This window comes from Frigoribacterium sp. CF331 (assembly GCF_057787905.1).
Genome location: NZ_CM173545.1, coordinates 114,422 through 228,142, shown reverse-complemented (window position 1 = coordinate 228,142; position 113,721 = coordinate 114,422). Strand labels below are relative to the sequence as shown.

Annotated in this window: 98 protein-coding genes (2 of these 98 only partly in view); 46 read left to right on the top strand and 52 right to left on the bottom strand. The window is 72.3% G+C overall.

Features of this window, described 5'->3' with window-relative positions; genetic code table 11:
• Together AC3CCI_RS01045 and AC3CCI_RS01040 are read right to left on the bottom strand one after the other, a co-directional pair.
• On the bottom strand, nt 1-101 hold the 5' portion of the coding sequence (locus AC3CCI_RS01045; protein WP_488627836.1) for a glycoside hydrolase family 2 protein. The gene continues 1,756 nt to the left of window position 1, outside the view; the window shows 101 of its 1,857 coding nt (coding positions 1-101); it begins with the start codon at nt 99-101; its stop codon lies beyond the left edge, outside the window.
• A gap of 36 nt (nt 102-137) precedes the next feature.
• Nucleotides 138-1,163, bottom strand: a complete 1,026-nt coding sequence (locus AC3CCI_RS01040) for a LacI family DNA-binding transcriptional regulator (RefSeq protein ID WP_488627835.1) — start codon at nt 1,161-1,163, stop codon at nt 138-140.
• A gap of 168 nt (nt 1,164-1,331) precedes the next feature.
• Between AC3CCI_RS01040 and AC3CCI_RS01035 the strand changes: the two genes are divergently transcribed.
• The 4 genes from AC3CCI_RS01035 to AC3CCI_RS01020 all read left to right on the top strand — a co-directional run bounded on the left by AC3CCI_RS01035 (nt 1,332) and on the right by AC3CCI_RS01020 (nt 5,735).
• Nucleotides 1,332-2,645, top strand: a complete 1,314-nt coding sequence (locus tag AC3CCI_RS01035; protein ID WP_354594614.1) for an ABC transporter substrate-binding protein — start codon at nt 1,332-1,334, stop codon at nt 2,643-2,645.
• Complete coding sequence (locus AC3CCI_RS01030; RefSeq protein ID WP_354594615.1) at nt 2,638-3,573, top strand: carbohydrate ABC transporter permease; 936 nt, start codon at nt 2,638-2,640, stop codon at nt 3,571-3,573. Before AC3CCI_RS01035 ends, AC3CCI_RS01030 begins: the two co-directional genes overlap by 8 nt.
• Complete coding sequence (locus tag AC3CCI_RS01025; RefSeq protein WP_354594616.1) at nt 3,573-4,484, top strand: carbohydrate ABC transporter permease; 912 nt, start codon at nt 3,573-3,575, stop codon at nt 4,482-4,484. Before AC3CCI_RS01030 ends, AC3CCI_RS01025 begins: the two co-directional genes overlap by 1 nt.
• Nucleotides 4,485-4,655: 171 nt before the next feature.
• Nucleotides 4,656-5,735: a glycoside hydrolase family 43 protein gene (locus tag AC3CCI_RS01020; protein WP_354594617.1), complete on the top strand. Its 1,080-nt coding sequence runs from the start codon at nt 4,656-4,658 to the stop codon at nt 5,733-5,735.
• 139 nt (nt 5,736-5,874) lie between these two features.
• Here the strand turns inward: AC3CCI_RS01020 and AC3CCI_RS01015 are convergent, their stop codons facing one another.
• Nucleotides 5,875-7,185, bottom strand: coding sequence for an ABC transporter permease (locus AC3CCI_RS01015; RefSeq protein ID WP_488627834.1), 1,311 nt, complete (start codon nt 7,183-7,185; stop codon nt 5,875-5,877).
• Complete coding sequence (locus AC3CCI_RS01010; RefSeq protein WP_354594619.1) at nt 7,182-7,877, bottom strand: ABC transporter ATP-binding protein; 696 nt, start codon at nt 7,875-7,877, stop codon at nt 7,182-7,184. The genes AC3CCI_RS01015 and AC3CCI_RS01010 overlap by 4 nt, the downstream gene beginning before the upstream one ends.
• Before the next feature lie 179 nt (nt 7,878-8,056).
• Between AC3CCI_RS01010 and AC3CCI_RS01005 the strand changes: the two genes are divergently transcribed.
• On the top strand, nt 8,057-9,286 hold the full coding sequence (locus AC3CCI_RS01005) for a sensor histidine kinase (protein WP_488627833.1): 1,230 nt from the start codon (nt 8,057-8,059) through the stop codon (nt 9,284-9,286).
• The gene (locus AC3CCI_RS01000; RefSeq protein WP_488627832.1) at nt 9,283-9,996 is read left to right on the top strand and encodes a response regulator transcription factor; all 714 of its coding nucleotides are present in this window, start codon (nt 9,283-9,285) and stop codon (nt 9,994-9,996) included. The genes AC3CCI_RS01005 and AC3CCI_RS01000 overlap by 4 nt, the downstream gene beginning before the upstream one ends.
• Before the next feature lie 71 nt (nt 9,997-10,067).
• On the opposite strand, the gene AC3CCI_RS00995 is transcribed toward AC3CCI_RS01000, so the two are convergent.
• The 5 genes from AC3CCI_RS00995 to AC3CCI_RS00975 are packed head-to-tail and all read right to left on the bottom strand — an operon-like array spanning nt 10,068 to nt 16,477.
• Nucleotides 10,068-11,345 (bottom strand): amidohydrolase family protein, encoded by a 1,278-nt coding sequence (locus AC3CCI_RS00995; protein ID WP_488627831.1) that lies wholly within the window; start codon nt 11,343-11,345, stop codon nt 10,068-10,070.
• A 48-nt stretch (nt 11,346-11,393) separates the two neighbouring features.
• A complete protein-coding gene (locus AC3CCI_RS00990) occupies nt 11,394-12,713 on the bottom strand; it encodes an ABC transporter permease (RefSeq protein ID WP_488627830.1) in 1,320 nt (439 codons plus the stop codon).
• Nucleotides 12,710-13,870, bottom strand: a complete 1,161-nt coding sequence (locus tag AC3CCI_RS00985; RefSeq protein ID WP_488627829.1) for an ABC transporter permease — start codon at nt 13,868-13,870, stop codon at nt 12,710-12,712. The genes AC3CCI_RS00990 and AC3CCI_RS00985 overlap by 4 nt, the downstream gene beginning before the upstream one ends.
• On the bottom strand, nt 13,867-15,402 hold the full coding sequence (locus tag AC3CCI_RS00980; protein WP_354594625.1) for an ABC transporter ATP-binding protein: 1,536 nt from the start codon (nt 15,400-15,402) through the stop codon (nt 13,867-13,869). The genes AC3CCI_RS00985 and AC3CCI_RS00980 overlap by 4 nt, the downstream gene beginning before the upstream one ends.
• A 4-nt stretch (nt 15,403-15,406) precedes the next feature.
• Nucleotides 15,407-16,477, bottom strand: a complete 1,071-nt coding sequence (locus tag AC3CCI_RS00975; protein ID WP_488627828.1) for a BMP family lipoprotein — start codon at nt 16,475-16,477, stop codon at nt 15,407-15,409.
• A gap of 181 nt (nt 16,478-16,658) precedes the next feature.
• Between AC3CCI_RS00975 and AC3CCI_RS00970 the strand changes: the two genes are divergently transcribed.
• Genes AC3CCI_RS00970 through AC3CCI_RS00960 form a run of 3 tightly spaced genes read left to right on the top strand, consistent with a single transcriptional unit; the run spans nt 16,659 to nt 19,962 of the window.
• A complete protein-coding gene (locus AC3CCI_RS00970) occupies nt 16,659-18,077 on the top strand; it encodes an amidohydrolase (protein WP_488627827.1) in 1,419 nt (472 codons plus the stop codon).
• The gene (locus AC3CCI_RS00965) at nt 18,077-18,880 is read left to right on the top strand and encodes a creatininase family protein (protein WP_488627826.1); all 804 of its coding nucleotides are present in this window, start codon (nt 18,077-18,079) and stop codon (nt 18,878-18,880) included. Before AC3CCI_RS00970 ends, AC3CCI_RS00965 begins: the two co-directional genes overlap by 1 nt.
• On the top strand, nt 18,877-19,962 hold the full coding sequence (locus tag AC3CCI_RS00960) for a LacI family DNA-binding transcriptional regulator (RefSeq protein ID WP_488627825.1): 1,086 nt from the start codon (nt 18,877-18,879) through the stop codon (nt 19,960-19,962). Before AC3CCI_RS00965 ends, AC3CCI_RS00960 begins: the two co-directional genes overlap by 4 nt.
• A gap of 13 nt (nt 19,963-19,975) precedes the next feature.
• Here the strand turns inward: AC3CCI_RS00960 and AC3CCI_RS00955 are convergent, their stop codons facing one another.
• Genes AC3CCI_RS00955 through AC3CCI_RS00945 form a run of 3 tightly spaced genes read right to left on the bottom strand, consistent with a single transcriptional unit; the run spans nt 19,976 to nt 26,228 of the window.
• Nucleotides 19,976-23,440 carry an ATP-binding protein gene (locus AC3CCI_RS00955; RefSeq protein ID WP_488627824.1) on the bottom strand — a complete coding sequence of 1,155 codons (3,465 nt, stop codon included), beginning with the start codon at nt 23,438-23,440 and terminating at the stop codon, nt 19,976-19,978.
• Entirely contained in the window at nt 23,437-24,423 is a 987-nt protein-coding gene (locus tag AC3CCI_RS00950; RefSeq protein WP_488627823.1) for a DUF4194 domain-containing protein, read from the bottom strand. Before AC3CCI_RS00950 ends, AC3CCI_RS00955 begins: the two co-directional genes overlap by 4 nt.
• A complete protein-coding gene (locus AC3CCI_RS00945) occupies nt 24,420-26,228 on the bottom strand; it encodes a DUF3375 family protein (RefSeq protein WP_488627822.1) in 1,809 nt (602 codons plus the stop codon). Before AC3CCI_RS00945 ends, AC3CCI_RS00950 begins: the two co-directional genes overlap by 4 nt.
• A 221-nt stretch (nt 26,229-26,449) precedes the next feature.
• On the opposite strand from AC3CCI_RS00945, the gene AC3CCI_RS00940 reads away from it, so the two are divergent.
• On the top strand, nt 26,450-27,439 hold the full coding sequence (locus tag AC3CCI_RS00940; RefSeq protein ID WP_488627821.1) for an ATP-grasp domain-containing protein: 990 nt from the start codon (nt 26,450-26,452) through the stop codon (nt 27,437-27,439).
• On the opposite strand, the gene AC3CCI_RS00935 is transcribed toward AC3CCI_RS00940, so the two are convergent.
• From AC3CCI_RS00935 to AC3CCI_RS00915, 5 genes are all read right to left on the bottom strand, one after another.
• The gene (locus AC3CCI_RS00935; protein WP_488628707.1) at nt 27,334-27,900 is read right to left on the bottom strand and encodes a very short patch repair endonuclease; all 567 of its coding nucleotides are present in this window, start codon (nt 27,898-27,900) and stop codon (nt 27,334-27,336) included. The two genes, AC3CCI_RS00940 and AC3CCI_RS00935, sit on opposite strands and share 106 nt — an antisense overlap.
• Nucleotides 27,881-28,117, bottom strand: a complete 237-nt coding sequence (locus AC3CCI_RS00930) for a hypothetical protein (protein WP_488627820.1) — start codon at nt 28,115-28,117, stop codon at nt 27,881-27,883. Before AC3CCI_RS00930 ends, AC3CCI_RS00935 begins: the two co-directional genes overlap by 20 nt.
• Nucleotides 28,118-28,322: 205 nt before the next feature.
• Complete coding sequence (locus AC3CCI_RS00925) at nt 28,323-28,727, bottom strand: hypothetical protein (protein WP_488627819.1); 405 nt, start codon at nt 28,725-28,727, stop codon at nt 28,323-28,325.
• 204 nt (nt 28,728-28,931) lie between these two features.
• Nucleotides 28,932-30,725, bottom strand: coding sequence for a DEAD/DEAH box helicase (locus tag AC3CCI_RS00920; RefSeq protein ID WP_354594636.1), 1,794 nt, complete (start codon nt 30,723-30,725; stop codon nt 28,932-28,934).
• 62 nt (nt 30,726-30,787) lie between these two features.
• Entirely contained in the window at nt 30,788-31,291 is a 504-nt protein-coding gene (locus AC3CCI_RS00915) for a hypothetical protein (protein WP_488627818.1), read from the bottom strand.
• A 42-nt stretch (nt 31,292-31,333) separates the two neighbouring features.
• Here AC3CCI_RS00915 and AC3CCI_RS00910 point away from each other — a divergent pair, with 42 nt between their 5' ends.
• Nucleotides 31,334-32,239 (top strand): DNA-methyltransferase, encoded by a 906-nt coding sequence (locus AC3CCI_RS00910; RefSeq protein WP_488627817.1) that lies wholly within the window; start codon nt 31,334-31,336, stop codon nt 32,237-32,239.
• Nucleotides 32,240-32,258: 19 nt separating this feature from the next.
• Here the strand turns inward: AC3CCI_RS00910 and AC3CCI_RS00905 are convergent, their stop codons facing one another.
• Together AC3CCI_RS00905 and AC3CCI_RS00900 are read right to left on the bottom strand one after the other, a co-directional pair.
• A complete protein-coding gene (locus AC3CCI_RS00905; protein WP_488627816.1) occupies nt 32,259-34,040 on the bottom strand; it encodes a threonine/serine exporter family protein in 1,782 nt (593 codons plus the stop codon).
• 145 nt (nt 34,041-34,185) lie between these two features.
• The gene (locus AC3CCI_RS00900) at nt 34,186-34,746 is read right to left on the bottom strand and encodes a hypothetical protein (RefSeq protein WP_488627815.1); all 561 of its coding nucleotides are present in this window, start codon (nt 34,744-34,746) and stop codon (nt 34,186-34,188) included.
• A gap of 113 nt (nt 34,747-34,859) precedes the next feature.
• On the opposite strand from AC3CCI_RS00900, the gene AC3CCI_RS00895 reads away from it, so the two are divergent.
• A complete protein-coding gene (locus AC3CCI_RS00895) occupies nt 34,860-35,984 on the top strand; it encodes an SDR family oxidoreductase (protein ID WP_488627814.1) in 1,125 nt (374 codons plus the stop codon).
• 259 nt (nt 35,985-36,243) lie between these two features.
• Nucleotides 36,244-37,905 carry an alpha-amylase family protein gene (locus AC3CCI_RS00890; protein ID WP_488627813.1) on the top strand — a complete coding sequence of 554 codons (1,662 nt, stop codon included), beginning with the start codon at nt 36,244-36,246 and terminating at the stop codon, nt 37,903-37,905.
• 72 nt (nt 37,906-37,977) lie between these two features.
• On the opposite strand, the gene AC3CCI_RS00885 is transcribed toward AC3CCI_RS00890, so the two are convergent.
• A complete protein-coding gene (locus AC3CCI_RS00885) occupies nt 37,978-39,417 on the bottom strand; it encodes an APC family permease (protein WP_488627812.1) in 1,440 nt (479 codons plus the stop codon).
• A gap of 193 nt (nt 39,418-39,610) precedes the next feature.
• Between AC3CCI_RS00885 and AC3CCI_RS00880 the strand changes: the two genes are divergently transcribed.
• Together AC3CCI_RS00880 and AC3CCI_RS00875 are read left to right on the top strand one after the other, a co-directional pair.
• Nucleotides 39,611-41,266 carry a molybdopterin-dependent oxidoreductase gene (locus AC3CCI_RS00880; protein ID WP_488627811.1) on the top strand — a complete coding sequence of 552 codons (1,656 nt, stop codon included), beginning with the start codon at nt 39,611-39,613 and terminating at the stop codon, nt 41,264-41,266.
• Between the two features lie 186 nt (nt 41,267-41,452).
• On the top strand, nt 41,453-41,752 hold the full coding sequence (locus tag AC3CCI_RS00875; protein ID WP_488627810.1) for a putative quinol monooxygenase: 300 nt from the start codon (nt 41,453-41,455) through the stop codon (nt 41,750-41,752).
• A gap of 251 nt (nt 41,753-42,003) precedes the next feature.
• Here AC3CCI_RS00875 and AC3CCI_RS00870 read toward each other — a convergent pair whose 3' ends face one another.
• Nucleotides 42,004-45,447 carry a DEAD/DEAH box helicase gene (locus AC3CCI_RS00870; protein WP_488627809.1) on the bottom strand — a complete coding sequence of 1,148 codons (3,444 nt, stop codon included), beginning with the start codon at nt 45,445-45,447 and terminating at the stop codon, nt 42,004-42,006.
• Between the two features lie 343 nt (nt 45,448-45,790).
• On the opposite strand from AC3CCI_RS00870, the gene AC3CCI_RS00865 reads away from it, so the two are divergent.
• Both AC3CCI_RS00865 and AC3CCI_RS00860 read left to right on the top strand, forming a co-directional pair.
• A complete protein-coding gene (locus tag AC3CCI_RS00865) occupies nt 45,791-46,639 on the top strand; it encodes an HAD family hydrolase (RefSeq protein WP_354594647.1) in 849 nt (282 codons plus the stop codon).
• Nucleotides 46,636-49,143, top strand: coding sequence for a glycoside hydrolase family 65 protein (locus AC3CCI_RS00860; RefSeq protein ID WP_488627808.1), 2,508 nt, complete (start codon nt 46,636-46,638; stop codon nt 49,141-49,143). Before AC3CCI_RS00865 ends, AC3CCI_RS00860 begins: the two co-directional genes overlap by 4 nt.
• Nucleotides 49,144-49,231: 88 nt before the next feature.
• On the opposite strand, the gene AC3CCI_RS00855 is transcribed toward AC3CCI_RS00860, so the two are convergent.
• Entirely contained in the window at nt 49,232-50,764 is a 1,533-nt protein-coding gene (locus AC3CCI_RS00855; RefSeq protein ID WP_488627807.1) for an MFS transporter, read from the bottom strand.
• A gap of 75 nt (nt 50,765-50,839) precedes the next feature.
• Here AC3CCI_RS00855 and AC3CCI_RS00850 point away from each other — a divergent pair, with 75 nt between their 5' ends.
• The 3 genes from AC3CCI_RS00850 (at nt 50,840) to AC3CCI_RS00840 (ending at nt 56,636) form a co-directional block, all read left to right on the top strand.
• On the top strand, nt 50,840-51,496 hold the full coding sequence (locus AC3CCI_RS00850; protein WP_488627806.1) for a TetR/AcrR family transcriptional regulator: 657 nt from the start codon (nt 50,840-50,842) through the stop codon (nt 51,494-51,496).
• A 98-nt stretch (nt 51,497-51,594) separates the two neighbouring features.
• Nucleotides 51,595-54,153, top strand: a complete 2,559-nt coding sequence (locus AC3CCI_RS00845; RefSeq protein ID WP_488627805.1) for a glutamate--cysteine ligase — start codon at nt 51,595-51,597, stop codon at nt 54,151-54,153.
• A gap of 86 nt (nt 54,154-54,239) precedes the next feature.
• On the top strand, nt 54,240-56,636 hold the full coding sequence (locus tag AC3CCI_RS00840) for a S8 family peptidase (RefSeq protein ID WP_488627804.1): 2,397 nt from the start codon (nt 54,240-54,242) through the stop codon (nt 56,634-56,636).
• A gap of 117 nt (nt 56,637-56,753) precedes the next feature.
• On the opposite strand, the gene AC3CCI_RS00835 is transcribed toward AC3CCI_RS00840, so the two are convergent.
• The gene (locus AC3CCI_RS00835) at nt 56,754-57,110 is read right to left on the bottom strand and encodes a hypothetical protein (protein ID WP_488627803.1); all 357 of its coding nucleotides are present in this window, start codon (nt 57,108-57,110) and stop codon (nt 56,754-56,756) included.
• Between the two features lie 96 nt (nt 57,111-57,206).
• Between AC3CCI_RS00835 and AC3CCI_RS00830 the strand changes: the two genes are divergently transcribed.
• Both AC3CCI_RS00830 and AC3CCI_RS00825 read left to right on the top strand, forming a co-directional pair.
• Nucleotides 57,207-58,433: a hypothetical protein gene (locus AC3CCI_RS00830; protein WP_488627802.1), complete on the top strand. Its 1,227-nt coding sequence runs from the start codon at nt 57,207-57,209 to the stop codon at nt 58,431-58,433.
• Between the two features lie 52 nt (nt 58,434-58,485).
• Nucleotides 58,486-59,241: a hypothetical protein gene (locus AC3CCI_RS00825; protein ID WP_488627801.1), complete on the top strand. Its 756-nt coding sequence runs from the start codon at nt 58,486-58,488 to the stop codon at nt 59,239-59,241.
• A 32-nt stretch (nt 59,242-59,273) separates the two neighbouring features.
• Here the strand turns inward: AC3CCI_RS00825 and AC3CCI_RS00820 are convergent, their stop codons facing one another.
• The 3 genes from AC3CCI_RS00820 to AC3CCI_RS00810 all read right to left on the bottom strand — a co-directional run bounded on the left by AC3CCI_RS00820 (nt 59,274) and on the right by AC3CCI_RS00810 (nt 62,505).
• Nucleotides 59,274-59,948 (bottom strand): HAD family hydrolase, encoded by a 675-nt coding sequence (locus AC3CCI_RS00820; RefSeq protein ID WP_488627800.1) that lies wholly within the window; start codon nt 59,946-59,948, stop codon nt 59,274-59,276.
• Nucleotides 59,949-60,022: 74 nt separating this feature from the next.
• Nucleotides 60,023-60,736: a response regulator gene (locus AC3CCI_RS00815; RefSeq protein WP_354594657.1), complete on the bottom strand. Its 714-nt coding sequence runs from the start codon at nt 60,734-60,736 to the stop codon at nt 60,023-60,025.
• Nucleotides 60,733-62,505 (bottom strand): sensor histidine kinase, encoded by a 1,773-nt coding sequence (locus AC3CCI_RS00810; protein WP_354594658.1) that lies wholly within the window; start codon nt 62,503-62,505, stop codon nt 60,733-60,735. Before AC3CCI_RS00810 ends, AC3CCI_RS00815 begins: the two co-directional genes overlap by 4 nt.
• Before the next feature lie 204 nt (nt 62,506-62,709).
• Here AC3CCI_RS00810 and AC3CCI_RS00805 point away from each other — a divergent pair, with 204 nt between their 5' ends.
• From AC3CCI_RS00805 to AC3CCI_RS00795, 3 genes are all read left to right on the top strand, one after another.
• Complete coding sequence (locus tag AC3CCI_RS00805; protein ID WP_488627799.1) at nt 62,710-64,338, top strand: cation:dicarboxylate symporter family transporter; 1,629 nt, start codon at nt 62,710-62,712, stop codon at nt 64,336-64,338.
• Between the two features lie 239 nt (nt 64,339-64,577).
• Complete coding sequence (locus AC3CCI_RS00800) at nt 64,578-65,579, top strand: zinc-binding dehydrogenase (RefSeq protein WP_354594660.1); 1,002 nt, start codon at nt 64,578-64,580, stop codon at nt 65,577-65,579.
• On the top strand, nt 65,576-67,132 hold the full coding sequence (locus tag AC3CCI_RS00795; RefSeq protein WP_488627798.1) for a flavin-containing monooxygenase: 1,557 nt from the start codon (nt 65,576-65,578) through the stop codon (nt 67,130-67,132). The genes AC3CCI_RS00800 and AC3CCI_RS00795 overlap by 4 nt, the downstream gene beginning before the upstream one ends.
• A 39-nt stretch (nt 67,133-67,171) precedes the next feature.
• Here AC3CCI_RS00795 and AC3CCI_RS00790 read toward each other — a convergent pair whose 3' ends face one another.
• Together AC3CCI_RS00790 and AC3CCI_RS00785 are read right to left on the bottom strand one after the other, a co-directional pair.
• Nucleotides 67,172-69,295, bottom strand: coding sequence for a RecQ family ATP-dependent DNA helicase (locus AC3CCI_RS00790; protein WP_488627797.1), 2,124 nt, complete (start codon nt 69,293-69,295; stop codon nt 67,172-67,174).
• A gap of 108 nt (nt 69,296-69,403) precedes the next feature.
• Nucleotides 69,404-69,925 carry a DoxX family protein gene (locus tag AC3CCI_RS00785; protein ID WP_354594663.1) on the bottom strand — a complete coding sequence of 174 codons (522 nt, stop codon included), beginning with the start codon at nt 69,923-69,925 and terminating at the stop codon, nt 69,404-69,406.
• 79 nt (nt 69,926-70,004) lie between these two features.
• Between AC3CCI_RS00785 and AC3CCI_RS00780 the strand changes: the two genes are divergently transcribed.
• Nucleotides 70,005-71,036: an alcohol dehydrogenase catalytic domain-containing protein gene (locus AC3CCI_RS00780; protein WP_488627796.1), complete on the top strand. Its 1,032-nt coding sequence runs from the start codon at nt 70,005-70,007 to the stop codon at nt 71,034-71,036.
• Nucleotides 71,037-71,057: 21 nt separating this feature from the next.
• On the opposite strand, the gene AC3CCI_RS00775 is transcribed toward AC3CCI_RS00780, so the two are convergent.
• The gene (locus AC3CCI_RS00775) at nt 71,058-72,110 is read right to left on the bottom strand and encodes a S66 family peptidase (RefSeq protein WP_488627795.1); all 1,053 of its coding nucleotides are present in this window, start codon (nt 72,108-72,110) and stop codon (nt 71,058-71,060) included.
• A gap of 66 nt (nt 72,111-72,176) precedes the next feature.
• Here AC3CCI_RS00775 and AC3CCI_RS00770 point away from each other — a divergent pair, with 66 nt between their 5' ends.
• A complete protein-coding gene (locus AC3CCI_RS00770) occupies nt 72,177-72,560 on the top strand; it encodes a cupin domain-containing protein (protein WP_488627794.1) in 384 nt (127 codons plus the stop codon).
• Nucleotides 72,561-72,632: 72 nt separating this feature from the next.
• Here AC3CCI_RS00770 and AC3CCI_RS00765 read toward each other — a convergent pair whose 3' ends face one another.
• Complete coding sequence (locus tag AC3CCI_RS00765; protein WP_488627793.1) at nt 72,633-73,514, bottom strand: alpha/beta hydrolase fold domain-containing protein; 882 nt, start codon at nt 73,512-73,514, stop codon at nt 72,633-72,635.
• Nucleotides 73,511-74,182: a TetR family transcriptional regulator gene (locus AC3CCI_RS00760; RefSeq protein WP_488627792.1), complete on the bottom strand. Its 672-nt coding sequence runs from the start codon at nt 74,180-74,182 to the stop codon at nt 73,511-73,513. The genes AC3CCI_RS00765 and AC3CCI_RS00760 overlap by 4 nt, the downstream gene beginning before the upstream one ends.
• Before the next feature lie 111 nt (nt 74,183-74,293).
• Here AC3CCI_RS00760 and AC3CCI_RS00755 point away from each other — a divergent pair, with 111 nt between their 5' ends.
• The 4 genes from AC3CCI_RS00755 to AC3CCI_RS00740 are packed head-to-tail and all read left to right on the top strand — an operon-like array spanning nt 74,294 to nt 80,710.
• Complete coding sequence (locus tag AC3CCI_RS00755) at nt 74,294-75,631, top strand: extracellular solute-binding protein (protein ID WP_488627791.1); 1,338 nt, start codon at nt 74,294-74,296, stop codon at nt 75,629-75,631.
• Entirely contained in the window at nt 75,628-76,590 is a 963-nt protein-coding gene (locus tag AC3CCI_RS00750; protein ID WP_354594670.1) for a carbohydrate ABC transporter permease, read from the top strand. Before AC3CCI_RS00755 ends, AC3CCI_RS00750 begins: the two co-directional genes overlap by 4 nt.
• Entirely contained in the window at nt 76,587-77,558 is a 972-nt protein-coding gene (locus AC3CCI_RS00745) for a carbohydrate ABC transporter permease (RefSeq protein ID WP_354594671.1), read from the top strand. Before AC3CCI_RS00750 ends, AC3CCI_RS00745 begins: the two co-directional genes overlap by 4 nt.
• The gene (locus AC3CCI_RS00740; protein WP_488627790.1) at nt 77,555-80,710 is read left to right on the top strand and encodes a glycoside hydrolase family 2 TIM barrel-domain containing protein; all 3,156 of its coding nucleotides are present in this window, start codon (nt 77,555-77,557) and stop codon (nt 80,708-80,710) included. Before AC3CCI_RS00745 ends, AC3CCI_RS00740 begins: the two co-directional genes overlap by 4 nt.
• Before the next feature lie 141 nt (nt 80,711-80,851).
• Here the strand turns inward: AC3CCI_RS00740 and AC3CCI_RS00735 are convergent, their stop codons facing one another.
• Nucleotides 80,852-81,541 (bottom strand): class I SAM-dependent methyltransferase, encoded by a 690-nt coding sequence (locus AC3CCI_RS00735; protein ID WP_488627789.1) that lies wholly within the window; start codon nt 81,539-81,541, stop codon nt 80,852-80,854.
• Nucleotides 81,538-82,584, bottom strand: coding sequence for an NAD(P)/FAD-dependent oxidoreductase (locus tag AC3CCI_RS00730; protein WP_488627788.1), 1,047 nt, complete (start codon nt 82,582-82,584; stop codon nt 81,538-81,540). The genes AC3CCI_RS00735 and AC3CCI_RS00730 overlap by 4 nt, the downstream gene beginning before the upstream one ends.
• Nucleotides 82,585-82,664: 80 nt before the next feature.
• On the opposite strand from AC3CCI_RS00730, the gene AC3CCI_RS00725 reads away from it, so the two are divergent.
• A complete protein-coding gene (locus AC3CCI_RS00725) occupies nt 82,665-83,285 on the top strand; it encodes a helix-turn-helix domain-containing protein (RefSeq protein ID WP_488627787.1) in 621 nt (206 codons plus the stop codon).
• A gap of 191 nt (nt 83,286-83,476) precedes the next feature.
• The gene (locus tag AC3CCI_RS00720) at nt 83,477-87,022 is read left to right on the top strand and encodes a TM0106 family RecB-like putative nuclease (protein ID WP_488627786.1); all 3,546 of its coding nucleotides are present in this window, start codon (nt 83,477-83,479) and stop codon (nt 87,020-87,022) included.
• Between the two features lie 22 nt (nt 87,023-87,044).
• Here AC3CCI_RS00720 and map read toward each other — a convergent pair whose 3' ends face one another.
• On the bottom strand, nt 87,045-87,821 hold the full coding sequence (gene map / locus AC3CCI_RS00715) for a type I methionyl aminopeptidase (RefSeq protein WP_488627785.1): 777 nt from the start codon (nt 87,819-87,821) through the stop codon (nt 87,045-87,047).
• An 80-nt stretch (nt 87,822-87,901) separates the two neighbouring features.
• Between map and AC3CCI_RS00710 the strand changes: the two genes are divergently transcribed.
• Nucleotides 87,902-88,201: a helix-turn-helix transcriptional regulator gene (locus AC3CCI_RS00710; protein ID WP_354594678.1), complete on the top strand. Its 300-nt coding sequence runs from the start codon at nt 87,902-87,904 to the stop codon at nt 88,199-88,201.
• Nucleotides 88,202-88,234: 33 nt separating this feature from the next.
• On the opposite strand, the gene tmk is transcribed toward AC3CCI_RS00710, so the two are convergent.
• Complete coding sequence (gene tmk, locus AC3CCI_RS00705; protein ID WP_488627784.1) at nt 88,235-88,891, bottom strand: dTMP kinase; 657 nt, start codon at nt 88,889-88,891, stop codon at nt 88,235-88,237.
• Between the two features lie 289 nt (nt 88,892-89,180).
• Nucleotides 89,181-89,645, bottom strand: a complete 465-nt coding sequence (locus AC3CCI_RS00700) for a DIP1984 family protein (RefSeq protein WP_488627783.1) — start codon at nt 89,643-89,645, stop codon at nt 89,181-89,183.
• A gap of 193 nt (nt 89,646-89,838) precedes the next feature.
• Between AC3CCI_RS00700 and AC3CCI_RS00695 the strand changes: the two genes are divergently transcribed.
• The 3 genes from AC3CCI_RS00695 (at nt 89,839) to AC3CCI_RS00685 (ending at nt 93,200) form a co-directional block, all read left to right on the top strand.
• Nucleotides 89,839-90,402, top strand: a complete 564-nt coding sequence (locus AC3CCI_RS00695) for a recombinase family protein (RefSeq protein WP_488627782.1) — start codon at nt 89,839-89,841, stop codon at nt 90,400-90,402.
• Between the two features lie 99 nt (nt 90,403-90,501).
• Nucleotides 90,502-91,392 carry a TIR domain-containing protein gene (locus tag AC3CCI_RS00690; RefSeq protein ID WP_488627781.1) on the top strand — a complete coding sequence of 297 codons (891 nt, stop codon included), beginning with the start codon at nt 90,502-90,504 and terminating at the stop codon, nt 91,390-91,392.
• 1,442 nt (nt 91,393-92,834) lie between these two features.
• Nucleotides 92,835-93,200, top strand: coding sequence for a hypothetical protein (locus tag AC3CCI_RS00685; protein WP_488627780.1), 366 nt, complete (start codon nt 92,835-92,837; stop codon nt 93,198-93,200).
• A 41-nt stretch (nt 93,201-93,241) separates the two neighbouring features.
• Here the strand turns inward: AC3CCI_RS00685 and AC3CCI_RS00680 are convergent, their stop codons facing one another.
• From AC3CCI_RS00680 to AC3CCI_RS00655, 6 genes are all read right to left on the bottom strand, one after another.
• Nucleotides 93,242-94,081 carry a class I SAM-dependent methyltransferase gene (locus AC3CCI_RS00680; protein ID WP_488627779.1) on the bottom strand — a complete coding sequence of 280 codons (840 nt, stop codon included), beginning with the start codon at nt 94,079-94,081 and terminating at the stop codon, nt 93,242-93,244.
• A gap of 244 nt (nt 94,082-94,325) precedes the next feature.
• Nucleotides 94,326-94,802 carry a hypothetical protein gene (locus tag AC3CCI_RS00675; RefSeq protein WP_488627778.1) on the bottom strand — a complete coding sequence of 159 codons (477 nt, stop codon included), beginning with the start codon at nt 94,800-94,802 and terminating at the stop codon, nt 94,326-94,328.
• 327 nt (nt 94,803-95,129) lie between these two features.
• Nucleotides 95,130-95,471, bottom strand: coding sequence for a hypothetical protein (locus AC3CCI_RS00670; protein WP_488627777.1), 342 nt, complete (start codon nt 95,469-95,471; stop codon nt 95,130-95,132).
• A gap of 3 nt (nt 95,472-95,474) precedes the next feature.
• Nucleotides 95,475-95,930 carry a prevent-host-death protein gene (locus AC3CCI_RS00665; RefSeq protein WP_488627776.1) on the bottom strand — a complete coding sequence of 152 codons (456 nt, stop codon included), beginning with the start codon at nt 95,928-95,930 and terminating at the stop codon, nt 95,475-95,477.
• A gap of 200 nt (nt 95,931-96,130) precedes the next feature.
• A complete protein-coding gene (locus AC3CCI_RS00660) occupies nt 96,131-96,478 on the bottom strand; it encodes a hypothetical protein (RefSeq protein ID WP_488627775.1) in 348 nt (115 codons plus the stop codon).
• A 432-nt stretch (nt 96,479-96,910) separates the two neighbouring features.
• Nucleotides 96,911-97,501, bottom strand: coding sequence for a TlpA family protein disulfide reductase (locus AC3CCI_RS00655; protein ID WP_488627774.1), 591 nt, complete (start codon nt 97,499-97,501; stop codon nt 96,911-96,913).
• Between the two features lie 92 nt (nt 97,502-97,593).
• On the opposite strand from AC3CCI_RS00655, the gene AC3CCI_RS00650 reads away from it, so the two are divergent.
• From AC3CCI_RS00650 to AC3CCI_RS00640, 3 genes are all read left to right on the top strand, one after another.
• A complete protein-coding gene (locus tag AC3CCI_RS00650) occupies nt 97,594-97,869 on the top strand; it encodes a hypothetical protein (RefSeq protein WP_488627773.1) in 276 nt (91 codons plus the stop codon).
• A gap of 78 nt (nt 97,870-97,947) precedes the next feature.
• A complete protein-coding gene (locus AC3CCI_RS00645; RefSeq protein ID WP_488627772.1) occupies nt 97,948-98,472 on the top strand; it encodes a DUF427 domain-containing protein in 525 nt (174 codons plus the stop codon).
• An 89-nt stretch (nt 98,473-98,561) separates the two neighbouring features.
• The gene (locus AC3CCI_RS00640; protein ID WP_488627771.1) at nt 98,562-99,002 is read left to right on the top strand and encodes a DoxX family protein; all 441 of its coding nucleotides are present in this window, start codon (nt 98,562-98,564) and stop codon (nt 99,000-99,002) included.
• Between the two features lie 66 nt (nt 99,003-99,068).
• Here the strand turns inward: AC3CCI_RS00640 and AC3CCI_RS00635 are convergent, their stop codons facing one another.
• The 7 genes from AC3CCI_RS00635 to AC3CCI_RS00605 form a co-directional block, all read right to left on the bottom strand.
• Nucleotides 99,069-99,650 carry a hypothetical protein gene (locus AC3CCI_RS00635; protein WP_488627770.1) on the bottom strand — a complete coding sequence of 194 codons (582 nt, stop codon included), beginning with the start codon at nt 99,648-99,650 and terminating at the stop codon, nt 99,069-99,071.
• A 209-nt stretch (nt 99,651-99,859) separates the two neighbouring features.
• Nucleotides 99,860-100,402, bottom strand: a complete 543-nt coding sequence (locus AC3CCI_RS00630; protein ID WP_488627769.1) for a hypothetical protein — start codon at nt 100,400-100,402, stop codon at nt 99,860-99,862.
• Nucleotides 100,403-100,421: 19 nt separating this feature from the next.
• Complete coding sequence (locus AC3CCI_RS00625; RefSeq protein WP_354594692.1) at nt 100,422-100,901, bottom strand: heme-degrading domain-containing protein; 480 nt, start codon at nt 100,899-100,901, stop codon at nt 100,422-100,424.
• Between the two features lie 129 nt (nt 100,902-101,030).
• Nucleotides 101,031-102,260: a glycosyltransferase gene (locus AC3CCI_RS00620; protein ID WP_488627768.1), complete on the bottom strand. Its 1,230-nt coding sequence runs from the start codon at nt 102,258-102,260 to the stop codon at nt 101,031-101,033.
• A gap of 62 nt (nt 102,261-102,322) precedes the next feature.
• Nucleotides 102,323-103,198 carry a patatin-like phospholipase family protein gene (locus AC3CCI_RS00615; protein ID WP_488627767.1) on the bottom strand — a complete coding sequence of 292 codons (876 nt, stop codon included), beginning with the start codon at nt 103,196-103,198 and terminating at the stop codon, nt 102,323-102,325.
• 104 nt (nt 103,199-103,302) lie between these two features.
• Nucleotides 103,303-104,352 (bottom strand): MBL fold metallo-hydrolase, encoded by a 1,050-nt coding sequence (locus AC3CCI_RS00610; RefSeq protein ID WP_488627766.1) that lies wholly within the window; start codon nt 104,350-104,352, stop codon nt 103,303-103,305.
• A gap of 36 nt (nt 104,353-104,388) precedes the next feature.
• Nucleotides 104,389-105,420, bottom strand: a complete 1,032-nt coding sequence (locus AC3CCI_RS00605; RefSeq protein ID WP_488627765.1) for an NADPH:quinone reductase — start codon at nt 105,418-105,420, stop codon at nt 104,389-104,391.
• A 66-nt stretch (nt 105,421-105,486) separates the two neighbouring features.
• Between AC3CCI_RS00605 and AC3CCI_RS00600 the strand changes: the two genes are divergently transcribed.
• The 3 genes from AC3CCI_RS00600 to AC3CCI_RS00590 all read left to right on the top strand — a co-directional run bounded on the left by AC3CCI_RS00600 (nt 105,487) and on the right by AC3CCI_RS00590 (nt 108,570).
• Nucleotides 105,487-106,908: a sensor histidine kinase gene (locus AC3CCI_RS00600; protein WP_488627764.1), complete on the top strand. Its 1,422-nt coding sequence runs from the start codon at nt 105,487-105,489 to the stop codon at nt 106,906-106,908.
• The gene (locus AC3CCI_RS00595; RefSeq protein ID WP_488627763.1) at nt 106,905-107,621 is read left to right on the top strand and encodes a response regulator; all 717 of its coding nucleotides are present in this window, start codon (nt 106,905-106,907) and stop codon (nt 107,619-107,621) included. The genes AC3CCI_RS00600 and AC3CCI_RS00595 overlap by 4 nt, the downstream gene beginning before the upstream one ends.
• Nucleotides 107,622-107,712: 91 nt before the next feature.
• On the top strand, nt 107,713-108,570 hold the full coding sequence (locus tag AC3CCI_RS00590) for a hypothetical protein (protein ID WP_488627762.1): 858 nt from the start codon (nt 107,713-107,715) through the stop codon (nt 108,568-108,570).
• 143 nt (nt 108,571-108,713) lie between these two features.
• On the opposite strand, the gene AC3CCI_RS00585 is transcribed toward AC3CCI_RS00590, so the two are convergent.
• Both AC3CCI_RS00585 and AC3CCI_RS00580 read right to left on the bottom strand, forming a co-directional pair.
• Nucleotides 108,714-109,676, bottom strand: a complete 963-nt coding sequence (locus tag AC3CCI_RS00585) for an acetylxylan esterase (protein WP_488627761.1) — start codon at nt 109,674-109,676, stop codon at nt 108,714-108,716.
• 89 nt (nt 109,677-109,765) lie between these two features.
• Nucleotides 109,766-110,809 carry an LLM class flavin-dependent oxidoreductase gene (locus AC3CCI_RS00580; RefSeq protein ID WP_488627760.1) on the bottom strand — a complete coding sequence of 348 codons (1,044 nt, stop codon included), beginning with the start codon at nt 110,807-110,809 and terminating at the stop codon, nt 109,766-109,768.
• Between the two features lie 66 nt (nt 110,810-110,875).
• On the opposite strand from AC3CCI_RS00580, the gene AC3CCI_RS00575 reads away from it, so the two are divergent.
• Together AC3CCI_RS00575 and AC3CCI_RS00570 are read left to right on the top strand one after the other, a co-directional pair.
• Nucleotides 110,876-111,277, top strand: a complete 402-nt coding sequence (locus AC3CCI_RS00575; RefSeq protein ID WP_488627759.1) for a hypothetical protein — start codon at nt 110,876-110,878, stop codon at nt 111,275-111,277.
• Between the two features lie 262 nt (nt 111,278-111,539).
• Nucleotides 111,540-112,157, top strand: coding sequence for a TetR/AcrR family transcriptional regulator (locus AC3CCI_RS00570; RefSeq protein ID WP_488627758.1), 618 nt, complete (start codon nt 111,540-111,542; stop codon nt 112,155-112,157).
• Nucleotides 112,158-112,169: 12 nt separating this feature from the next.
• Here the strand turns inward: AC3CCI_RS00570 and AC3CCI_RS00565 are convergent, their stop codons facing one another.
• The gene (locus AC3CCI_RS00565) at nt 112,170-113,492 is read right to left on the bottom strand and encodes an MFS transporter (protein WP_488627757.1); all 1,323 of its coding nucleotides are present in this window, start codon (nt 113,490-113,492) and stop codon (nt 112,170-112,172) included.
• Nucleotides 113,493-113,634: 142 nt separating this feature from the next.
• Here AC3CCI_RS00565 and AC3CCI_RS00560 point away from each other — a divergent pair, with 142 nt between their 5' ends.
• Nucleotides 113,635-113,721 carry the 5' portion of a LysR substrate-binding domain-containing protein gene (locus AC3CCI_RS00560; RefSeq protein ID WP_354594705.1) on the top strand. It continues 771 nt past the right edge of the window, so 87 of the gene's 858 nt are visible here — the first part of the coding sequence; the start codon lies at nt 113,635-113,637; its stop codon lies beyond the right edge, outside the window.

The following is a 113,721-nucleotide window of genomic DNA, read 5'->3' as shown; positions in this document are numbered from 1 at the left end:
TCGGTCCACCTCGGCCGCATCAGCTGGGGCCGGGGGTACGTGCCGTCCTGCCCGGTGGCGGGTGCGAGCGGGGCGGCACCGTCGCCGTCGTAGTTCTGCATGGCGACAGTGTGGCGTAAATTTACAGCGCTGTAAATCTACTGGGCGGCGACGCGTCGCTCGGGTGCGCTGCCCCGGTAGACGAGCTCGAAGTCGACGAGACGGTGTCGACCGATCTCGTCGTAGCCCGCGATGCGCTGCTCGAGCATGTCGAGCGCCGACGTCGCCAGGGCGAGCAGGTCGGGTCGGACGGTCGTCAGGCCGGGCCGGGTGAACGACGCCATCGAGACGTCGTCCCACCCGCTGACGACGACGTCGTCGGGCACGCGGACGCCGGCCTCGTCCAGGGCTCGGAGGGCGCCGATGGCGGCCAGGTCGTCACGGCAGACGAGTCCGTCGAACGCCACGCCGGCGTCGAGCGCGCCGCTCACGGCTCGGGCCGCGTCGTGCGACGACACGGCGTGGCTGGGCAGCAGCAGGTCCATGTCGAGCGACAGCCCCGCCTCCTCGAGGCCCTGCTGGTACCCGGCCAGGCGCACCTTCGAGGTCGGGCTGAGCGTCGCGCGTTCGTGGCCGACGAAGGCGATGCGCTTCGCACCGAGGGACGCCAGGTGCTGCGTGACCTCGGACGCGGCGCGGACGTTGTCGATCATCACGTGGTCGACCGAGATCGGCGCCGTCGCCTCACCCAGCAGCACGACCGGCACGTCGCCCCGGTGCTGCGCGATCTCGGCCGAGCCGAGCACCGACGGCTGGAAGAGGACGCCGTCGACGAGCCCGGCCTCGGACGCCGAGACGATCGCGCGCTCGGCCTCGAGGGTGCCGTCGGTCTGCTCGAGCAGCAGCCGGTAGCCCCGGTCGCGCGCCAGCGTCGAGACGCAGCGGGCCAGCTCCGAGTAGTAGGGGATGCTGATGTCGCTGAAGGCGAGCGCCAGCAGGCCGCTCCGCCCCGTCGCCAAGCTGCGGCCCGACGCGTTCGGGCTGTACGAGAGGTCGTCGATGGCGCGCTGCACCCTGGCGCGGGTGTCGGGCCGCACGTGCACGTAGCCCCTGACCACGTTCGACACGGTCTTCATCGACACGCCCGCCAGTTCGGCGACGTCCTGCAATCTCGCTTTGGCCACGGCGGCGTCCCCTCGTCGGACTTTTCTGGACCGATCTTAGGGGGACGGCTTGACGGACGCTTTACAGCGCTGTAAAAACAACGCAGGACCCCCACTCACGGCGAGGCTGCCGACAGCGTGCCACCCCTGGCACGGCAGCGGGTCCGTACTCAAAGGAGAGCACCCACGATGAACAAGCACCTCGTCACGAAGGCCGTCGCGATCGTCGCGACCGTCGGCCTCGGAATCACCTTGGCCGGCTGCAGCAGCGGAGGCGCCACGGGCGGAGCCGCAGCGGTCGACAGCGCCGACTACACGGGTCCGAAGGTGACCATCGACTTCTGGAACGGCTGGACGGGTGGCGCGGCCCCCAAGATCGTCCCCGCCCTGATCGAGAAGTTCAACGCGGAGCACGAGAACATCGAGGTGAAGAACGTGGCCATGGAGTGGGCCGACATCGCCGCGAAGATGCCGCTCGCGATCAAGGCCGGCAAGGGCCCGGACGTCGCGGTCGCCCACGGTGACGACGTCGCGACCTACGCCGCCCAGGGGCTGCTGCTCGACAGCGGCGACATCGTCGACACGCTCGGCTACGGCGAGGACGACTTCCCCGAGGGCCTGTTCGAGGGCAACCAGTACCAGGGCACGCAGTACGGCATCCCGTGGAGCGTCACCCCGCTCGGCCTGTACACGAACAACGACGTGCTGAAGGCGGCCGGGGTCGACACCACGGCGCCCACCGACGCCGCGTCCTACGAGGAGAACCTGGCCGCGCTGAAGGCTGCGGGCGTGCAGGGTGAGTGGGTCGACGGCTACGTCTTCACGGGCACCTTCGAGTTCGAGTCGCTGGTCTGGCAGTTCGGCGGCGACCTGTTCAACGACGACGTGACCAAGGCGACCTTCAACAGCGAGGCCGGGGTCAAGGCCCTGACCCACATGGTCGACCAGATCGACAAGGGCTACAGCCCGGCGAACGTGCCCCAGGACGGCAACTTCAACGCCCTCGTGGCCGGTGAGACCGCCTACAACTGGAACGGCGTCTGGCAGACGACGAACGAGGCCCTGCAGGACGTCGACTTCTCGGTCGCCCCGGTGCCCCAGATCGGCACCGAGAAGGCCGTCTGGTCGAGCTCGACCGACTGGATCTTCCCGAACAACAAGGGTCAGGACACCAACGAGACCTCGGCCGCCGCGACGTTCGTCAAGTGGATGAACGACAACTCGGCCGGCTGGGCCGAGACCGGTGAGCTGCCCGCCGCCAACGACGTGCGCAACGACCCGGCACTGGTGGAGAAGTACCCGAACCTCGAGCCGTTCCTCGAGCAGCTGCCCTACGCCCACTACGAGACGGTCGCCCCCGGCATCTCGGCCGCCACGGCCGAGATCACGACGGCGGTCGGCGAGGCCGTGCTCGGCAAGAAGTCGCCCCAGGACGCCCTCGACGACGCGGCGGCTCAAGCCGACAAGATCCTCGAGCAGAACGCGCAGACCTACGGTGGCTGACACCCTCACGCGCTCGCCCGCACAGGCCACCCGGCCGGTGCGGGCGGGCGCCCCCCGGCGGGACCTCACCGCCTACGCGTTCCTCGCCCCGTTCCTGCTCATCTTCGCGGTGTTCGTCATCGCCCCCGCGGTTTACGGGCTGTACATCAGCACGCACCGGTGGAACAGCCTCGTGCCGATCCACCCGTTCGTCGGCCTCCAGAACTACGTCGACCTCTTCACGCCGGACTCGCTCACGTCCTCGGACTTCTGGACCAGCATGCGGGCGACCGGCATCTTCACGCTGTTCAGCGTCCCGTTGCTGGTGGCGGTGCCGTTGGTCGCCGCGGTGCTGCTCAACCAGAGGCTGCGGGGCACCACCGTGTTCCGCGCCGTGTTCTTCGCGCCCTACGTCCTCGGCGTCGCGGTCATCGGCGTCATCTGGAAGTACCTGCTCGACCCCCAGGCCGGCGTCGTCAACCACCTGCTCGGCCTGCTCGGACTGCCCGACCGGACGCCCTGGACGGTCGACGTGCCCTGGGCGTGGATCTCGCTCGTCGGCGTCACCATCTGGTGGACGGCCGGCCTGAACACCGTCATCGTCCTCGCCGGGCTGAAGGGCATCAGCGCCGACCTGTACGAGGCCGCGTCGCTCGACGGCGCCGGGCCCGTGCGCAAGTTCGTCAGCGTCACCCTGCCGGGCCTGCGACCGGTCATGGTCTTCGTCACGACGACGACGATCCTCGCCTCGGCCAACATGTTCGGCCAGTCGTTCCTGCTGACCCAGGGCGGACCGGGCAACCAGACGCGCACGGCGATCATGTACATCGCCGACCAGGGGTTGTCCCAGGGCAACATGGGCGCGGCCTCCGCCATGAGCTACGTGCTGTTCGCCGCCCTGGCCGTCATCAGCATCGTCAACTTCCGCATCCAACGAGAGAAGGCGTGATGACGCAGCTCGCCCCCGAACGGCTGCCCGCCGCGGCACCGCAACCGCTCGACCGTCTGCCGAGCGCGCCTCCTCGTCGTCGACGCTGGAGCAGGCACGTGCCGAACGCGGTCCTCTACGTCGTGCTCGGCGTGGTCGCCCTGGGCATCGTCCTGCCTCTCGTCTGGATCGTCCTGACGTCGTTCAAGACCGACTTCGACGCGATCAGCCGACCGGCCTCGCCGATCCCCGACCCGTTCACGACCGAGGCCTACCAGACGCTCGCGGGCGGGCAGCAGCCCATCCTGCGGTGGTTCGTCAACAGCCTCGCCGCCGGCGTGCTGCAGACCGCGATCATCCTGGTCACCGCCTCCACCGGCGCCTACGCCCTCGCCCGGCTCGAGTTCCGGGGCAAGAAGATCGTCTTCGGCATGATCGTGGCGACGCTGCTCGTGCCCCCGGTCATCTTCCTCATCCCGAACTACCTGATCGTGCAGAACCTGGGCTGGCTCGACACCATCTGGGCGATCACCGTCCCCGGCGCGGCGGGAGCCTTCGGCATCTTCTTCCTGCGGCAGTTCTTCGTCGGGCTGCCGACCGAGATCGAGGAGGCCGCCCGGCTCGACGGCGCCGGCGACCTGCGCATCTTCTTGCAGATCGTGCTGCCGTTGTCGCGGCCGGCCCTGGCGACCCTCGCCGTGCTGAGCTTCCTGGCGAACTGGAACGACTTCCTGTGGCCGGTGTACGTGCTGCTCAGCCCCGAGAACCTGACCCTGCAGCCCGGCCTGTCGGTGCTCTCGGGGGCCTTCTCGACCCACTACGGCGTCGTCATGGCCGGCGCCGTCGTCGCCTCGGTGCCCGTGCTGATCCTCTTCACCCTGGCCCAGCGCCAGATCGTCGACAGCGTCGCGGCGTCGGGGGTGAAGGGCTGACCGAGGGGTGCACGGCGTCGTCGACCGCACGGCGCGCCCGTGGTGCACCCCACGACCAGCCGAACGACCGGCGCGGATGCACCTCAGCGTCCCGCGCCTCCTGCTCGACGTCGAGCAGGACCGCCCGGATCGACGGAGACCCGGGAACGCCCGCGAGGAGGCGGGCCGCACATGATCACACGCACACGATTCACCCGCGCGGTGGCCGCCGGGGCGGGGGCCCTGCTGCTCGCCGTCGGACTCGCCGTCCCCCTGGCCGCCACACCGGCCTCGCCCGTCGAGGCCGCACCCGCCTGCACCCTGTCCAACCCGATCTCGAACGGAGCCGACCCCTCGGTCTGGTTCCGCGACAACACGTACTACCTGGCGCAGTCCGACGGCGACCGGTCGATCACGCTCAAGGCCTCGTCGACCCTGAACGGCCTCTCGTCGGCCCGGGCCAAGACCATCTTCACGGCACCGGTCGGAACCGACCACAGCGCCCAGACCTGGGCGCCCGAGCTCGAGTACCTCGACGGACGCTGGTACGTCTACTACGCGGCGGCGACCGAGCGCGGCTCGTTCGACGCGACGAACGACACCCACCGGCTGTTCGCGATCCGGGCCGACACGCAGGACCCGATGGGCACGTGGACGTTCGCGGGCAAGATCGCCGACTCGACCGACCAGTGGGCCATCGACGGGACGGTGTTCCGCTACCAGGACAGCTGGTGGCTGCTCTGGTCGGGCACGCCCACGGGCAACGGCGGACGCGCGCCCCAGCAGATCTACATCGCGCGCATGAGCAGCCCGCTGACCATCGACCAGGACCACCGACGACTGATCGGCAACCCCGACCAGACCTGGGAGACCAGCCGCGCGGCCATCATGGAAGGTCCGGAGGCCTGGATCAGCCCGAACGGCACCCTGTCGATCGTCTACAACGCCAACGCCTCGTGGACGACCGAGTACGCCCTCGGCCTCTTGGTCTACAAGGGCGGTGACCTCACCGACTACCGCTCGTACACCAAGCGCGGGCCGGTGTTCTCGTCGGGTGGCGGGGTCTACGGCCCCGGCGGCGAGTCGATCCCGGTGCCGGGCAAGAACGGCGTGAACTGGAACGTCTACCACGCGAAGACGACCACGGCCGACGGGTGGGACGACCGGAAGATCTTCGCCCAGCCCGTTCCGTGGGCGGCGGACGGCACCCCCGCGTTCGGCACGCCCACCGGGTTCGCCGGGTACAACGAGGCGCTGCAACAGCGCTGCTGAGCCCCGATGACCGGGCCCGACCGGGCCCACCGACCACCGGGCCCGCCCGGGCCCGCCGTCGGGCGGACGGGACGTCGTGGAGGACACGACGTCCCGTCCGTCGTCGGGAGGCGTCCTTCGCGCCCCGACCCGCGCCTCCTCACTCGTAGCGCAGCGACTCGACCGGGTCGGCGCGGGCGGCGCGGGCCGCGGGCAGTGTGCCGGCCACGAAGGCGATCACCATGACCACGACGACGATCAGCGCGATCGACACGGGGTCGAACGCGATCAGCGTCAGCCCGGGCAGGTTCGACAGCACCGTCCCGGCGAGGGCCGAGCTGACCACGCTGCCCGCGACCATCGCGACTCCCGCGCCGATGGCGCTGCCGAGGAACCCGATGAACGCCGCCTCGAGGCTGAACAGCGCGAACACCTTGCCGCTGCCCATGCCCATCGCCTTCATCAGGCCGATCTCGCGGGTGCGTTCCTGCACAGACATGAGCAGCGTGTTGACGATGCCGAAGCTCGCGGCGAGCAGGGCGATGATCGCGAAGGCGTTGAGCACGAGCACGATGCCGTCGATCACCGTGGTGAAGGTGCCCAGCTGGTCGGCGACCGTCGTGCCCGTGTAGCCGGCCGCCGTCAGGCGGTCCTTCAGCGCGGCGACCTGCTCGTCGGTGGCGTCCGCGGCGAACCGCACGGTGGCCTGCGCGTACCGGTCGACCTGGTCGGCGGGCACCCCGACGTTCTGCGCGTCGAAGAGGGCCGTGGCGAGAGCCGTGCCCGGCGTGACCGACGCACCCGCCGGCGAGGCGATGCTCTCTTCGGCGACGCCGACCACGGTCGCGGTGACCGTGTGCTGGGTCCGCGTCGCGTCGGTCACCGCGAGGGTGACGGACCGCCCGACGGCCGCCGCGTCGTCACGGAACCCCAGCGGCTCGACGTACGAGGTCGGGATGACGACCTGCAGCTCGGTGCCGTCGTCGGCGGGCTGGTCGCCCGCGGTCAGCGTGAGGTGCTGCCCCGGCACGAGGGCTCCCGCCGACACGACGTACTTCGTGCCGCTGGCGCCTTCGACGTAGTCGGTCGCGATCGACTCGGTCGGCTGCACCGCGAGGACGCCGTCGATGCCCTCGAGGGTCGTGACGTCGTCCGGCGTCAGGGCGACGACGGTCGCCCCCGGCGCACCGAACCCGCCGGCGGCGACCGTGTCGGGGTCGTACTCGGCCGGGCCCGGGTCGGCCGACCCGAAGCCCTGCGCGTCGTCGGACGCCGTGGTGACCGTCATCGTGTCGGACGACCCGACCGCCGACACGGTGTCGTCGATGTAGTCGTTGATGCCGGTGCCCAGCCCGCTCGTCAGGGTCAGCGTGAAGGCACCGACGAAGATCGCCAGGATGGTCAGGACGGTGCGCGTCTTCGACCGGAAGGTGTTCGCCACGGCACTCCGCAGCAGGTCGACGGTCGTCATGCGGCCACCTCGCCCTCGGGGTCGACGATCCGTCCGTCGCGGATCACGATGCGCCGGTCGCAGCGCGCGGCCAGGTCGTCGTCGTGGGTCACCACGATCAGCGTGATGCCGTGCTCCCGGTTCAGCGAGAACAGGATGTCCTCGACCACCGCCCCGGTCGCCGAGTCGAGGTTGCCGGTGGGCTCGTCGGCGAAGATGATCCGCGGGTCGTTGACCAGCGCCCGGGCGATCACCGCTCGTTGCTTCTGACCCCCCGAGAGGTCCTTCGCCTTGCTGCCCGCCTTGTCGGCGAGCTCGAGCTGCTCGAGGGCCGCGAGGCCGCGACGCCGGCGCTCGCCGCGGGGCACGCCCGCGATCGTCATCGGCAGCACGACGTTCTCGAGCACCGACGAGCTCGCCGTGAGGAAGAACTGCTGGAAGACGAAGCCGAACGTCGCGTTGCGGGTGCGGTTCAGGCGGGCACCGCGCAGCGTGCCGGTGTCGACGCCCTCGAGCTCGACCGTGCCGGTGGTCGGGGCGTCGAGCAGCGCGAGCACGTGCATCAGGGTGGACTTGCCCGAGCCGCTCTTGCCGACGATCGCCACGCTCTCGCCCTCGGCGACGTCGAAGCTCACCCCCTTGAGGGCCTCGAAGCGGTTCGGGCCGCGCCCGTACGAACGGTGGACGTCTCGGACCGAGATGATCGGCGCCATGGTGCTCCTGTCGCTGTCGGCCCGGTGTCTCCGGGGCCGGGACCAACGATCGCGGCAGCCGCCACCCCGGGCGTCCCCCCGCCGCGGACACCTGCCCGACCGCTCGTACCGCGACCGCGGTACGCGAGACGACGCGTCGGGGTGACTCGGCCGCCGCCGTTCCAGGGCACGATGGGGTCATGACGACGACGGACGGCAGGAGGCGCGAGCCGGCCTACCCGCGACCCCGCGTCCCCTGGTGGCTGGGTGACGCCCTCGCCGCCGGGCTCGTCGTCGGTGCGGCCTTCGCACCCTTCCCCGTGGCCGGTTTCCGGCCGAGCGGTGCGCTCGCCGTCGCGGTCGTCGTCGCGCCGGCCCTGCTGCTGCCCCTGCGACGGCGTCGGCCGGTCGCGGTGCTCGCCGCGATCGTGGGGCTCTTCGGCCTCGCCGCCCTGCTCGGCACGCTCGCACCCGGCGTGGTGCTCGCCACCGGCATCGCCGTCTTCGCCGTCGCCGCGCGGACGCCACGTCGTCGGACCATCGTCGTGACGGCCGCCACCGCCCTCGTCGTCGTGCTGCTCGGCCTCGTGGCCGTGGACGGACGGTTCTTCGACCTGCCCGTCGTCCAGTTCGCCCTGCTGATCGCCCTCGGTGCCGCGGCGGGTGACGCGAGCCGGTCGCGCCGTGAGTACATCGAGGCCGTGACCGAGCGTGCCGAGCGGGCCGAACGCACCCGCGAGGCCGAGGCCTCGCGCCGCGTCGCGGAGGAGCGCCTGCGCATCGCCCGCGACCTGCACGACGCCGTCGCCCACCAGATCTCGGTGATCAGCCTCAACGCGGGCGTCGCGTCGTCGGCGATCGAGACGCGACCCGAGAAGGCGGTGACGGCCCTCGCGACCATCCGCCGCGCCTCCCGGACCGTCCTCGGCGAGATCGGCGACCTGCTCGAGGTGCTGCGCGCCGGTGACTCCGACCGGGCGCCGTCGCCCCAGCCGGGACTGGCGCGGCTCGACGAGCTCGTGGCCGGGTTCGCCGACGCGGGACTCGTCGTGACCACCCGGGTCGAGGGAGCGATCGCCGCGGTGGGCGGCGCGGCCGACCTCGTCGCCTACCGGGTCGTGCAGGAGGGGCTGACGAACGCCGGCAAGCACGGGGCCGGTGACCGCGCCCACGTGCTGGTCGCCGTCGCCGAGGACGAGGTGTCGGTCGTGGTGACGAACCCCGTGCCGGTGGCCCGGGCCGAGGGCGAGGACGACGTCGACTCCGACGTCGTGCGGGGCGGGCACGGCCTGCTCGGGCTGCGCGAGCGCGTGGCCTCGGTGCGCGGGTCGGTCGAGACCGGGCCGACGCCGGGCGGTTTCCGGCTGGCGGCCGTGCTGCCGCTCGGGCGCGAGGCCGGCACGCCCGGCCGGGACGGAGGAGCCTCGTGACCACTGTGCTCGTCGTCGACGACCAGTCGTTGATCCGTCAGGCCGTGACCGACATCCTCGACGGCACGGACGGGATCGAGGTCGTCGGCGACGCCGTGAACGGCCGCGAGGCCGTGACGCGGGCCGCGTCGCTGCGGCCGGACGTCGTCGTCATGGACATCCGGATGCCCGAGCTCGACGGCATCGGCGCCACGGCCGAGATCTGCGCCGACCCGCTGCTCGCCGAGACGAAGGTGCTCGTCCTCACCACCTTCGAGGAGGACGAGTACCTCGTCGCCGCCCTGCGCGCCGGCGCCAGCGGGTTCATCGGCAAGGGCGCCGAGCCCGACGAGATCGTGCGGGCGGTGCGGGCGGTCCACGCGGGGGAGTCGCTGCTGTCGCCCGTCGCGACGCGCAGCCTCATCGAGAAGTACGTGCTGCCGGGCGGCGGCTCGGGCGGGGCCGGCGTCGACGGCCTCGGCGGGGGGTCCACCCAGGGGCTCGAGCGGCCCGTGCCGCCCGAGCTCGCGCACCTCACCGAGCGGGAGCGCGAGGTGCTGCTGCTCGTCGCCCGCGGCCGCGCGAACGCCGACATCGCCGCCGAGCTGGTCATCTCGCCGCACACCGCGAAGACCCACGTCAACCGCATCATGACGAAGCTCGACGCGCACGACCGGGCCCAGCTCGTGATCGTGGCGTACGAGACGGGGTTGCTCGCGCCGGGTGCTTGAGACGGTGCCCGGTCCGGTCCGGTCCGACCCGGGTTGGTGTGTGCAACGCCGTGTTCGGCCGCGTCGTGTCCTCAGATGGGCAGAGCCCCGGCCACGACGCGACCCCGGGCGACCACGGCCACGATGTTCGCCGTGTCGAGCGCGCCCGAGTCGCGCCAGGGCCGGCCGTGCATCACGACGAGATCGGCCGCGGCCCCCACCGCGATCCGCCCGAGCACGGCCCCGCCCGAGCCTGCACCGACCGCGGACGACGCGCCCCGACCGATCGCAGCCGCCGCGCGAGAGGTGCCCGCTTCGAGCACGCGTTCCGGGGACCAGCCGAAGACCTCTCCCATGCGTCGCAGCTCGTCCATCTGCGCGCCGAAGCGCACGTGGAAACCGTTCGCGTCGGTGCCCAGCACGAAGTCGACCCCGGCCGCCGCGGCGGCGGCGAACCCGGCGTCGCGAGTCGCGACGAGTTCGCGGGCGGCGGCCTGCTGGTCGGGGGTGACCGCCACGGTGCCGTCGGCGATCGCGTCGTTGATCAGGAGCGTCGGAGCCACCGGCACGCCCGCGGCGACCACGTCGGCGGCGAGCTCGCCGCCGAGCTGTGTCGCGTGTTCGAGCGAGTCGACACCGGCACGCAGCGCGATCCGGATGCCCTCGGTCGTGTGGGCGTGCGCCGCCACGAGCAGGCCGAGCGCGTGGGACTCGTCGACGATCGCGTCGATCTCGGCGACCGTGTGGTTGCGCCACGACGGCTTGTCGCCGTCGGACAACAGCCCGCCGCTCGTGGCGATCTTGATGCCCGTGGCCCCGGCTCGGGCGTGGGCCCGCACCAGCGCACGGCAGGCGTCGACCCCGTCCGCCGTCGGCTTGCGCAGGCGGGGGTCGACCCCGGGCGGGACGAACATGTCGCCGTGCCCGCCCGTCATGCTCACCATGCCGTGGGCGAGGAGGCGCGGAGCCTCGACCAGCCCTGCCTCGACGGCCCGGGCCAGCGAGAACTGCACCTCGTCCGCCGACAGGTCGCGCAGGGTCGTCACCCCGCCGACGAGGGCCTGACGGGCATGCGCGAGACCGTGCAGCACCTGTTCGGTCGGCGGGGTGACCAGCGGCCAGGTCAGGAATCCCGACGCCGCGCCTCCGGCGTTCCCGATCAGGTGGACGTGCGTGTCGATCAACCCCGGGATCACCGACAGTCCTTCGTAGCGCGGCGACGGAGGCACCGACCGCAGGTCGGAGACGACCGCGTCCGGCGAGGCGTCCGTGCCCGAGGGAGCCCAGGCCAGCCGTCGGGCCCCGAGGGGCTCGTGGCCGTCCCACACGTCGATTCCGTCGAGGGGCGAGGGAGTGGAGCGATGGTGCACGGGGGGTCCTTGCGGTTCGTGATGGGGATCGAGGAGGCGCGGTGAGGCTCAGCTGCGCCGCGTGCGCCGGGGCACGAGTCGGCCGAGGGCGGCCGGAGGACGCATGCGGGTGCCGGCCACCACGAGCACGGCGAGCGTGACGACGTAGGGCGTCGCGCTCGACACGGCGGCGGGCAGGGGGACGAACGCGAACACGGCGAGCAACACGACACCGAGCACGAGCGAGGGCACACCGTCACGGAGGCGCCGTCCTGGCGTTCCGCGGAGCAGTCGGCGAACCCCCACGGCGGCGAAGACGACGGCGAGCACCAGGACCAGGGCGCGCAGGGTCTCGGGACGACCGATGCCGACCGCGTCGCTGATGCCGAACAGGGAGGCGCCGAAGAAGACTCCGGAGGGCGTCCAGTTGCCGAAGATCAGCGTCGCCAGGCCGATGAACCCTCGTCCGGCCGTCTGGTTCTCGATGTAGCCCTGCGAGATGAGCGTGAGGTACCCACCCGCGAATCCGGCCAGCCCCGACCCGACCAGCACCGCGATCCACCGCGTCCGGTGCACGCTGCCGCCGAGTGCCTGCAACGCCGCCGGTTCTTCACCTGCCGCTCGCCAACGCAGGCCGAACGGGGTCTTCCAGAGCACCCACGCGACCAGCGGGATGATCAGCAGGCCGAGGACGGCAGCCACGGACACGTCCCGGGTGAGGCCGCCGAGCACACCGCCGAGCTGTGCCACGACGGGCAGCTCGGAGGACTCCATCACGCGGCTGACGTCAGGCGTGCCGAACCCGCCGCTGACGACGGGCAGCGACAGGTGAGGTACGTCGCCGCCGATCCGGGGCGAACGGGCGATCGTGCCGCCGTCCATCTGGCTGAACACGATGTCCGCCATGAACCGCGCGACCGCCGCGGCGATCACGTTGATCGACACACCGACGATCAGCTGGTTGATGCCCATCTCGATGCAGAGCACGGCCATCAGCACACCGAAGCAGAGGCCACCGACGACCCCGCCGAGCAGCGCGGCCCAGGGTCCGGCGAGGGTGCCGAAGAGGCCCGCCATCCAGGTCCCGCCGATCATCATGCCCTCGAGGCCGACGTTGATCACCCCGGACCGTTCCGAGAACAGGCCGCCCATCGCGACCAGGGCGATCGGCACGGTCAGTCGGAGGGCGGACCCCCAGGTCGACGACGCGGTGATGCCGGGTGCGTCGGCGAGGTAGCGCGCGAGGATCAACAGGCCGAGACCGAGCAGGGCCCAGCGCAGGGCCGCACGCACTCGGCGAGACGACGGCCGGAGACGCGCGACGGACGCGCGGGCCGGCACACCGTGCGACGGCGACAGCGTGGTCGGGGGGTTGGGGCCGAGGCTCATCGCGAGGCTCCTCCGGTCGGGGTCGGGGTCGACGACGCGCCGGGAGCGACGGCGTCACGTGCGGCTCGGAGGCGTCGGCGGAGGGCGAGGGTCAGCGCGATGCGGGCGTCCGCCCGCTCCGTCAGCCAGTAGCCGACCGCGGACGACAGCAGCACGACGGCCAGGAAGACCTGCCCCACCTCGGTCGGCAGCTGCACGAGGCCGAGCACCTGGGCGCTGCGCTCGACGAAGGCGAGGACGAAGGCACCCAGGGCCATCCCGATGGGGTGCTGGCGGCCGAGCAGGGTCGCGGCGAGCCCGGTGAACATCAGGTCGGTCGGCAGCGTGCCGTCGAACCGGCCGGCCACCGAGAGGATGTGCGGCAGTCCGACGAGCCCGGCGACGGCGCCGCTGATGAGCATGGCCTGCACGATCTTGCGGTCGACGCGGATGCCGGCCGACTCGGCGGCCTCGGGCGACCGGGCCGCCACGCGCAACGAGTAGCCGAACACGCTGCGCTCGATCACGAGGTAGTAGACGATGCCGGCCAGCAGCGCGACGACGACGAAGCTCGAGATGGAGCCCTGACCCGTGCCGACACCCGAGAGGGCGGGCATCAGCCCTCCGTCGTCGATGAGGGCGGTGCCGGTGTTCTGCCCGCCGCCCGAGCGGAAGACACCACTGAGCAGCACGGCCACGATGGTGGTCGCGATCGCGTTCAACAGGATGGACGTGATCACCTCGTTCACGCCTCGATGGATCTTGAGCAGGGCGGGGATCAGCGCCCACCCGGCCCCGACCGCGCAGGCGATCAGCAGGGTGAGCGGGAGGCGCACCGCGAGCGGGAAGGGCAGCGACGCGGCCGCGACGGCACCGGCCAGGGCCGCCATGCGGTACTGACCGTCCACTCCGATGTTGAACAGCCCCATGCGCACCGCGAACGCGCCGGCGACGGCGGCGACGTAGAGGGGCACGGCACCGTTCAGGCTCGACACGAGCGAGTTCGGCTGGACGCCGTACGCCCACATGACGGAGAAGGCGCTCGCAGCGCTGTAGCCGCCCGCGGTCAGGAAGAGCGCGGTGACCGCGAGGGCGAGCAACACCGAGACGAGGGGGCCGGCCACCGTCACGGCGAGGCGTCGCGGCAGACCGACCGGCAGTGTGCGACGTCGGGTCACGAGCGGCCTCCGTTCGTGGGCAGGTGGGCGCCGGTCATGTGTTCTCCGAGATCGCCGGCGGTGACGGAACGGGGGTCGAGCTCGGCGACCACGCGTCCGCCGTACATGACGAGCAGACGGTCGCTGAGGGCGAGCAACTCGTCGAGGTCGGCCGACACGAGCAGCGTGCCGAGCCCCGCGTCGCGTGCCGTCACCAACTCGCGCCAGACGGCGCCCTGTGCGCCGACGTCGACACCACGAGTCGGATGAGCGGCGACGAGGACGGTCGGATCCGACCCGAGCTCGCGACCGATGATGAACTTCTGCTGGTTGCCACCCGACAGCGACGCCGCGGTCGTGGTCGGCGACCCACCGCGGACGTCGAATCGACGGATGATGTCGGCGGCCGTCGACACCGCCGCCGACCGGTCGAACCACCAGCCACGCTTGATCGGTGCCCGCTGCTGGTAGCCGAGTGCCGCGTTCTCGCTCAGGCTGAAGCCGAGCACCACACCGTCGCGGTGACGGTCCTCGGGGATGTAGCCGACGCCGAGTGCTCGACGCTCCCGCGTCGACAGCGCGTCGATGGCCTGCCCGTCGAGGGTGATCTGCCCGTCGTAGTCGACGCGGCCGAGCAAGGCGGCCAACAACTCGGACTGCCCGTTTCCCTCGACGCCGGCGACACCGACGATCTCGCCCGCGTGGACGACCAACGACACGGCGTCGAGCAGGGGACGCTCGTCGGGGGAGCCGACGGTGACGCCGTCGACCGAGAGCACGACGGCATCACCGGGCGGGCTGGTGCGTGGTTCGACGGTGGGCATCGCCACCTCGACCATCAGGCCGGCCAGCTCGCGTGGAGTCGTCTCGGCGGGAGTGGTGCGGCCGACGACCCGCCCCGCGCGGATCACCGTGATCTCGTCGGCGAAGGCCAGCACCTCGTCGAGCTTGTGCGAGATGAAGACCACGGAGGCGCCCCGTGCGGTCAGGGCGCGGATCGACCGGAAGAGCGCACTCGCCTCCGACGGCACGAGCACGGCTGTCGGCTCGTCGAGGATGATCACCCTGGCCTCTCGATGGAGCACCTTCAGGATCTCGACGCGCTGTCGATCACCGACGCCCAGATCGGAGACGAAGGCGTCGACGTCGACGTCGAAGCCGTTCGCATCGGCGAGTTCCGTGACGCGAGCGCGGGCCGCGGCCGCGTCGAGCCGCCACGGCCTGCCCGGTTCGTCGGCGAGGACGACGTTCTCCCAGACGCGCAGGGCGCCGGCGAGCAAGAAGTGCTGGTGCACGATGCCGACCCCGGCCTGCTGTGCCTGGCGCGGTGAACGGAAGTCGTGCGCGACGCCTTCGACCTCGACGGTGCCCTCGTCGGGTCGCTCTTCACCGGCGAGCACCTTCATGAGGGTCGATTTGCCGGCCCCGTTCTCGCCGACGATCGCGTGGACCGTGCCGGGTCTCACGAGGACGTCGATCCGGTCGTTCGCCGTGAACGTGCCGAACCGTTTGACGATCCCGGTCAGTCGGACCGACGCCTCGTGCTCCACCATCGGGTCAGAGTGCCGTCGGGACGGTGACGTCACCGTCGACGATCGAGGTCTCGGCCTCGTCGAGCTGGTCGGTGATGCCGTCGACGAAGCCGCCGCTCGTCGAGTAGCCGACCCCGCCCGTCTCGAGGTCGAACACCTGCTCGCCCGTCTCGAGCGTGCCGGCGTCGAACGCGGTGATGACGTCCTCGACCGCGACGTCGACGTTCTTCAGCGCCGACGTGAGGATGTAGGGCTTGATGTCGTCGTCGACCTGCTCGTGAGCGTCGCCGTCCACGCCGATCGCCCAGACCTTCGCGTCGGGTGTGCTCGACTCGGCCGCTTGCTCGTAGACCCCCTGGCCCGAGCCCCCGGCGGCCGCGTAGACGACGTCGGCCCCACCGGCGTACATCGACGCCGCGGCCTCCTTGCCCTTGGTCGGGTCGGAGAAGCCGGTGAAGTCGCCCAGCGGCGAGAGGTAGGTCGAGTCGATCGTGATCGACGGGTCGACCGACTTGGCGCCGGCTTCGTAGCCGACGAAGAAGTTCTGGATCGACGGTTGATCGACGCCGCCCACGAACCCGATGTGACCGGTCGTCGAGGTGAGGGCGGCAGCGACGCCGACCAGGTACGACGATTCGTTGGCGGCGAAGGAGATCGTCGTCACCCCTTCGATCTCGGTGCCGATGTCGGTGTCGACGTCGACGAAGGCCGTGTCGGGGTGCTCGGTGGTCTGCATGGGCTGGGCGAACTGGAATCCGATGCCGACCGCGAGATCCGCTCCCTGTGACACGGCGAGGTCGAGGCGGTCCTGGTAGTCGTCGGTGTTCGGGCTCGACAGTTCGACGGGGTTGAAGCCGAGCTTCTCCTGCGCGGCCGTGAAGCCGGAATAGCCGCCGTCCATGATCGAGTAATCGCCGGTGGTGCCGTAGAGCAGGGCGACGGTCGCCGCGTCGGGGTCGGCCGACGGCGTGGTCGCGGCGGTCTGACCCGAGCACGAGGCCAGCAGCATCGTGGCGACGAGCGCCGTTCCGGATGCGATCACGAGGCGGTGGGCGGGGACGAGGTGCAGGGCGGGGCGGGACGGCAGAGTGGGCACGGGGACTCCAAGGCTGTAAACGATTACCTGACCGAGAGTGACAGGGCGTGGCTCGCGGAGGTTCGTCGGGGTGAAGGGGTGTCACCACGCTAGGTCCTTCGCTGTTTCGGGCGTGTTTCGAGCGCGTAAGCAATTAAGTAAACGTTCTCACAGATGCGTCATCGTCTGCCATGGTGTCTGCATGACGACCGCCGTACAGCGCCCCGCTTCAGTCGACCTGGTGATCCGTGGGGTGACCGTGCTCACCGAGACGCGACGCCCCGTCGCGGCGTACCCCGACCTGCCGCCGCACGATCCGACTCGCCCCGAGCCGGTCACGTTCTCGCCCGACCAGGCCGTGGGCGTCTCGGGTGCCGACATCGTCTGGATCAAGCCCGACGACGAGGTCTCCTCCGCCGATCTCGAGACGGCCCGGGTGATCGACGCCCCGGGTCGGATCGCGATGCCGGGCATGATCAACACGCACAGCCACTCCTCGATGACGTACTTCCGGGGCTCCGCCGAAGACGTCCCCACCGCCTCCTGGTTCAACGACCACATCTGGCCGATGGAGGTCAACCTCACCGATCGCGACGTCCTGCTGGGGGCCCGGCTCGCGGTGGCCGAGATGCTCCTCGCCGGCGTCACGACCGTGGCCGACCATTACTTCTCGATGGCTCAGATCGCGACCGCCGTCGAGGACGGCGGCATGCGGGCGGTGCTCGCCGAGACCTACTTCTCGTCCCAGGGGGCCGCGGGCCTGGACCGGAGCGCCGCGTTCGCGGCCGAGTGGAACGGCCGGGCCGACGGACGCATCACGACGATGCTCGGGCCGCACGCGGTCTACACGGTCGACGACGCCGATCTCGCGCGGACGGCCGACGCGGCGCGCGCGATCGGCGTCCGCAGCCACGTGCACGCGTCCGAGACGATGCACCAGACCGAATCGTCGCTCGCGAGGCGAGGGGTCACGCCGATCCAGGTGCTGCACGACACCGGCATGCTCGACGCCGGGGCCCTCATCGCGCACGGCACCGGGATCGTCGAGAGCGATCTCGCCTGGTTGACGCCGTACGCCGACCGCGTCGGCGTCTCGTGCTGCGCCAAGGTCTACCAGAAGCACACCCACTCGACGACGCCGATCCGCCTGCTGCACGATGCCGGGATCGTCGTGGGCATCGGCACCGACGGTTGCGCGTCGAACAACACCCTCGACATGTTCGAGAGCCTGCGCAGCATGGCATTGGTGCAGAAGGCGGACTCGGGCGACGCCACCTGGATGACGAGCGCGCACTCCCTCGACCTCCTGACCCGCCAGAGCGCCGCCGCGATCGGGCGCGAGCACGATCTCGGAGCCCTGAAGCCGGGGTACAAAGCCGACATCGTGCTGATCGACCCGTGGAAACCCCATCTGCAGCCCATGAACGACCTGGCCGCGGCGCTGGTGCTGAGCGTGCGGTCGAGCGACGTCGAGACCGTGATCGTCGACGGCCGTGTGGTCGTGGCCGAGGGCCGTCTGGTCGGCGTGGAGCTCGGGCCGCTCATGGCCGAGATGAACGAGCGCCTGCCCGGGCTGACGGACCGGTCGCACGGCACCACGATCCAGACGTACGCTCCCTGATGATGATCGACGCCGACCGCACGCCCTGGCCCGACGTGGCCGCCGCCTTCGACCGGGGGGCAGGTCTCGCCGTGCTGCCCTTCGGCGCCTTCGAGCAGCACGGGCCGCACCTGCCCCTCGGCACCGACACCGCGACCGCCGCCGAGGTGGCCGGCCGCCTCGCCGATCGACTGGACGCGGTGCTGCTGCCGCCGGTGCACTACGGGGACACCTGGAACACCGCGGGCTACCGCGGAACGCTCTCCCTCTCGACGGCGACCGTCACGGCGATCGTGGTCGACCTGGGGCGGGCACTCGCGGCGTCCGGTGCCGGAGGGCTGATCGTCGTGAACGGCGACTGGGGAAACCGGGCTCCGCTGTACGCGGCCACACGCCTGCTGATCGATCAGGGCGTCCTGCCCACCGTGACGCTCGACCATCCCGGCATGGACGACGCCATCGCCGAGGTGCGTGAGAGCCGTGCCGCCGCGCCCGGCCTCGCTCACGCCGACGAGATCGAGACCTCGATCATGCTGCGCGTCGCGCCCGACGACGTGCGGCGTGACCGGTACGAGGCGAGCTACCCCGTCTTCCCCTCCGATTTCGGCACGACCCCGATGCAGTTGCACCCGTTCTCGGCGAGCGGCGTCTTCGGCGACCCCACGTCGGCCACGGCCGAGAAGGGCGAGCGGCTGCTCGAAGCGACGGTCGAGGGGGCGATGGCCGTGCTCACCGACTTCGTGGCGTCGATCGAGCACGAGCGTTCTCGTGCAAGGGACCAGTCCTCGGCCGGCGGACACGCAGCAGGCCTGGTGGACCGGTGACCCCGGTCGCCGGGCCCACCCTGGTCGACGTGGCCCGCGAGGCCGGCGTCTCGATCGCCACCGCGTCGCGGGTGCTCTCGGGAGCGCAGCACGTCTCGGAGTCGCGGTCACGAGCCGTGCGCAAGGCCATCACCGATCTCGGCTACCGGCACAACGCCGTCGCGAGCGCCCTGCGAAGCCAGCGCACCGAGACGGTCGGCCTGATCCTGCCGCGGTACACGACCGGCTTCCTGTCGGCGTTGATCGAGTCGGTCAGCGCCGCCCTCGACGACGAGGGCATGTCGCTCGTGCTGCGCTATTCGGCCGACGGCGACGACCACGACGTCGCGACGGTGGAGTCGATGCTGAGCCGTCGCGTCGACGGGCTCATCATCTGCCCGCCGAGCGAGGACGTCAGCCGCGACGCGATCGCGGCCGCCGCGCGAGTCCCGGTGGTGCAGGTCGGGCGGCACATCTTCGGCGACGGCACCGACTCGGTGGGCCTCGACGACCACCGGGCCACCGACCTGCTCGTCGGCTCACTCGCCGACGGCGGGGCACGATCGCTCGTCACGGTGGGGCTCTCGCCGGGCGATCCCGCCGACGCCCGTCGCATCGCGGCCGTGCGGGCGTCGTGCGAGCTGCGCGACGTGACGTTCGTCGAAGCGATCACGGCCGACGCGGTGCTCGCCGGGGGAGTCGCCGCGGCGAACACCCTGCTCGAGGGATCGACGTCGAGCCGCGAGGGCACAGCAGCAACCGGTGCGGGCCGGGACGTCCCGCGGGGCGTCGACGTCGAGCAGCACGCGGTCGACGCCGCGATCTGTGCCAACGACGACGTCGCCCACGGACTGGTCACGGTGCTCCGGCTGAACGGAGTGGCGGTGCCCGGCACCCTCCAGGTGGCCAGTCTGCTCGACGTGTCGCTCGGCGAGGGCGACGACCGCGAGATCACGACCCTGCGTCACCCGTGGCCGGCGATGGGTCGCGAGGCCGTGCGGCTGCTGATCGACGCCCTGGGCTCGGCGGCGCATGCCGATGCAGGAGGCGCGCGCCGGGTCACGCTCGCACCGCGCCTCCTCAAGGGGCGTTCGTCCCGCTGACGGGAGGCGCGGGTCAGGCGAGGGCGGCGGGGTCGAGGCCGTGCCGCTCGACCTGGATCGCCTGGCGGATCGTCAGCGGGTAGATGCGCGAGAGCTCGGGGTTCGACGGGTCGCTCGAGATGTAGGCGACGCTCTCGACGTGCCGCTCGAACGCGTTGACCTTGTCGCGCGGTGCCCCGACCACGAGCTGGAAGCCCAAGGACGTGAGCGCCGCCAGGGCCCGGCCGGTGTACTCGGCGTCGGCCTTGACGAAGCCCTCGTCGAGCACGATCGGCGCGTAGGTCGGCACCCGGTCGGTGCCGTCGCCCAGCCGGAAGCGCAGTGCCGCCCCGAGCACGAACGCGATGAGCTCCTGCCCCTCGCCGCCGGACTTGCCGGCCACGCCCTCGTGCACGATCTGGGTGCCGTCGGCCCGGGTCTCGATCGCCCGGAACTGGTAGTGCTCGCGGGCGTCGAGCACCCGCCGACGCCAGGCGTCGCCGACCTTCGACCGCTCCTCGAGGTGGGCCAGGTCGCGGCGGAGCCTCAGGAACCGTCGTTCGACCGCGGACGCGTCCCGCGCCTCCTCGGTTCGTCCGTCGGTCGAGCCACTCGCACCCGAGCCGGGCGCATCGGGGCGGTCCGCCCCGCTCGCGTGCTCGCGCAGGGTGCGCTTGAACTCGACGAGGTCGCCGTTCGACACCGGCCGCGGCTCGATGTCGAGCGTCGAGCCCTGCCTGAACTCGATCGAGCGCAGCGCTTGCGAGATCGGGCGGACGCCGCGACGGATGACGTGGCCGTCCTCCTCGATCTGGACGAGCAGCGCCCGCAGGCTGTCGCCGACGTCGGTGCCCGCCTTCTCGAGCCAGCGCTGCTTCGCGTGCGGCAGGTCGTCGGCGACGAGCCGGCGGTGGATCGCCCGGACGGTCGGCAGGCTGTCGACGGTCGCGTCGAAGCCCGCCGTGCGGTCGAGCTCGAGGTAGCGCTCGAAGACGACGACGAGGGTCGCCTCGGCGTTCGCGCGGTCACGGTCGTGGGCGTCGACCTGGGCCCGCAGCTGCGACGCCGCGTCGCGGTACAGGCGCGCCACGTCGGTCGCCTCGCGCGGGGCGGCGAACGGCAGGGGTGCGAGCAGGGCCTGCTCGTCGTCGGTCAGGGGCTCGGCGTCGGCGGCGTCGGCGAACTCGTCCTCGATGTCGACGAGGGTCGCGTGCTTCTCGTCGAGGCGCGCGAGCACCTGGTCGATCTCGGCCAGGCGCCGGGTCGCGGCCGACCGGTCGTCGTCGTGCTGCGCGGCCTCGGCCTGCAGCGTCGCGAGCTCGGGGCGTTCGACGGCGATGCGGTCGAGCTGGGCGCGCAGGTCGTCGAGCCTGGCCGAGGCGGGCGTGGTGTCGAGCTCGTCCCAGGTGAACTCCCTGGCTCGAGCGACGGCGTCGACCACCCGGCGACGCTCGGCCGCCTCGGCCTCGATGGCGTCGTACTCGCCTCGGACCCGCGCCAGCTCGGCCTCGCGGTCGACGATCTCGTCGCCGAGCTCGGCGATGCGGGCGGCGTTGTCGAGGCCGATCCACGAGCGGGTCGACCGGTCGTCCTTGACCACGCGGTCGCGTGATCCGGTGCGAAGGCCCCGTCGGGTGACGGCACCGCGGGTGCCGGCCGGACGCGGGTCGTCGAGGTCGTCGGGGCCCTCGACGCAGAGCACGCTGCGGTCGGCGACGAGCTCGTCGTGCAACCAGCCGTGGAAGGGGCTCGCCCGGTCGAGGCGCACCATCGCGGGGACGGTGTGGTCGAGGGGCGTGAGTCGCGGCACGGCGTCGACGGTCGCGGGCACGAGCGTGACGCGTCCGCGCACGTCGTTCCCGTCCACCCAGCGGCGCACGGCGTCGAAGTGGTCGCGGTCGACGAGGAGGTGCGTGGCGAGATCGCCGAGCACCCGCTCGATCGCGACGGCCCAGCCGGCGTGCTCGGGCGCGACCTCGAACAGCTCGCCGGCGTAGGGCAGGCTCGACACCGGCACGCCCGCCCCCTCGGCGATGCGTCGACGGCGCTCGATCGCGTCGTCGGGCACGTTGCTGCGCCGCTGCTCGAACGACCGCTTCTGCTTCTCGAGGGCGGCCAGGGCACGCTTCGTCTCGCCGATGCGGGCGGCGAGGTCGCTGCGGGCGTCGGCGGTCGCGGCCCGGGCCGCGGCGTCGTCGGCTGCGAGACGGTCGGCACGCTGTCCGAGGGCGGCGAGCTGTGCGTCGTCGCGGGGGAGGGACTCGCCCGTCCCGTCCAGGGCGGCGGCGAGTCGACCGCGGGTGCGCTCGACGGCGGCGAGCTCGGCCTCGGCGGCGGCCACGTGCTCGCGGAGCGACTGCGTGGGGTCGCCCCCGAGCTCGCCGATGCGTGCCAGGGCCTGCTCACGGGATCGGAACGCGAGCTGCTCGTCCGCCTGGGCGCGCCTCCTGCGTTCGGTCTGCTCGCGCTTGTCGGCGGTGACGCGGTCGACCTCGCCGCTGACCCAGCTACCGACGCGCTCGGCCAGCCAGACGCGCAGTCGGCTGGGGCCGCCGTCGTCGACCAGCAGCCGTCGCTTCGCCGAGCCGTCATGGCCGGCGAGCTCGTACCGGTCGCCGAGGGCCGGCACCGGGTCGAGCACGTCGAGCTTCTTGCGCGTCGTCTCGAACACGTCGTAGAGGGCCGAGGCCTCTCGGTAGGTGGCGAGCGTGGTCTCCCAACGGCTGAGGGCCTGCGGCTGCACGAGCACGAACTGCTTGAACAGGTCGTCGATCGAGAACACGCCCTTCGAGGCCTGCGCCCGCCGCAGCAGGGTGAGGGCCTTGAGCTGCGACTCGTCGCTGCCGCCGATGCCGAGCACGCCGCAGAGCCGCACCCGCAGTTCGGGCTGCGAGGCCGTCGCGAGGTCGCGGGCCGGGTCGAGCAGCCGGGCGAGCGACCCGCGGGTCAACGGGTTCTGGCTCATCCCCTCGCGGGTCACCTCGGACAGTCGACTGAGGTCGAAGCGGCCGTGCACGAGCAGGTAGACGCTCGCCTGGGTGACGTCGTCCTGACCGGCGGTGTCCTCAGCGATCCAGGCGACGCGGACGGCCGTGACGGTCTGGCCGAGCTCGGTCGACCACGTGATCGCCGCCCCGCTCGGGAACGCCTCGCCGAGCGGGCGGAGGAAGCGCGTCGTCGTGCGATCGGAGGCGGCGTCGCGCACCTCGTCGGTCTTGCCGCGCGCGTAGCTGTAGACCGTCCGCTCGGACCGGTTGCGGCTGTCGTCGCGCGCGGCACGGTTGAACTCTTGCGGGTTCGGCATGATGACCGCGGCCATCGCGTCGAGCACCGTCGACTTGCCGCGACCGGTCGGCCCGAGGATCGCGATGCCGCCGCGACCCACGGGCATGCGGTGCAGGCCGGCGTAGCTGCCCCAGTTCAGCAGCTGCACCTGCTCGATGCGGTACTGCCCCGAGTGGAACATGCCGAGGTCGGGCGCGGTGTCGGCGGTGCTCATGACTGGGGTGCTTCCGGGTCGGTGTCGGTGTCGGTGTCGGTGTCGGTGTCGAGGTCGAGGTCGAGGTCGAGGTCGAGGTCGAGCGGGACGGCGGTCGGGTCGGGCTCGGGGGAGTCGTCGGTCTCGGCGGCGCGGTCGGGGGCGTCGTCCGGGTCGGCCTCGACCTGGGGTTCGAGGGCGTCGTCGCCGACGCCGTCGCTCTCGGCCTCGTCTTCGTCGAGGTCGTCGACGTCGGCCCGGGACTCGTCGCCGGACGGGAGGCCGTCGCCCTCGACCCCTGCCGCCTCGAGGTACACCCGCTCGAGGTGGGCCAGCCGGTCGGCGGTCATCAGCGGCACGATCGCGGGCGACACGACGAACAGTTCCGGGTCGTCCGGCTCGGGCGAGAGCAGGTCGCGGGCGACGAGCGCGGCGATCGCGGCGTCGGCCCGGCGTCGTGCCCGGACCTCGTCGGCCCCGGTGTCGTCGTGGTGGCGCCCGACGAACTCGACGACCGCGTCCCTCGAGATCACGACGGCCTCGTCGAGGCCGTCGGTGAAGGCGTGCTCGCGCCGGGCGAACACCATCAGCAGCGACGCGTCACGCGACAGCGGCTTCTCGCGGCGCAACAGCACGGGCACGTCGTCCTCGCCGCCCTGCCTCTTGAAGGCGACCTCGTGGTCGAGGTCGACGACCAGCACGAGGAACATCTCGTCGAGCCGGGCCCGGATCTCGGCCTCGTGCGCCAGCAGGCCGGCCCAGGCCTCCTGCTGCCGGGCACGCGACACGAACCGATGGGTCAGCAGGGTGACGAGGGCCTTGCGGCCGGCGAGCGGCAGGGCGTCCGACGCCGCGCCCGACCGGACGTCGTCCGCGTCGCCGTCGTCGAACGCGTCGCGCGAGGCGCGGGTCGGCCCGTCGACGGAGCCGCCGGTCGCCTCCACCGAGGAGGCGCGGGTCGGCTCGTCGACGCCGGTCTCGTCGAGCGGTGCTGCGGGGCTCATGCGGGGTCCTTCGTGCGGGTGGAGCGGGTCGTGCGGGCGGGGGCGCCGGGCGTGGCGGGGTCGACGTCGGGGGGCGTGGTGGCGGGTGCCCCGTCGGGCGGCGCCGCGGCGGTTCGCCGGAAGACGAGGCGGGGCAGCGTGACCTGACGGCCCGCGCCTCCTGGACCCCCGCCTCCTGGTCCTGTTCGTCCGCCTCGCGTGTCGACGGGCGCGGGATCGTCGGCCGGGTCGCCGGCGAGCTCGACCGTCTCGGTGTCGTCGCCGACGACACCGCGGTCGAGGGCGAGGTCGAGCATGCTCAGCACGAGCCCGAGGCGACGGAACTCGGGGTCGGTCGCGTGGTAGACGTCGGCGCTCGTGACCTCGTCGCGGTCGGCGAGCAGGCGGTCGATCGTCGCCGAGACGGCCGCCGTGCTCGTGCCCGAGGTGAGGCGCAGGGCGGCGCGGTCGGCCTCGGGCAGGGCGGCGTCGCCGATCGTGACCTGCACGTCGACGGTCGGGCGGGCACGGTCGGTGTGCAGCTGCACCTGGCTGACGTCGCGGACGTCGAGCGCGCCGAGCCCGAGTCCGTCGCCGTGCTCGGTCGGCAGCATGGCGTGACCCGGCCGACGCTCGGCCCAGACGCCCCCGGCGTGCAGCGCCCGGTCGGCGAGGGTGAGCAGGCGTTGCTGCTGGTCGGAGCCCGACCGGGTCAAGAACCTGCGGAGCGACGACGTCCAGCGGCCGTAGGTCTCTTGCACGCTCTGTTCTTCGGCGAGCAACGACGAGATGAGCGACTCGAGCTGGGTCCGCTGGCGCTCGGTGAGCTGCTCGGCCGCGTCGGGCTGCGCCAGGACCTTCTCGATGTCGGCCCGCATGACGTCGATCTCGCGCGACGAGAGCATCTGGGCGAAGCCGCGGTAGGCCCGACCCTCGGGGGTCTGCTCGAGCAGGTCGTTGTCGCGCAGGTACTGGTCGACGAGCGCGCCCTTGCCGACGTGCTGGGACGACGCCCGGCGCGCGACCTCGCGGTGTCGCTGCTCGACCATCGCGCCGAGCTGGCGGAAGTCCTCGGGCAGCGACGCGGTCAGGCGCACCACCTCGCGGACCTGTCGGCGCAGCACGTCGGGAGCGGTGGGTTCGGTGCCGTGTCGCTCGATCTCGGCCTTGCGCCGTTCGAGCTCGGCGATCTGCTCGTCGAGCCGGGTGAGCTGGGCCTCGCGGCTCGGGTCGGCGAGGCCGGCGAGCTGCCCGACGGCGTGCGCGATGCTGCCGAGGCGGGCCTCGCTGACGGCGTTGTCGCGCTCGACGAGGTCGCGCACGAGGCGCAGCGCCTTGAGCGCGTGCGGCGACAGGCGGTACTCGGCGCGGGCGTCCGGTCCGGAGGTGCGGCTGCGGACCAGCCAGCGGCTCTCGACCCAGCTGCGGCAGTACTCGGCCGGGGTGGTGCGGCCGTCGGCGGAAAGGGCCGGGCCGGCGGGAGGCGCGGTCGCGGTGGAAGAGGACGGGGCGCCGGGTGCGACGTCCGCGGTGGTCGGGGACGCGAGGGTCGCCGGGGACGCGACCCGCGCCTCCTCGGGGTGCTCGGACGCGGCCTGTTCGGACGCGGCCTGCTCGGCGGCGTTCTGCTCGAGGGCGTCGGCGACCTGCCGGTGGAACCAGTCGGCCGACACCGGCCCCTCGGCGTGCTCGAGGTGGCGGGAGAACAGCGGCAGCATCCAGCGCGCGTTGTAGCCGCGGAGCAGGGCCCAGGTGGGGTCGTCTTCGTACGCCGCGCGCACGTCGTCGCGGCTCAGGGCGTCGTCGTGCCCCGACGGGTGGTTCACCAAGCAAGACCTCCGGCAGTCGTCGGACGACGATACCAACTGGCTCGCACCTGCCGATCGTGCCGGGTCGCCCCCGGTCGGGCGTCGAGTGGTCCGAGAACGTCCCTCGCGCATCGACGAAGGACGTTCTCGGACCACTCGCCCGCGGCGGCACCCGCGAGGCGAAGGTCACGTGCCGACACGTGGAGGCGCGACGGAGGCGCGTGGTGCACGATCGGACGATGAGTTCTGCACTCGCCACCGCTCCCGTCGACCACGCCGACCCGACACCCGTCGTCCACGTCCTGCACGACAACCCCGAGTGGCTGCCGCCGCTCGTGGCCGAGCTCGACGCCGCGGGGGTGCCCCACCGCGAGCACGTGCTCGACGGGACGTCGTTCGATCTCGCAGCCGCGCCTCCTGAGGGCATCTTCTGGTCGCGCCTCAGCGGCTCGGCCCACACCCGTGGCCGGGGGACGGCGAAGGAGGTCGCCCGGGCGACCCTGCGCTGGGCCGAGCGGCACGGGCGCCGGACGATCAACGGCAGCGGCGTCGTCGAGCTCGAGGTGAGCAAGGTCGCGCAGTACCTGGCGCTGGCGTCGGCCGGTTTCGACGTGCCCGCGACGACCGCCGTCTTCGGCACGAGCGACCTCAAGGCGCGGGCGCGCGAGCAAGCGCTGCCGTTCATCACGAAGCACAACCAGGGCGGCAAGGGCCTGGGCGTGCGTCGCTTCGACGACCTCGCCTCGTTCGACGCCTACGTCGACGGGCCCGACTTCGAGGTGCCGGTCGACGGGATCACCCTGCTGCAGGAGTTCCTCGAGGCGGAAGAGCCGTTCAACACCCGCGTCGAGTTCGTCGGCGGGCGGTTCGTCTACGCGGTGCGGGTCGACACCTCGGCGGGCAGCTTCGAGCTGTGCCCGTCGGACGCGTGCGTCGTGCCCGACGGGGCCGACCCGGCCACGTTCGCCCCGTTCGCCGTGCGTGCCTCGGTGACCGCCGAGCACCCGCTGGTGAAGCGGCTAGAGGCGTTCGTCGCCGAGCAGGGCATCGAGGTCGCCGGCATCGAGTTCATCGAGACCGCCGACGGCCGGTTCGTGCCGTACGACGTCAACACGAACACCAACTACAACCCCGACGTCGAGCGCGAGTCGTCGGTCTCGGCCGCCGCGACCCTCGCCGCCTGGCTCGGCGACGTGCTCGCGGCGGAGTACGCCCGCGTGCCCGCCTGAGAGCCTCGATGCGGGCCGTGGGAGACGCCTCGACGACGGCGGGCCATGACGAGCTCGGACTCGACCCTGCGCACCGCGTCGTCCAGCGGGTCGTGCTCCCAGACACGGACGACCGTCCAGCCCGCCACCTCCAGGCGTGAGGTCGTGGCGGCGTCTCGCCGACGGTTGCCGCTGAGCTTGTCGAGCCAGTAGTCCCCGTTGCGCCGGGGAAGGTGGGTGTGCGCCTCGCAGTAGTGCCAGAAGCAGCCGTCGACGAACACCGCGACCCTCAGTCGAGGGAAGGACAGGTCGGGTCGGCATCTCGTCCCCTCGACGGTGCGGTCGACGAAGAACCGCCACCCCTCGGCGTGGAGTGCCCTTCGTAGAGCCAGTTCCGGCGCCGTGTCGCGGCGCGCGATCCGACTCATGCGTCGGCGGGTGGCCGTGTCGCATTCGAACGCGTCAGGGGACGTCGAGCGCATCGCCGCGGTCTTCGTGAGGGTGGTCATCGTCTGCGGCACCTCCGCCCCTGCGCCCCGTGGCACGACGCTGCAGCTCGGGTTGCGTGCAGAGGTGACCGAGTTTCTCGTCGAGGGCGACGACGCAGAGCGGCGCGGCCTCGCCGCCGTTCTTGTCGTGGTCGCGGATGAGTGTGGGATGGAGCAGCTCGTGGAGGTCGCAGCCCGCTTCGGTGATCATGCGTCGACGGTACGGACGGCCCGTCCCAGTTGCGGCAGCACACGGTCGCCCTGCGGACGATGTTCCGTTCGAAGCCGCCTGTGGGCGACTCGTCGCCGGACTGGCCGACGGACGCGTCGATCGAGAGGGCGGAAAGTGTTCTTCAACGCCGGCGGAAGGACGGTTCTTGCCCACTCGACGACCCGGACTCGCCGATGGCGATGGGTCAGCGGCGAGGAGGCGCGGGTGGGGCCGGCGAGGTCGCGAACGCCCCGGCCGCGAGGGCGGTCAGCACGGCCGCACCGATCGTCACGGGTGCGAGCGGCCCGGCGAACGCGGCGGCCGGGCCCACCGTCGTGCCGAGTCCCACGACGAGCTGCCCGATCAGCAGCAGAACGAGACCGAACGCCGAGCCCAGCAGGCCCACCCGGGCCAGATCGCGGAGCCGCCGGGTGTCGTCGGCGAGTCGTCGGGTGCCCGTCGGCTCGGTCGCGAGACGGCGGCGCATGCGGACGAAGAGCACGAGTGCCACGACCGAGAGCAGCAGCGGGATGGCACTGCCGATCGTGAGCGCGGTCTGCACGACGCCGAACAGGGCGTCGGTGCCACCGGGGGAGGGCGGGGTGCTCATCGGGCTCCGTTCTGCTGGGGTGGTGCGTGCCGCCCGAGGCGCGCTGATCGGCGGGATGACGGGCGAGTTCGCGCCCGACGGTCGGCCACGACGCACCGTCGTGGACGGACTCGCCCGTCCGGCGCCACGGCTCGTGCGGACCGGACACGACGACGCCGACCAGGCGGGGGCCGGGTCGGCGTCGGGGGCCGTGCGGCCGGGTGTCTAGTAGCGCGGCTTGCGGGCGGGTCGGTCGCCACCGTACGACCGGTCGGGGCGGTCGTCGCGGCGGGGCGCGCCTCCTCGGCGGTCGGGCTTGATCTCGATCAGCTTGCCGCTGATGCGGGTGTCGCTCAGGCGGTCGAGCATGTCGCTCGACACGTCGGAGGCGAGCTCGACCACCGAGAAGTCGGGACGGATCTGGATCGCCCCGAAGTCGTCGCGGCTGAGACCGCCCTCGTTCGCCAGGGCACCGACGATCTGTCGGGGCTCGACCCGGTGGCGACGGCCGACCTCGATGCGGTAGGCCGTCATCGGCTTCGACGTGCGCGGTCCGCGATCGCGACGCTCGCCACGGTCGTCGTCGCGGCCGGCGCGGGGGGCACGGTCGTCGCGCTCGCGCAGCGGGCGCTCGTCGCGCTGGGGACGCTCGTCCTTCGGGTCGAGCAGCAACGGCGTCTCGCCCTGGGCGACCACCGCGAGGGCGGCGGCGACGTCGGCCTCGGGCACGTCGTGGTGCTCGACGTAGTGGCTGATGATGTCGCGGAACGCCGAGATGCGGGCCTCTTGCGCGAGGGCCTCGGTGATGGCGTCGTCGAAGCGGGTGAGGCGCGTGCTGTTGACGTCCTCGACCGTGGGCAGCTGCATCTGCGTGAGCGGCTGACGGGTGGCCTTCTCGATCGCGCCGAGCAGGCGACGCTCGCGGGGCGTGACGAAGCTGATCGCGGCGCCGCTGCGGCCGGCGCGACCCGTGCGGCCGATGCGGTGCACGTACGACTCGGTGTCGATCGGGATGTCGTAGTTGACGACGTGGCTGATGCGGTCGACGTCGAGGCCGCGGGCCGCGACGTCGGTCGCGACGAGGATGTCGAGCTTGCCGCTCTTCAGCTGGTTGACCGTGCGCTCGCGCTGGGCCTGGGCGACGTCGCCGCTGATCGCGGCGGCCGAGTAGCCGCGCGCCCGCAGCTTCTCGGCGAGGGTCTCGGTCTCGCTCTTGGTGCGGACGAAGATGATCATGCCCTCGAAGTTCTCGACCTCGAGGATGCGCGTCAGGGCGTCGACCTTCTGCGGGTACGACACCATCAGGTAGCGCTGGGTCGTGTTGACCGAGGTGGTGGTCTTCGCCTTGACCGTGATCTCTTCGGCGTCGTTCAGGTACTGCTTCGAGATGCGACGGATCTGCGGCGGCATCGTGGCCGAGAACAGGGCCACCTGCTTGTCGTCGGGGGTGTCGGCGAGGATCGTCTCGACGTCCTCGGCGAAGCCCATCTTGAGCATCTCGTCGGCCTCGTCGAGCACCAGGTACTTGAGCTCGCTGAGGTCGAGCGTGCCCTTGGCCAGGTGGTCCATGATGCGACCGGGCGTGCCGACGACGACGTGGACGCCGCGACGCAACGCGCTCAGCTGGACGCCGTACGCCTGACCGCCGTAGACCGGCAGGACGTGGACGCCGCGCATGCCCGAGGCGAACTGTTCGAAGGCCTCGCAGACCTGCAGGGCGAGCTCGCGGGTCGGCGACAGGACGAGGGCCTGCGGCTTCTTGGCCGAGACGTCGAGGCGCGACAGGATGGGCAGGGCGAAGGCGGCCGTCTTGCCGGTGCCGGTCTGCGCGAGGCCGACGACGTCGCGACCGTCGAGCAGGGTGGGGATCGTGGCGGCCTGGATGGCCGAGGGGGTCTCGTAGCCGATCTCGCGGATGGCCTTGAGCACCTGGTCGCTCAAGCCCAGGTCGGCGAACGTCGGCGTCGTGTCGGCTTGCTCTGTGGCGTCGCTCGGGGCTTGCTCGGTGGTGTCACTCATGGTGCAACGGTAGCTTGTCCGCGGCCTCCGCCGGTGCCTCTCGCGCTCGGGTCGGGCCGAGGTCAGGTGCCGACGACCGACGGCACCGCCGCGACCAGGGTCGCGACGACGACGATCGTGGTGACGGCGGCGCAGACGATCGCGGTCCACCGCAGGGCGGGGGAGCGCCCGGGGCGGCGTCCCACCGTGGCCGCCAGGAGGGCGGACACGGCGAAGGACGCCGCCGTGACTCCGACCACCGGTTCGGCCGCCCGTCGATCTCGGCCCAGGCCGAGGGGGAAGTCCGAGGCGCCCTCGGCGAGCTCGGTCCAGCCCCAGGCGAGGTAGCAGCCGACGGCGACCGCGGAGAGGGCGAGGGCGAGGGCGGGTTGGTGCGGGACGGGCTCGCGGTGGACGTAGAGCACGGGCGAACGCCGCCGCCCCCGGCGACGCGGACGGAGGATCGGGTCGTCCGGCTCGAGGGTGTCGTCGAGGGGCAGGCGGCCCTGGCGACGGAGGACGATCACCTCGTCGACCGGTCGGCGGCGCCTCGGGTCGGGGGACTGCTCCGTCGCAGATGACAACACGGTCGTTAGCCTACTGGTCGTCCGGGGATCGGGCGGCCGTCGATGTCGGCGGCCCGAAGTAGTCTTCTCGACGACCTCCGCCCGACCCGCGACACCCCGAAGGACGACGTGCAACCGACGTACCGCACCGCCAGCGGTCGGCTCTTCCAAGCCGACTGCCTCGAGGTCCTCGCCGAACTCGACGACGAGTCGGTCGACCTCGTGTTCGCCGATCCGCCCTTCAACCTGGGCAAGGTCTACGGCGCGGGCATCGACGACTCGCTCGACGACGACGCGTACCTGGTCTGGTGCCGCCGGTGGATCGCCGAATGCGTCCGGGTGCTGCGGCCGGGCGGCTCGTTCTACCTCTTCAACCTCCCGCGCTGGAACATCGAGCTCGGCCACGTCCTGAACGCCGAGGGCATGACCTTCCGCCACTGGGTCGCCGTCGACATCAAGTACGGCCTGCCGATCCCGGGCAAGCTCTACCCCTCGCACTACTCGCTGCTCTACTACAGCAAGGGCAAGCCGTCGCGCTTCGTCCGGCCCCGACTGCCGATCCAGGTGTGCCGTCACTGCGGTCGCGACATCAAGGACTACGGCGGGCACCGCAGCAAGCTCCACCCCGACGGCATCAACCTGACCGACGTCTGGCTCGACATCCCGCCCGTGCGTCACCGTGCGACGAAGACCCGCGGGGCGAACGAGCTCAGCGAGAAGCTGCTCGAGCGCGTGTTGACGATCAGCTCCGAACCGGGCGACCTCGTCCTCGACCCGTTCGGCGGGTCGGGCACGACGTACGCCGTGGCCGAGAAGATGCACCGCCACTGGATCGGCGCCGAGATCGGCGACGTCGGGCCGATCATCCGACGCCTCGAAGGCGAGGAGGCGCAGGTCGAGCCCCCCGGGCGCGGCGACACCGGACGCGGCGACACCGGGCGCGGAGTGTCGGCCGTCGTCGACCGCTAGCCGGGGGGTCGGCCGGGCGTCAGTCGCCTGCGGGCGAGCCGTCCGTCGAGGGGACCGCGGTGCGGACGGGCGTCGACAGGGCCACCCCGGGCAGCCGTGGCGAGTCGGGGTCCGAGAGACGAGGTCGTGCGGGTGCGTGCGGCGGCGTCGTGGCGAGCGGCAGCGGGGCGGTGGTCGGAGCCGGAGCGGCGGCCGGAGCCGGAGTGCGAGCGGCAGCCGGAGCGGCAGCCGCAGCCGGAGCGGAAGTGGCAGCGGGGGCGGCCCCCGCAGCCGGCGCGGCTCCCGCACCAGCCCCCGGCGCCGAGATCACGCTGATCGGCGTCGTGTCGGTGTGGACCGACTGCACCCGGACGCGCTTGGCCCGGCGCAGCCAGCGTCGGGCACCCGGGGTCGCCAGCAGGCTGCCGAGCACGAGCCCCGCGCCGATCGCGAGCGTCGTCAGCATCGAGAACACGAAGTCGACCTCGGCGCCGTCGGTGCCCGCCATGAAGTTGAGCAGCGACGACGCGACCGCGAGGGACGGCAGCAGCGACCCGCAGAACGCGGGCACGGCGATGACCGTGGCGGCCGTGCGCAAGCGAGCCGCCGCGACGGTCGACAGGGCGCCGAGCAGGGTGGCGGCGACGAAGGTCGCGCCCATCAGGGGCAGGCCGAGGTGGCGCAACGTGAACAACGAGAGGTTGCCGATCAGGGCGACGCCGATCGTGATGGGGATCATGCGGGCGGTCGAGCCCTGGGCGATCGAGTTGGCCGACGCCGCGGCGAAGCTCGAGATGAGCGAGAGCCAGAGGGGCAGGGCCTGCAGCGTGATGTTGGTCGGGTCGACCTCGATCGCGACGAAGCGGGCCGTGACGGCGAGCCCGGCCGGGATGCCGCAGACCACGCCGGCCACGATCAACCCGATGACGAGCGCTCGACCGACCGCCATCGACCGGAACCCCGAGATGGCGTCCTGGGCCCAGGTGACGATGGTGGGGTGCGGCAGCACGAGGACGACCACCGCCGCGACCATCGCCGCCGCGCCTCCCGGGGCCAGCAGCCCCGCCCAGATGCCCAGCGTGCCGAGGGTCGCCGTCACGGCGGCCTGCAGGCCGATGACGAAGAACTGCGGGATGCCCCGGGCGGTCAGCCCCCGCCCCGAGGCCATGATGCCGATCATCACGACGAAGGCTCCGACCGCGGCCTGCCACGTGCCGCCGGCCTGCAGCGTCACCGAGACGCCGAGCAGGCCCATGGCGAGGTCGGTCATCCACGACGGCCAGCGCGGCGGCGACCCCAGCACCTCGACGAGGCCGGCCACCGCCTCGGTCATGTCGCGGTCGTCGTGCAGCAGGTCGTCGACGATCTGGTACACCCGCGACAGCCGGTGCAGGTTCGAGCCCTCGGCGTAGATGACGCGCGTCTTCACCAACGGGTTGTGGCCGGCCGGCGCGTACTGGATGGTGATGGCGGTGCCGGTGATGTCGAGTTCGAGGGGCGCGAGGTTCCACTTCGTGCTCACGGCGACGATGGCGACCTCGGTGCTTCGGACGTCGGCGCCCGACGAGAGCATCACGTCGCCCAGGTCGAGGCAGAAGTCGACGATCTGGCGGGGCGAGTACAGGTCGCCGCCGATGCCGTGCTCGGGCGTCGTGCCCTCGTAGATCGTGCCGCGGAGCCGGGCCCGGACGTCGCGGAGCTCGTGCTGGTTGACCAGTCGCGACTGGGCCGGCCCCCGGGGCTTGCCCTTCGGCGGCTTGGGCACGCGCGAGGGGCGGGCCTTCGGCGCGGCCGGTCGGTCGGCTCGTCTCGCGTCGGACACGCTGCCCCTCTCGCTCACTCCGGTCCGGGTCGCCTCACCGCCCGCCGGGGCGGTGGGACCCGTCCGTCGAGTCTAGGAGGCGCGGGTCGCGTCGTCCGCGACCCTCACCCCCCGAAGAACCCGCAGGCCTCGCGAGGCGTCGCGGTCAGGACACGTGGTCGGAGTCGTCGTCGTCGCGCTCGCCCCGCGGCTCGCCGGCGTCGCCCCGGTCCAGGCCGGCGTCGGCCATGTCACGGCGACCGCCGAGAGGGCCCGTCCCGTCGACCCGCGAGGCCGCGTCGTCGCCGTCGAGCTCGGCCGCGTGGGCCCGGGCGTCGCGCTCGGCCTGCGCGACGAGCTCGGGGTCGTCGTCCATGTCGTCGAGGCCCCCGGCGAAGGGGGTCTGCGTCTGCGCGACGATCGCCTGCGAGGTCGAGCCGAGGATGACCCCGGGGTCGACGCCCTTCTCGTGCGCCAGGGCGGCCGTGAGGCCCGCGGCCAGGCTGCCGCCGGCGGTCCCGAGCGTCGCGACGACGTCCTCCTGGCGGGCGGTGAACGGCTCGTCGGTCAACTCTCCGACGACCTCGCGCAGGTTCTCGTCGCTGGCTTCTACCGCCTCGGGGTCGCCCTGCGTGATGGCCGCGGCCTGCGACACGACGGCGAGCGCCAGGGCGGCGGCCTCTTCCTCGGGCGTCCGGGCGGTGGGCTCGTTCGTGTCCTGATCCATGGGCCGACCGTACGCCCGGCGCGTCGGACTCCCTGTCAGGTGTGGGCCCCCGGGGTACGACCCGGTCGGCACCGGGTGGGAATGCCGGGCGACGCCCGCGGCTTGGGGCACAGATGAGCTCCACCGAGACACCCCAGACCGACAGCACCCGGCCGCAGGGCCCCGACACCGTCCCCGGCACCGCCCTCGTGGTGGGTGCGAGCGGCATCACCGGCACCGCGCTGGTCGAGCAGTTGACGCGCGAGGGGTGGGAGGTCCTCGCGCTCTCACGCCGCGCCTCCTCGTCCGCCGGGGTGACCGGCATCGCGGCCGACCTGACGAGTGCCGAGAGCCTGCGCACCGCGTTGGCCGACGCGAAGCCGACGCACGTGTTCTTCGCCGCGTGGCAGCGGCGCGACACCGAGGCCGAGAACATCGCCGTCAACGGCGCCATGGTGCGCGACCTGCTCGCCGCCCTCGACCACGCGCCCGTCCGGCACGTGTCGCTCGTCACCGGGCTGAAGCACTACCTCGGCCCGTTCGAGGCCTACGGCAAGGGCGACATGCCCGACACGCCCTTCCACGAGGACGAGGAGCGCCTGCCCTACCCGAACTTCTACTACGCGCAGGAGGACGAGCTGTTCGCGGCCGCCGAGCGCCAGGGCTTCACCTGGTCGGTGCACCGCTCGCACACCGTCATCGGCTTCGCCGTCGGCAACGCCATGAACATGGGGTTGACCCTCGCCGTGCAGGCCGCGCTGAGCACGCGCCTCGGCCGCCCGTTCACGTTCCCCGGCAGCGAGACGCAGTGGAACTCGCTGGTCGACGTCACCGACGCCGGCGTCCTCGCCGAGCAGATGATCTGGGCCGCGACCGACCCGGCCGGCGCCGACGAGGCGTTCAACGTGGTGAACGGCGACGTCTTCCGCTGGCGCTGGCTGTGGCCCCGCCTGGCGGGCCACCTCGGCGTCGACCCCGCGCTCGTCGAGGGGTTCGAAGGCGAGCCGCGGCCGCTCGAGCAGCAGATGGTCGGCCTCGAACAGGAGTGGCGCGACCTGGTCGCCGAGCACGACCTCGCCGAGCCCGAGCTGTCGCGCGTCGCCTCGTGGTGGCACACCGACGGCGACCTCGGCCGCGACATCGAGGTCGTCACCGACATGGGCAAGGCCCGCGACGCCGGCTTCACCCGGTACCGCCGCACCGAGCAGGCCTTCGTCGACCTGTTCGAGCGCTACCGCGCCGCCCGCCTCATCCCGTAGGAGGCGGCAGCCGAGGAGGCGCGGGTCGGCGGCCGAGGAGGCGCGGGTCGGCGGGCGGGGCGGCGCGCGGCGTCCGCACGGGCGATGCACAGGGGACGGCCAGGGCCGTGCCTCCCGGGCGTCGGTACGGTCGGCGAAAGCGACCCACCCGAGACGGAGCCGACATGACCCGCCCGACCCGCGCCTCCTGCGCCGCCCACCCGATCGCCGCCCGGACGAGCCCCCCGCGCCGCCGCGCGGCGGCGACGGGGACGACCCGATGAGGGTCACCGACACCAGCGACCTGTGGTGGAAGACCGCCGTCTTCTACAACCTCGACGTCGAGACCTACCTCGACTGGAACGACGACGGGGTGGGCGACCTCGAGGGCCTCGCGCACCGTCTCGACCACCTCTCCGAGCTCGGCGTGACCTGCCTCTGGCTGGCGCCGTTCTACCCCTCGCCGCAGCAGGACAACGGCTACGACATCTCGGACTACTACGGCGTCGACCCGCGGTACGGGCACCTGGGCGACTTCGTCGAGGTGGTCCGCACCGCGAAGGACCGCGGCATGCGGGTGATCGTCGACCTCGTCGTCAACCACACGAGCGACCAGCACCCCTGGTTCCAGGCCGCGCGCCGCGACCCCGAGAGCCGGTTCCGCGAGTACTACCAGTGGCGCGACGACGTGCCCGACGACCAGCCCGAGAACATGTTCCCCGACGTCGAGGACGGCGTCTGGTCGTTCGACGAGACCGCCGGTCAGCACTACCGGCACTCGTTCTACTCGCACCAGCCCGACCTGGCGACCCACCGCCAGGAGGTGCGGGACGAGATCGCCAAGGTCATCGGCTTCTGGCTGCAGCTCGGCATCGACGGGTTCCGCGTCGACGCCGTGCCCCACCTGATCGACACCGAGGACGGTGCCGAGCACGAGTTCCTGCGGGCCCTGCGCGGGTACGTGTCGCGCCGCAGCGGCAGCGGCATGATGCTCGGCGAGGTGAACCTGCCCTACGACGAGATGGTCGCGTTCTTCGGCGAGGACGACGGCGACGAGCTGACGATGCAGTTCGACTTCGTGGCCAACCAGGCGCTCTACCTCTCGCTCGCCCGGCAGGACGCCGCGCCGCTCGCGGCCGCGCTCGCCGACCGGCCTGCCCTGGCGCGGGGCAACCAGTGGGGCAACTTCGTCCGCAACCACGACGAGCTGACCCTCGACCAGCTGAGCGAGTCCGAGCGCGACGAGGTCTTCGAGGCGTTCGCCCCGCTCGAGTCGCAGCGCATCCACGGCCGGGGCATCGTGCGTCGCCTGCCGCCGATGCTCGACGGCGACCCTCGGCGCGTGCGGATGGTCTACAGCCTGATGTTCTCGACGCCGGGGGCGCCCGTGCTGTTCTACGGCGAGGAGATCGGCATGGGTGAGAACCCCGAGGTCTCGGGCCGTGGCGCGGTCCGCACGCCCATGCAGTGGACCGACGAGCCCGGCGGCGGCTTCTCGCGCGCCGACGCCCACGACCTGGTCGCCCCCGTCGCGGGCGAGGGCTGGGCGCCGGAGCACGTCAACGTCTCGCGGCAGCGCCACGAGCCCGACTCGATGCTGCGGTTCGTGCAGGGCCTCGTCCGGCACTACCGGGCCTCGCCCGAGATCGGCTGGGGCGACCTGACCGTGCTCGACACCGGCCACAGCTGTGTGCTCGCCCACGCCGTCCACGGCAGCACCGGGACGCTCGTCGCGCTGCACAACTTCGCACCCGACGGTCGATCCGTCGACGTCGACCTGGGCGCGCTCGACCTGGACGGCTCGGCGCGGGTCGTCGACCTGCTCGCCGACCTGGCGACACCCGAGCAGCTGGCCGCCGACGGCCACCTTCGCGTCGAGCTCGAGGGCTACGGGTTCCGCTGGCTGCGCGTGCTGCGCCCCGGCGAGAAGCGGCTCGTCTAGCGGCCCGACCCGACGACCCGAGGAGGCGCGGTGCCGGTGACGAGACCGGCACCGCGCCTCCTGCGTGCCCCGCTACGCGCCGGGGTCGGCGCGTTCGGCGTCGGCGATCGCGTCGCTCGGCACGGGCCGTCCCCGGCGCGACACGAAGGTCACGAGCCAGAGCACCACGCCGATCGCGAGCAGCCCGCCGGCGATCGTGTACTGCTCGGCGCCTCGACCGGACGACACCGGCAGCACCAACCACAGGCAGGCCACCACGCCGACGATCGGCAGCACCGTCCCCGCCCGGAAGTGCCGGTGCGTCACGGTGTCGCGGCGCAACACGAGCACGACGACGTTGACCAACGTGAAGACCGACAACAACAGCAACGACGTCGTGCCACCGAGCACGGCGACGATCGGCGACTCGGGCGAGAGCGAGACGTAGCCGATCAGCAGCAGGCTGAGCGCCGTGGTGAAGACGATCGACGCCCACGGCGTCTGCCGCTTCGGGTGCACCTTGCCGAGGAAGCCCGGCAGCACGCCCTGCTTGCTCATGCCGTAGAGCAGGCGGCTGGCCATCATCATGTTGATCAGGGCACTGTTGGCGACGGCGAACATCGAGATGAACGGCAGCAGCTGCCCGATCGGGAAGTCCGGGGCCGCCGTGTTCACCACCGTCACCAGCGGCGTCTCGTTGTCGGCCAGCTCGCCGATCGGCACGATGGCGACGGCGCAGATCGACACGAGCACGTAGATCACGGCGGTGATGCCGAGCCCGGTGAGCATGACCTTCGGGAAGATCCGGCTCGGGTCCTTCGTCTCCTCGGCCATGTTGACCGAGTCCTCGAAGCCCACCATCGCGAAGAACGCGAGCGAGGTCGCCGTGCTGACGCTCAGCAGCAGCGACTTGTCGCCCGGCGTCTCGAACAGCACCACCTGACCCCAGTCGGCGTTGCCGCCCGCGATGAACCAGAAGCCGATCAAGATCACCATGACGAGGCCCGACAGCTCGATCAACGTCAGCACGACGTTCGCCTTGACGCTCTCGCTCACGCCGCGGAAGTTCACGGCCATCACCAGCAGCATGAACGCCATCGCGATGAGCATCACGGCCGAGTTCGACAGCTCGACCCCGATGCCGGCCGCCAGGTTGGCCGCGAAGGCCCGGGACGCCGTGGACGCGCTCGTGATGCCCGAGCACATCACCACGAAGCAGACGATGAACGTGACGAAGTGGATGCCGAACGCCTTGTGCACGTAGAGCGCCGCGCCCGCGGTCTGCGGGTACTTCGTGACGAGCTCGAGGTACGAGAACGCCGTCACGAGCGCCACGGCGAACGCGATCAAGAAGGGCAGCCACGCCGCTCCGCCGACCTCGGCCGCGACCTGCCCGGTCAGGGCGTAGACGCCCGTGCCGAGGATGTCCCCGACGATGAACAGCAACAACAGCTTCGGGCCGATGGCCCGCTTCAACTCGGTGGGACCCTCACCCGTGTCGGTCGTCACGGGCTGTTGGTTCGTCGTCGACATGCTGACCTCCGGGGCGCATCGGTGTGTCTCGGGCGTTCCGGACATCCTGCCCTCGTCGTCGATGCGACGGAAGGGGCGGCCACGCATCGTCACGGCCCGGAAACCTGGGCACCGCCACGGCGGTGGTCAGGAGGCGCGCACCGGACCCCGCGGACGCAGGCGGTTCCCGAGCCACGCGACGTACCCTGAGCCCATGACGGTCCGCCTGTCCCCACCCCCGTCGTCGACGCCCGGCCCTGCCCCGACGTCCGGCGTCACCGACCCGATGACCCCGCGAGCCGCCGGTCTTTGGGCCGCCCTCGCCGGCATCGTCTCGATGGCCGCGTTCCTCGCCGCCGCCGAGGTCGTCGCCCTCGCCACCGGCCCGACCGGCAGCCCGCTCTTCGCCGTCGGCTCGGCCGTCATCGACCTCGCCCCCGCCGGGGTGAAGGACGCGATGGTGTCGCTGTTCGGCACCGGTGACAAGGTCGCGCTCTTCGTGCTGATGGGCGTCCTGCTCGTCGTCATCACTGGTGCGGCCGGGTACGGCGAGTACCGCCGTCAGCCGATCGGCAAGGTCGCCTTCGTGGCCGGCGGGGCGCTCGCCGTGGTCGCCGTCCTGACCCGCGCGGACGCGGGTCAGGTGGACGCCATCCCGAGCCTCGTCGGCACCTTCGCGGCGGTCCTGCTGGTCGACAAGCTGGCCTCGCGCCTCCGTCGGTGGGTCCGTTCGACCTCGCCCGGGTGGGCCGAGCAGACGCAGCCCGTGCCGCCGCTGCGGGGGGCCGGCCTCGAACGCCGGTCGTTCCTGACCTACACGGTGGTCGCCGGCGTCGCGGCGGTCGTCGTCGGCACGGGTGCACGGGTCGTCAACGCGGGCCGCGCCAACGCCGCGGCCCTGCGACGCGCCCTGACGCTGCCGCGGGCGAGCGTGACCGAGGCCGCGGTGCCGGCCGGCGCCTCCCTGGACGTCGAGGGGATCACCCCGTACGTGACGCCGAACGCCGACTTCTACCGCATCGACACCGCGTTGCAGGTGCCGTCGATCGACCCGGCCGACTGGAGCCTGCGCATCCACGGCCTGGTCGACCGCGAGGTCACGATCTCGTTCGACGAGTTGCTCGCCCTGCCGCTCGAGGAGCACATGGCCACCCTCAGCTGCGTCTCGAACGACGTCGGTGGCGACCTCATCGGCAACGCGCTCTGGCTCGGGTACCCGATCCGGGCGTTGCTCGAGCGCGCGGGGCCGAACGGAGGGGCCGACATGGTGCTCTCGCGCAGCATCGACGGCTTCTCGGCCGGCACGCCGCTCGACGTGCTGCAGGACGACGGCACCGACGCCCTGCTCGCGGTCGGCATGAACGGCCAGCCGCTGCCGATCGAGCACGGGTTCCCGGTGCGGATGGTCGTGCCCGGCCTGTTCGGCTACGTCTCGGCGACGAAGTGGGTCGTCGAGATGGAGGTCACGCGCTTCGCCGACGCCCAGGGGTACTGGACGCCGCGCGGCTGGGACGCCCTCGGGCCGGTCAAGCTCGAGTCGCGCATCGACGTGCCCCGCGACGGCGGCTCGGTCGACGCGGGGACGGTGTCGATCGCAGGCGTGGCCTGGCAGCCGCACACCGGCGTCGAAGCCGTGCAGGTGCGCATCGACGGCGGGACGTGGCTCGACGCGACGTTGGCCGACTCGGTCTCGGCCGACACCTGGCGCCAGTGGGTCTACCGGTGGGACGCCGCGGCCGCCGGGTCGGGGTCGCACACCATCGACGTCCGGGCCCGAGGTGCCGACGGCACGTGGCAGGCCGAGGAGTACGTCCAACCGGCGCCGAACGGTGCCGAGGGGTGGCACCGGGTGACGGTCGACGTCGCCTGACGAGCGTCGTCCTCGGGACGTCAACGTCGCGTGCGGGGCCCGCCCCCGTCGATCTGGACCCACCCTGCGGCGGGCGGACGGGGGCCGCGCGGGCGGCCGGGGAGGCGCGGGTGCCAGGGTGGGAGTCCGCGGCCCGTCCGCCGCGCGGCCCGCTCCCGGGGCCGCCGTCCGATCGAAGGAACCCCCATGCCCACCACCGTCCACCTCGAACTGCACGTCGACCCCTCCCGGCTCGACCTCGCCCACGAGATCGCCCGCCAGACGCTCGTCGCCACGCGGGCCTGGCCCGGCTGCGAGGGGCTCGAGGTGCTGATCGACGACGCCGACCCGTCGGTGATGATCGTCGTCGAGACCTGGGCCACCTCGGCCGACCACGAGGCCTACGTGGCGTGGCGCGCGACGCCGGAGGGCGCCAACCGCCTGCCCGAGGTGCTCGTGGCGCCCCCCACCACGCGGTCGTTCGCCGAGACGGTGCCCCTGGCCTGAGGCGCGGGCGCCGGCCCGGACCGGCCCGGCCCGGCCCACCTGGCGTCGGCCCGGTCGGGCGGTCGGTCCGTCGTCGGCCGCACGCCAGCCACAACGGGCGAGTTCGTCGTCCGTGGTCGACCGCGGACGCCCGTCCCCGACGAACTCGCCCGTTTCGCGTGAGCCCGGCAGCCACCCGGCCCGGCAGCCACCCGGGCCGGCAGCCCGGTGTCGTCCGTCCGACGTCGTCCGTCGGCCGCCCCGGCCTGCCGTCAGGCGTCGAGCAGGCCGCGGATGTCGTCGGCCGTGAGCGCGGCGCTGAAGACGGCGTCGTCGACCATCACGGCGTCGAACAGCTGGGACTTCTGCGCCTGCAGGGCGAGGACCTTCTCCTCGATGGTGTCGTTGGCGATCATCCGGTAGACCATGACGGCGTCCGTCTGGCCGATGCGGTGCGTGCGGTCGACGGCCTGCGCCTCGGTCGCGGGATTCCACCACGGGTCGAGGATGAAGACGTAGTCCGCCTCGGTGAGGTTGAGTCCGAAGCCGCCCGCCTTGAGGCTGATCAGGAAGGCCGGGGCGTCGCCCGTCTTGAAGCGGTCGATCACCTCGCCGCGCCTCCGGGTCGAGCCGTCGAGGTACTCGAAGGCCACGCCACGCTGCTCGAGTCGGGCGGCGACCTTGTGCAAGAACGTCGTGAACTGGCTGAAGACGAGGGCCCGGTGCCCCTCGGCGACCACGTCGTCGAGTTCGTCGAGCAGGTGGTCGAGCTTGGCGGACGGGACGTCGGCGTAGGCCTCGTCGACCAGTGAGGCGTCGAGGGACAGCAGGCGCAGCAGGGTCAGCGACCGGAACACGATGAACCGGTTGCGGTCGAGGTCGTCCGTCAGGCCGAGCAGCTTCTGCCGCTCGCGCTGGAGGAAGGCGTCGTAGAGCTCGCGGTGCGCCGGTTCGAGGTCGACGCGGAGCACCTGCTCTTGCTTGGCCGGCAGGTCGGAGGCGACCTGCTCTTTCGTCCGCCGCATCATCAGCGGCCGGATGCGGCGGCGCAGCTTCTGCAGCAGCTCGGGCGCCTCGCCGGTCGCGATCGGCTTGACGTAGTCGTCGGCGAAGCGGACGCTGCTGCCGAGCAGGCCGGGTGCCACCACGTGCAGGAGCGACCAGAGGTCGGTGAGGCTGTTCTCGAGCGGCGTGCCCGTGATGGCGAGCTTGAACGGCACGTCGAGGTCGACCGCACAGCGGTGCGCCTGCGAGGAGCGGTTCTTCACGAACTGGGCTTCGTCGAGGACGAGCCCGGCCCAGCCCTCGGCCTGGTAGGCCGCGAAGTCGAGGCGGAACAGCGCGTACGACGTCACGACCACGTCGGCGCCCTCGGCCAGGTCGTGCACCGAACCGCGCCCGCCCTTGGCCTGGGTCGCGGTGACCGCGCGGACGGTCAGGCCCGGGGTGAAGCGGGCGGCCTCGGCGACCCAGTTGGACACGACCGACGTGGGGGCGACGACCAGGAAGGGGGCAGGAGCGGCGCCCTCGTCGGCGGGTGCCGGCGACCCGGTGCGTGCCGGCGACCCGCCCCGGGCCCGTTCGACCTCGCGGACGTGCGCGACGAGTGCGAGGGTCTGCAGGGTCTTGCCGAGCCCCATGTCGTCGGCGAGGACGCCACCGAGCCCGTGTTCGTGCAGGAAGGCCAGCCACGCGAACCCCTCGTGCTGGTACGGACGCAGGGTCGCCGCCACCGAGGCCGGCACGGGCACGGTCGTCGCGGCGTCGAGACCCCCGGAGTCGGCGAGGGCCAGCAGCCCGCCGACGGCCCGTTGCCACTCGGCCGCCGGGACCGACTCGTCGGCGAGGTCGTCGAGCTCGGACCAGAGGCTCGCCTGGTAGCGGTTGATGCGCGGGGCGACCTGCCACTCGTCGAGGGCGGAGGCCTCGTCGATCAGCCGCTTGAGCTCGTCGAAGGCCGGGTGGTCGAGCGAGAGGTACGAGTGGTCGACCAGCAGCAGCTTCTTGCGGCCCTTCGCGAGTGCGGTGATGAGCGGCGTGAAGGGCACCGTCCGCCCCTCGACCGTCACCATCACGCCGAGGTCGAACCAGTCGCGCTTGTCGGTCGGCATCGTGGTGATGGTCAGCCGCGGCTCGTCGGTCAGCTCGCGGTAGTCGGGCCGCGTGCCGACGAGGTCGACCCGGACGTCGGACCGAGCCTCGAGGGCGGGCAACGTGCCGGTGGCGAACTCGGCCGCGGTCACCCCCGTCAGCACCTGGTCGCGGGGGACGACGTCGAGCTCGCCCAGGTCGGGCACGGGGGAGTGGGCGGTGAGCGGCTGCAACCCGCCGTCGACCGTCCACCCCCACGCGACGCGGATGGTCTGCGCCTTCTCGAACCGGACGGTCACCGTCAGCACCGGCGGCTCGATCGTCGGGAACTCGACCGAGGCGTCCGAGCTGACGACGTCGACGCTCCGCCGCAGGGTGGGGTAGTAGTCGCGCAGGAACTCGGCCGAGTCGCCGGCCGGCACGACCACCTCGGGCGTGATCGTGAGCAGTCGACGCTGTTCGTCGTCGAGCGGGACCACGGTCGGTGCGAGGGTGAAGGTCAGCACCGGTTCGTGGGCGACGCACCACACGCCGTGGTCGGCGATGACGCCGGTCGACTCGGCACGACGGGCCACGCCGTCGACGGTGACCCCGGCGGTCAGCAGCATCGAGCCGTCGTCGCCCCGCACGGCGTCGACCCTGACCCGGGCCTCGTCGCCGACCACGACGTCGGTGGACCGCTTGCCCGTGACGAGTGAGACGCCGAGCCGCTCGGCCTCGGCGAGCAGGGGCCAGAGCAGCGGGCTCGCGAAGTCGTCGACGAACAGCCAGTCGGCGTCGCCGGGCGTGTAGGTCGAGACGGCCGAGCGGTGCAGCGCCGCGAACTGGCCGAACCAGGCGTGCTGTTCGGGCTCGATGGCGAGCCGGTTGAGCTGGTAGGGCAGCGACGACCAGGTGAGGTTGCCCCGCACCCAGTTGCCCGTGCCGCTCAGCGTCACGGGCCGCACGCCGAGCCGCTGGACGGTCGGGCCGCCCTGACGACGTGCCGAGGGAGCGACCGCCCGCCCCCGGGTCGAGTGCGCCCGGTCGCGGAGCTCGAACAGCAGCCCCATGCGCGTCGTCCGAGCCGAGGAGGCGCGGGTCGGCCGCCCCACCGCCCCCACCGTCGACCGCCAGTCGCCCGTGCCCGGGCCGGGTCGTGCGGCGCCCAGCGCGGTCACGCCCCCGGTCGTCAGGTCGTCCGGGCTCGGTGAGGTCGCGCTGCGGTCGGCCACCGCGCGGGAGTTGCTCTGCAGGAGGGTCGCCGCGACGTGTTTGCAGTCGCTGCCGATCGGACACGTGCACCGACTGCGGACGGGGCGGCTGTACTCGCCCCGGGTCGCCCGCAGGTCGACGACGACGTCGTAGGGCGTCGCCTCGGCCCCACGAACGGTGCCGTCGAGTCGCTCGTCGGCCGGGTGCCACGTCGTGTCGAGCACGGCACCGTCACGGACGTACTCTTTCGCCCGGTTGAAGGCTCGCGGCCCGACGAGGCGGATGACGTCGACGGCGTCGACGAGCGGCACGGCCGTCGAGTGCACGGGCCCGTCGGCATCGTCGCCGTCGTGGCGTGAGGCGTCGCGCGGGGCACCGCCGGCGCGGGCCGGGAAGCCCTCGTGCACGTCGAACTCGTCGCCCAGGTCCATGCCGCCATGATGTCAGCCGTCACCGACAGCTCGATCGTCGTCCACAGCCCGGAGGTCCACCCACGGGCAGGGGGGAGGCGTCGACACGCCCCGTCCCCAGCGGGACGGTCGTCCACACCCCGGACGAGTGGCTAGGTGTCCGGCCGGAGCGGTGCCACACTTGACCCGTGCGGTTCACCCCGCACCACCCCCGTCGGCGCAGCAGCTGACGCGCATCACCCCCGCTCGTCCCGTCGCCCCGCCTCCGTCCTGCCCCCGCATCGCTCCCGCCTCACCGGCACCGGGCCGTCGTCGCCCCGGTGCCGATCACCCTGCCCCCACGCTCGAAGGGACCGGCACCCCCGTGTCTACCGCCACGCCCCGCGACGCCTCGCGCCTCGCCCACCTCGACGCCCTGCTCTTCGACCTGGACGGCGTCCTGACGCCGACCGCCGAGGTCCACATGCGCGCGTGGTCCCGGCTCTTCACCGAGTACTTCGCCGCGCACGGCCTCGCGCCGTACACCGAGAGCGACTACTTCGAGCACGTCGACGGTCGGCCCCGCTACGACGGCGTCCGGGCCATGCTCGCCGCCCGCGACGTCGTGCTGCCCGAGGGGTCGCCCGACGACGGCCCCGACGTCGAGTCCGTCTGCGGTCTCGGAAACCGCAAGAACGCCGCCTTCGCCGCCGAGCTCGACGAGAACGGCGTCACGCCCTACCCGGGGTCGGTGGCCTTCCTCGACCGGGCCATCGCCGAAGGCGTGCGGGTCGCCGTGGTCTCCAGCTCGCGCAACGCCGTCCCCGTGCTCGAGGCCGCCGGCCTGCGCGACCGCTTCGACGTCGTCGTCGACGGCGTCGTCGCGGCCGACGAGGGCATCGCCGGCAAGCCGGCCCCCGACACGTACCTAGAGGGCGCCCGCCGCCTCGGGTTGACCGCCGACGACTGCGTGGTCGTCGAAGACGCGCAGTCCGGCGTCGAGGCCGGCCGGCGGGGGGCCTTCGGCCTCGTCCTGGGCGTCGACCGCGGCACCGGTGCCCAGGCCCTGCTCGACTTCGGTGCCGACATCGTGGTCGACGATCTCGGCACGCTGGTCGGGGCACTCGACCGAACCCGCGCCTCCTCGGCTCCGAACCCCGGCCAGGCGACACCGGACACCCCCTCGACCAGCACCAGCACCAGCAGCACCGGCACCACGGAGGCACAGTCGTGAACCACATCACGTCCGACCCGCTCGACCGCTCGAGGTTCCCCGTCGACGAGTGGGCGCTCGTCGAGGACGAGTACATCCAGGGCGACGAGGGCCTGACCGAGACCGTCTTCGCGGTCGGCAACGGCTACCTGGGCCTGCGCGGCAACCCCGACGAGGGTCGTGGTGGTCACTCGTTCGGCACGTTCGTGAACGGGTTCCACGAGACCTGGCCGATCCGGCACGCCGAAGAGGCGTTCGGTTTCGCCCGCGTCGGCCAGACGATCGTCAACGTGCCGGACGCCAAGGTCGTCCGGCTGTACGTCGACGACGAGCCCTTCGTGCTCTTCGAGGCCGACATCCTGCGGCACACCCGCCGCCTCGACTTCCGTGACGGCGTGCTGATCCGCGAGATCGACTGGCGCACGCCGTCGGGCAAGCGCGTGCTCGTGACGAGCCGCCGCCTGGTCAGCTTCGAGGACCGCCACCTCGTCGTCATCGAGTACGAGGTGACGATGCTCGACTCGTCGGCCTCGCTGCTGATCTCGAGCCAGATCCTCAACCGGCAAGACCTCGGCGACCAGTACCACGCGGGCATGCGGGCCGCAGCCGAGGCGTTCGACCCGCGCAAGGCCGAGTCGTTCGACGACCGCGTGCTGCAGCCCGTGCTCAAGCGCAACGGGGGCACGCGAGCCGTCCTGGGCTACCGCACGACGAACTCGGGCATGACGATCGCGGTCGGTGCCGAGCACCGCATCGAGACCGACGCCGAATGGGACCAGTCGTCGCAGATCGACGACGACATCGCCAAGCACGTCTACCGGGTCAAGGCGCAGGCCGGCCAGAAGGTCCGCCTCGTCAAGACGATCAGCTACCACACCAGTCGCGGCGTGCCCCCGCGTGAGCTCGCCGACCGGTGCGACCGCACCCTCGACCGGGCGTCCGAGACGCCGACCGCCGAGATCTTCGCGCACCAGCGGGCCTGGCTCGACGACTTCTGGCAGCGCAGCGACGTGCAGGTCGCGGGTCAGCCCGAGATCCAGCAGGCCGTCCGCTGGAACCTCTTCCAGCTCGCCCAGGCCACGGCCCGCACCGACGGCCAGGGCGTCGCGGCCAAGGGCGTCACGGGGTCGGGCTACGGCGGTCACTACTTCTGGGACACCGAGATCTACGTCCTGCCGTTCCTCACCTACACGTCGCCGAACGTCGCCCGCAACGCCCTGCGGTTCCGCCTCGGCATGCTCGACGCCGCCCGCGACCGTGCCGTCGAGTTGAACCAGCGGGGCGCCCTGTTCCCGTGGCGGACCATCAACGGGCTCGAGTCGAGTGCGTACTACGCGGCCGGCACGGCGCAGTACCACATCGACGCCGACATCAGCCACGCCCTCAGCCAGTACGTCCAGGCCACGGGTGACGAGGACTTCCTGCAGCGGGGCGCGGTCGACATCCTGGTCGAGACGGCCCGGCTGTGGGCCGACCTCGGCTTCTGGCGCTCCAACGGCGACCAACGCTTCCACATCGACGGCGTCACCGGCCCCGACGAGTACACGACGGTGGTCGACGACAACCTGTACACGAACGTCATGGCGAGGGCGAACCTGCGTGCGGCCGTCCGGGCGGTCACCCGCCTGAAAGAGGAGGCGCCGGTCGCCTTCGACCGCATGGTCGCGCGCCTGGGTCTCGAAGAGCACGAGATCACCGGCTGGCAGCTCGCCGCCGAGGCCATGCACATCCCGTACGACGACCACCGGGGCATCCACCCGCAGGACGCTCAGTTCCTCGACAAGGAGCTGTGGGACCTCGAGGCCACCCCGGCGAACAAACGTCCGCTGCTGTTGCACTACCACCCCCTGGTGATCTACCGGTTCCAGGTGCTGAAGCAGGCCGACGTCGTGCTGGCGCTCTACCTGCAGGGCGACGAGTTCACGCCCGAGCAGAAGCTGCGCAACTTCGAGTACTACGACGCCCTGACGACGGGCGACTCGACCCTGTCGGGCGTCGTGCAGTCGATCATCGCGGCCGAGGTCGGGCACCACCAGCTCTCGCAGCAGTACTTCCTGTCGTCGCTCTACGTCGACCTCGCCGACCTGCACAAGAACACCTCCGACGGCGTGCACGTCGCCTCGACGGGCGGCATCTGGAGCGCGCTCGTCAACGGCTACGGCGGCATGCGCGACTGGCTCGGGTCGTTCACCTTCGACCCGCGCCTGCCGTCCGACTGGGACGAACTGTCGTTCCGGGTCTCCATCAAGGGCAGCCGCGTGCGGGTCGACCTCGCCCAGCACGAGATCGTCTTCACGATCGAGACGGGCGACACGGTGACCGTGGCCGTCCGCGGCGAAGAGGTCGAGGTGTCGCCCGATGCGCCGGTCCGCGTGGCGCTCGACGGCCAGGGCCCACGCATCACGACGCGCGTGCCCACCACGAGCGACCTGCGAGGCCTCATGCGCGCCGACGGCTCGGTCATCACCGCGTCGATCCCGACCATCAGCGTCGACCGCTACGACGAGGACGAAGCCGCGTCCTGACCGGCGCGGCGTCCGTCGATGACGCGACCCGCGCCTCCCCGGCCCCGAGGGCTGAGGAGGCGCGGGTCGTCCGCGGGTGCGGCTCGCGTCAGTGCACCGGCACCGGGGTGTCGACGGCCGGCGAGGCCGACGGGTCGACGTGGTCCGACTGCGGGACGCGCCGGCGGAACACCAGGGCCGCGACGACCGCGCCGACGGCGAAGAAGCCGGCTCCCCACCAGTACGCCGTGGCGTAGCCGGTGACCGCGGCCTCGGCCGCGACGGCTCCGGTCGCGGGCAGGTGGTCGGCGACGTAGTTCGCCGCCGCGGTCGCGGCGAGCGTGTTGAGCAGCGCCGTGCCGATCGAGCCGCCGACCTGCTGGCTGGTGTTGACCATGGCCGAGGCGACGCCCGCGTGGCCGCGGTCGACGCCGAGCGTGGCGGTCTGGATCGACGCGGGCATGATCGAACCCATGCCGAAGCCGAGCACCATCAGGGCAGGCAGGACGTTCGCGGCGTAGCTGCTCTCGAGGTCGAGTCGGGTGAGCAGCAGCATGCCGACGACGCCGAGCGTCATGCCGAACGGCACCATGACCTTCGGCCCGAACCGCGGCACGAAGACGTTCGTCGACAGCTGGGCCGCCAGCACGAGCATGGCGATCATCGGCAGGAAGGCGAGCCCGGTCTTCGTCGGGGTGTAGCCGAGCGAGGTCTGCAGGTAGTACGTCACGAACAGGAAGATGCCGAACATGCCGGCGCCCGCGATGGTCACCGAGGCGTAGGCGGCCCCACGGTTGCGGTCGAGGACGATCGACAGGGGCAGCAGCGGGTGCTCGGCCCGGCGTTGCCACAGGACGAACGAGGTGAGCAGCACGACGGCGGCGACCAGGAACCCCCAGGTCAGCGGTGAGTCCCACCCCTGCGTCTCGGCGTTCGAGAAGCCGTAGACCAGCGAGAACAGGGCACCCGAGACGAGCAGCGTGCCGGGCACGTCGAGCTTCGGGCGTGGGCCGGTGCGGGTGACGTGCGACACGAAGATCACGGCCCCGACCACGGCGACGGCGGCGATGACGACGTTGATGTAGAGGTTCCAGCGCCACGAGGCGTACTGCGTCAGGAACCCGCCGAGCAGCAGGCCGATGGCTCCACCGGCGCCGGCGATGGCGCCGAAGACGCCGAACGCCCTGGCGCGCTCCTTCGGGATCGTGAAGGTCGTCGTCAGCACGGCCAGCGCGGTCGGGGCGAGCAGGGCGCCGAACGCCCCCTGCAGGGCGCGGGCGAAGACGAGCAGGCCGAAGGTGCCGGCCGCGCCGCCGAGGGCCGAGGCCAGGGCGAAGCCGATCAGGCCGATGATGAAGGTGCGCTTGCGGCCGATCAGGTCGCTGACGCGTCCGCCCACCAGCAGCAGGCTGCCGAACGCGAGCGAGTAGGCGGTGATGATCCACTGCCGGTCGCCGTCCGAGAAGCCGAGGTCGGTCTGGGCGGCGGGCAGGGCGATGTTGACGACGGTGGAGTCGAGCACGACCATCAGCTGCGCGAGCGCGACCGTGGTGAGGGTCCACCAGCGCCGGGACGACGGCGGGGTGGGCGAGGACGAGGAGGCGCGGGTCGCGCCGTCACGGGAGGTGGAGGCCTGAGACATGAGCGCGAGCATATACGAGTCCCGACAGTTTCGGATACAGGCAGTTTCGTAAATATCCGATGTAGAGTCACCCCCATGACCGACAGGGAAGGCGCGGCGACGACGCCCGCCGAGACCGACCCCGCGACGCCCGCGCGGCCCGGGCGCAAGCGCGACCACAGCCGCGATCCCGAGATCCTCCGGTGCACCATCGACGTGCTGGCCGAGACCGGGTTCGAGGGCATGACCATCGAGATGGTCGCCGCCCGTGCCAAGGCCGGCAAGGCCACGCTCTACCGTCGGTGGGCGTCCAAGGGCGAGCTGGTCGTCGACGCCGTGGCCTGCCTGAAGCAGGGTGCCCTCGACCTGAACGACCTGCCCGACACGGGCACCTTGCGCGGCGACCTCGTGGCGATGATCAAACCCCACAGCATCGACGAGGCCGAGAAGAAGATGCGGGTCATGGCCGGCGTCGTCACGATGCTCTCGACGACGCCCGAGCTGGCCGAGGCGGTCGACGCCGCGATCGTGCAGCCCCGCGCCGAGGCCAACCGCCTCCTGATGCGGCGTGCCCGCGAGCGGGGCGAGATCTCGGCCGACGCCGACATCGAGGCGCTCGCCCTCGTGACCCCGTCGATGGTGTCGTACCGGGTGCTCGTGCTGCGGAAGCCCGTCGACCGCGAGTTCCTGATCGGTCTGATCGACGGCGTGCTGCTGCCGGCCGCGGGGGTGCGCCAGACCGCGGAGGTCTGACCCGGCCGCCGACCCGGCCCGCGCCTCCTCGTGTTCCGATCGTGTGAACTCCTCATGAATCGGGGGTGGGAGACGGGGCGTGCCCCTACTGTGCAGGCATGAGCGCAGAGCTGACGCTGGGGGCCGAAGAAGAGCTGCACCTGATCGACCTCGAGACGGGACGGCTGTCGGCCCGGGCGCCGCACCTGCTCGCCCGGCTGCCCGCCGACCGGTACGGGGCCGAGCTGCAGCGCACGACCGTCGAGACCAACGTCCCCGTCGTGACCACGCTCGACGACCTGCGTCGCGAGATCCTGACCCTGCGCCGCGACCTGGTCGAGGTGACGACGCCCGAGGGGCTGGGCATCGGAGCGGTCGGCACGGCGCCGCGCAGCGAGTTCGCCGACTTCGAGCTGACCACGACCGGACGCTACGGCCGCATGCACGAGCAGTACCGCCTGCTCGTCGACGAGCAGCTGATCTGCGGCCTGCAGATCCACGTGGGCGTCGCCGACCGCGACCTGGCCGTGCAGATCGCCGGGCGCGTCGCCCCCGTGCTGCCGGCCCTGCTCGCCCTGAGCGCGAGTTCGCCCTACTGGAACGGCCAGGACACCGGGTACGCGAGCATGCGGTCGATCATCTGGCAGCGGTGGCCGAGCGCCGGGGCGACCGGGCCGATGGCCGACGCCGCCGAGTACGACCGCCTGCTGGCCGACCTGATCGGGACGGGCGTCATCGCCGACAGCAAGATGGCCTACTTCGACGTCCGCCCGTCGAGCCATGCGCCGACCCTCGAGTTGCGCACCTGCGACGCGTGCCCGCTGGTGGACGACGCCGTCCTCATCGCCGGGCTGTACCGCGCCGCCGTCCGCCGGGCCGAGATGGACGTCGAGGCCGGGCGCCCCGCCGAACACCGGGCTGCGCCGTTGCACCGGGCCGCGATGTGGCAGGCCGCTCGCAGCGGGCTCGGCGGCGAGCTGCTCGACCTCGAGCAGCATCCGTCGCGGTTGCCCGCGGCCGAGGCGGTCCGTCAGCTCGTGACCCGGCTGCGACCGCAGCTCGAGGAGTTCGGGGACTGGCAGACCGTGACCGACCTGGCCGAGGCCACCCTCGCCCGCGGCAACTCGGCCGACCGTCAGCGCGCCGCGTTCGCCGAGCGGGGGAGCCTCGACGACGTGGTCGACCTGGTCGTCCGCGAGACGCACGGCCCGGCCGCCGGACTCGACGCACCGTCCCCGACCCTCGCCGGGTACCGGTTCCGTGCCGGCGACGAGGCGATCGGCCCGGGCTTGCACCCCCGCCCGGCCTATCGCGACGTCGCAGCCTTCTTCCAGGAGCTCGACCCGACCGAGGCCCACGCCCGCTCGCTGGCCCGAGACGTCTGGTGCGAGCAGGCCGGTCTCGGCTTCGGGGTCGGTGGCGACCACCGGGCGTTCCACTGCGACCTGGTGCCCCGCATCGTCACGCGTCACGAGTGGCGGCAGCTCGACGCCGGTCTCACGCAGCGGGCCCGGGCGATCGAGGCCTTCCTCCGGGACGCCTACGGCGAGCGCCGGGTCGTCGCCGACGGGGTCCTCACCCTGGAGCAGGTCGTCGGTGCGGCGGGCTGGCGGGACGAGGCCGCGCGGCTTCCGGCGGACGCGGTCCGGGCGCCGGTGCAGGGCTTCGACCTGGTGCGGAACGAGCTGGGCGGGTGGCGGGTGCTCGAGGACAACGTCCGGTCGCCGAGCGGGGCGGCGTTCTCCTTCGCCGTGCGGCGGCTGCTCGACGAGGTGGTGCCGGACGCTCCGCGGCCGGCGGGGCTGCTCGGCCCGACGAGCGTGTTCGGGGTGCTGCGGGCGACGCTGCTGGCGCACGCCGCGCCTCCTCGGGGTGACGCCGCCGTCGGGGGCGCCCCCCGTGAACCGGTCGGGGCGATCCTGTCCGAGGGGCCGACGAGTCCGGCCTGGTACGAGCACCGCGCCCTGGCCGAGGGGGCGGGCCTGCTGCTGCTGCGGGCCGACGACGTCGAGGTCCGGGAGGCGCGGGTCGTCGACCGCGGGACGGGCACCGTCGTCGACGCGCTCTACCTGCGGCTCGACGGCGAGTTGGTCGACTTGCACGCGCCGCACGACCCGTTGCTCGGCGAGCACCTGATGGACGTGGCGGCCGCGGGCGACGTCGTGCTCGCGAACGCCCCCGGCAACGGTCTGGCCGACGACAAGGCGATGTACTGTGCCGTGCCCGACCTCATCTGGTACTACCTGGGCGAGCGTCCGCTGCTCGAGTCGGTGCCGACCTACCGGACGGGCGACCCGGCCGAGAGGATGGCCGTGCTCGACCGCGTGGGCGAGCTCGTCACCAAGCCCGTCGACGGCGAGGGCGGTCGGGGCGTGCTGATCGGCCCGTCCGCGAGCGCCGCCGTCGTGGCCGAACGCCGGGCCGTGATCGCGCGTGATCCGGCCGGATGGGTCGCGCAGGAGGTCGTCACGTTGTCGTCGCACCCGACCCTCACGGCGACGGGACTGCAGCCGCGGCACGTCGACCTGCGCTGCTTCGTCTACCTGACCGGCACCGGGGCGGGCGAGAGCGTGCTGGCCGACCTCGCGCTCACCCGGGTCGCGCCCGAGGGCAGCATGATCGTCAACTCGTCGCAGGGCGGGGGGGCGAAGGACACCTGGATCGTCGGCGAGGTCTGAGGCCGTCCGGCCTCGACCCGCCGGATTGGCGTTGGAATGTAGAACACGATATGTTGGGCGCCTTTCCACCGACCCCGGGAGGCCCCATGCCCTTGCACCACCATCCGACGAGACGGACCACCGTCGTCGCAGCCTGCGTCGCCGCGTCGATCGCCGCGGTCGGAGCACTCACCACCACCCCCGCGCTGGCCGGCCCGGCACCCTCGCCGACGTCGTCCGAACGCGTCCTGGTCGACGGCGACCGCATGAACTACGTCGTGAACGGCGAGGTCGGGGTCGAGGCCGCTGCCCGCGTCGCCGAGCAGGTGTCCGCTGCCGGCGGGCGGGTGCTGCGGGCGTTCCCCGAGCTGGGCGTCACCCTGGCCCGGTCCGACCGCGCGGCCTTCGTCGACGACATCCGGGCTGCGGACGGCGTCCAGTCCGCCGCACCCACGCGGACCGTCCCGATCGCCGACGACGGTGGCGAGCGACGCGCCCGGAGCGGCCCGGGGGACGTCACCCAGGGCCTCCCGGTCGACCCGTACGAGACCGCGCAGTGGGGCAACGACGCCATCGGGGCGTCCGCGGCCCGTGCGATCCAGCCCGGCTCGAAGGACGTCGTCGTCGGCGTCATCGACAGCGGCGTCGACGCGGACCACCCCGACCTGGTCGACGTCCTCGACCCGTCGCTCTCGGTGGGCTGCTCGGCCGACGGCATCGCGGACCAGAGCCCCGCCGCGTGGGCGCCCGAGCCGGGCTTCTACGCGTCGCACGGCACGTTCGTCAGCGGCGTCGTGGCCGCGGCGGACAACGGGGTGGGGACCGTGGGCGTGGCGCCCGGGGTGACCGTCGCCATGATCCGCATCGAACAGTTCGTCGAGTCGACGCTGTGCGGCTACGTCTGGGCCGCCGAACACGGCTTCGACGTCGCCCAGGCGAGCTACCACATGGCGCCGTGGCTCTTCTGGTGCGAGGGCGACCCCGACCAGGCCCCGGTGATGGAGGCCGTCACGCGGGCCCTCCGGTTCGCCGAGGAGAAGGACGTCGTGACGGTCGACGCCGCCGGCAACGAGGCCTACGACCTGGCTCACAAGACGACCGACTCGCGCAGTCCGAGCGACGGCGTCCCCATCTTCGGGCGGGACGTGTCGACGGGCTGCCGCGCGCTGCCGGCCGAGAACGACACCACGCTCGCCGTGTCGGCGTTGCGTGACGTCCCGGGGGTCTACCCGCGCGCCGGGTTCTCGAACTACGGCGAGGGAGTGATCGCCGTCGGCGCGCCCGGCCAGGACATCGTCAGCAGCTCCGTCGGCGGCTGGGAGAAGGGCAGCGGGACCTCGTACGCCGCACCCGCCGTGTCGGGCGTCGCCGCGTTGCTCCGCACCGTCCACCCCGACGCGTCCGCGGCCGAGATCCGCGAGCTCATCCGACACCAGGCCATCGACCAGGGCACCCCCGCGGACTCGGGCGTCGGCATGGTGAACGCCTTCGCCGCGGTGACCGAAGACCTGGGACTCCCGGCCACCGCCGGTGCCCCGGACGCGGTCGTCGCCGGCCGGACCTTCACCGTGCTCGGATCGAACTACGTCCCCGGCGAGACCGTCTCGGTCACGGGCGAGGGACTTCTCCACACGACGGCGACCGCCGACGAACGGGGACGCGTCCGTCTCGACGTCGCCTACGAGCCCTCGGCCACCGCCGGGGTCCGGTCCCTGACGGTGGACGCCGGCCAGAGCGCCCCGCACACCCTCGAGCTCGAGGTCGTCTCGGCGACGATCGCGCCGACGGTCGTCTCGAGCCCGACGCAGGGTGCCGAGGTCGCCCCCGGCACCGTCCGCCTCACCGGCACGGCCCAGCCGGGTGCCCAGCTGAAGTTCGCTATGCAGCCCGCCAGGGCGACACGCGCCGCCGTCGACGGCCGCCCGTCGACGACCGGGTCCGACACCGAGGGCGTCCGTCACGACTTCGCCTGGCAGACGGGCTTCGGGGGCTACGCGCTGGGCGACTTCTGGCTCGACGAGTCGGGCGAGTACACCGTCGACGTGACCGGTGTGCCCGAGGGGTCGTACGAGGTCCGGATCGACGTGGTGCACCCCGACGGGCGCTCGTCGAGCGCCGAGGTGAGCTTCGCCGCGGTGGAGGGCGGGCAGCCTCCCGTCGACCCGGTCGACCCGGTCGACCCCGGTGACCCGGGCGACCCCGGCGACCCCGGCGACCCCGGTGACCCGGGCGACCCGGGCGACCCCGGTGACCCTGGTGACCCTGGTGACCCTGGTGAGGGCTCCGGCGCGGGGGACGGGCAGGACGCCGGCGATGTCGCCCCCGGGGGTGACGGAGCCGAGTCCGACGACGTCCGTGCGGGTGCGGCCGGGACGGTCGCGGACCGGGTGCTCGCCTTCACCGGCTCCGGCCGGGGGCTCGGCGTCGCCCTGGGCGCCGGACTCGTGCTCGTCGCACTCGGCATCGTGACGACCCTCCAGCGTCGCCGTCGCCTCGGCGACTGACGAGCGACCGGCTGCGCACCGCGCCGGCCGGCGACCCGAGGCCCCGGCCCCGGGTCGCCGGCCGAGGCGGTCGGCACCCGCCCGGGGAAGGACGGCCCGGGTCGGCACCCGCCCGGGTCAGAACGGCCCGGCAGCCTTCGCGATGGCCTCGAAGAGGGCCGTGGTGTCGTCGTCGCGGCGCTTGACCGAGGTGCCGATCGTGCCCCCGGGGGAGTGCACCTCGGCCGAGACGCGACTGCCGCGGTCGGAGGCCGCGAAGTCGAGCCGGACGGCGTCGGCCACGCTCGCCGCCGCGGACCGCCGCAGCAGGGTCGCACCCGACTCGTCGGCGTCGCCGAACGAGAACGTCGGGCTCGCCTGGAGGGCCCGCCGCACGAGTCCGGGCAGCATCGCCACCGGCAGCTTGAGGTCGAGCGTCGCCCGGGTCACCTCGGGGTCGCCTCGGACGATCTGGGGTCCACGCGTGTCGGCCATGGTCGGAGCGTAGCGCCGCCGGTCACGCCCCGCGTCGGGGAGGCGACGTGCCATGAGGATTTCTCGTTGAGATCGGACGCCCCGTACGCTGCGAGGGTGAGTGAACCGACCCCTCTGCCTACCCCGGGGGGCACGCCGCTGCCTCCGCCTTCGTCCGCCGCCGAGATGCGGGAGGCGAGCGAACGCATCGACGAGCTGACCCGGGTCTCCGAGGCCCGGGGTCTCGACGACACGGATGCCCAGGCCGACCTCTGGGACGCGATCTTCGCGCTGGACCGGTGGTGGTTCATCGCCCGCGGGGAACTCCCCGACGTGCAGCCCCTCGTGGCCGGCGTCGAGGGGCGTCCCGTGTTCCTCGCGTTCACGTCGCCCGAGCGGGCGCGCCAGCACGCCCTCGCGCGAGGACTGTCCGACGACGAGGCGGGTCGACTGCTCGCGCTCCCGTCCGCAGGGTTCGTCGACGACGCCGCCGCCGCCGAGCGGTCCGGCGTGTTCGGCGTGCTCTTCGACGTCGAGGGCCGGGGCCCCTACGCACCGCTCGGCGCGCTCGAGGCCATGAGGCGCTTCGGCCTCGAACGCGAGGCGCGACGGGCGGGTTCCGGGGCCGTGACGGGTGAGCGTCGGACGCCTCGGGCGACGACCTCGGACGCGCCCGCCGACCGCTTCGCCCCACCGACCGACCCGCCGGTGCTCGTGGCCGCCCACGACGGGCGTCGGCTGCGGCGGCAGCTCGTCGGTTCCGGGCTCGGCGTCCTGCTCGCCCTCGCGATGATGGTCGCCCTCGTCATCTGGTCGATCACGAGCACGGGGTGGCTCTGGTTCGTGGTGGCGCTGTGGGTGCTGCCGACCCTGCTGCCCGTCGCGACGTTCTCCGAGTACGTCGGAGCCGCACGTCGGCGCGGCGGTCGCCTGCTGGCCGTCCACGCCGCGGCGGTCGTGATCGACGACAGCGTCGTGGTCCCCTGGGATTCGATCACGCGCGTGAGCTGGGTCGACGGAGCCGCCGGCCCCCTGGCCGGAGGCGCCGGAGGGTCGATGCGCCGGATCTCGAGGGCGGCGCGCCTGTTCGCCATCGGCGACGGGAAGCGGCTCGTGAACTTTCACCTCCGGGACCACGACGAGGTCCGTCGTCACGCCGGCAGCGCGGGCACCACCCGGCTCGTCGATCCGACCCTCGCCACGCCGTCCCTGCCCGCCGACGCCGCTCACGCGTACGTGGTCCTGACCGACGCCCTCGGCCCGGAGGACTTCGCCGCCATGACGACGGCCCTCCACCGGATGGTCGAGGCCCGCGGGCTCGGTTGGTCGCGCGCGGCGGAGTGAGCCGCCGGGACGCCCCCGGTCGCCCGGCCCCGAGCCGCCCTACGCTGGGTCGATGCCGAACCCCGACCCGTCGACCCGTCGTTCCAGCGGAACCGCCGCCCTGACCTGGGGCGTCGTGCTGCTGGCCGTCGCCGTGGTCGGTTCGCCGATCGGAGCGTCGGTGTTGCTGGTCGGCCTCGTGGCGCCGGGGCGTCAGTCGTCGGTCGACGTCGTCGTCGCGCTCGTCGTGGTGGCCGTCCTCGTCGCCGGGGGCGTGCTGCTCGTCCGCGTCGGCGTGACGCAGAGGAGGCGCGCGCGGCTCGAGCGGGTCGTCGAGCGGACCGCCTCGCCGACCGGGCCGACGGGGCCGACCGTCGCCGCGCCTCCCGGGGTCACGCCCGGTGCCGGGGTGCCGGTCAGGACGCCCGTCACGACGCCCGCGCCCGGGGACGTGCCGCCGGAGCGGATCACGGCGATCGTCGCCGACGACCCCGTGGCCCTGTGGCGTGCGGCGTTCCGCCTCGAGGCCTGGTGGTTCGTCGACCGCGGCGCCGCGGGCGCGTCGAAGCCCTTCGCCGTCGTCGACGAGGGCACCCCGACCCTGCTCGCGTTCACGTCCCCCGAGCGCGCCCGCGACGCCGCGCTCGCGCGTGGGCTCGACCAGGGGGCCGCCGACCGGCTGGTCTGGCGGGCACCTGCCGACTTCGTGGCCGACGTCGGCACCTACACCCGGGCCGGGTTGAAGCGACTCGCGCTCGACCCCGACCAGAACGGGGCGTCCGGCACGCTCGCGGCGCTGCCCGAGATCGCCCGGCTCGTCCGGCGCTGACGGCACGCCACCGACGGGCGACGGCGGCCGCGTCAGAGGCCGGGGAACGCCTCGGTGAGCGAGGTCAGCACGGCGTCGGCCCCCGCGTCGCGCAGCTCGTCGACCGAGTGGTGCCCGGTCGCGACGCCGATGCCGGTCGCGCCGGCCTCGTGGGCGCTCGTGACGTCGTGCGGGGTGTCGCCCACGACGAAGACCTCGGCCGGCGACAGGTCGTGGCCGACGAGCAGGGACGCCTTGCGGATCGCGGCCCGGGTGGCCTCGGTGCGGTCGGGGCTGTCCGAGCCGTAGCCGCCGAAGACGAACCAGCGGCCCAGCCCGGCCGGCTCCATCTTCGTGCGGGCCGCGCCCTCCATCGCGCCCGAGATCACGCCGAGGACGACACCCGCGTCGCTCAACGCCCGCAGCGCCTCCTCGGCCCCGTCGAGCACCCGGTACCCCTCGGAGGTGCGGATGTCGTCCGGGAGGTGCCAGAGGTAGGCGGCGTAGAGCGCCGACATCTCGGCGTCGGTCGGGGTGCGCCCCATCACGCCCTCGAAGGTCTGCCGACCGACCTCGGGGTCGGTCTCGCCCGCGCTGGTGTGGTCGCCGATGTCGGCGGCCACGCCGTGCAGCTGGTCGAAGGCCCAGGTCCAGCTGCGTCCACCGGCCCCGCCGGTGTGCACGAGGGTCTCGTCGATGTCGAACAGGACGGCCAGGGGTTTCTGCATCGTCCCGGTCTACCGGCCCGGCCGGGAGGCCCGCCCAGCCGGGCGACCGTCGGGGTACGCCGGGGCGCGTCGGGTCAGTTCCAGCGGTAGCCGTGCTCGGGGCGGCCCGGGCTGCCGTACCGGGGTTCACGGGTGACCGCACCCGTGTCGGCGAGGTGTTCGAGGTAGCGGCGGGCCGTCACGCGCGACACCCCGGCCGCGTCGGCCACCTCGCCGGCCGACGGCGACCCGCCGCGGCGCAGCACGGCCACGACCTGGTCGAGGGTCGCCGGGGCGAGCCCCTTCGCCAGGGTCGGCGTCGGGGCCTGCCTCAGGCTGGCGAGCCCCGAGTCCACGTCGGACTGCGTCACCTGCCCCTGCCCGGCGGCGAGCGACTCGCGGAACGCCCGGTAGGACGCCAGGCGTTCGGCGAAGGTCGCGAAGGTGAAGGGCTTGATCAGGTACTGGACGATGCCGAGCGAGACGGCCGTCCGCACCACGGTCGCGTCGCGGACGGCCGTGATCGCGATGACGTCGACGGTCGACCCCGCCGCCCGCAGGGCCCGGCACAGCTGCAGGCCGTGGGTGTCGGGCAGGTTCATGTCGAGCAGCACGAGGTCGAGGCCCGGGCCCCCGGGGCCGCCGGCCGCCCGCACGACCTCGAGCGTCTCGCGACCGTCACGGGCCCGACCGACCACCTCGAAGCCCTCCAGCCGTTCGAGGTAGGCGACGTGCGCCTCGGCGGTGAGGGGCTCGTCCTCGACGACCAGCACCCGCACCCGACCGTCGGACGAGGAGGCGCGGCTCACGGCCGCACCCCGCCCCGACGCCGTGCGGAGGCGCCGGCGCGGTCCGGTCCCGCGTCGGGCAGCAGCACCGAGAAGGTGGTCCCGTCGGGCCCCGTGGCGACGTCGAGCCGACCCCCGACCCGACCCACGGCCTGACGGACGAGCGCGAGGCCGATGCCGCGCCCGCCCGGTGCCGCCGGCTTCGTGCTGAACCCCCGTCGGAACGCGAGCTCGACGTCGCCGAGCCCCGGCCCGTCGTCCTCGACGTCGAGCTGCACGCCACCCTCGACCCGGGCGACGGTCACCTCGACCCTCGGGGGGCGGAGCGGCGAGGCGTCGGGGTCGAGCGTCGGGGCCACGGCGTCGAGGGCGTTGTCGACCAGGTTGCCGACGATCGTCACGAGGTCGCCGGGCTCGACGCCGATCGGCCCCAGCCCGGGCTCGACGTCGACGCGCAGGTCGATCGACCGCTCGCGGGCCTGCGCGGCCTTGCCCAGCAGCAGGGCGGCGAGGGTCGGCTCGTCGATCGAGGCGACGACCCGGTCGGCCAGCCGCTGGCCGAGGTCGAGCTCGTCGGCGGCGAAGCGCAGCGCCTCGTCGCCGCGGCCGAGCTCGATCAACGAGACGATCGTGTGCAGCCGGTTCGAGAACTCGTGGGTCTGCGACCGCAGTGCGTCCGAGAGGGTGCGCATGGTCTCGACCTCGCCCGAGAGGTGGGTGAGCTCGGTGTGGTCGCGCAGGGTCGTCACGGTCCCGAGGGTGCGGCGGGGGCGGAGGCGGGCCGCGCCGGTCACCGGCGCCGCGCCTCCTGCGGGCACCGCGTCTCCCGGGTTCGCCGTGCGCGGCGCCGACCGCGCGCCTCGGCGGCCGGTGGCGGGCGTCGTGCCGTCCGTGGGTTCGGTGACCTCCTGGTTCACGACGAGGACGCGGTCGTCCGTCACGTGCACCTCGTCGGAGGCGCGGCGGCCCGAGGCCAGCAGCTCGCGCAACGAGGCGGGCAGCTGCAGCCCGTCGAGCGGGACGGGCGCGGCGATGCCCCCGGGCGGCAGGTCGAGGAGTTCGGCGGCCTGGTCGTTGTAGAGGCTCAGGCGCCCGCGCTCGTCGACCAGGACGAGGCCCTCGCGCACCGAGTGCAGCACGCCCTCGTAGTAGGCGAACATCCGCGCGAGCTCTTCGGGCCCGCGACCCCAGGTGACCCGCCGCAGGTAGCGGCTGAGCAGCCACGACACCACGCCCCCGAGCAGCACGGTGGCCCCGGCGGCGGCGAAGACCAGGGGGAGGCGCTCGCCGACCGACTGCGTGATCGAGTCGACCGTCACCCCGGCCGACACGAGGGCGACGACCTCGCCGTCGCTCTCGATCGGCACGACGGCCCGGACGGACGGCCCCAGGGTGCCGGCGTAGGTCTCGGTGAACGACTCGCCGCGCAGCGCGGGGGCGATGGTGCCGACGAAGGGACGGCCGATCTCGGTCGGGTCGGGGTGCGTCAGGCGGGTGCGGTCGGGGCGCATGATCGTGACGAAGTCGGTCGAGGTGTCGCTCATCAGGGCCACGGCGTAGGGCTGGAGGCGCTCGCTGGGGTCGTCGGTCGCCAGGGCGGTGACGACGTACGGGTTGTCGGCGATCGAGGTGGCGAGGGCCAGGCAGGCCCGCGCGGCCGACCGGTCGGCGTCCTCGCGGGCCGAGCGGAGGGTCCAGGCCGTCGCGAGCACGGCGACGGCGACCACGAAGACCACGAGCAGCGCGAAGAGCCGGGTGGCGATGCTCCACCGGGTGGGATCGACGGTCATCTCGGGCGGGCTCCTCGCTGCGCTGCGGCCGGGTCCATCATGACGCACGGCGGGACCGGACCGTGCGGCGCGACGGGACCGCGTGGCGCGACCAGTATGACCACAAGGTCGACGGCCGCCGGGCGAGCGACCAGAGTCGCGACATCGCACCCCCGCACGACCGTCGACGACGACGCCGCCGGTCATGAGCTCGAGGAAGACCCCATGGCAAAGACGCACGAGGGCCCGCAGACCCTCATCCCCGGCGGCACGACGCTGACGAACGGCGTTCGCGCCCGTCGCCGCATCGACCGCTCGCACTGGCTCTACATCGCGGTGATCGTCGCCGTCGCGGCCGGCATCGTCGTCGGCCTGACCGCCCCCGAGGTGGCGGTGCAGCTGAAGCCGATCGGCACCGCCTTCGTGTCGCTGATCTCGATGATGATCGCGCCGGTGATCTTCTGCACGATCGTGCTCGGCGTCGGCTCGATCGCGAAGGCCGCCACCGTCGGCAAGGTGGGCGGGCTCGCGCTCGGCTACTTCATCGCCATGTCGACCTTCGCCCTCGCGATCGGCCTGGTCGTCGGCAACCTGATCCACCCGGGCGAGGGCCTCATGGTCGGCTCGACCGGCTACGAGGCGCCCGCCGCGGAAGAGGCCGGCGGCACCGCGGCCTTCCTGCTCGGCATCATCCCCGAGACGCTCGTGTCGTCGCTGACCAGCGGGTCGATCCTGCAGACGCTGTTCGTCGCGCTGCTCGTCGGCTTCGCCCTGCAGCGCATGGGCGACCGCGGCAAGACGATCCTCGAGGGCGTCCGCAACCTGCAGCTGCTGGTGTTCCGCATCCTCGCGATGATCATGTGGGTCGCCCCGATCGGCGCCTTCGGCGCCATCGCCGCCGTCGTCGGCGAGACCGGCGTCGCGGCCATCGTCGCGCTGGGCACGCTGATGGTCGCCTTCTACATCACGTGCATCCTGTTCGTGGCCGTCGTGCTCGGCACGATCCTCAAGCTCGTCACCGGAGTCAACATCTTCCGGATGATGAAGTACCTCGGCCGCGAGTACCTGCTGATCGTCTCGACCTCGTCGAGCGAGGTCGCCCTGCCCCGCCTCATCGCCAAGATGGAGCACCTGGGCGTCTCGAAGCCCGTCGTCGGCATCACCGTCCCCACCGGGTACTCGTTCAACCTCGACGGCACGGCCATCTACCTGACCATGGCGTCGCTCTTCATCGCCAACGCCATGGGCACGCCGCTCAGCGTCGGCGAGCAGGTGTCGCTTCTGCTGTTCATGATGATCGCCTCGAAGGGTGCCGCCGGCGTCACCGGGGCAGGCATCGCCACCCTGGCCGGGGGCTTGCAGGCCCACCGACCCGACCTCGTCGACGGCGTCGGCGTGATCGTCGGCATCGACCGCTTCATGTCGGAGGCCCGGGCGCTGACGAACTTCACGGGCAACGCCGTCGCGACGATCCTCGTCGGCACCTGGACGAAGCAGATCGACAAGGACCGCGTCGAGACCGTGCTGTCGGGTCGCGCGCCCTTCGACGAGGCGACCATGAACGCCGACGGGCACGGCGCCTCCTCGGAGCCGGGTCCGGCGGGCCCCCTGGCCGCCGCCTCGGACGAGGACGAGGCCGCCCTCTCGACCGACGACGCCGGTCGGCCCACCGGGGCCCGGCTGCTCGACGGTCGCACGGGAGGCCTCGGCTCGCTCGAGGGCACCTCGCCCGACCGCATCTCGACCGGGTCGCTGCACGCCATGGTCGGCACCGACGGCCGCCGGGCCGACGAGCACCTCGCCGACGCCCCCGCGGGCGACGCCCGTCCGGACGACGAGCCGCGCCTCCGGTAGACGTCGCCGAGACCCCAGGACGTCACCGAGACCCCCGTGCGCGCGCGGGGGTCTCGGCGTGTTCCCGGGGTCTCGCCGCCTGCGCCGCCACCCGCTCGGACGCCGTCTCGGCCGCACGCGGCGAGGACCGCAGAGGTGCAGGGTGCAACATCGGCGACGGCGGCGTAGCCTCACACCCGATGTGCGGTCACGCCCCACGGTCAGAGCCGACCGACCGGGCCCCGCAGGACGGAGCCACCATGCTCGCCGGACGCCTCGACGTCAGCACCCGCCACTTCTCGGTCACCGAGGTGCCCACCCCCGACGCCGGGCCCGGGCAGGTACGCATCGCCGTGGCAGCGGCCGGCGTCTGCCTGAGCGACGTTCACCTGATCGGCGGCTCGTTGACGCCGCTGCACCTGCCCGGCGACACCGTCACGCTCGGCCACGAGGTCGCGGGCACCGTCGACCAGGTGGGCGAGGGCGTCACGCACGTCGCCGTGGGGGACCGCGTCCTGCTGCAGGCCGGCGAGGAGCGCGACGGCCAGGTCTTCACCCGGGGCGTCGACTACGACGGCGGTTGGGCCGAGTTCGCCGTGGCCCGCGCCGACACCGTCGTGCCGATCCCCGACTCGCTGCCGTTCGAGCAGGCCTGCTTCATCCCCGACGCGGTCTCGACCCCGTGGGCTGCCCTGACCACCACGGCCGACGTCCGGCCCGGCACGGCGGTCGGCGTCTGGGGCGTCGGCGGTCTCGGCGCCCACGCCGTACAGCTGCTCGCGCTGCTCGGAGCCGCGCCGATCGTCGCGGTCGACCCGCTGCCCCGGGCTCGCGAGCGGGCGCTCGAATTCGGCGCCGATCTGGCGCTCGACCCCGCCGACCCGGACTTCGCCACGGCGCTCGGTCGGGCCACCGGCGGACGCGGACTCGCCCGGGCCTTCGACTTCGCGGGCGTGCCGGCCGTGCGAGAACAGGCCATCGCCTGCCTCGGTTACCGCGGCCGCCTGACGCTCGTCGGCCTCTCCGACAAGCCGATCACGATCACCGACGGCACGAGGTTCAGCTTCCTGCAACAGCAGGTGCTCGGCCACTACGGCTCGGAACCGTCCGACGTCACGACGCTCGTCGCCCTGGCCGGCCGGGGCCGGCTTGAGTTCTCGCGCTCGGTCAGCGCCACCGTGCCCCTCGCCGAGGCCGAGCGTGCCGTCCAGATGCTCGAACGCAAAGAAGGCGACCCGATCCGGATCGTGCTCGTCCCGTGAGCGACCCCACCCGCGCCTCCTCGGGGGCGGCCTCACGGGCTGAGGACCACGCTGGCGGCGGCCACGACGGGGTCGAGCACGTGGACCTGCTCGTCGTCGGCGCCGGACTGTCGGGGGTCGGCGTGGCGGCTCAGCTGAGGCGGGACTTCCCCGGTCGGAGCCTCGCGGTCGTCGAGGCGCGCGACGCGATCGGCGGCACCTGGGACCTCTTCCGGTACCCGGGCGTCCGGTCCGACAGCGACATGTTCACGCTCGGCTACGGGTTCCGGCCCTGGCGCGACCGCCGGGCGATCGCCCCGGGCTCGGCCATCCGCGACTACGTGCGCGAGACGGCGGACGAGACGGGCGTCGCGGGGCTCGTCCGGTTCGGGCACCGGGTCGTCGCGGCCGACTGGTCGTCGGCCGACGCCCACTGGACCGTGTCGATCGAGGTCGCAGGAGGCGCGGGCACCGCCGCGGCCCCACGTCTCCTCACGATCTCGTGCGCGTTCTTGTTCGTCTGCTCGGGCTACTACCGCTACGACGAGGGCTGGTCGCCCACGTTCTCGGGGCAGGACTCGTTCGCAGGTCGCGTCGTGCACCCCCAGCACTGGCCCGACGACCTCGACGTGACCGGCAAGCGCGTCGTGGTGATCGGTTCGGGCGCGACGGCGGTGACGCTCGTGCCCGCCCTGGCCGAGACCGCCGGGCACGTCACGATGCTGCAGCGGTCGCCGACCTACGTCCTGTCGTTGCCGTCGAAGCGGAAGCCGCTCCGCGCCTGGCGACGGCTGCTGCCGCAGGTCGTCGACGACCGCCTGATCCGCTGGCGCAGCATCCTCATGGCCTTGCTGAGCTTCCAGACCAGCCGACGGTCACCCGAGAAGATGAAGGCCTTCCTGCGGGCACAGGTGGCCAGGCGCCTGCCCGACGACTTCGACGTCGACCGACACTTCCAGCCGAGCTACGACCCGTGGGACCAGCGACTCTGCATCACCCCCGACGGCGCGCTCTTCCGGTCGCTGCGTTCGGGTGACGCCTCGATCGTGACCGACGACATCGTGGGGTTCACCCCCGACGGGGTCCGGGTCGCCGGCCGCGACGGTCAGGAGGCGCGCGAGCTGCCCGCGGACGTGGTCGTCACGGCGACGGGCCTCAACCTGCTGCTGTTCGGCGGCATGCGGCTGTCCGTCGACGGGGTGGCGGTCGACCCGGCGTCCCGGTTGACCTACAAGGGCTTCATGCTGTCGGGTGTGCCGAACCTGGCCTTCGCCATCGGCTACACGAACGCGTCGTGGACCCTCAAGATCGACCTGGTCGTGCATTACGTCTCACGGGTGCTGCGACACCTCGACCGCCACGGGTACCGGTCGGCGGTGCCGGTCGCCCCGACCCGGCCCGGGCCGACGAGCCCGCTGATCGACCTGTCGAGCGGATACGTCTCGCGCGGGGTGCACCTGATGCCGCGGCAGGGTGCGCGGTCACCGTGGCGGATGCACCAGAACTACCCGCGCGACGTGTGGCTGATGCGGCACAGCACGGTGACGCGCGACGGCATGCGCTTCGAGCGTTGACGTCCGCCACCGGGCGGGGCCCGGCCCGGGTGGATGGGCTCAGCCCACCATCGCGAGGGCGAACGGCAGCACGGCCGGGGCGCCCGCCCGGCGGAGTTCGCGCCCGGCGACGGTGAGGGTCCACCGGCTGTCGACCAGGTCGTCGACGAGCAGCACTGGACCGGTCACGTCGGCGAGCGCGGCGGCGAGCTCGGGACCGACCTCGAAGGACTGCCAGACGTCGGCCAGACGGTAGACGCTGTTGCCCCCCTGGCCACGACCGGCCGAGGGGCGGGCACTGCCGAGCGTGCCGAGCAACGGCAGCCGCCCGACGGTGCTGATCGCCTCGGCGAGCGATCCGACGAGCTGCGGGCGCGACGTCGACGGCACGGCCACGACGCCCACCGGCCGCTCGGCCCACGGCCACTCCTTGAGCACGCGCACGACACCGTCGAGCAGGTGCTTCGACAGGGGAGCGTCGGGGGCGTTCGCGGCGAAGACCTCGCGCAGGGTGTTGCCCCAGCCGAGGTCGGTCAGCCGGGCCAGGGCCCGACCGGGTTCGACCCGCTCGCCCTCGGGGATCTTGCCCTTGACGGCGACCCCGGCCCGGTCGGCCCCGGTGGGCCACTGGGCGCGGGGGTCGATCTCGACGCCGACGCGGTCGAGCGTGCTGGCGGCCGAGCTGGCCGCCTCACCGGCGATGTCGGTCGGGTACCAGGCGCCGGCGCAGACGTCGCACCGCCCGCACGGTTCGGCGGCGGGGTCGTCGAGGTCGAGCTGGAGCATCTGCATGCGGCAGGTCGCCCCCCGTTCGAACGTCAGCATGGACTCTTGTTCGGCCACCCGGGCTGCGGCGATGCGCTCGTAGCGCTCGGCGTCGTAGACCCAGGGTCGCCCGGTGCTCACCCAGCCGCCCTGCACCCGGCGGACGGCACCGTCCACGTCGAGCACCTTGAGCATGAGCTCGAGCGGGGTCCGCTTGACGTCGACCCGTGCCTCGAGGGCGGGCGTCGACAGGGGCGTCTCGCCCAGCTGGGCGAGCACGGCCGAGGCCCGGGCCTCGGACGGCATCGAAGCGGTCGCGAAGTACTGCCAGATCTCGGCGTCCTCGGTGCCGGGCAACAGCAGCACGTCGGCGTTGTCGGTGGCGCGACCGGCGCGACCGATCTGCTGGTAGTAGGCCACGGGTGACGACGGCGCGCCGAGGTGGATCACGAAGCCGAGGTCGGGCTTGTCGAACCCCATGCCGAGGGCGCTCGTCGCGACGAGCGCCTTGAGGTCGTTGTCTTTCAGCCTCTGCTCGAGCTGCTCACGTTCTTCGGGGTCGGTGCGACCCGAGTACGAGCGGACGTCGTGGCCGGCCTCGCGCAGCAGCCGAGCGGTGTCGTCGGCCGCCGAGATGGTGAGCGTGTAGATGATGCCGCTGCCGGGCAGGTCGGGCAGGTGGCTGAGCAACCAGCCGAGCCGGTCGCGCGACGTCGGCAGCTGCAGCACGCCGAGACGCAGGGAGGCGCGCGCGAGCGACCCGCGGATCGTCAGCACCTCGTCACCCGGCCCCACCGCGAGTTGCTCGGCGACGTCGGCCACGACGCGGGCGTTGGCCGTGGCGGTCGTCGCGAGGACGGGCACGTCCGAGGGCAGGGTGCGGATGAGGTCGGCGAGGCGACGGTAGTCGGGGCGGAAGTCGTGACCCCAGTCCGAGATGCAGTGCGCCTCGTCGACGACCAGCATGCCGAGCCGGGCGATGAGGACGGGCAGCTGCTCGTCGCGGAACCGAGGGTTGTTCAGGCGCTCGGGCGAGACGAGCAGCACGTCGATCTCGTCGTCGACGAGCTGCTGTTGCACGTCGGACCACTCGTGGGCGTTCGCCGAGTTGACGGCCACCGCCCGCACGCCGGCACGTGCCGCGGCGGCGACCTGGTCACGCATGAGGGCGAGCAACGGTGACACGAGCAGGGTCGGGCCCGTGCCCCGTCGGCGCAGCAGCAGCGTCGCGATGAAGTACACGGCGGACTTGCCCCACCCGGTGCGCTGCACGACGAGGGCCCGGCGTCGGTCGGCGACGAGCGCGCGGATGGCCTCGAGCTGGCCGTCGTGGAAGACCGCGTCGTCGCGTCCGGTGAGAGCACGCAGCAGGTCGAGTGCCTCGGCGTCGATGTCGGTCGCGGTGCTCGTCGGTGTCATGGCCCCATGGTCGCAGAGGCCACCGTCACCCGGCGGGCAGACGGAGGGCGCGACCGCCCGTCACCGGGAGGTCGCGCCCTGGGGACGAGACGCGAGGCGGCCGGGGGCTCAGGCCGCCGAGGGGTCGTCGCCCGGCTCGGTGGGCGGGGTCGCGCGCTTGCCCAGCTCCACGGCGACGAACGAGGCCACGACGCCGGCGACGAGGGCGAAGACCGTCCCGCCGGCACCCCACGACTTCTTGCCGAACAGCTGGTCGACCGAGGGCCCGCCGGGGCCCGACGCCAGGGCCGCGGCCGCGGCGATCAGGACGGCGTTGTACTCGTAGCCGCCCTCGGTGACCCACGGGCCCTTGGCGAGGTGCACCTTGCGGACGGCGGTGACCATCGTGCCGACGATGCCGGCGGCGGCGAGCGGCGTCGCGGCACCGAGGGCCAGGGCGGCGCCACCGGCGGTCTCGGTGACGGCGACGAGACGGGCGTTGCGGGCGGCCGGGTGCATGCCCGTGCCGGCCATCATCTGCTCGGTGCCGGCGAGGCCGGGCCCGTCGAAGGCGCCGGTCAGCTTCTGGAGTCCGTGGCCGACGAAGAAGCCGCCGACGGTGAGGCGGAGGAGGGTGGATGCGAGGCTCATGCACCGTTCCTACCCGCTACCGCGCGCCTCCGTCCGGCGTGACGAGCGACCGGCGCCCTGCCCGTGTCAGGATCGGGGGATGCGCGCCGTTCAGTACGACCAGTTCGGGTCGGTTCCGTCCCTCGTCGACCTCCCGACGCCCCTCCCGCCCGACGACGGCGTGGTGGTCCGCGTCGCCGCGACGGGGGTCTGCCGCAGCGACTGGCACGCCTGGAAGGGCCACGACGACTCGGTCCGGCTGCCCCACGTGCCGGGTCACGAGTTCGCCGGCGTCGTGACGGCGGTGGGTCCGGCGGTCACGCGGGTCGCCGTCGGGGCACGCGTCACCGCCCCCTTCGTCTTCGCGTGCGGCACGTGCGACCAGTGCCGGGCCGGCGCCACCCAGGTGTGCACCCGTCAGCAGCAGCCCGGCTTCACCCTGCCCGGATCGTACGCCGAGTCCGTGGTCGTGCCGCACGCCGACGTGAACGTCGTCGCCCTGCCCGACGCGGTCGGCTTCGTCGAGGCGGCGGCGCTCGGCTGCCGGTTCGGCACGGCCTACCACGCCCTGCACGCCCGGGCCCGCGTCGAGGCGGGCGAGTGGGTCGCCGTGTTCGGGTGCGGCGGCGTGGGGCTCTCGGCCGTGGCCGTCGCGGTCGCCGCCGGCGCGCGCGTCGTGGCCTCCGACATCTCACCCGCCGCCCTCGAACGAGCCGCGGCGCTCGGTGCCGAGGTCGTCCCGATGGACGGGGACGCCGTCGATCGCGTGCGGGCCGTCACCGGAGGCGGTGCCCACGTCGCGCTCGACGCGTTCGGCAGCCGGGTGATGTCGGCGGCGTCGGTGGCCTCGCTCCGACCCCGTGGGCGGCACGTGCAGGTGGGCCTGCTGCTCGACGACGAGGCCGCCCCGGTCATCCCGATGGGTCGCGTCATCGCCGACGAGCTCGAGCTGCTCGGCAGCCACGGCATCTCGGTGGGCGAGTACGCCGCCATGATCGACGACGTCGTCGCGGGCCGGCTGCGGCCCCTCGAGTCCATCGGCCGCACGATCGCCTTCGACGACCTGCCCGACGCCCTGGCGGCCATGGACCGCCCGGCGGTCACCGCCGGCATGACCGTCGCCGTCTTCTGACGGTCTCGACCGGGCGAGCTCCTACGAGTAGTCCGCGCTGACCGTGCGCGCGACGCCGTCGAGCCGGACGGTGCCGCCGTGAGGGACGATCCACTGTGGTCGGGTGTGCCCGAACGGCACGCCGACGCAGACGACGGCGTCGGGGGCGTACCGCGCGACCAGCTCGACGACGACGTCGCGCTGGTCGGTGCGCCGCGCCTCCTGCGCTGCCGTGGTCGGCACGGGCGAGCCGAGGGCGCTCGCGGGCGGACGGGCGACGAGCACGCCGGCCACGGCCTCGAGGACGCCGCGCTCGCCGAGGGCGCGCACCCACCGCCCGACCTGGTCCGCGGACGGCAGCTCCTCGCTGGTCTCGAGCAGCAGCACCGTGCCCTCGAGGTCGGACGTCGCCGGCAGACGGTCGGCCATCGCGAGCTGGTCGAGGACCTCGAGGCAACCGCCCCACGTCGTGCCCTCGACGACGCGGTCGGGGCCGGCCCAGGCCCAGGGGCCGGTCGGTCGACGGTCACCGAACAGGGTCAGCGCCCCGGGGTCGTCCCACGGCACGCCGAAGTCCTCGGACTCGCCGGGGTCGGTCAGCTCGAGGACGCCGCCGTCCAGCAGGGCGGCTCGTAGGGACAGCAGGTGCACGTCGTCCACGTGGGGGCCGGGGCCGAGGTGCACCATGGTCGATCCGCCGTAGTAGCTCGGCACGCCGAGTCCCCACAGCAGGGCGTGCAGGTTCGTGTTGTCGCTGTAGCCGACGAAGGGCTTCGGGTTCGCGGCGAGGACCTCGGCGTCGACGTGGGGGACCACCGTGATCTGGTCGTCACCGCCGACGGTGGCGAGCACGGCCCGGATGGTGGGGTCGGCGAACGCGGCGGTGACGTCGGCCGCCCGGGCCTCGGCCGTCGCCCCCAGCCGCCGCGTCGTGGGGTACTCGACCGGGAGGAGCCCGGTCGTCTCGGTGAGCCGCCGCATGGCCTGCTCGTGCAGCGCCTCCGACACCGCCGGGGCCGCGAAGGCGGGGGAGAGGACCGCGACGCGGTCGCCGGCTCGTGCCTTCGGGACCGGTGCCATCGGCTGCTTCGTCATCGGGCCATCGAACCAGACGGGAGCGACGCGTCGCGGGACGGACCGCCGTGCCCCGAGAATGACTGCATGACTGCTCTCAACGGGATCGACGTCGCGGCCGAACTCCGCCAGGTGACCGAGCACTGGACGCCTCGGGTCGTCGGGCGGGTGAACGACCAGTACGTGAAGGTGGCGAAGCTGCTCGGCGAACTCGTCTGGCACGCCCACGACGCCGAGGACGAGATGTTCCTCGTCGTGTCGGGCACCCTGCGCATCCAACTGCCCGACGACGTCGAGGTGGTGCTCACCCCGGGCCAGTTCCACGTCGTGCCCCGGGGAGTGCAGCACAACCCCGTCGCCGACGACGAGGTCGAGATCGTCCTCATCGAGACCACGACGACGGCCCACACGGGTGACGTCGTCGTCGAGCGCACCGTGCCCGTCGACCGACAGGTCGGCGACTTCCGCTGACGCGGTGCAGGCGGGTCGCGACTCGGTCCGGCCCCGCTCGACCCGCACCCAGCCCGTTCGACACGGTTCGGATCAGCTCGACGCGACCTCAGGAGGCGCGGGCACGGTCCCCGAGGACGGCGCGGGCGACGCCGTCGACGGCCTCCGAGACGACGGCCTCGCGGCACCCCGACGGCTCCAGTCCGCGACGAGCGAGACGGTGTGGGCGAACTCGGCGAGGCCGGGCCGGTCCAGGAAGGCGTGACGGGTGCCCGGCAGCACGTCGTGCCGCACCTCGACCCCGGCACCGGCGAGCTCCGTGGCGAAGAGGTCGCCCGAGGCGCGCATGTTGTCCCGCTCGGCGGTCACGACGAGGGTGCGGGGGAACCCCGTCAGCGCGTGACCGCCCGGGAAGGCCAGACGCTCCTCCCGAGCCGCGGCCGACCCGGCGTAGTTGCGGTTCATCGCGTCGAGGGCCCACCGGGCGTGGCTGAGGCCGCGGTGACCCCGCGACCGGTGACGCCGCTGCGCGACCCGAGGATGCCGGGCGTGGAAGAAGCCGTAGGCGAAGACGGCGCCGACCGGAGGGCGGCCCTCGTCGATCGTGCGGAGGGTGGCCGCCGCGGCCAGGCACGCCCCCGCGCTCGCGCCTCCCACGACGACGCCCTCGGGCGACCGGTCGCCGACCTCGTCGTAGGCGGCGAGCACGTCGTCGAGCGCCGCCGGGTACCGCGCGCGCGTCGGCATCAGCCGCCGGGCGGCGACGCCGAGACCCGGGGGAGGCGCGAGACGGTAGTCCGCCGTGGCCACCCTCACCCCGCGGGCGGCGAGCGACCGCGCGACGTCGTGGGCCTCGGGTTGGTCGAGCCCCCCGCGGAAGAACCCGCCGCCGTGCAGCCACAGCAGCGTCGGTCCCGGCACCGCCGCGGACCCGGGCCACGGCTCGTACCACCGGACCGGCACGGCAGGGCTCACGTCCGGTCCGGCCCCTCGTCGGGCACGATCACCAGGTCGAGGTAGTCCTGCAGCTGCTGGACCACGTCGATGCGGTCGGGGTCGAGCAACCACTGCACCTGGATGCCGTCCCACAGGGCCACGAGCCCCGACGCCGCACGGTCGGGGTCGACCCCGGGGCGCAACCGGCCCCGCGCCTCCAGGGCTCGCAGGGCGTCGCCGTACTCGACGCGGAGACGATCGAAGCGCTCGCGGACGTACCCGCTGCCGGGGTTGTCGGCCGTGACCGCCTCGCCCGCCAACACCGCGTAGAGCGCGATCAGCCCGGGGACGCTCTCGTTGTGCCGCGCCTGCCCGAGCACGGTCTCGACGAGACCCCCGCAGTCGGGAGGTGCGGCGGAACGGTCCGAGACCGCGTCGCGTCGTTCGAGCACGGCCAGCAGCAGGGCGCTCTTCGACGGGAAGTAGTGCAACAGGCTCGTCTGGCTCATGCCGACGACGTCGGCCACGTCTCGGAGCGACCCGCCGACGTAGCCCTTCGACGAGAACACCTCGAAGGCGGCCTCGACGATCGCGACCCGGCGTTCGGCCGACTTCGCGTACGGGCCGCGACGCGCGGGACGAGCGCTGCCGGTCGGGCCGGCGGGCCGATCGTCGGAATCGCTCGTCGTCGAGCCGGTCGTCGTCATGATCGGACACTCTACGACCTCCCAGGCACCCCGCAGGTGAAAATCGAACGACCACTCGAATTTGTGTTAGCGTCGCTCTCGCCACGGCCCCACGACGAAGTGAGAGAAACAATGAGCCCGATGTCCCGACGCCAGTTGCTCGGCCTGGGGGTGACCGCCGGCGCCACCGCGATGCTCGCCGGCTGCGCCACGCCCGGGACGACCTCGGTGAACGCCCTGCCGACCATCCCGGCCGCCGACGGCCCCGTCAAGCTGCAGTACTGGGCCTGGCTGAAAGGCCTCGACCAGGTCACGGCGCTCTACAACAAGAGCCAGTCGCGCGTCCAGGTCGAGACCGTGTTCATCCCCGGCGGCAACGCCGGTGGGTACCAGAAGCTCTACTCGGCGCTCGCCGCGGGGGCGGGCCCCGACATCGCCCAGGTCGAGCTGCGGTCGCTGCCCGAGTTCCTGCTCGCGAACGGCGTCGTCGACCTCAAGCGCTACGGCGCCGAACAGTACGCCGACCTCTACGACCCCACCCTCTGGAACCAGGTCAGCTACACCGACGGCATCTACGCCATCCCCCAGGACAGCGGCCCGATGGGCATGTTCTACCAGCCCGCCGTCTTCGACTCCGTCGGTGCGGCCGTTCCCGGCACATGGGACGAGTGGGCCGCCGTCGGCGCCGAGCTCAAGGGGGCCGGCGTCCTGATGGACTCGTTCCCGCTCGCCGACGCCTCGCTCTTCGCCGCCTACGCCACCCAGGCCGGCGCCTCGTGGCTGCGTGCCGAGGACGACGGCTGGGTCATCGACATGACCGACGAGGCGACCCTCACCGTCGCCCGCTTCTTCGACAAGGCCATCGACGACGGCATCGTGACGACCGCGTACGGCGCCTACACGCCGGCCTGGTTCTCGGCCGCCAGTGCCGGCACCATCGCCTCGGTCACGACCGGCTCGTGGGGCGACGCCCTGATCGAGGGCGTCAGCGGTGCCGAGGGCAAGTGGAAGTGCGCCCCGATGCCGACGTGGCAGACCGGCTACGCCTCGAGCTTCCTCGGCGGCTCGACCGCCGCGATCCTGGCGAACAGCCAGCACCCGCAAGAGGCACTCGACTTCGCCGTGTGGATGACCACCACCCCCGAGGGCATCACCGCCCTCATCGAGTACTGCGGCATCGGCTGGTCGCCGGCCCGCGACGTCGTCGGAACGCTCCGTGAGCAGCCGAGCCCGTTCTTCAGCGGCCAGAACTACAACCAGGAGGTCTTCGTGCCCGCCACGCAGGAGTCCGCCCAGAACCAGGACTGGAGCTGGTGGCCGATCACGCAGCAGTCCTTCAACATCTTGAGCGACGGGTTCCGCGGCAAGGCGTCGGGCGGCACGCTCGTCGACGCCGTCGCGCAGGCCGAGAAGGACATCATGGCCGTCTTCCAGAACAAGGGCCTCACCATCCGCAAGGCGAACGCATGAGCGCCGCGACCGACACGCGGCCCGAGTCCGCGACCGACTCGACCCGCGCCTCCTCTGGCCCCCGTCGCAGCAGCTCGAAGGGTGCCGTCAAGCGGGCGCCGTGGGTGCTGCTCGCGCCGTTCCTGGCGCTGTTCGCGTTGACCTTCGTGATCCCGATCGTCATCGCCGTCTTCTCGAGCTTCACCAAGGTGACCCGCAGCGGCCTGTTCGGCGAGGGCGGCGTGACCAGCGGGTTCGCCGGCTTCGACAACTACGCCCAGGTGATCGGCGACCCGAACTTCGTCGCCTCGATCGGGCGCATGTTCCTGTTCGGCATCGTGCAGGTGCCGGTCATGCTGATCCTCTGCACCGTGCTCGCGCTGCTGCTCGAGTCCGCGTCGGCCAAGTGGCCGGGCGTGTTCCGCGCCGCGTACTTCCTGCCGTACGGTGTGCCCGGCGTCATCGCCACCATCCTCTGGTCGTTCCTGTACGTGCCCGGTCTCAGCCCGATCATCGACATCGGCGAGGTCTTCGGCGTCACGCCCGACTTCCTCGGCGCGAACACCGTGCTCTGGTCGATCGCGAACATCGTGACCTGGAGCTACACCGGCTACAACATGCTGATCATCATCGCCCAGCTCAAGTCGATCCCGGTCGAGCTGTACGAGGCCGCCAAGGTCGACGGCGCCTCGGCGCTGCGCGTCGCGTTCAGCATCCAGTTGCCGCTGATCCGCCCGGCCCTGCTGCTCACCGCGGTCTTCTCGATCATCGGCACGCTCCAGCTGTTCGCCGAGGCCCAGGTGCTGCAACGCGTCTCGCCGGCCATCGACAGCCAGTACACGCCGAACCTCAGCGCGTACACCACGGCCTTCGCCTACAACGACTACAACGTCGCGGCCGCCCAGTCGGTCTTGATCGCCCTCGTCGCGTTCGCGCTGTCGATCACGTTCCTCAGCATCACGAACAGGAAGCAGAAATGAGCATCTCGACGAAGGGTGCCGAGCACGCCACCGAGACCGAGTCCATCGTGACCGCGCAGGGGCGGGGGCGAGGGGCCGACAAGCCCGCGAGCCGCCGCGCCCGCAGCGCCGGCCCCGACCGGTCCGCCGGACGCTCGAAGGCGTCCACCATCATCGTCACGGCCGTCCTGGTCGTCGTCGCGCTGTACTTCCTGGTGCCGGTCTACTGGGTCGTCGTCGCGGCGACCAAGACGACCCCCGACCTGTTCGGCACGTTCGGCTTCTGGTTCGCCCCGACCTTCTCCCTCTGGGACAACCTCGGCCAGGTGCTCACCTACGGTGACGGCATCTTCGTCCGCTGGGTGCTCAACTCGGTGCTGTACGCCGGCGTCGGCGCCCTCATCGCGACGTACTTCGCCGCGGCCGGCGGCTACGCCCTCGCCAAGTACGAGTTCCGCGGGCGCAACGTCGTCTTCGGCACGATCCTCGGCGGCGTGCTGGTGCCCGGCACCGCGACGGCCCTGCCGCTCTTCCTGCTGTTCAGCCAGATGGGCATCGCCAACACCTACTGGAGCGTCCTGCTGCCGTCGCTCGTGTCGCCGTTCGGGCTGTTCCTCTGCCGCATCTACGCCCAGGCCACGGTCGACACGTCGCTCATGGAGGCCGCCCGCCTCGACGGCGCCAGCGAGCTGCGCATCTTCCACACCCTGGGGCTGCGCATCCTCACCCCGGCGCTCGTCACGGTGTTCCTGTTCCAGCTCGTGGGCATCTGGAACAACTACTTCCTGCCCCTGGTCATGCTGAGCGACGTCGACAAGTTCCCCGTCACGCTCGGCCTCAACAACTGGCTCAGCCAGACCGACCGACTGCCCGAGTTCTACCAGCTGACGACCGGCGGCGTGCTGCTGTCGATCATCCCGCTGGTCATCGCCATGGTCGTCCTCCAGCGCTTCTGGCGCGGCGGCCTCACCGAAGGAAGCGTCAAGTGACCATCAGCTCCACCACCGGCTCCACCCCGTCCGTCGTCTCCGCCGACTACCTCACCGACACCGGCCCGGGCCAGGGTGCGCGCACCCCCGCACGCTCCTGGCTGCACACCGACGCCCCGACCCTGTCGCTCGACGGCACCTGGTCGTTCCGCCTGCTGCCCGGCGCCCCCGGCACCCTCGGCGGCCGCGGCGTCCTGCCCGTGGGCGAGCCCGTCGACGGCGTCGGCGCGATCGACCTCGACGACTCGTCCTGGGGCGACATCGAGGTGCCGTCGCACTGGGTGCTCGGCGGCGACGGCTCGCGCGGTGCCCCGATCTACACCAACGTGCAGTTCCCGTTCCCGACCGAGCCGCCGTTCGTGCCCGACGCGAACCCGACCGGCGACCACCGCCGCACCTTCGAGCTGCCGTCGTCCTTCGACGGTGCCGAGCGCGTGCTGCTGCGCTTCGACGGCGTCGAGTCGCGCTACGTCGTGTGGCTGAACGGCGTCGAGGTCGGCATGGGCGTCGGCAGCCGCCTCGCCCAGGAGTTCGACGTCACGGACGCCCTGCGCCCCGGCACGAACGTCGTCGCGGTGCGCGTGCACCAGTGGTCGGCGTCGAGCTACGTCGAGGACCAGGACCAGTGGTGGCTGCCCGGCATCTTCCGCAGCGTCACGCTGCAGGCCCGCCCGGTCGGCGGCCTCGACGACGTCTGGCTGCGGACGCCGTTCCACGGCACGGCCGGCCAGGCCCGAGGAGGCGCGGCGATCGTCCCCGAGGTCACCGCGGCCGACGCTGCCTACCCGGTCACCCTCTCGGTGCCCGAGCTCGGCGTCGAGGTGACCTGGGCCACCCCGGCCGACGTCGCCCCCGTCGAGCTCGACGAGGTCGAGCCGTGGAGCGCCGAGACGCCGCGCCTCTACGACGCCACGGTCTCGAGCGCCGAGGGTGCCGAGACGATCTCGCTGCGCCTGGGCTTCCGCACCGTCCGCATCGTCGGCGACCAGTTCGAGGTCAACGGCCGACGCGTGGTGTTCCACGGCGTCAACCGCCACGAGACCCACCCCGACCGCGGACGCGTCTTCGACGAGGAGTGGTCGCGCCGCGACCTCGCCCAGATGAAGCGGTTCAACGTGAACGCGATCCGCACCTCGCACTACCCGCCGCACCCGCGCCTCCTCGACCTCGCGGACGAGCTGGGCTTCTGGGTCGTCCTCGAGTGCGACCTCGAGACCCACGCCTTCGAGCGCCAGGAGTGGATCGGCAACCCGAGCGACGACCCGGCCTGGCACGACGCGTACGTCGACCGCATGGTCCGCACCGTCGAGCGCGACAAGAACCACCCCAGCATCGTGATGTGGTCGCTCGGCAACGAGTCGGGCACCGGCCACAACCTCGCCGCGATGGCCGCGTGGACGCACGCCCGCGACGGCGGCCGACCGGTCCACTACGAGGGCGACTACACGGGCGCCTACACCGACGTGTACTCGCGCATGTACTCGTGGATCGACGAGACCCGGGCCATCGGCTCGGGCGACGAGTCGTTCACACTGCTCGGCTGCACCCCGGCCGAGGCCGCCCGTCAGCGGTCGAAGCCGTTCGTGCTCTGCGAGTACGTCCACGCGATGGGCAACGGCCCCGGTGCGATCGACGACTACGAGGACCTCGTGGACGCCTACCCGCGCCTCCACGGCGGCTTCGTCTGGGAGTGGCGCGACCACGGCCTCCGCACGCACACGGCGGACGGCGTCGAGTACTTCGGCTACGGTGGCGACTTCGGCGAGGTCGTCCACGACGGCAACTTCGTCATGGACGGCATGGTGCTGAGCGACGACACCCCGTCGCCCGGCCTGTTCGAGTGGGCCCAGGTCGTGGCCCCGATCCGCCTGCGCTTCGAGTCGCCCACGGTCGACGGCCCGCCGGTGCTCGTCGTGGCGAACCTGCGGCACTCGGCCGACGCCTCCGACGTCGTCTTCCGGTGGGTCGCGTCCCACGACGGCGAGGAGGCGCGCTCGGGCACCCTCGACGTGGTCGGCCTCGACGGGGGCGCCCTCGCCGCCCACGAGACGGTCTTCGTCTCGCTGCCCGAGGTGCCGCTGTCGGGCACCGGCGAGACCTGGCTGACGGTCATCGCCGAGCTCGCCGACGCCACGGTGTGGGCGGACGCCGGTCACGTGATCTCGACCCAGCAGCTCGACCTCACGCCGGCACCGGTGCAGGTCGCGACGCCCCGCCCCGCGGTCGTGGGCGACGGGCGCGGCCACGTGACCCGCGCCTCCTCGGGGCGCGTCGAGCTCGGCCCGGCCGTCTTCGACGACGGGCGACTCGTGTCGCTCGCCGGGCGTCCGGTCGACGGGGCCCGCCTCGAGCTGTGGCGCGCCCCGACCGACAACGACCGTGGCGAGTGGCTGACGCCCAAGGACCGCGACCGTGACGTCATGCGCAACCGGCACCGCGTCGACCTGTACGAGGTCGGCGTGCTGCCCAGCTCGCAGGACACCTGGCTGCTCGCCGGGCTCGACCGGTTGACCGCCCGCGTCGAGTCGGTGAGCGTCGCACCGGGCTCGGTGCACGTCCGCACCCGCTACGCCGCGGCCGACACGCGCAACGCCGTGACGACCGACGAACGGTGGCAGCTGGTCGGCGGCGACCTCTGGTTGTCGATCGACATCGTGCCGACCGGCTGGTGGGACATGGTCTGGCCTCGCGTCGGCGTGCGCTTCGACCTGCCGGGCGACGTCGACCACGCGTCGTGGTTCGGCACGGGGCCGCGCGAGTCGTACCCCGACAGCCGCCACTCGGCCTTCGTCGGGCGCTACGAGTCCGGCGTCGACGAGCTGTCCGCCGGGTACGCCCGTCCGCAGGAGACGGGGCACCGCAGTGACCTGCGGACGCTCGACCTCGGGTCCGCCGACCGGCCGTGGCTGCGCGTCGAGGCGGTGCCGAGCGCGACGGGCGAACGCCCCGGCTTCACGCTGAGCCGCCACACTGCCCAGCAGCTCGGCGTGGCCGAGCACCCGCACGAGCTGCCCGTGAGCGAGCGCACGTACCTGTACCTCGACGCCGCGCAGCACGGCGTGGGGTCGCGGGCGTGCGGTCCGGACGTGGCGTCGCGGCACGTGCTGCGGCCGGGCGCCCACCAGCTGCGCCTGAAGATCAGCGGGCTGTAGCAGGCCGCCGCCGCCGCCGAGGACGGGCGGGTCCGCGTCGACCGGGCGTCTCACGACGCCCGGTCCGGCCGGACCCGCCCGTCCTGCACGTCGGCGTCTCGGGTGCCGCCGCCCCGGTGTGCTGCCGGGGCGGTCGCTCGCTCAGACGGCGCGACGAGTGGCGCGCACGACCACGTCGGCGACGTGCCAGACGTCACCGTCGGGCCCCGTCATGTCGCGCGGTCGCACCTCGGCGACGTCGACCTGCCACGTGCCCGGGTCGAGCCTGCCGACCACCTCGTCGACGGTGAACAGCATGCCCGGGTCGCCGTGTCGGCCGGCCCCGCCCGGCAGGGCGTCCGCGTCGTGCCCGACGATCAGCAGCGTGCCGCCCGGTGCCACGCCCTCGGCCAGCGCCGGGAAGAGCCGCTGACGGTCGGCGAGCGGCAGGTGCATGAAGTGCGCCGTGACCAGGTCGAAGGAGGCGCGGGCCGGGCTCCACGACGTGAGGTCCGCCTGCTGCCACGTCAGCTGCGCGGGGTCGACGCCGTCCCGCTCGGGGGCCGAGGCGGCCGCCTTGTCGAGGGCGTTCTGCGAGATGTCGACACCGGTGACCCGCCAGCCCCGCGAGGCCAGCCAGAGGGCGTCGCCGCCCTCGCCGCTGCCCACGTCGAGGGCATGCCCCGGGGTCAGCGCGGACGCCTCCGCGACGAGAGCCGCGTTGGGTCGACCGCTCCAGGCCCGACCGGGCGCACCGTAGCGGTCCTCCCAGTAGGCGCGGTCGAAGACGGGGTGGGCGGGCGCGCCGTCGTGTTCGGGCGCGTGCTCGTGCTGCTGCTCGGACTGGTTCATGCGTCGATCCTCTCGTCGGTGTGCTCGTCGGCGTGCTCGTCCGTGCCGGCGTCCGCGCGCCGGGCGGCGACGGCCGCCGCGACCTCGGCCGTGACGAGGTCCATGTTGATCGCCGCGCCCGCCATCGTGCCCGCGGCGGCGGCCGCGACGACCTGTGCCATCGGCTCGGTGACGTTGCCGGCGAGCCAGACGCCGGGCACGGCCGACCGACCGGTGAGCGGTTCGACCGTGGCGAGGTGGGTGCCGACGCCGGCCGGGTGCTCGGTCGCCTCGAGGCCCAGGTCGGCCACGAAGTCGGCTCGCGACCGCACGCGGGCCATCACGGCCAGGGCGCCGACGGCGACGGTCCGCCCGTCGACGAGCGTCACGCCGGTCAGGGCGTCGTCGTCGACCTGCAGTCCGGCCACCGGTCCGTCGACCACCGTGACGCCCCGGGCGCGCAACTGCTCGGCCTGTTCGTCGTCGGGCGTGAACGACCCGTTCGTGAACAGCACGATGTCGCGGCTCCACTGCCCGAAGAGCAGGGCCTGGTGCATCGCGAAGGGGCTCGTGGCGAGCACGCCGATGACGCGGTCCTGCACCTCCCACCCGTGGCAGTAGGGGCAGTGCACGACGTCGCGGCCCCAGCGCTCGGCGAGCCCGTCGACGGCGGGCAGCTCGTCGACCAGGCCGCTGGTCACGAGGAGGCGCCGGGCGCGCACCTCGGACGCGGCACCGTCCACGCCGGTGACGGTGACGACGAAAGGGTGCTCGGCGTGGTCGTCGCGTCGGACGGCGGTCACGGTGCCCGAGGTGACCGCGCCTCCGTAGCCCTCCACCTCGGCCCGGCCGAGCCGCGTGAGCTCGCGCGGTGCGACGCCGTCTCGGGTGAGGAACGCGTGGACCCCGTCGGCGGGCGCGTTGCGGGGCCGGTCGTCGTCGACGACGAGGACGTCGCGGCGGGCTCGGGCGAGGCTCAGGGCACCGCTCAGGCCCGCGGCGCCGCCGCCGATCACGACGACGTCGTGAGCCTCGTCGGTCGGGTGGGTGTTCTGGTTCGTCATGATGTGACCTCCTGTGACGATCCTGCGACCGGGTGGGTCCGACTGGCAAGCTCGTTTGCCGAAGTGGCAAGATGCCCTACATGAGCCACCCCACCGACGCCTCGACCGGCGACACCATGAGCACCGACGACGTCCTGGCGGCGGTCGGCCCGCGCCTCCGGGCCCTTCGGGCACGTCGCGGCGTGACGCTGGCCGAGCTGGGGGAGCGCACCGGCATCTCGGTCAGCACCCTCTCGCGGCTCGAGTCGGGTCAGCGACGGCCGACGCTCGAACAGTTGCTGCCGCTCGCCCGCGAGCACGGGGTGCCCCTCGACGACCTGGTCGGCGCGCCCGAGACCGGTGACCCTCGCGTGCACCTCAAGCCGCGGCAGCAGCACGGCATGACCGTCGTGCCGCTCTCGCGCGGGGGCGGGGCGATCCAGGCGTTCAAGATGGTGATCCCGGCCGACTCGCCGCGGAGCGAACCCGTGCTCCGTACCCACGAGGGCTACGACTGGCTCTACGTGCTGCGGGGGCGCGTGCGGCTCGTGCTCGGCGACCTCGACCTCGTGCTGCCCGCGGGCGAGGCGGCCGAGTTCGACACGCGCACGCCGCACTGGTTCGGCCGGGCCGACGACGACGCGGTCGAGGTGCTCAGCCTGTTCGGCAGGCAGGGCGAGCGGCTGCACCTGCGCACCGCCCCCGGCTCGTCCGCCGGCTGACCGACGTCGTCGGTGCCGTTCCCGGGCGGGTTCGTCGGAGGCGGGCGTCCCCGACGGCCCGGGGCCGCCGAACACGCCCGCCCTCCGTGTCACGACGTCCGGCTCGCCCGGGTGGGGCGTCCCGGGGTGTCGGTGGCGCCTCCTAGGCTCGTGGCGGGCGTCCAGGCCGCGCCCCGACAGGAGGAGTCCGCGTGTACCTCGACGACGACCGGGTGGTCACCAGCCCGTCCGACCTGACGACCTGGGCCGCCTGCGAGTGGTCGTTCCTGCGGCGGCTCGACGCGAAGCTCGGCCGGGTCGAGGCCGTCGCCGACGCCTCCGACGACATGCTCGACCGCACCGCCCGGCTCGGCGACGCGCACGAGTTGCGCTACCTCGAGACCCTGCGGGCGACCCGCGACGTCGTCGAGTTCGACCGCCCGGCCCCGTCCGGCTACGCGGCGGCCGCCGAGGAGGCGCGGCTCGCGATGGCCTCCGGGGCCGACGTCCTGTTCCAGGCGACGTTCTTCGACGGATCGTTCATCGGCTTCAGCGACTTCGTGGTCCGCACCGACGCCGGCACGTACGAGGTCTACGACACCAAGCTGGCCCGGCACGCCAAGATCCCCGCCCTGTTGCAGGTGGCCGCCTACACCGACCAGATCCGGGCGCTCGGGCTGCCCTCGGCCGACACCGTCCGGCTCGTGCTCGGCGACGGCAGCGAGAGCGTGCACGACGTCGCCGACGTGCTGCCGGTCTACCGCGTCCAGCGCGACCGGTTGCGGGCCGCCCTCGACGACCGGCTCGCCGCCGACGGGCCACTGGCCTGGGGCGACCCGGGCGTCACGGCCTGCGGGCGCTGTGCGGCGTGCCAGGCGCAGGTCGACGAGCACCGAGACCTCGTGCTCGTGGCCGGCCTGCGGGGCGAGCAGCGACAACGGCTGCACCTGGCCGGCGTCGGCACGATCGACGAGTTGGCGGGGTCGACCGGCCCGGTCGCCGGCATCGGTGCGACGGCCCTGACGCGACTGAGGGGCCAGGCCAGGGTGCAGCTCGCGACCGAGCGCGACCCGTCGGGTCCACCGGCGGTCGAGGTCGTCGACGCCGCGGCGCTCCGCACCCTCCCACGCCCCGACTCCGGCGACGTCTTCTTCGACTTCGAGGGCGACCCGCTCTACACCGAGGGCGACGGTCGGGCGTGGGGGCTCGACTACCTCTTCGGGCTGGTCGAGGCCGACGGCACCTTCCGTGCCTTCTGGGGCCACGACTTCGCGGGCGAGCGGCAGGCGCTGGTCGACTTCCTCGACTACCTCGCCGAGCGTCGTCGACGCTTCCCCGACCTGCACGTGTACCACTACGCCTCGTACGAGCGCAGCCACCTGCTCTCGCTCGCCGCCCGGCACGGCGTCGGCGAAGACGTGGTCGACGACCTGCTGCGCGACGGCGTGCTCGTCGATCTCTACCCGGTGGTGCGTCAGGCGCTGCTGGTCGGCTCGCGCAGCTACTCGCTCAAGAAGCTCGAGCCGCTCTACATGGGTGACGACCTGCGGCAGAGCGACGTCACGACGGCCGCCGCCAGCATCACGATGTACGTCGACGCGATCGCCGAGCGCACCACGGGCGACCCCGCGCGCGGCGACCGGATGCTCGACGAGGTCCGCGACTACAACGAGTACGACTGCCGGTCGACCCTGCGGTTGCGCGACTGGCTGCTCGACCTCGCCGAGAGCCACGGCTCGCTCGCCGACGAGTCCGACGGGCCGACCGCGCCCGACCCGCTCGAGCTGGCCCGGGTGCCGCGCGAACCGAACCCGGTCGCCGTCGGCCTCGCGGCGCACGTGGCCGACGTCGACCCGCTCGACCGCACCGCCGACGAGACCGCGATCGCCCTCGCGGCGTCGGCCATCGACTACCACCGCCGCGAGGCCAAGACGTTCTGGCAAGAGCACTTCGACCGCCTGCGCAACCCGGTCGACGACTGGGCCGACACCCGCGACGTGTTCGTCGTCGAGACGGCCTCGGTCGAGCGCGAGTGGCAGAAGCTGCCCCGGGCCCGCAAGCTCAGTCGCGAGGTGCGGTTGCGCGGACGGCTGGCCCCCGGCAGCCGCCTCGCCGAAGGAGGCGCGCCGTACGCCGTCTACGACGCCCCCGTGCCGTCCGGGGTCGCCTCGCTCGGCCCGGGGCTCCGTGGTGCCGTCGGGTCGACCGTCGTCGAGGCCGGCCCGAACGGCGACCGGCACGAGGTCGTGCTGCTCGAGCGCGTCTCGGGCGACGACGACCGGCACGACGCGTTCCCGGTCGCGCTGACGCCCGCCGCGCCTCCCCGGGCCACCCCGCAGCCCGAGGCGATCGCCGAATGGGGCGGGCGGGTGCTCGACGCCCTGCCCGAGATGCTGGCCGACCCGGCGTTCGACCTGCTGCGGCGGCAGCCCCCGCGCCTCCGGTCGGGCGGCGGGCCCGCGCCCGTGGTCGGGCACGACACCGTCTCGGCCGTCGTCGAGACCCTGCTCGACCTCGACCGGTCCTACCTGGCCGTGCAGGGCCCGCCCGGCACGGGCAAGACCTACGTCGGCTCGCGGGTCATCGCCCGGCTGGTGCGGGAGCACGGCTGGCGGGTCGGCGTCGTCGGGCAGTCGCACGCGGTCGTCGAGAACGTGCTGCGGGCGGCGATCTCGGCGGGGGTCGACCCCGAGCGGGTCGGCAAGGTGCCGAAGTCCGGCACGACCGTCGAGCAGGCCGATGAGCAGCCGTGGCGAGCCGTGAAGTCCGGCGGCGAGGCCGCCTTCCTGGCCGAGGCCGACGGCGGGGCGGGCGGTGCCGGCGCCGACGGCGGCGGGCAGGCCGTCGGGGCCGTGTTCGGGGCGACCGCCTGGGGGTTCGCGAACGCCGACAAGGTGGCGCGCGCCTCCCTCGACCTGCTGGTCGTCGACGAGGCCGGGCAGTTCTCGCTCGCCTCGACCGTCGCCGCCTCGGTCGCGGCGACCCGCCTGCTGTTGCTCGGCGACCCGCAGCAGCTGCCGCAGGTCAGCCAGGGCAGCCACCCCGAGCCGGTCGACGAGTCGGCCCTCGGCTGGCTGGCGGACGGCCACGACGTGCTGCCGGCCGAGCACGGCTACTTCCTCGCCACCACGTGGCGCATGCACCCGGCGTTGTGCGCCCCGGTCAGCGAGCTGTCGTACGGCGGCGCGCTGACCGCCCACGCGAACGACCGCCGACTCGACGGCCTCGCGCCCGGGCTGCACGTCGAGCCCGTGACGCACGTCGGCAACACCACCTCGTCGGTCGAAGAGGCCCGAGCGGTGGTCGAGATCGTGCGTTCGGTGGTCGGCCTCGAGTGGTCCGACGGCGACGGCACGAGGTCGCTCACCCCGGCCGACGTGATCGTCGTCGCGCCCTACAACGCCCACGGGGCGGTCCTGCGCGACCACCTCGACGCGGCCGGGTTCGACGCGACCCCCGTCGGCACCGTCGACCTGTTCCAGGGGCAAGAGGCGGTTGTGGCCGTGGTGTCGCTGGCCGCGTCGAGTGCGGCGGACATCCCGCGCGGCCTGGACTTCCTGCTGATGCCCAACCGGCTCAACGTGGCGCTGTCACGGGCGAAGTGGGCGGCGTTCCTGGTGCACTCGCCGTCGCTCGCGACGGGGCTGCCCACCTCGATCGCGGGGCTCGGCCTGCTCAGCGGCTTCCTGCGGCTGACGGGCCAGGGGCAGCCGGTCGCCGACCCGTCGGTCGCCGACCCGCCGGTCGCCCGGGGCTGACGTCCGAGTCGCGGTCGACGGGTCAGCGGGTCGGTCGTCGCGTCAGCACCTCGGCGCCGTCGTCCGTGATGGCGATCGTGTGCTCGCTGTGCGCGGTGCGGCAGCCGGTCACGCTGCGAAGGGTCCACCCGTCGGCGTCGGTGACCAGCTGGTCGGTGTCGGTCATGACCCAGGGCTCGAGGGCGAGCAGCAGGCCGGGTCGCAGCCGGTAGCCGCGGCCGGGGCGTCCGGTGTTCGAGACGTGCGGGTCCTGGTGCATGGTCGAGCCGATGCCGTGGCCGCCGAACTCGACGTTGATCGGGTAGCCCGCTTCCGACAGCACGCTGCCGATGGCGTGCGAGAGGTCGCCGATGCGCGCCCCGGGCCCGGCTGCCGCGATGCCGGCCTCGAGGGCCCGCTCGGTCGTCTCGATCAGGCGGACGCTCTCGGGCGGCCGGGACTCGCCCACGACGAAGCTCACCGCCGAGTCGGCCGCGACACCGTCGAGCACGACGGCGAGGTCGAGCGTCAGCAGGTCGCCGTCGACGAGGCGGCGGTCGTGCGGCAGCCCGTGCAGGACGGCGTCGTTCACGGCGGTGCAGACGTAGTGCCCGAAGGGGCCGCGCCCGAACGAGGGCGCGTAGTCGACGTAGCACGAGACGGCGCCGGCCTCGTCGATCATCGTCTTCGTCCACGAGTCGACGTCGAGCAGGTTCGTGCCGACGGTCACCCGGTCGCGGAGCGTCTGCAAGATGGTGCCGACGAGCGCGCCGGTCGCCCGGGCCCGCTCGACCTCCGACTCGTTCAGGATCTCGATCATGGGTGTGCCGCCGTTCTCGTGCCGAAGATCATCCCGGTAAAGGTATCCCACGAGGCGCCTCGGCGCACTACGCTCGGGCCATGGTCCGTCTGCCGCTCACCCCTGCCGAGATCGACCGCGGTCGCCGCCTCGGGGTGTTGTTGCGGGGCGCGCGCGGGCCTCGGCCGATGTTGCAGGTCGCCCTCGACGCCGGGCTGTCGCCCGAGACGCTGCGCAAGATCGAGACCGGCCGCGTGGCGACGCCGGCGTTCTCGACCATCGCGGCGATCGCCACCGTGGTCGGCCTGTCGCTCGACGAGGTCTGGGCCGAGATTACCCGCGACGAGGGCGGGGGAGCAGCCGGCGGGCCGTCCGTCGTCGACGCGGCCCGCGCCTCGTGAGCCCTCACCGGGCGCCCCCGAGGAGGCGCGGTGTCAGGCCCGGGGACGCGCCAGCGACCCGAGGTCGAGCCGGCTCGACGCCTCGCGCCAGACGGCGTCGGCCAGCTCGTCGGTCGAGCGGTCGGCGTCGAGGGTGACGACGACCTCGTCGGCGCGCTCGATCGCCTCGGCGTACCGCGCGCGGGCGGCCCGGAGGCGCTCGTCGACCTCGAACCGGTCGGTGGTCGTCCGGCCGCTGGCGAGGCGCACGAGCGCCACCTCGGGCGAGACGTCGAGGTAGATCGTCAGGTCGGGCAGCATGAGGCCGGTGCTGATCGAGTTCGACGAGGCGATCCAGTCGCCGCCCACGTCGGACGCCTGGTACGCCTGCGACGAGAGGTGGTACCGGTCGCAGATCACGGTCGTGCCGCGCTCGACGATGCCGAGCATGCCGTCGTGGGCGTTGGTGATGTGGTCGAGCCGGTCGGCGACGAACAGCGAGGCGATGACGCGGTCGTCGAGGTCGACGCGACGGTTGAAGCCGTTGCGGATGAGCGTGCCCACGGGGCCGTTCGTCGGCTCGGCCGTCTGGTGCACGGGCACGCCGGCGTCGCCGAGGCGGGCGGCCAGCAGCCGCGCTTGCGTCGACTTGCCCGACCCGTCGATGCCCTCGAACACGATGAACGCCCCACGGGCTGCCTGATCGGTCACCCGACGAGCCTACCGAGCGTCGTGCCCGCCGACCGACCCGGCGTGACGGGCGAGCGTGCTCGTCACGACGGCCCGAGGAGGCGCGGTGAGGTCCCCGATCCCGCCCTCGACGTTTCCGGTCAGCACACGGTGGTGATCAGTGCAGGGTGCGCGGTCACCGGTGAACGGTGCGGGGCTCAGTGGTGACGACGTGAGTCGTGGCGCTGCCCTCCGCGCCTGCAGTGACCGGATCGACCGCCGGCCTCGGCTCGTGCTCGCCCCGGTGACGTCTACCGACTCACCGCGCGGGTCAGTTCTGCAGCTCGGCCTCCCAGTTGGTCTTCTGGATCTCGACGTCGAGCTCGCGCAGTTCGCGGGCGACGACGTCGGCGCGGTCGCGCAGCTCGGCCACCGGCAGGGCCGAGAACATCCGGAGTTCACTGCGCAGCTGTCGGTAGCCGCCCGAGGCGCCGCGGGCGGCGTCGGAAGCGGTGACGAGCAGGGCGTGGGTGCCGCGCAGGGTTTCGCGGCGGGCCAGGGCCGCGGTCATCGTGTCACCGCCCGGCAGGGTCGTGCGGGCGTTGGTGAGGTTGATGCGGACGACGAGCGACTCGAGCGTGGCCAGGGTCTCGACGGCCTGTGCGAGCAGCGCGGCGGCGTCCTCGGTGGGCTCCTCGCCCTCTTGGTAGCGCGCGTTCGCGGTGACGCGGTCGCGCAGCTGGTCGACCCGACGCTGGGCGTCCGATCGCTGCAGGAGGGCTTCGGCGAGCTTCATGGTGAGAAAGCCTACGCAGGTCGGGAGCGCCGTGCGCCGTTCGTCTGCGAGGCGCCCGCTTGTCGGTCGTTCATCGGGCCACCTTCTCGAGCCCGTCTCGGCCGGCTGAGGCCAAGCGGCGTCAGGCCTGCGGATTCGCGTATGCCTGTCCCGCAAAAATGCCCGGTGATGGGGGTCTAAACGCTACAGTCGGATGCTCATCGGCTACGCCCGCGTCTCGACCTCGGGACAAGATCTCGCAGCACAACGTGACGGCCTGAAGTCGCTCGGTGTTGACGATCGTCACGTGCATGTTGACCACGGCCTGTCGGGCACAACTCGAGCACGTCCCGGCCTCCGCGAAGCCCTGGCTGCGTGCCGTACCGGCGACGTCCTCGTCGTCACGAAGCTCGACCGTCTGGCCCGGTCGCTGCGAGACGCGACCGACATCGCCGACGAGCTCACGAAGAAGGGCGTCGCATTGAACCTTGGGGGAGCAATCTACGACCCCACCGACCCCGTCGGCCGGCTCCTCTTCAACGTCCTCGGCATGGTGGCCGAATTCGAGGCCGACCTCATCCGCGCCCGAACCCGAGAGGGCATGGCGATCGCAAAGGCCGCCGGTAAGCTCCGCGGCCGCAAACCAAAGCTCACCCCCTCGCAAGAGAAGTACCTGGTGCAGCTGCACCGCACCGGCGCCCACACGACCAGCGAGATCGCCGAGCTCTTCGGCGTTGCCCGCTCGACTGTCTATCGAGCCATCCAGCGAGCGGGGTGACCTACGCCTGAGTGGGTTCCAGCTGTGGCTTGGGCCCAAGTGGGCTACCGGATTTGACGCCAAATCACTATTTGGTGCATGTCTACGTATTCTTGAGGCATGATCACCAGCGGTGTTGACCCTCGCAGTGTCTTCGTAATCCACGGGAGGAACGAGGCTGCGAGAAAAGGGCTCTTTGAGTACCTTCGGGCCATTGGTCTGCTCCCCATCGAATGGTCCGAAGCTTTGGCCATGACCGGAAGCGCTTCTCCCTACATCGGAGACGTCCTAGATGCGGCGTTCGAACGGGCGCAGGCCGTAATCGTGCTTCAAACACCCGACGATGTGGCGCACCTTCACGAATCGCTGACCTACCCAGGGGACCCGGAGACGGCCCCGCAGATGCAACCGCGACCGAACGTGCTTTACGAGGCTGGCATGGCCATGGGACGAAACCCAGATCGGACGCTCATTGTCGAGCTCGGACAGGTCAAAGTTTTCAGCGACATCCATGGCCGCCACAGCGTGCGGCTCGACAACTCAGTAGCGAAGAGGCAAGACCTCGCTAACCGTCTTCTGACGGCAGGGTGCGACGTTCGCATGCGGGGCACTGATTGGCACGAGGCGGGTGATCTAACCCCGCCCGGTCCGCCTGGAAACGGGCTACCGCTAGGGCGCAAGTTGCCTTCTTCCGAGACTTCCGGGCTGCCGCGACTGTCGGCTCGCTTGCTTGAACGAGGCGGAAATAAGTTTGCAGACGTCATCGTGACTAATCAGGGTCCCGGCTCGGTCTACGACCTGACGGCCGCCGCTTCGGAGGACGACGACACTCTCCGAACGTCTGATGAGCTGCCAGTTCCCGAGTTGCCCGTCGGCAAGTCAGTTCGAGTTCTCCAGCGCATGCCCGCGTCCTTCAGTCAGGTTCAGCGCTCCTACTTCACTGTCAAACTGCGTGCCCGAACGGCTGACGGAGTTCCAATCGAGCAAGACGAGTTTGTGAGTGGGGACTAGTGAGTATTCGGATTTCAATTCCTTTGGACAACGACGGCTTCATGCGCAGGGAATGCCCCAACTGCTTGAAGCAGTTCAAATGGCACGACGGGCCCGCAAATGAGGATGCTGAACATCAACCTTCGGCGTCTGCTTACTACTGCCCGTTCTGTGGCCAGCCTGCTGGACTTGACCAGTGGTGGACGACTGAGCAAGTCGAATACACCAGGAGCATGGCAGCGCCTGCCGCGATGCAATCTATCGACGATGAGCTGTCAAAAGCCTTCCGCGGGCTAAACAGCAAGCACGTCAAGGTCACGAAGAAGGGGAGTTTCGACAGGCCTGCGGAACCTGATCCCATGGTTGAGCCGGACGACATGATTATTCTCGCGTCCCCTTGTCACGCTTGGGAGCCGATCAAGGTCCCAGATGAGACCCAAGCTCCCGTTCACTGCCTAGTGTGCGGTCAGGCTTTCGCTTTCTAGGCGTGTCCGCCCGATAGCCGATGGTGGAGCGGTCATGAGGCGGACATGGCTGCGGCTTCGGAAGCGTGACGTGTCCAGGGTCAAAACGGAGGACCGTTGATTGTCCAGTCAACGGCTTCAATGAGAGTTGCTGTGATGTAAACCACCGGGACCGTGAGCAGCCCGGTGAAGAGCGAGGCAGCGGCCCAGCCTCGGCGGCTTCTCTTCCTGAGTCCACTAGCACGCCAGGCGATGGCCGCGCCGGTAGCTCCGAGTGCCGGCGGTCCTATGAGCAGCCATCCGAAGGAAGCGTGATCGCCAGCTGTGGCTGAGTAGACGAACGGGAACACGACCGCCGCAATCATGAGCGCGATCGTCAGCAGGGGGATGCGTCGTGCAGTGTGGTCGCCCGTGGTCGGACCTGATTCATCCACGTAGGGCCGTTCTGTCGAGGTGCAGGCTAGGACTCCAGTCCTTGACCCTACGGCTCGGGCTGGTACGCGTCGTCGGGAACGAGCGACTGTCTCGATAGCCGATCGCTGGCCGAACGATTTCTATCTGCCAGCCTCGACTGCGCGGTGCGTTCGGTAGCTCAGGCCGTAGGCAAGTGCCAGACCTGCGACAAGAAGCGTGGCCACGGACTGGCTTAGCTGAGCCCACCAGGCCACATCCCTTACGACTAGGGAAAGAACGAGGGAGAAAGCTGCCAGGGTGCCCCAGAACACGGCCGCCTTGGCGCATCGCTTGGCTGGGCCAGCTTGTAACCACCAGCTCTTCTTTGTCATGACTTCACCCTAGAGACCCCTCGTGTTGCGCGTTCCAGCGAGTCATACGCCTGCGTCCGTTAGACGATCGTTCACCGAGATCAGTTTCGGACTGAGCAATCGAGACAGCCACATCAGCGCAGCTCCGGGGGAGGGAGCGAGGTGCGGCAACGTTCGGTAGCCGATCGTTCATCGAGACGCGTGCTCTCGGGAGCAATCGCGTACGGTGCGTGCTGTGAGCAACCACTTCAGCAGGGCCGACGCGCCAAGAGGACGGCCCTGGCTCGTGTGGGCGCTAACTGTTCCCTTCGCCGTCGTGCTGTGCGGCATGGCGTCGTTGGTCGCTATGGGTCTCGACGAAGCACGTAGCTTCGGTTGGCCCGGACCAATCGACAGCGACCTCGATGTCGCGCGAATGAACAGGGACGAAGCGCTTGGCGGAGCGATGATGCTCGGCGGTTCGGCTGTCCTGCTCGTGCTCATTTTTTTGGTGGCGCTGGGCGCTCGTGCATGGCGGCGAAGTCGTCCGTTCAGGTACTGGTTCTGGCCGATGACACTTGTCCTGATAGCAGTGACCTTTCCCCTCGCGCTCATCCGTTGAGAGCAGCTTCCCGCTCTCTGGTCGTCTCGATGGACGATCGGCTAACGAGACGAGTTGTGCTGCTTTCGCGCAGCGAGGGAGAACATCATCGGTACGCGTTCGTTGCCGTCGGCAAGCGCGTAACCAGCTGGCGTCTTGACGAGGTTGGGGATGGGCTCCCATGGCATGGCGGTGTATTCGTGGAAAGCCTCGATTTGAAGCCCCGCAGCCAAAATTGAGGTGAAGATGTCGTCCAGGGAGTGCGGCCACTCGTACGTGGTTCGGTTCGTGAGAAGGGTGTCGCTCGCGTACGTGGTCCCGGAGTCGAATCGTTGGGCTTCGCCCGCTCCAAAGTATGGCTCGGTGACGACGAGGGCGTTGTCTTCTCGGTCGTATTGGAGGGTCATGACCATGGGGTGTGCCTCATAGAGGAAGAACAGCCCGCCCGGTTTAAGGAGCCGTTCGACCGCGCGCGCCCACGTTGCGAGGTCCGGAAGCCACGCGAGGACCCCGACGGTCGTGTAGACAACGTCGAATTGCCGGCCGAGCTGATCGGGGGCGTCTTCGTTGGATGTTTGGACGAAGGACGCATCGACGCCGGCCCGAGCAGCAAGCGAGGTGGCTGCTGCGATCGCGTCACCGGAGAAGTCGGTGCCGACGACTCGTGCCCCGAGCCTGGCGAGACTGATCGAGTCAACCCCGATGTGGCATTGAAGGTGCACGACGTCGAGCCCGGTGAGCGACCCGTCCGGGAGGTGGGGGGCCATGACCTTGGCTTCGAACATGACGCGGTTGGCGGAGGGGTCGTCGGCGAACTCAACCGCCTTGTAGGCGATGAGGTGATCTGAAACTCGTTCGTCCCAGTTAGCCCGGTTGGTCTCGATCTGGTCATGAGTGGACACGGCAACCCCCTAGTGAATGAGCAAAGCCGACCAGGTTCGCAGAACGCTCCGCGGGCCGCAACACGTGCACGGGCGAGGAACGGAAGGTCCGTCCCGGTAGCCGATCGGTCAGCGGGCGCGGCGGCGATCCAGCAGCTTCTGCAACCAGTTGCGCTCGCCCTCCGAGCGCGTGACTCCGATGTAGTCAAGAAAGCCGCGCAGAGTCATGACCAGAGCTTACGGCGGCGTCTCGAAAACCGATCGGCTACCGAACGGGCGGCGCCTCTCCTCGCGCCAGTCGGAGCAGGCTCAACCCCGCCGTGAGGCCTGCACCTGATGCGGCCACAAGTCCGACGATGGCACTAGAAAGGGGCTCACCGAAGAAGAGGCCGAGAGCCAGGCTTGCTGAGATGCCGACAACTGCCGCTGTGGCCAGAACCGCTAATGTCCGGCTTCTCGATCTGCCCCAGCGGTGACGCTGCCGCCACAGCGACGCGCTGATGAGTCCTGCAACTACCCCGACGAGGGCGAAGACCAGAGCAGCAGGAACTCCGTAGACGAGCGCAATGACGACCCATCCCGCGATCGCGGCGCCGTCGAGTCCTGCGAAGGCACCCCACACGACCATCCACACGATGGGCAGAAGCAGCGCACAGCCCGCGCCGACCGCTGCCCCCGTCCCGACCAAGACGCGCACATCTGATTGCGGCGCGCGTACCGGACGTTCCGTGTTAACGCTCATCAGGACTCCCCTTTTCCTTGAGGCTAGGGCTTGCACCCGGTCATGGGCATCCCCAGACCAGGTGCGTCGACTCTCCTGAGGGACGAGCTACGCGGCACACAAGCGGCCCCGGGGAAAGGGGTCTACGTCAGCGCCCGGTAGGGGATTGATCTCCGGGCTCGGCTGCGAGTACTCGCACTGGTATCAGGTGAGCCGGGGCCTGCGGTGATCATGCGGCGGCCGATGCTCGTTCCCTATGACTAATCGGCTAGTGGCCATTGCCGGATTACCTCTTACGCAAGGCTTGTCGTCGCAAGGCCAAGCTTTTGGACCGAGGGGCCGGCTGGGTTACTTTGTTTGGTTCGGATGATGCGTGTGGACCTGCTCGAGAACCACGGTGTTGCCGTCGATGTAGAACCAGATGCGGGAGTCACCCTTGAGGGTCGGCTTGTGCTGCCATCTGTCGTAGCTGATGCCGCCGCGGCTGACGGTGCTCAGGTCGCCCCGGAGCCGGTAATTGGTAGGCGTGACCTCCATGGGCGTGCGCGTCAGGAAGTCCCATGCATCTGTGAGAGGCCCACGGGTGGTGGCAAGCAGGTCAGTCCATCCGCGCTTCGCCGAAGGGCTGGCGAACTGAAGCTCATACTCAGCCTTTTTAGTAGGTCGAGGTACTTTGTCGAGTTTCGCCATGAGTCAGGGGCGTTCCACCGCTTCCTGCTCATCGAGCCAATCGACGGAAGTGTTACCGAGGCCGGCGGCGATGGCTGTCGCGGTCTCACGCCATGCCGTCATCTCGGCGACTGCGAGGTGGGCCTGGTTAGTGGCGAAGGAGGCCCGTGAGGCGCGGAGCAGGTCGGAGGCGCAGGTGGCCTGGTCTGCAGCACTGAGGGCGAGCATCCAGGGGAATCTTTCGGCCATGCGGTCAGCGAGCGTGCCATGGTCATCGATGGCTGCAGCAATGAGTTGCCCGGCGAGCTGAAGGAGTTGCTCGCGGGCGTCAGCTTCACGCTCCGACATGAGCACGAGCGCCTCGCCGTCACGACGGGTGACCTGAACCGGGTGGTCCTCAGCGGCTGCAAACACGGGCCCGGAGTGACGGCTGAGCTCCGAGGACTGGAAAGCCCTGCGCGATGCGTGGAGAGTGGTCATCCCGTAAGCCTAGTTCAGAATGTGTTCTGAATGGAATGGTGCGCGCGCGGCATGTAGCGGCCTCAACGCTTTCTCTTTTGAGAGGCGGACTGGGACGCGGCGAGGGGCTATTGCGGCATCCTCCTACCCGGGGGTGCGAGACAGGCCTTGTTAGGTTGGCCCATAGGGCATTCCCTCACCAAGATCGGTTCTGGACTCCGCTAGGCGGACGCGGAGTCAGAAGTGTCGCCCTTCTCGATCCATGCGTTGACCCGTTGAATTACACGCGCGTTGTAGCCAGCGAACCACGAGGCATCGTTCGGCATCGTCGTGAAGGCGAACATCGGAGTGCGCCGAGTCCGGCCTGCCTTTGTCCGCCAATGCAGGAAGGGAATTCCGGCTCGTTCTCGAACGAGGGCGACATCGCGTCGACAAAATCGTCGAGACCACCATGCACCGTGAACAATGATGCATTCGTCCGATGCGCTGACACCGCTGGTGACGATCCAGCGGAACGTGGGGTAGAGGATCAGGGCGAAGACTGCACAGAACGACAGGTGTGCGGCCATCGGCAGGCTCGGCTCCCAGACTGACACCGTGCCCGCGCAGATTACAGATGCCGGCAAGAGTGCACCGAAGCGCGAAAGGAGCTGGGGACGGAACCGCACGGAGGTTCACCTTACGGTGTGCCTTGTTGAGCTGTTCCGATTGGGGATCCTTGACCGGGGCTGCTCGTTCAGGTGACGAGGGCCTGCTACTTCATCGCTCGACCTGCCCGGTGCGGGCGTGGAGGACGGCGAGGGCAGACAACGGCAGCAACACCGTGGCGGCACCCACGATGCCGACGATCACGGGCCCGGCGGGGCCGGCTGAGGAGTCGAGGGTGATCCCATCGAAGGCGCTGCCAACGGCGGTACCTGGTTGAAGCTTCAGGTAACCACTGTGAACCGGGGGGAGAAGGAAATCATCTTGCGGTCACCGGAGGGAAGGCGCCCCGGGGCTCACTGGGGCGTCTCAGCCGCTGTCTCGACAAGTGCTCGGAGGATCGAGGGCTCGACCGACCCCAGGACTCGAGCGCTCACTCGTCCCTCGCGGTCGAGGACGAACGTCGCCGGGGTCGCATTGGGGGCCGTTCGGCCGGCGAACGCGAGTTGGACGGCACCGGTGTTCGCGTCGATGGCGGTGGGGTAGGTGACGCCGAATCGTCGGGTGAAAGCGTCGGCGGTGTCGGACTGGTCCTTGACGTTGACGCCCAAGAACACAGCTTCGTCGGCCACGTCCTCGCTCACCGCCTGGAGATCGGTCGCTTCCCCACGACACGGGCCGCACGCGGCGAACCAGAAGTTGAGGACGGCGACCTCGCCCCGGTAGTCGGCCGCGGTGATCTTCGTGCCGTCGCTGAGCGCGGACTCGAACTCGATCGGGTCGCCGCGGTCCTCCGGGGCGACCTCGGTCACGAGCTGGTCGGCCGAGATGTATCCCTTGCCGTCACCCCACTGCTGTTCGAGTCCGGACGATGAGGCGCACCCCGCCACGGTTGTGCTGACGGCGAGGAGAAGGGCCGAGGAGGCGACAAGATGACGTGTGCGCACGTTTGAGGATACCTCGACCGATCTGTCCCTGAGTGGCGTCCGTCCGAAGAAGCGGAGGCGATGACATGCGGTCACGACGACGACACGTGCCGGTGACCACGATCGTCCTCCTCACGGTCGGCGCGGTGGTTCTCGCCCTGGTCTCGTTCGAGCTCGTCCCGAACCCGGACGTCTGGGGCGGTGCCCGGCTCGTCGTCTTCCTCCTGCTCGTGCCTCCGGCTCTCGGCCTCGCGGGGGCGGTCACGGCGTCAAGGGACCGTCGACTCGGCGACCAGGGACGGGTCCTCTGGTCCGTGGCGTCCGGTCTGGGCGGATTCCTGCAGGTCTTCCTCGCGTTCGTCCTCGTCACGCTCATCGCCGGGCCCTGACGGGGGAGGTCGGCGACGGCGCGGAGGTCACCGTCGAGGTCCGTCCCTCGACGGTACCGAGAGGCGCATCATGGGGCCATGCCCGCCTTCCGCCGCCCGTCACGCCCCGCCCACCCCGTCCGCGTCGAGCCCGGCCCCGGTCAGGAGTCCGTCTGGGACTATCCGCGCCCGCCGCGCGTCGAGCCCCGGCACGAGCGCGTCGTCGTCCGTCTCGGCGGCGTCGTCGTGGCCGACACCACGGCTGCGATCCGCGTGCTCGAGACGAGCCACCCGCCGGTCTACTACCTGCCGCGGTCCGACTTCGCGCCGGGGTCCCTGTCGCGCGCCGAGGGCCGCAGCCTCTGTGAGTTCAAGGGCCAGGCCGGCTACGTCGACGTCACCGGCGGGGGAGTCGTGGCCCGTCGGTCGGGCTGGTTCTACGCCGAGCCGTGGCCCGGCTACGAGTCTCTCGTCGACCACGTCGCCCTCTACCCGGGCGCGATGGACTCGTGCGAGGTCGACGGCGAGGTCGTCCGGGCTCAGGAGGGCGACTTCTACGGCGGGTGGATCACGGCGGCCCTCGTCGGCCCGTTCAAGGGAGCCCCGGACACCATGGGCTGGTGACCCGGCCGGCCGGTGACCCCGGGACGCGGGCGGTGCGCATGACGGACACCGCGCCTCCTGCGGGGTGCGGGCAGGTGCAGACTGGACCGATGTCGAAGCGCCCCCGCCCCCGCCCCACGTCCCTCGCCCGCACCCTGGGCCGCGTCGCCCTGGGTGGTGCCCTGGTCTTCGCCGGCACGAGCCACCTGACCTTCGCACGCGAGCCCTTCCAGGCCCAGGTGCCCGAGTGGCTGCCGCTCGACGACGACTTCGTCGTGCTCGCGTCGGGCGTCGTCGAGATCGGCATCGGAGCAGCCCTGGTCGTCGCCCCCAAGCACCGCGTGACGGTCGGCTGGGTGGCCGCAGCGTTCTTCACCGCGATCTTCCCCGGCAACATCTCGCAGCTCGTGACGCACACCGATGCCTTCGGCCTCGACACCGACGGCAAGCGGGCATTCCGCCTCGTCTTCCAGCCGCTGCTCGTCCTGCTGTCGCTCTGGTCGACGGGTGCCTGGCGCGACCGCCGCAGCATCGGTCGCCCCGCGAAGTAGCCACCCCGCAGCCGAACCCGCTCCCGACCCGGCCGTCGACACGGTCGCGACCGCGGGAGGCGCGGCTCAACCCGACAGCGTCGCCACGACCACCTCGGCGTCGGCGAACCACTTCGTGTAGTGATCGGGGTCGGCGTTGACCTGGACGGCATGGGCCGCCTGGGTCGGCGTGAGGTCCTTCCAGCCCGGGATGGAGACGAGCTTCGTGAAGAAGCTGGTCGCCGCCGTGTACGGGTCCATGCGTTGCTCGTAGGTGCCCCACTGCCCGTTGTCGCGCTGCTGGAAGAGCCCGCGGCTGTCGGGTCCGACGGCGTCGCCGTGGTCGATGTTGCGCAGGCTCGACTCACCCATCGCAGTCATCACGCCGATCGCCTGGGTGTGCTCGCCGATGCCTTGCGCGCGGGCCGCCAGCATGATGTAGGCCGCGTTGACCAGGCGGTCCTGGCAGTAGCCCGCGACCGGGCCTGCCGGCACCTCGATGTCGCCCACCATGACCGGGTCGACCTCGGGGCAGGCCGGCACCGGCGTCGACGTGACGGCCACCACGTCCTCGTCGCGCGGCGCCGTGAGGGCCGACACGACCATCGCGATCGCGACGACGAAGGCGACCAGCCCGACGCCGAAGACGACGGACAGGGCGATCAGCACGCGGCGCACGGCAGGCCTCCAGGGGGTCGGATCAGGCGGCGTCGAGGGCGGGCGACCGGCACGTCGCCAGCCCCCGAGCGGCGCGGAAGTCGACGTCGAGGGTACGCGATCCCGGTGGACGATCGGCCCCGGCGGCCTGGGCGATCGACGAGAGGCCCCTCGGACGACCCGGTCACTCGTCACCTGGATGTCGGCGGCTCGTCGCGGCCTCAGAGCAGCTCGGCCCGATCGGCGAGGTAGGCCGCGAGGTCGCGGACCTCGCCGACCGCCGTGCCCCAGCGCACGAGTGCGTGCCCGTCACGGACCAGGAGGCGCTGGTCAGCCGCCCGCAGCGCCCCGGTCGAGAGGTCCATCGGCTCGTACCCGTAGTTGACGACCTCGCCCTCGGCGAAGTGGCCTCGCACGGCCGCCCGCCGCTCTGCCTTGCGCTGCTCGACCTGGGCGCTGAGGTGTTGTGAGCGGGTCGGCGTCACCGCCCGGGTGATGCGACCGGTCTCGTACACTCGGCCGTCGGTGCCGAGCAACAGCACCCCGAGGCGCCAGGCGCGGCCCGCCGGTTCGAGCGACTCGGCGGTCTTCACCACGACGATGCGCCGGGCCGGCTTGTACCGGGCGAGGGCCTCGGTCCGGGCGTCGCGCCCGGCCAGGTCGCTCGCGGCGGCCTCGACGAGGGCGCGCACGGCAGCCGCCGCGTCGCCGTCGGAGGGGGCTGCGGGAACCGGCACCGCGCCTCCTGCGGTCGTGTCGTCCACGCTCGTCTCGGCGGTGGGGTCAGGCGTCGTAGCCGTGGTCGAGGAAGTCCTCGAGCACGTCGACGACGAAGGCGTGGTCGTCGGCCTGCGGCAGGCCGGAGACGCCGGCCGAGCCGACGACGCCGACTCCGGCGACCCGCACGGGGAACAGTCCGCCGTGCGCGGCGTAGAGCCCGGTGTCGAGCCGGGACTTCTCGTCGAAGCTGCCGCCCTGCACCCGGAACGACTCGCCGACCCGGTACGAGCTCTGCCCGTAGCGCTCGACGACGCGGGCCTTGCGGTCGAGCCACTCGTCGTTGTCGAGGCTGCTGCCGGGCAGGGCCGCGTGGAACGCCCGCTGACGACCGTGCCGCACGGTGACGGCGACGGGCAGCTCGCGGCGACGGGCCTCGGCGAGCAGGTGGGCGCCCAGGTCGAGGGCGACGTCGAGGGTGAACCGGCGGAACACCAGGCGCTCTTCTTGCTCGACGAGGGTCTGCAGCAGGGTGTCGTCGGTCATCGGTGGCCTCCTGGTGGGTCGGGCGGATTGCTCGGGTGCACCCGCGTCTCGGCGCGGCACGCTCCGAGCCTAGGCCCGGCCCCCGTCAACGCGCTGGTGGCCGCTCGGTCGTCCCGTCGACCACGGCGGTCAGGCCGACGCCGCGACGCAAGGCGAGCCCTGCCGGGCGAGCAGGCCGCAGTAGACGCCCACGAGGTCGTCCGCCGAGCGCGACCAGGGGTGGTCGAGGGCGTGCGACCGGGAGGCGCGCGAGAGTCGGTCGCGCAACCCCGCGTCCGCGAGCACCTGCGTCATGGCCCGGGCCCAGTCCTGCGGTTCGCGCGACGTGAGCACGATGCCGGTGACGCCGTCCACCACCGACTCGCGCAGCCCGCCCGACGAGGCCGCGACCACGGGGACGCCGCTCGCCGCCGCCTCGAGGGCGATCAGACCGTAGGTCTCGGAGTGCGAGGGCACGAGCACGAGCGCGGCGTCGCGCAACAGGGACGCCAGGCCGGGGCGCGACCGAGGGCCGAGGAAGTGCACGGTCAGGTCGAGTTCGTCGGCGAGGGTGCCCAGCTCGGACTCGTAGCCCGCGAACTCGGTCGAGGCGCCGCCGGCGATGACGAGCTCGGGGCGGACCTCGGCCCGCACCGCCGCGACGGCGCGGATCGCGAGGTCGGGGGCCTTGAGGGGTTCGAGCCGTCCGGCCACGACGACGTAGGGGCGGTGGCCGGCGACGCGCACCGCACCGGCGGCCGCCGGGTGGAACAGCTCGGCGTCGACGCCGGGCAGCACGACGGCGACCCGGTCGGCACGGCCGCCGAGCCGCGTCGTGACGGTCTCGGCCTCGGCACGGCTGATGGCGACGACGACGTCGGACGCACGGGCGAGGTGCTCCTCGCCGGCGAGGCGGCCGGGCGACTCGGCGCGTTCGCCGTGCGAGAGGGGCGTCGAGTCGTGGGCGGCGATGGAGTGGAAGCTCTGCACGTGGGGCACCCCGAGGGCGCGGGCCACGGGCAGTGCCGCCATGCCCGAGAACCAGTGGTGCGAGTGGACGACGTCCCAGGGGCCGAGCTCGGCGAGGCGGTCGCGGAACTCGTCGACGAACAGCTCGTTGCGCCCCTTCGTGACCGGCTCGGCGGGCCCGGCGTCGAGGAACCTGAGCGTGACGCCGGGGGCGAGCGAGACGCTCGCCGGCTCGTCGGGGGACGACCGCCGGGTCAGGATCTCGACCTCGTGCCCTGCCGCACCCAGCGCCTCGGCCTGGTTGCGCACGACGACGTTCATGCCGCCGACGTCGCCCGACCCGGGTTCGGCACCGGGGGACGTGTGCAGCGACACGAGGGCGATGCGGAGCGAGGGGGAGGCGGTGGTCACTTCCCGAGGGTACCGGCCCGTCGCCCGCGCGGTCTCATCGCCCGGGGTCCGGTGGTCGCTCGTCAGGCCGTCACGCCCGACCAGAACGCGCGGACGTCGTCGAGCACGGCTTCGGCCTGGCGTCGGCCCGCCTCGGCGGCGGGACGACGCGTGGTGGTGGCCAGCACGTCGGTGCCGAATGCCTCGAGGGCCGCGGCGTCGGCCTCGACCACGAGGACCTCGTGCCCGGCGGCACGGCGGGCCGCGACGACCTGGGGCAGGGTGGGGCCGAGGGGCGAGACGTCGAGCTCGGGGCCGCACGACAGCACCAGCACGCGGTCGTAGGCGTCGGCCAGGTCGGCGTTGGTGCCCGACCTCACGCCGCCGTCCATCGTCGGGCGACCGTCGACCTCGACGGTGGGCCAGACCACGGGCACCGAGCAGCTCGCGGCCACGGCGCGGTACAGGTCGACGCCCGAGTCGGCGTCGAGGGGTCGGAACGTGCCGTCGGTCGCGTCCACGGTGCAGACCGTCAGCGCCGCGTCGGGCCAGGCCGCGCCTCCGAACCGGTCGCGCATCGCCGTGACGAGCTCGGGCTCGTCGGCGACCACGGGCGTTTCGCGGGCCAGCGCGCCGATGCGGGCCCGTGCCTCCTGGTGGCTGGTGGCGCCCGCCAGGGCCTGACCGAGGGTCTGCTGGAACACCTCGGGGTCGATCGAGCCCGACGGCAGCTCGACGGCGTCCTCGAACTGTTCGCCCAGGCCCTCGTCGACGCGGCCGAGGCGCACCATGGTGCCGACGACCGACCCGGCCGAGGTGCCGACCACGAGGTCGGCGTCGTCCACGGGCACGCCCGCCTCGAGCAGGCGCGACAGCACGCCGAGCTCCCAGGCGATGCCGGTGATGCCTCCGCCGCCCAGGACGAGGGCGGTGCGGGTGGGGGTCGTCGTGGTGCTCATGTCTCTCCTCGGTCGTGGTGGCGGCCCGGGCAGGAGGTGCGGTGCGGCTCCCGGGGCCGCGCCCGACAGTAGGCCGCTCGCCCCCCGACGTGCCCGGGGAGGTGTCAGGCCGGTCGCAGCTCGTCGCCCCGGCCGAGCGCCTGCACGTGCCACTCGGTCTGCGCGAGGGCCGACCCGAGCCGGTAGCCGTGCAGCGAGGCGACGCCGCCGCTCCACGACATGCGCTCGGCGACCTGCCACACCGTGGGCCGGTCGAGGGCGTCGAGGGCCGTCGCGGCGTCCCGGCTGCGGTCGGTGCGGTGGGCGATCAGCGACTCGGCGCGCTCGCGGAGCCCGGTGAAGCGGTACTCGTGGCCGGGGCAGACCTCGAAGGCGTCCGGACCGGGCACGTCCACGGCGACCATGCGCTCGAGCGACGCGAGGTAGTCGGTCAGCGGGTTCGTCGGGGTGCGGCCCCCGAGGCCGATGCCGGGGTTGATGCGCGGCAGCACGTGGTCGCCCGTGAAGACGAGGCGTTGCTCGGGTTCGACGAAGCAGAGGTGGCCCGCGGTGTGCCCGGGCGTGTGGACCGCCCGCAGCTTCCGGCCCGCGACGGGCAGCACGTCCCCGTCGGCCAGCAGCAGGTCGGCGGTGACCTCGGGCAGGTGGCGACCCGACCCCCACGAGGCGACCAGCGCCTCCTGCTCGTCCGCCGGCGCGCCCCACCGGGCGATGTCGGCGTCGGCGGCGGCCAAGTCGGCCGGCCGGTCGGCGAGGGCGGCCTGCTCGGCGGCGTGCAGCGCGATCCGGGCCCCGGAGGCCCGACGGAGGGCCTCCGCCCCGCCCAGGTGGTCGGCGTGCAGGTGCGTGACGGCGATCAGGTCGACGTCCGCGAGGGAGTGGTCGACGTCGGCGAGGGCCCGCTCGAGGCGGTCGAGGTTGTCGTCGACGTGCCACCCGGGGTCGATCACCGTGAGCGCCCCGTCGGAGCCCTCGACGACGTAGCCGAGCGAGTGGTCGTCGATGCCGTCGCCGAACGCGAAGGCGACCGACCAGACGCCGTGCCGGATCTCCTCGACGGGCGGCAGCGCACCCCGTCGGACGGCGTCGGCCTGCACGCGGCTGAGCGGGACGGGAGGCGCGGGAGGCGCGGGTCGGCTGGCGGCGTCGGTCACCCCGCGAGCCTAGCCAGCGCCGCCCGCGCCGCACCGCTACTCGGCCGAGACCTCGATCAGCACCTTGCCCACGACGTCGCCCTCGACGGCCTGGTGCGCGGCCGCCGTCTCGGCGAGCGGGAAGGTGTGCAGCGGCAGGCCCGCGGCCTCGCCGACGGGCAGGACGCCGTCGCGCAGCGCGGCGGTGACGTCCTCGACGGCCGCCTGCAGCGCCTCCTCGCCCACGGTGTAGAGCAGCACGAACTGGAAGCGCGTGTTGGTGACCATGTTGGCCCGGATCGGGATGGTGGTCGTGTCACCGCCGTTGTCGGCGTAGATCGCGACGGAGGCGCGGTGCGCGACGACCTGCGACAGCAGCTCGGCGTTCTGCGAGATCGCGACCTCGACCACGACGTCCACGCCGTCGGGGGCGAGCTCGCGGATCTCGGCGGCGGCGTCGCCCGTGCGGTAGTTGACGACGTGGTGCGCGCCGGCGGCCGTGGCCAGGGCCGCCTTCTCGTCGCTGCTGATGGTCGTGATGACGGTGGCACCGGCCCACCGTGCGAGCTGGATGGCGGCGTGGCCGACGGCACCCGCGCCTCCCGCGACGAGGACGACCGTGCCGTCGAGGCTGCCGGGGGACAGGCGGCTCGGGCCGTCCTCGCGGACGGTCAGGGCACGGTGCGCGGTCATGGCCGGCACGCCGAGGCTCGCGCCGACGTCGAGGCCGACGCCCTCGGGCAGCGGGACGACGCGCGAGGCGGGCAGCACGGTGAACTCCTGAGCGGTGCCGGTCGGGCGCTGGTGCGCCGAGAGGTAGGTCCAGACGCGGTCGCCGACCGAGAGGCCGGTGACGCCCTCGCCGACGGCGTCGACGACGCCCGAGCCGTCCTGGTTCGGCGTGACCTCGGCGAACGGCAGCGACTCACCGGGGCCGCCGCCCGCACGGGACTTCCAGTCGGTGGGGTTGACGCCCGACCACACGACGCGCACGCGCACCTCGCCGGCGGCGGGTTCGGGCAGGTCGCGGTCGACGAGCTGCAGCACGGTGGGGGCGGGTCCGGTCTCGGAGTACACGATCGACTTCATGCCCGGAGCCAACCAGACCCGGCCGTGCCGTGTTCCCGGCGCTCAGCCAGGCCGCAGAATGGCGTGATGACGCCCACCGACCGCTCGGCACCGCCCTGGACGCCGGTGGTCGCGCCCACCGACGCCCGCCCCCGCGACGCCGTCGACCCGACGCCCCGCCGGGTGGTGACCTGGGTCGCCGTCGTGGCGGTGGTCGTCATCGTCGCGGTCATCGTGGCGGCCCTCGTCGCGGCCCGACGCCTGGCCGAGACCGAGTCGGTCCGCGACGCCGCCGACCGGGCCGACCGCATCGCCGACGTCCTGGTGCAGCCCGAGCTCACCGACGCCCTGATGTCGGGTGACCCGGGTGCGACCGCCGCCGTCGACGCCGTGGTGCGCGACCACGTGCTGAGCGACAGCATCGTGCGGGTGAAGATCTGGGACGCCGACGGCCGCATCGTCTGGTCGGACGAGCCGCGCCTGGTCGGGCAGCGGTTCGGCCTCGCCGAGGACGAGCTCGAGGCCCTGCGGGGTGCGGGCGTCGACGCCGAGGTCAGCGACCTCGAGGCCCCCGAGAACGCCTACGAACGCGGTGAGGGCAAGCTGCTCGAGACCTACCGCTCGGTGCGCACCGCCGAGGGCACGCCCCTGCTGTTCGAGGTGTACTTCCGCTACGACGAGGTGCTGCAGCGCAGCGGGCAGCTCTGGCAGGGCTTCGCCGGCATCGCCGTCGGCAGCGTCGTCGTCGTGCTCGCCCTCCTGGCGCCCGTGCTCTGGCGACTGCTCACCGCCCTGCGGTCGGCCAGGGTCCAGCGCGAGGCGCTCCTGACGCGGGCGCTCGAGGCCAGCGCCGACGAGCGTCGCCGCATCGCCGGCACCCTGCACGACGGGGTCGTTCAAGACCTCGTGGCCACCTCGCTCGCGCTGTCGGCCGAGGGCGCGGCCGCCCGCCGACGCGGTGACGTCGGCACCGCCGACGGCCTCGACGGCGTCGCGGGCTCGGTCCGCGACGGCATCGGCGGCCTCCGGACCCTGCTGGTCGACATCTACCCGCCCAACCTCGGGCGCGCCGGCCTCGCCTCGGCGCTCGACGACCTGGCGACGGCGACCCGGGCGCGTGGGGTGGCCACCACGGTGACGATCGCGGGCGACCTGCGGCTCGACGCCGACGCCGAACGACTCGTGCACCGCGTCGTCCAGGAGTGTCTCGTCAACGTCGTCAAGCATTCCGGTGCGTCCGCGGCGACCGTCGACGTCGAGGCGGCGACGGTCGCCGTCGACCCCTCGGCCTCGGGGCGCTCGACGGGCCCTGCCGGGTCGCGGCGCGTCGTCGTGACGGTGTCCGACGACGGTCGGGGGTTCGACCCGGCGACCGCCGACCACGCGCCCCACGGCCATTTCGGCCTGCGACTGGTGGCCGACGCCGTGCGCGACGCGGGGGCCGCCCTCGACCTCGCCACGAGCCCCGGCCACGGCACCCGGTGGCGCCTGACGGTGACCGCCCCGTGATCGGCGTGCTCGTGGTCGACGACCACCCGCTCGTCCGAGCCGGGCTGCGCGCCCTCGTCGAGACCGCGGACGACCTCGTCGTCGTCGGCGAGGCGGCGAGCGGAGAGGCCGCCGTGGCGTTCGCCGCCGCAGACGCCGACCGTGCCGGTCCCGTCCCCCTCGCGGTCGTCCTGATGGACCTCTCGATGCCGGGCATGGGCGGCCTCGCCGCCACGCGCCTCCTCACCGAGGCGCACGACCACCTGCACGTCGTCGTCCTCACCTCCTTCCCCGACCCGGCCTCGGTGCAGCAGGCGCTCGCCGCGGGGGCCGTCGGCTACCTGCTGAAGGACGCCGACCCCGCGGGCGTCGTCGCGGGCGTCCGCGCCGCCGCCGGGGGAGGCGCACCCCTCGACCCCCGGGCGGCCCGGGTGCTGCTGCCGTCTCGCGACGGAGGAGGCGTGGCCGCGTCACCCGCGCCTCCCGCGTCCCCGACGGCGGCGGTCGGGGCACCCGGACCGGTCTCGGGTCGGGAGGCCGAGGTGCTGCGGCTGCTCGCCCGCGGGTTGGCCAACAAGCAGATCGCCGGGCAGCTCGGCATCAGCGAGCGGACGGTCAAGGCGCACGTCGGCAGCGTGTTCCGCCGCATCGGCGTGGCCGACCGGACGAGCGCCGCGCTCTGGGCGCGCGACAACGGGTACGGGGCCGGCGGGTCCGGGGCCGGCGGGTACTAGTACCAAGGTCCGATGGTGCCGGGGGCGGCGCCCCACGATGCTGGGGTCCACAGCACAGAACGAGCTGTCCTCCGCTCTCGAAAGGCCCACCATGTCCCGCACCTTCTTCCGCAGGGCCCGCGCGGCCGTGCTCGTGACGGCGGTCGTCGCCGGCTCGCTCGCCCTCTCGGCCGCCCCCGCCAGCGCCTCGGGCAAGACCAGCGCCGGCGGCGACTACGCCGTGACCGTGAACGGCACGACGTACGACCCGGCCGCCGGCAAGAGCACGAAGCTCTCCGGCCTCGTGCCGGCCGGCCGCATCGCCGTCCGCGGCGTCAACAACGGCTTCGACATCGACGTCGCGACCCTCGGCGTCTACGACTACACGCTGACCGGCGCCCCCGACACCCAGCGCATGGTGACGAAGCCCACGACCGTCTTCGCCTCGAAGGTGCCGACCCTCACCGCGGCCCAGCGGGCCGGCGCGACGATCAAGAGCCTCGAGATCAAGGACGACACCCTGGTCGTGCTCTTCGGCACCTCGGCCGGGAAGTTCAAGATCCAGGCCAAGGACGGTGCCCAGGGCGGCATCTTCCAGATGGAGTCCGAGTTCGGCGCCCCCGTCGAGTTCGTGCACACCCTCGCGCCGGGCGTCTTCTACTTCGTCAACCAGTACACGGGCAAGGTCAACTTCGGTGACGGGGTCGACGCGGTCGCCTCGGGGGCCGGCGCGCACCAGATGCTGCTCGGCAAGGACAGCCCCCAGGTCGCCACCAAGACGTTCCAGTCGGGCACCGTCACGAAGTGGCTCGTGCAGTCGGGCGGACGCCTCGGCGGCGTGCTCGGCGAGGACGCGATCGAGCTGAGCGCCGGTGCGACGAACTGCACCAGCCAGTGCCAGGCGCAGAACCAGATCCGCGGCTCGCTGCCCGTGCCGCCCGACCCGACGAACCCGACGCCGATCGGCTGAGCCGCGCCTCCCGGCACCGGTTGCCGGGGACGTCACGACCGGCCGCCCACCCCTCGGGGTGGACGGCCGGTCGTCGTGCGTGGTCGGCTCGACCGTGGTCGGGTGGTTCGTGTCCGTCCGGCCGTCGACGGGCCGTCCGGGCGTCAGGCCCCCTGGCCGCGGAACAGGGCGAGCGCAAGCAGGTCGTCCTCCGACCCGCCGCCCTCGTGCCCGTTGTACGGCCAGACGGTGATCTCGGCCGGGCCGCCGTAGGCGTGGAACGCGCCGAACACGGTCGACGGAGGGCAGATCGGGTCCATCAGGGCCGTGGTGAACCGGGCGGGGGCGGTGGCCCGCCGGGCGAAGTTGACGCCGTCGAAGTACGCGAGCACGTCGTGCACCGAGGAGGCGCGGTGCCGGTGGACGGCCAGGTAGCGTCCGATCTCCTTGTACGGGTCGGCGTCGGTGATGACCGTCGCCCGCCGGAAGTCGCAGAGGAACGGCACGTACGCCGCCACGGCGGCGACCTCGGGCACGAGCCCCGCGACGGCGAGGGCGATGCCCCCGCCCTGGCTGCCGCCCACGACCGACACGCGGGAGGCGTCGACGACGTCGAGCCCGCGAGCCGCCTCGACGGCCCGCACCGCGTCGGTGAACACCCGCCGGTAGTAGTACGTCTCGCGCGAGTCGATGCCGCGCGTCATGACGCCCGGGTGCGCCGGGCCCGAGCCGTCGGGGTCGGGGGTGGCGCCGATGCTCCAGCCCGAGCCCTGGCCGCGGGTGTCCATCTGCAAGTGCGCGAACCCGGCCGACGCCCAGAACAGGTTCTCGACCGCGGCGCCGCGTCCGCCGCCGTACCCGACGAACTGCACGACCGCCGGCGACGGGCCGGTCGCCCCGGCCGGCACGCGCAGCCAGGCGCGCACGGGCTGCCCCGCCCACCCGGCGAACGTCACGTCGTACACGTCGAGCGTCGTCAGCCCCGTGTCGACCCGCTCGACGCGCAGGTCGAGCGGGTGTGCCCGCGTCTCGGCGAGCGTCGCCGCCCAGAACTCGTCGAAGTCGTCGGGGTCGGTCTGGGTGCTGCGGTACTCGCGCAGGGCGGGCTCTGGCAGGTCGGTGAACATGAGCACCTGTCTACCGCAGCCCGCGGCGCCAGCCCGACAGGCGCGGTGCAGGAGGCGCGGTGCGGGAGGCGCAGCGCGGGAGGCGCGGCTCAGCTCGCGCGGGCCAGGTTCGGCACCCAGCCGAACGCGGGCGCGACGTGGTCGGCCACCGTCTGCAGCAGGCGGGCGTTGTACGCCACCCCGAGCTGGTTGGGCACCGTCAACAGGATCGTGTCGGCGGCCTGCACCGCGGCGTCCGCCGCCAGCTGAGCCGCGATCACGTCGGGCTCGCCCACGTAGCTCTTGCCGAAGCGCGACTGCACGCCGTCGAGCAGCCCGACCTGGTCCTGCGAGTCGGCCTGGGCCCGGACGCCGAAGTAGCGGCGGTCCTCGTCGGTCGTGATCGGGATCACGCTGCGGCTCACCGAGACCCTGGGCTCCCGGGTGTGACCCGCGGCGCGGTAGGCCTCGCGGTACAGCGCGATCTGCTCGGCCTGCAGTTCGTCGAAGGGCACCCCCGTGTCCTCCGTCAGCAGCGTGCTGCTCATCAGGTTCATGCCCTGCTCACCGGTCCAGACGGCCGTCGAGCGGCTGCCGGAGCCCCACCAGATGCGCTCGCCGAGGCCGGGGGAGCGGGGCTCGACCGAGAGGCCGTGCGACCAGCCGGTCATCTTCGGGTCGGACTCGGCCACGTCGGCGCCGTCGATCGCGGCCCGGAAGAGCTCGGTGTGCCGGCGGGCGAGGTCGGCGTCGCTCTCGCCGTCGCGCGGGACGTGGCCGAAGGCCTCCCACCCGCGCAGGGCGGGCTCGGGTGATCCCCGGCTGACGCCGAGCTGCAACCGGCCCGCGCTGATCAGGTCGGCGGCGGCCGCCTGCTCGGCCATCGACAGCGGGTTCTCGTACCGCATGTCGATCACGCCGGTGCCGAGCTCGATGCGGCTCGTCCGGGCCGCCATCGCGGCCAGCAGCGGGAAGGGGTTGGCGGCCTGGCGCACGAAGTGGTGGACGCGCACGGCGGCCACGTCGATGCCGATCTCGTCCGCGGCCTCCGCCAGCTCGATCGACTGGACCAGCGCCTCCCGGGCGGTCGGGGTCGCCGAGCCGCGGACGTCCTGGTAGTGACCGAACGACAAGAACCCGATGCGCTTCTTCATGACCGGGCGAACCCCGGACGCGGTCCGGCCATTCCGCCCGGGGCCGGTGCTGGGTAGCGTGGGGCCGTGGAGAACCGCTTCCGACTCGACGGTGACGACCTCGGCATCGACCTGCGCGCCTCCTCGGTCACCCTCGACGACGACGGGGTCGTGGACGCCCGCATCGTCGCGGCGCGGGTGCCCGAGGTGGTCGACTGGTCGGACGAAGCGCCGTCACTGGTGTTCCGTGACGTGCCCCTGACGTTCGACGGCGCGACCTTCGGCGCGACCGTCGACGACGACCTGCTCGACGAGCACGAGATCGTCTTCCGGCTCGGCGAGAACCTCGACGTGCACGGCGTCCTCAGCCTCGGCGCCGGCGACCGGCTGCGCTTCGTGGGCACGACGCACGTGTCGGGCGAGCCGAAGGCCTGGCGCCTCGACGTGTCGATCGGCTTCGGCGGCTCGTCGCGACGCACCGCGATCTGAGGCCACCGACCTCGACGACGACCATCCGAGGAGGCGCGGGTCGACCGGCCGCACCCGCGCCGGTCCGCGGTGCCGGGGCGGGGTGCGCGACCGAGGCGTCGACCTGGTGAGGGTCGGGCGGTCGCGCACCCACGCGGTCTCCTGATGCTTCGGGTTCACCAGGCGATCCGATGCTAACGCCCCGATACCCGTCGGTATGCGCCCCGTTCGGGGTCCGTGCGGGTGACTTCTGAGGATCACCCGCACCCGTTAGGGTCGCAGCATGGCCAGCACCGCAGGCGCTCCCGTTCCGCGCACGCCCCGAGCGCAGGTCAAGCAGCGACTGCTCGACGCGGCGTCCGAGCTGTTCTCCCGTCGCGGGGTGCACGCCACGACCCTCGACGACGTGGCCCGCGCCGCCGGGTTCAGCAAGGGGGCGGTCTACTCGAACTTCTCGTCGAAGGACGACCTGGTCGTCAGCCTCATGCGTCGCGAGACCGACGGCGCACTGGGGGCGCTGCAGGGCATGTTCCTGCCGGGGACGACCCTCGAGCAGCTGCCCGAGAAGATCAGCACGGCGTTCGCACCATACGGGCCGGGCCAGGTCGAGGACTTCGCCCTGATGAGCGAGTTCCGGGCCCACGCCCTGGCGCACCCCGAGGTGATGGCGGACTTCGTGCGGCAACGCCGCGAGGTGCTCGACGCGGTGCACGCGCTCGTCGAGGAGGTGTTCCGGGGGCACGCGGTGCAGATCACCGGCCTCGAGCCCCGCACCCTGGCCCGGGTGCTGGTGTGCATCACGCTGGGCGTCGCCTTCGACTGGCCGGCCACCGGCGAGCAGGCGGCCGGCGACGTGATCGCCGACGTGGTCGCCGCGCTGACCCGCGGCGCCGCGGCCTGACCCCTGCCGGGCCTAGCGCTGCTCGATGCTGACCACCGGCACGTGCCACCGGGTGCGCACCTGCAGCGTGAGCTGCCCCCGTCGGGCCAGCGCGATCGCCGTGATCGCCGCGGCGACGGCCGGCACCCCGCCCGAGACCACCATGGCGGCGTGCGTGCCGAAGGTCTCGACGATCACGCCCATCAGCGGGCCGCCGATCGCCTGACCGCCGAGCAGCACGAGGATGTACAGCGACATCACCCGCCCGCGGATCGCGATGTTGCTCGACATCTGCACGAGCTGGTTCGCCGCCGTCAAGAACAGCAGCGAGGCCAGCCCGACGCCGACGAGCACGACGGCGAACGGGACGAGCGACGGCATCGACCCGGCCACGGCCTGCAGCACGCCGGTCACGAGGACGCCGAGCACGATGGTCCGCAGCCGGATCGTCGCCCGACGCGTCGAGAGCAGGGCGCCGGTCAGCGCGCCGACGGCGATCATCGAGTTGAAGAGGCCGTAGCCCCCGGGCCCCACGTCGTACACGTCGGCGGCGAACGACGCGAGCAGCACCGGCATGGTCAGGCCGAAGACGGCGTAGACGCCCACGAGCAGCACGGGGACGACGATGGTCGGCTTCGACCGCGCGTAGGCGAGCCCCTGGCGCAACTGGCCCCGTCCTCGGGCGGCCGGGGCGACCCGGGTCATCTGCGCCGTGCGCAGCAGCGTCAGCATGACGACGACGACCAGGCAGGCCACGCCGTTGACGACGAAGGCCCACCCGGCGCCGACGGCGAGCAGCAGGACGCCGGCGATCGCGGGGCCGACCATGCCGCCGAGCTGGAACACGCTCGAGTTGACGCTGATCGCGTTGCGCAGATGGGTGTGTCCGACGAGTTCGGTCACGATCACCTGGCGGGCCGGGTTGTCCACGACGGTCACGAGGCCGGTGGCGAACGCGATGGCGAAGACGTGCCAGGCCTCGACGGCGCCCGAGAGGGTCAGGGCCGCGAGGCCGAGGCTCAGCACCGCGAAGACGCTCTGCGTGACGAGCATGAGCGCCCGCTTCGAGAACCGGTCGACGATCACGCCGCCGAGCAGGCCGAAGAACAGCATCGGGGCGAACTGCATCGCCACGGTGACGCCGACCGCGGTGGCGCTGCCGGTCAGCTCGAGCACGAGCCAGTCCTGGGCGATGCGCTGCATCCACCCGGCGGTCATGGCCACGACGTTGCCGGCCGTCCAGAGCCGGAAGTTCGGCACGCTGAGGGCGATGAAGGTGTGCCGCCACGGCGGGCGGGTCGTGCTGATCGGGAGGGGGGCGGTCGGGGGGAAGTCGGTGCGGGGCGGGGCGGACATCACGGTTCCTGCGCTGGGGTTCGGTTCACGGTCTGCATCGACGGTACGGCCGGGCTGGTCATTCGGACCCCGGTGGGAGATGATCAATCGCATTGGCTTCGTGAATGACGAGGCCCCAGGCCCACTCGACCGAGGAGGCGCGGTGTACGACCCCACGCTGCTCGCGACGTTCCTCGTCGTGGCCGAGACCCGCAGCTTCACCCGGGCCGCCCAGCGCCTCGGCATCAGC

Bases quoted from the DNA above. Each gene is read 5' to 3' on its own strand.
- AC3CCI_RS01035 (WP_354594614.1), top strand. From the start codon at position 1,332: ATGAACAAGCACCTCGTCACGAAGGCCGTCGCGATCGTCGCGACCGTC.
- AC3CCI_RS01025 (WP_354594616.1), top strand. From the start codon at position 3,573: ATGACGCAGCTCGCCCCCGAACGGCTGCCCGCCGCGGCACCGCAACCG.
- AC3CCI_RS01020 (WP_354594617.1), top strand. From the start codon at position 4,656: ATGATCACACGCACACGATTCACCCGCGCGGTGGCCGCCGGGGCGGGG.
- AC3CCI_RS01015 (WP_488627834.1), bottom strand. From the start codon at position 7,185: ATGACGACCGTCGACCTGCTGCGGAGTGCCGTGGCGAACACCTTCCGG.
- AC3CCI_RS01010 (WP_354594619.1), bottom strand. From the start codon at position 7,877: ATGGCGCCGATCATCTCGGTCCGAGACGTCCACCGTTCGTACGGGCGC.
- AC3CCI_RS01005 (WP_488627833.1), top strand. From the start codon at position 8,057: ATGACGACGACGGACGGCAGGAGGCGCGAGCCGGCCTACCCGCGACCC.
- AC3CCI_RS00990 (WP_488627830.1), bottom strand. From the start codon at position 12,713: ATGAGCCTCGGCCCCAACCCCCCGACCACGCTGTCGCCGTCGCACGGT.
- AC3CCI_RS00980 (WP_354594625.1), bottom strand. From the start codon at position 15,402: ATGGTGGAGCACGAGGCGTCGGTCCGACTGACCGGGATCGTCAAACGG.
- AC3CCI_RS00970 (WP_488627827.1), top strand. From the start codon at position 16,659: ATGACGACCGCCGTACAGCGCCCCGCTTCAGTCGACCTGGTGATCCGT.
- AC3CCI_RS00965 (WP_488627826.1), top strand. From the start codon at position 18,077: ATGATGATCGACGCCGACCGCACGCCCTGGCCCGACGTGGCCGCCGCC.
- AC3CCI_RS00955 (WP_488627824.1), bottom strand. From the start codon at position 23,440: ATGAGCACCGCCGACACCGCGCCCGACCTCGGCATGTTCCACTCGGGG.
- AC3CCI_RS00950 (WP_488627823.1), bottom strand. From the start codon at position 24,423: ATGAGCCCCGCAGCACCGCTCGACGAGACCGGCGTCGACGAGCCGACC.
- AC3CCI_RS00940 (WP_488627821.1), top strand. From the start codon at position 26,450: ATGAGTTCTGCACTCGCCACCGCTCCCGTCGACCACGCCGACCCGACA.
- AC3CCI_RS00935 (WP_488628707.1), bottom strand. From the start codon at position 27,900: ATGCGCTCGACGTCCCCTGACGCGTTCGAATGCGACACGGCCACCCGC.
- AC3CCI_RS00930 (WP_488627820.1), bottom strand. From the start codon at position 28,117: ATGATCACCGAAGCGGGCTGCGACCTCCACGAGCTGCTCCATCCCACA.
- AC3CCI_RS00925 (WP_488627819.1), bottom strand. From the start codon at position 28,727: ATGAGCACCCCGCCCTCCCCCGGTGGCACCGACGCCCTGTTCGGCGTC.
- AC3CCI_RS00920 (WP_354594636.1), bottom strand. From the start codon at position 30,725: ATGAGTGACACCACCGAGCAAGCCCCGAGCGACGCCACAGAGCAAGCC.
- AC3CCI_RS00910 (WP_488627817.1), top strand. From the start codon at position 31,334: ATGTCGGCGGCCCGAAGTAGTCTTCTCGACGACCTCCGCCCGACCCGC.
- AC3CCI_RS00900 (WP_488627815.1), bottom strand. From the start codon at position 34,746: ATGGATCAGGACACGAACGAGCCCACCGCCCGGACGCCCGAGGAAGAG.
- AC3CCI_RS00895 (WP_488627814.1), top strand. From the start codon at position 34,860: ATGAGCTCCACCGAGACACCCCAGACCGACAGCACCCGGCCGCAGGGC.
- AC3CCI_RS00890 (WP_488627813.1), top strand. From the start codon at position 36,244: ATGAGGGTCACCGACACCAGCGACCTGTGGTGGAAGACCGCCGTCTTC.
- AC3CCI_RS00885 (WP_488627812.1), bottom strand. From the start codon at position 39,417: ATGTCGACGACGAACCAACAGCCCGTGACGACCGACACGGGTGAGGGT.
- AC3CCI_RS00880 (WP_488627811.1), top strand. From the start codon at position 39,611: ATGACGGTCCGCCTGTCCCCACCCCCGTCGTCGACGCCCGGCCCTGCC.
- AC3CCI_RS00875 (WP_488627810.1), top strand. From the start codon at position 41,453: ATGCCCACCACCGTCCACCTCGAACTGCACGTCGACCCCTCCCGGCTC.
- AC3CCI_RS00870 (WP_488627809.1), bottom strand. From the start codon at position 45,447: ATGGACCTGGGCGACGAGTTCGACGTGCACGAGGGCTTCCCGGCCCGC.
- AC3CCI_RS00855 (WP_488627807.1), bottom strand. From the start codon at position 50,764: ATGTCTCAGGCCTCCACCTCCCGTGACGGCGCGACCCGCGCCTCCTCG.
- AC3CCI_RS00850 (WP_488627806.1), top strand. From the start codon at position 50,840: ATGACCGACAGGGAAGGCGCGGCGACGACGCCCGCCGAGACCGACCCC.
- AC3CCI_RS00845 (WP_488627805.1), top strand. From the start codon at position 51,595: ATGAGCGCAGAGCTGACGCTGGGGGCCGAAGAAGAGCTGCACCTGATC.
- AC3CCI_RS00840 (WP_488627804.1), top strand. From the start codon at position 54,240: ATGCCCTTGCACCACCATCCGACGAGACGGACCACCGTCGTCGCAGCC.
- AC3CCI_RS00835 (WP_488627803.1), bottom strand. From the start codon at position 57,110: ATGGCCGACACGCGTGGACCCCAGATCGTCCGAGGCGACCCCGAGGTG.
- AC3CCI_RS00825 (WP_488627801.1), top strand. From the start codon at position 58,486: ATGCCGAACCCCGACCCGTCGACCCGTCGTTCCAGCGGAACCGCCGCC.
- AC3CCI_RS00820 (WP_488627800.1), bottom strand. From the start codon at position 59,948: ATGCAGAAACCCCTGGCCGTCCTGTTCGACATCGACGAGACCCTCGTG.
- AC3CCI_RS00810 (WP_354594658.1), bottom strand. From the start codon at position 62,505: ATGACCGTCGATCCCACCCGGTGGAGCATCGCCACCCGGCTCTTCGCG.
- AC3CCI_RS00805 (WP_488627799.1), top strand. From the start codon at position 62,710: ATGGCAAAGACGCACGAGGGCCCGCAGACCCTCATCCCCGGCGGCACG.
- AC3CCI_RS00800 (WP_354594660.1), top strand. From the start codon at position 64,578: ATGCTCGCCGGACGCCTCGACGTCAGCACCCGCCACTTCTCGGTCACC.
- AC3CCI_RS00790 (WP_488627797.1), bottom strand. From the start codon at position 69,295: ATGACACCGACGAGCACCGCGACCGACATCGACGCCGAGGCACTCGAC.
- AC3CCI_RS00785 (WP_354594663.1), bottom strand. From the start codon at position 69,925: ATGAGCCTCGCATCCACCCTCCTCCGCCTCACCGTCGGCGGCTTCTTC.
- AC3CCI_RS00780 (WP_488627796.1), top strand. From the start codon at position 70,005: ATGCGCGCCGTTCAGTACGACCAGTTCGGGTCGGTTCCGTCCCTCGTC.
- AC3CCI_RS00775 (WP_488627795.1), bottom strand. From the start codon at position 72,110: ATGACGAAGCAGCCGATGGCACCGGTCCCGAAGGCACGAGCCGGCGAC.
- AC3CCI_RS00770 (WP_488627794.1), top strand. From the start codon at position 72,177: ATGACTGCTCTCAACGGGATCGACGTCGCGGCCGAACTCCGCCAGGTG.
- AC3CCI_RS00760 (WP_488627792.1), bottom strand. From the start codon at position 74,182: ATGACGACGACCGGCTCGACGACGAGCGATTCCGACGATCGGCCCGCC.
- AC3CCI_RS00755 (WP_488627791.1), top strand. From the start codon at position 74,294: ATGAGCCCGATGTCCCGACGCCAGTTGCTCGGCCTGGGGGTGACCGCC.
- AC3CCI_RS00750 (WP_354594670.1), top strand. From the start codon at position 75,628: ATGAGCGCCGCGACCGACACGCGGCCCGAGTCCGCGACCGACTCGACC.
- AC3CCI_RS00745 (WP_354594671.1), top strand. From the start codon at position 76,587: ATGAGCATCTCGACGAAGGGTGCCGAGCACGCCACCGAGACCGAGTCC.
- AC3CCI_RS00735 (WP_488627789.1), bottom strand. From the start codon at position 81,541: ATGAACCAGTCCGAGCAGCAGCACGAGCACGCGCCCGAACACGACGGC.
- AC3CCI_RS00730 (WP_488627788.1), bottom strand. From the start codon at position 82,584: ATGACGAACCAGAACACCCACCCGACCGACGAGGCTCACGACGTCGTC.
- AC3CCI_RS00725 (WP_488627787.1), top strand. From the start codon at position 82,665: ATGAGCCACCCCACCGACGCCTCGACCGGCGACACCATGAGCACCGAC.
- map (WP_488627785.1), bottom strand. From the start codon at position 87,821: ATGATCGAGATCCTGAACGAGTCGGAGGTCGAGCGGGCCCGGGCGACC.
- AC3CCI_RS00710 (WP_354594678.1), top strand. From the start codon at position 87,902: ATGGTCCGTCTGCCGCTCACCCCTGCCGAGATCGACCGCGGTCGCCGC.
- AC3CCI_RS00700 (WP_488627783.1), bottom strand. From the start codon at position 89,645: ATGAAGCTCGCCGAAGCCCTCCTGCAGCGATCGGACGCCCAGCGTCGG.
- AC3CCI_RS00695 (WP_488627782.1), top strand. From the start codon at position 89,839: ATGCTCATCGGCTACGCCCGCGTCTCGACCTCGGGACAAGATCTCGCA.
- AC3CCI_RS00690 (WP_488627781.1), top strand. From the start codon at position 90,502: ATGATCACCAGCGGTGTTGACCCTCGCAGTGTCTTCGTAATCCACGGG.
- AC3CCI_RS00675 (WP_488627778.1), bottom strand. From the start codon at position 94,802: ATGAGCGTTAACACGGAACGTCCGGTACGCGCGCCGCAATCAGATGTG.
- AC3CCI_RS00670 (WP_488627777.1), bottom strand. From the start codon at position 95,471: ATGGCGAAACTCGACAAAGTACCTCGACCTACTAAAAAGGCTGAGTAT.
- AC3CCI_RS00665 (WP_488627776.1), bottom strand. From the start codon at position 95,930: ATGACCACTCTCCACGCATCGCGCAGGGCTTTCCAGTCCTCGGAGCTC.
- AC3CCI_RS00660 (WP_488627775.1), bottom strand. From the start codon at position 96,478: ATGGCCGCACACCTGTCGTTCTGTGCAGTCTTCGCCCTGATCCTCTAC.
- AC3CCI_RS00645 (WP_488627772.1), top strand. From the start codon at position 97,948: ATGCCCGCCTTCCGCCGCCCGTCACGCCCCGCCCACCCCGTCCGCGTC.
- AC3CCI_RS00640 (WP_488627771.1), top strand. From the start codon at position 98,562: ATGTCGAAGCGCCCCCGCCCCCGCCCCACGTCCCTCGCCCGCACCCTG.
- AC3CCI_RS00625 (WP_354594692.1), bottom strand. From the start codon at position 100,901: ATGACCGACGACACCCTGCTGCAGACCCTCGTCGAGCAAGAAGAGCGC.
- AC3CCI_RS00615 (WP_488627767.1), bottom strand. From the start codon at position 103,198: ATGAGCACCACGACGACCCCCACCCGCACCGCCCTCGTCCTGGGCGGC.
- AC3CCI_RS00605 (WP_488627765.1), bottom strand. From the start codon at position 105,420: ATGAAGTCGATCGTGTACTCCGAGACCGGACCCGCCCCCACCGTGCTG.
- AC3CCI_RS00600 (WP_488627764.1), top strand. From the start codon at position 105,487: ATGACGCCCACCGACCGCTCGGCACCGCCCTGGACGCCGGTGGTCGCG.
- AC3CCI_RS00590 (WP_488627762.1), top strand. From the start codon at position 107,713: ATGTCCCGCACCTTCTTCCGCAGGGCCCGCGCGGCCGTGCTCGTGACG.
- AC3CCI_RS00585 (WP_488627761.1), bottom strand. From the start codon at position 109,676: ATGTTCACCGACCTGCCAGAGCCCGCCCTGCGCGAGTACCGCAGCACC.
- AC3CCI_RS00580 (WP_488627760.1), bottom strand. From the start codon at position 110,809: ATGAAGAAGCGCATCGGGTTCTTGTCGTTCGGTCACTACCAGGACGTC.
- AC3CCI_RS00570 (WP_488627758.1), top strand. From the start codon at position 111,540: ATGGCCAGCACCGCAGGCGCTCCCGTTCCGCGCACGCCCCGAGCGCAG.
- AC3CCI_RS00565 (WP_488627757.1), bottom strand. From the start codon at position 113,492: ATGTCCGCCCCGCCCCGCACCGACTTCCCCCCGACCGCCCCCCTCCCG.